The sequence below is a fragment of the Streptomyces sp. NBC_00322 genome (assembly GCF_036147535.1).
GTDB lineage: Bacteria > Actinomycetota > Actinomycetes > Streptomycetales > Streptomycetaceae > Streptomyces.
The window spans coordinates 5,333,728-5,449,070 of record NZ_CP108019.1 but is presented as its reverse complement, the minus strand read 5'-3'; the positions used below and the strand labels follow the sequence as shown (position 1 = coordinate 5,449,070).

Sequence of the window (115,343 nt, the reverse complement as noted above, 5' to 3'; positions counted from 1 at the left end):
CCCACCTCTCCCGTAGCACCGACCGGCGCAGCCCGCGGCAATGCCGGGACGCTCTATACGTACAACCCGGAAAGCACGCACTCCAGGGCGACCGATGCCCCGGACGAGGCTCCCGCGGCCCACAGCCGTACCACCGGGAGGACGCCCCCGCGCGGCACCCGGCTGCCCGAAAGCACTCCGCGAAAGCGCGGCATAGGCGCCTGGGCGCGGCGGCTGGCCGGAGGGCGGGAGGAGCCCGTCGCCGAGCTCCCTCCGCAGCCCGGACCGCCCGTCGCCGCCGCGCCCCTCGTCGAGAGCTGGCCGGACCCCGCCGCGGTTCTGCTCACCGCTCTCGGCCCCGGCCCCCGGCTCTGGGAGCGCGGACCCGCGCACCCCGAGTCGCTCGTCCTGCGGCTCGGCACCGCCGAGCGGGCCGAGCTGCCCTCCGTGCCGGTGACCGTCGCCCTGCGCGAGGCCGGTTCGCTCGGGCTCGCCGGGCCCAGGGCACGGCTGGCCGGACTGGCCCGTTCCGCCGTGGCCCAGCTCGCCGCGCTGCACTCGCCCGTGGATCTGGAGATCGTGCTGATCAGTACGGACCGGGCCCGGAGCGTGGAGGAGCGCAGGGCGGAGTGGGCGTGGCTCGGCTGGTTGCCGCATCTGCGGCCCGCGCACGGCCAGGACTGCCGTCTGCTGCTCGCGTACGACCGGGACCAGGCCACCGCCCGCACCGCCGAACTCACCCGCAGGCTGGACGACGGCCCCCTCGGCCCCGGCTGGCCGAGCGCCGATCGCAGGTCGCTCGCGGATGCCGCCGAGCGGTACGACAGCGCCCGTACGGTCGTCATAGTCGACGGCGACCCGGGATCGGCCGTGCTGCGCGAGACGACGGCCCGGCTGGCCGGAGCGGGCTGGGCCTCGGGGATCCATTTGATCTGTCTGGCCGAGACTCCGGCCGCCTCGCCCCTCTCCCCGGTCGCCGCGACCTACGAGTCGGCGTGCGCGGCCTCGCTCGCGTTCCGCGAGTGCGGGGCGGTCGCCCTGCTCAGCGGTGATGTGGCGACGGCGCTGCGGCTGATGCGTACGACCGAGGGCCGGCCCGTGGGCCATGGCACGGTCGGCGCGGTGGACGCGGTGTCGGCGGCCTGGGCCGAGCGTTTCGGCCGGGCGCTCGCGCCGCTGCGCGCCGAGGGCGGCGGCACGCACCCCGGTAGGGCCACGGCGCTGCCCCGTGCCTCGCGGCTGCTCGACGAGTTGGAGCTGGCCCGCGCCACCCCTGCCTCGCTGATGGCGCGCTGGGCCTCGGCGGGCGACGGCACCGTGGTGCTCGGCGCCGGCCCGCGCGGCCCGCTCGCCGTCGATCTGACCGAGGAGGGCCCGCATCTGCTGATAGAAGGCCCTGCGGGCAGCGGCCGTACGGAGCTGCTGCGCTCCGTGGCCGCCTCGCTCGCCGCCGCGGGCCGCCCCGACCGGCTCGGCCTGCTGCTCGTCGACGGAGCGGGCGGCGAGCGCGGCGAAGGACTCGCGGCCTGTACGGAACTACCGCATGTCACCGAGCACTTGGTGGCCTCGGACCCTGTCCGTATGCGGGTCTTCGCCCAGGCGCTGGGTGCCGAGCTGAAGCGCCGCTCCGAGCTGCTGGGAAGCGTGGGCTTCGCCGAGTGGCACACCCAGCGCGAGCTCGCGGACCGCATGGTGGGCCAGCGCCCGCCGAGCGCCGCCGAGCAGCGCGGTGACCTGGACTCCCCCACCAGCGGGACGCTGCGCTTGCGCCCCGGTGCTCGTACGAAGGCGGAGGGCCCGGCCCCGCTGCCCCGGCTGGTCGTCCTGGTGGACGACTTCGACGCGCTGGTCGCCCCGGCGCTCGGCAGTACGGGACGCCCCGCGGCGGGTTCCGTCGTACGAGCACTGGAGGCCGTGGCCCGAGACGGCGAGCGGCTCGGCATACATCTGGTGGCGACGTCCGCGCGCCCGGACCGCACGGTCGACACGGATCTGGCACAGGGCGCGCGACTGCGCGTCGTGCTGGACGCGCCGCCTGCCGCTCCGGGGCCGGAGGATCCCGCTCCCGGGCGGGGCAGGCTCGGACATCCGGACGGCCGGGTGACGCCGTTCCAGAGCGGCCGGGTGACGGGACGCATTCCGCGTACGGCGACCTCGCGCCCCACTGTCGTACCGCTCGAATGGGAGCGGATGGGTGATCCGCCCGCTCGCCGCCCTGTGCGTGAACTCGGCAACGGTCCAACGGACCTTGCGCTGCTGGCCAGTGCGCTGGAGCGTGCCGCGCGCTCGGTGGATGCCGCGCCCGTGCCTCCGCTCTCACCGGCCCGCCCCTGACCGATGGCGTACTCACGCCATTTGACGTGACATCACGTCACAAGGCCATCACAAAAGCCCTATTGACACCTGACGCGGTATTGCGACGCCCTCTTACCGGGCGTACACCTGTCGGCACGGGAAGGCGTTCGGGAAGGTGTTCGGGAAGGCGCTAGGGCGGGCATCGGGAAGGCGTTCGGGACAGCGCACGGATCGCGCACGGAAGAGACGGGGCAGTGATGCGCACAACTCTTCGTACCGGCAGGGCCGCAGTATTATTCGCCGCCATCGGCGCTCTCGCCATCGCCGGCTGCGGTGACAACAAGGACGACGACAAGACGAAACCGGGCGAGGGCGGCAAGGAACCCGCGGCGAGCGTCCAACTGCCCAAGCTGAACGGCGAGAAGGTGCAGGTCGCCGCGGTCTGGAGCGGACCCGAGCAGGAGAACTTCACCAAGGTCCTCAAGGAGTTCGAGAAGCGCACCGGAGCAACGGTCACCTTTGTGCCCGCGCAGGACCCGATCGTCAACTTCCTCGGTACGAAGATCGCGGGCGGCTCTCCCCCCGATGTGGCGATGCTCCCGCAGGTCGGCGCGATCCAGCAGGCCGTACAGCGCAAGTGGGCCAAGCCTGTCGGTCCCGAGGCCAAGGCGCAGCTGGCGAAGAACTACTCCAAGGGCTGGCAGGATCTCGGCGCGGTGGACGGCACGCAGTACGGCGTGTACTACAAGGCCGCCAACAAGTCCCTGGTCTGGTACAACAACGCGGTCTTCGAGAACGCGGGCGCGAAGGAGCCGAAGACCTGGAAGGACTTCCTGGCGACGGCCGAGACGATCTCCGCGTCGGGCGTCACCCCCGTCTCGGTGGCGGGCGCGGACGGCTGGACGCTCACCGACTGGTTCGAGAACATCTATCTCTCCCAGGCGGGCCCGGAGAAGTACGACCAGCTCGCCCAGCACAAGATCAAGTGGACCGACGCCTCGGTGAAGACCGCGCTGACCACGCTCGGCGAGCTCTTCGGCAAGCCCGCCCTGATCGCGGGCGGCGCGGACGGCGCGCTGCAGACGGAGTTCCCGGCCTCGGTCACCCAGACCTTCAGCGGGGGCGACCAGCCCAAGGGGGCGATGGTCTTCGAGGGCGACTTCGTGACCGTCAACATCGCGCAGACCGAAGCCAAGATCGGTACGGACGCGAAGGTGTTCCCCTTCCCGGCGGTCGGCGCGCTGGCTCCCGTGGTGACGGGCGGCGACGCGGCGGTGGCGCTGAAGGACAGCAAGGGCGCACAGGCGCTGCTGACCTTCCTGGCCTCGCCGGACGCGGCCAAGATCTCGGCCTCTGCCGGCGGATTCCTCTCCCCGAACAAGTCGCTGGACCTGTCCGCGTACCCCGACAATGTGCAGCGGGACATCGCCAAGGCGCTGATCGCGGCTGGCGACGACTTCCGCTTCGACATGTCGGACCAGATGCCGCAGTCGTTCGGCGGCACGCCGGGCAAGGGTGAGTGGAAGGCCCTGCAGGACTTCCTGAAGAACCCGAAGGATGTGGCCGGGGCCCAGCAGAAGCTGGAGTCGGACGCCGCCAAGGCGTACAAGAGCTGACGGGTGAAAACCGCGGCGACCGCGGGGGGTCCGGCGCGTCCGGCTCCCCCCGCCGACAAACGCAAGAGCGTGACAGGCACACGTAAAATCGTCGCGGTCGGCTTTCTGCTGCCCGCGCTGGTGCTGCTGGGCGCGCTCGTCGTCTACCCCATCGGGTACTCCCTCTACCGGTCCTTCTTCGACCAGTCCGGCAGCTCGTTCGCCGGGCTCGACAACTACAAGGAGATCTTCACCGAGGACAGCATCCTGACCGCGGTCAAGAACAACGCGATCTGGGTGGTCGTCGCGCCGACCGTCTCGACGGCACTCGGTCTGATCTTCGCCGTACTCACCGAACGGGTGCGCTGGGGCACGGCGTTCAAGCTGATCGTCTTCATGCCGATGGCGATCTCGATGCTCGCGGCGGGCATCATCTTCCGGCTTGTGTACGAGCAGGATCCGGACCGCGGGGTCGCCAACGCGGTCTGGGTGGGCGTGCATGACACCTTCGCCGAGTCGGCCGGATTCCCCAAGGCGCATCCGCCGGCACTCGCCCCGCTCAAGGGGGGCGGAGGCGGGTCGTTCGTCACCAAGGAGCCGGTGACCGCGGGCCAACAGGTCCAGCTCCCGCTGGTGGGTATCGCGGCCGAGAAGATGCCGTCCGGCGCGAAGCCCGCGACGGCGGCGCAGCCGGACGACGGGAAGATCACCGGCACCGCGTGGCTGGACTTCACCAAGGGCGGCGGCGGCAAGGCGAATGCCATCGACGCGAAGGAGCTCGGCCTCAAGGGCATCAAGGTCGAGGCGGTCAAGGACGGCAAGGTGGTCGCCTCAACGCGGGCGGGCGCGGACGGTACGTTCACACTGCCCGCCTCCGCGGACGGGGCCCAACTGCGGCTGCCCGCCGACAACTTCCGCGAGCCGTACAACGGCGTCAACTGGCTCGGACCCTCGCTCGTCACTCCGGCGATCATCGGCAGCTACGTATGGATGTGGGCGGGCTTCGCGATGGTGCTGATCGCGGCGGGGCTCGCGAGCGTGCCGCGTGAACTGCTCGAAGCGGCGCGGGTGGACGGCGCGAACGAATGGCAGGTCTTCCGCAGGGTCACGGTCCCGCTGCTGGCTCCCGTGCTCGCGGTGGTGCTGGTCACCCTGATGATCAATGTGCTGAAGATCTTCGACCTGGTCTTCATCATCGCGCCCGGGTCCGCGCAGGACGATGCGAATGTCCTTGCGCTCCAGCTCTATCGCTCCTCGTTCGGCACTGACTCGAATCTGGGGCTGGGCAGCGCGATCGCCGTACTCCTGTTGCTGCTGGTGGTCCCGGTGATGCTGTTCAACATCCGGCGCATGCGAAGGGAGGCCCGCCGATGACCACGACCGACGGTGTGGTGAAGGCGAAGCAGTCCCTCCCAGTACGGATCGCGGCGCGCGCGGGCGGTGGCGTGATGCGCGTCTTTCTCGTCCTGGTGGGCCTGTTCTGGCTGCTGCCGACGTTCGGGCTGCTGCTGTCCTCGCTGCGGGGGCCCACTGACATCAGCGCGAGCGGCTGGTGGAAGGTGTTCAGCGCGCCGGCGCAGCTCACGTTCGACAACTACTCACGGCTCCTGGACAACGAGGCGATCACCGACTCCCTGCTGTCCAGCGTCCTGATCACCGTCCCCGCGACCCTGCTGGTGGTGGTGATCGGCTCGCTGGCCGGTTACGCCTTCGCCTGGATGGACTTCCCCGGCCGCGACTGGTGGTTCATCGCGGTGGTCGCCCTCCTGGTGGTCCCGGTCCAGGTCGCGCTGGTTCCGGTCTCCAAACTGTTCGGCTGGCTCGGCATCTTCGAGACGACGGTCGGCGTGATCGTCTTCCATGTGGCGTTCGGGCTCCCCTTCGCGATCTTCCTGCTGAGGAACTTCTTCGCGGAGATCCCGAGGGAACTGCTGGAGGCAGCGAGGCTGGACGGCGCGGGCGAGATCCGCCTGTTCACCCGCGTGGTGATGCCCCTGGGCGGCCCGGCGATCGCGTCGCTGGGCATCTTCCAGTTCCTGTGGGTCTGGAACGACATGCTGGTCGCCCTGATCTTCGCCGACTCGGAGAGCGCGCCGATCACGGTGGCGCTGCAGCGCCAGGTGAGGCAGTTCGGCAACAACATCGACGTGCTGGCGCCGGGGGCCTTCGTCTCGATGATCATCCCGCTTGCGGTGTTCTTCGCGTTCCAGCGGCAGTTCGTGACGGGGGTGATGGCGGGGGCGGTGAAGTGACGTACGGGCTGAACATTCAGCCTCTCCGGCGATCGAGGAGCGGGGTCCGGGGCGGAGCCCCGCCGAGCCCCTGTCAAACCTGAAGCCCCGCCACCGCCGACCTCGCCAGTTCGTCCAGGTATCCCTTCGGCAACCCGCCCCGCACCACCACCAGCCGCCAGTACAGCGGCCCCACGATCAGGTCCAGCGCCCGGTCCGGTTCCGTTCCCTGCGGGAGTTCGCCGCGGGACACCGCCTCGCGGACCACCACCGCCGCCACACCCTGCTGGCTGTCCAGCAGCGCCGCCTTGATCGCGTCCGAGATTTCCGGGTGGCGCGCCGCCTCCACCAGAAGGTCCGGGATGACCTGGGAGGCCACCGGGTGGCGCAGGGCGTGCGAGGCCACTTCCAGCAGCGCCCGTACGTCTCCGTACAGCGAGCCCGTCGCCGGCGCCGGCAGCCCCTGCGAGGCGAAGGCCGAGACCAGGTCGAGCACGAGCGACAGCTTCGACTTCCAGCGCCGGTAGACCGCGGTCTTGCCGACGCCCGCGCGCCGCGCGATCCCTTCGATCGACATCCGGGCGAAGCCGACCGCCGCCAGCTCCTCGAAGACGGCGGCGCGAATCGCATCGGTCACGTCCTCCCGGAGCACTGCGGCTCCCGCGGGGGCGCGTCGTGGGGTTCCAGGGTCCGTGGTCATGCCCGGATCCTACCGTCACGACGACACGGTTGCGTTGCGACGCTGGACCGTCCTACTCTCATCGTAGCGACGATACGGGTCCGTCCCATCGCCAGCGTCCACCCTGCCCCCGTCGAAAGTGGCCGCCCCTGTGAGCACGCAGACGATTGCCCCTCCCCCCTTCGTGGAGGATTTCGGTGAGCTCGCCCTCAGGCACGGGCTGACCGTCAGCGGTGCCCGGCCGACGCTGTCCGACTACGTCCGGCAGCTCTGGTCACGACGCCACTTCATCGGCGCCTTCGCCACCGCCCGCCTCACCGCGCAGTACAGCCGCGCCAAGCTCGGCCAGGTCTGGCAGATCATGACCCCGCTGCTGAACGCGGCGGTCTACTACTTCATCTTCGGCATCCTGCTCCAGACCAGCCGCGGCGTCCCCGACTTCGTCCCGTTCCTGGTCACCGGCGTCTTCATCTGGACCTTCACCTCCAGCTCGATCATGACCGGCAGCGGCGCCATCCGCGGCAACATGGGCCTGGTGCAGGCGCTGCACTTCCCGCGCGCCACCCTGCCCATCTCCTACGTCCTGCTCCAGCTCCAGCAGCTGCTGTTCTCCATGGGCGCGCTGGTCATGATCCTCATGTGCTTCGGGGAGTTCCCCAAGCTCACCTGGCTGCTGGCCGTCCCCGCCCTGATCCTGCAGGCCGTCTTCAACACCGGCTTCTCGTTGATCATGGCGCGGCTGTGCGCCAGGACCCCCGACATCGCCCAGCTGATGCCCTTCGTCCTGCGCACCTGGATGTATGCCTCCGGCGTGATGTGGAGCATCGACAAGGTCCTCAAGGGCGCGCACCTGCCGCATGTCGTGATGGTCGCCCTGGAGTGCAATCCCGCCGCCGTCTTCATCGACCTGATGCGTTTCGCGCTCATCGAGAGCTACACCTCCGCCCAACTGCCCCCGCACGTCTGGGCCGTCGCCCTCGGCTGGGCGCTCCTGTTCGGAGTGGGCGGGTTCATCTACTTCTGGAAGGCAGAGGAGGAGTACGGCCGTGTCTGACTCCCAGGTAATCCCCGCACCCGAGGACATGCGGATGGCCGACGAACGCGTCCCGACCGTCGTCGTCGACAACGTCCACATCAAGTACACGGTCCATGGCGCCCGCGGCGGCAAAGGCAGCGCCACCTCCGCCCTCAGCCGGATCGTCACCCGCAAGAAATCCGCGGGCGTCCGCGAGGTGCATGCCGTGAAGGGCGTCAGCTTCGCGGCGTACAAGGGCGAGGCCGTCGGCCTGATCGGCTCCAACGGCTCCGGCAAGTCGACGCTGTTGAAGGCGATCGCGGGCCTGCTGCCGGCCACCGAGGGCAGGGTCTTCACCCAGGGCCAGCCCTCCCTCCTCGGCGTGAACGCCGCGCTGATGGGCGATCTGACCGGCGAGCGCAACGTCATCCTCGGCGGACTGGCGATGGGCATGACCCGCGAGCAGATCCAGGAGCGGTACGAGCAGATCGTGGACTTCTCGGGGATCAACGAGAAGGGCGACTTCATCTCGCTCCCCATGCGGACGTACTCCTCCGGCATGGGCGCCCGGCTCCGCTTCTCGATCGCCGCAGCCAAGAGCCATGACGTGCTGCTGATCGACGAAGCCCTGTCCACCGGCGACGCGAAGTTCCAGCTCCGCAGCCAGGAGCGCATCACCGAGCTGCGCGAGCAGGCCGGCACGGTCTTTCTGGTGAGCCACAGCAACGGGGCGATCACCCAGACCTGTGACCGGGCGATCTGGCTGGAGTCGGGACGGATGCTCATGGACGGCCCGGCGGCGGAAGTCGTCGCCGCGTACGAGAAGTACAACAACACCAAATAGCCGTAAATTGCCCAATACGCCCTAAACTGCCGGTCGATGACGACCCATCGGATCGGCCCGCCCCTGTCCTCATTCGGCCACTCACCGGTGCCGGGGATCACCCACCTCGGCACCTCCCGCTCCCGTGTCCGCCGCAGGCGCGCCGCCGCGCTCGCCGGCCTCTGGGCGGCCACCCGCGTCGGCATGCTCGGGCTGCTCCTCGTCGACGAGGTCGGCGACAGCGGTCTGGCGGGCGAGGTGCACATCCTCTACCGGCGCTGGTACGAGCAGCTTCGCCAGGGTGCGTTCCCCCTGGACGACGCCACCTGGCAGTACCCGCCAGGCGCCGCCCTCGTCATCCTCGCCCCCGGCGCGCTGCCCTTTCTGACCTACTTCCAGGCCTTCGTCGCCCTCGCCCTCGCCGCCGACGCGGTCATCACGCTCGCGCTCTCCCGGGCCGGTCTGCCCGGCGCCTGGCTGTGGGTGTGCGGACTGCCGCTCCTGCTGCACCTCCCGTACGCGCGCTGCGACGTGCAGGTCACCGCCGTCGCCGTACTCGCCCTGCTGGCCGTGCGCAGGCGCCCACGCATCGCGGGCGGGCTCGCCGGGCTGGGCGCGATGATCAAGGTGTGGCCGCTGCTCACTGTCCTGGGCACGCCCGCGGGCCGTGCAACTCGCGCGGCCTGGCTCTCCGCCGCCGCCGCCACCGTCACCGCGCTGCTCGCCGTCTTTCACGCTCGGCTTCACCCACACCCCGGACTTGCTGCGGCAACAGGGCGCCAGGGGTGTCCAGATCGAGTCCCTCGGCGGGACAGCGCTCCAGCTCGCGCGGAAGACGGGCTGGTCGGGCACGGTCCGCTATCAGTACGGCGCCTTCGAACTCGTCGGCCCGTACGTGCCGAGCATCGCGCGGCTCAGTCTGCTCCTGAGCGTCGCGGCGGTGTGCTGGCTGCTGCTGTGGCGGGCCAGGTCGTGGCGCTGGACACCCGCCACGCCGTTCGACGCCGCGTTCGCCGCCGTACTGCTCTTCACGGTCACGAGCCGGGTCATCGGCCCGCAGTACCTGATCGGGCTGCTGGGTCTGGCCGCGGTCTGCCTGACCTCGCGGCACACCACCCAGCGCCCGGTCGCGCTCCTGATGCTGCCCGCCGCCGCAGCGAGCGCGCTCGCCCACCCCGTGCTGTACGACGACGTGCCGGCGGGCACCCCGGCCGGCCTGCTCGTCATGGTCGTACGCAACGGGCTGCTGCTCGTCGCCGCCCTGCTGTCCTGCCGTCGGCTGTGGGCCGCCACGGCCGCGCGATAGGCTCCCGTCTCGCTGATCGGCAGGGGGGTTGGGATGCGGAACGGGGGCCATGAACCGCTGCGCGCCGACGATCCGAAGGAGATCGCCGGGTATGTGCTCGAAGCACGGATCGGCGAGGGCGGCATGGGCACCGTCTACCTCACCCGCACCGCCGAAGGGCGGCCCCTCGCACTCAAGCTGATCCGCCGCGAGCACGCGCAGAGCGAGAGCTTCCGGCAGCGCTTCGCCCGCGAGGTCGAGGCGGCGCGAAGGGTCCACGGCCACCATGTCGTGCCGGTCGTCGACCATGACGCGCAAGGACCGCGGCCCTGGCTCGCCACCCGTTACGTACCGGGGCTGCCGCTCGACGAGGCGCTGGCCTCGCACGGGCCATTGCCGCTCGCGTGCGTGCTCCGGCTGACCGCCGCCGCGGCACTCGCGCTCGCGGCCGTTCACACCGCCGGAGTCATACACCGCGACGTCAAACCCGGAAATCTGCTGCTCACCGCCGAGGGGCCCACTGCTCGACTTCGGCATCGCGCGCGCCGTCGGGACGGCGTCGCTGACCACCGTCGGACGGATGGTGGGCACGCCCAAGTACATGTCGCCCGAGCATGCGCTCGGCAAGCAACTCACGCCCGCGTCGGACGTATTCACGCTCGGGCTGCTCGCCGCGGAGGCCGCCTCCGGGAGCCATCCGTACGGAGAGGGCGGCGGTCTGGTGGTCGCCACCCGGATCGCGGGCACCGACCGCGAGCCCCCGGATCTCGGCGCACACCCGCCGGCGCTGCGCGAGGTGCTGACGGCCTGCCTCGCCCCCCGGCCCGAGGACCGGCCGAGCGCGGCCGAGGTGGCCGCGCTGTGCGGGCGGGCGGCGGGACGCGACGTACGGGACTTCCGCGGCTGGCTTCCCAAGCCGCTGGCGACGGCGGTGGCGGGCGTCGACCGGGCCGCGCAGGACCCGAGATCCGCGGGCTGGCTGAGCCGGATCCGCCGAACCACCTGAAGAGGGACCGGACCACCTGAAGACGAAGGCGCCCGGCACCGATTCGGTGCCGGGCGCCCACTTACAGCCGTATCAGCTGTGCGTCCGCAGCAGCTGCCGCATCGTCCGCATCGCGACCGACAGATTCGCCAGGTCGAACGTGTCCGAGCCCTGGATCTCCTCCAGCGTCGTACGCGCCCGGCTCAGGATCGCCGCGTTCTTCAGCTCCCACGCCTTGAACCGCTCTTCCGGCGTCGAGGTGCCGTTGCCGACGGTGAGCACGTCCGCCGTCAGAGCGGCATGCGCCGCGTACAGGTCCTCGCGGATGGATGCGCGGGCCATCGACTGCCAGCGGTCGGCCCGCGGCAGCTCTATGATCCGGTCCATCAGCTGGGTGATCCGCAGCCGGTCCGCGAGGTCGTAGTACACCTCGGCGACCGCCATCGGCTCCTTCTTGGTGCGGTCCGCGATCGCGACGATGTCGAGCGTCGGGAAGGCGGAGGAGAACCCGGCGACCCGCAGCGCGAGCTCCTCGGGGACGCCCTCGTCGGTGAGCTCTTCGAGGATGCTCTGGTACCACTCCAGGTCCGCGCCGCGCAGCATCTTCGCCAGCTCGGCCCAGACCTGCTCCACGCGCTCGGCGAAGAAGCCGATGGTGTCGGCGAGCTCCAGCGGCTGCGGCCGGTTGCCGAGCAGCCAGCGCGTGCCGCGCTCGACGAGGCGGCGCGAGTGCAGCCGGATGCGGGTCTGGACGGCGGCCGGGACCTTGTTGTCCAGGGCTTCGACCGCGTCCCACACGGCGTTGAGCCCGAAGATCTCGCGGGCCGCGGTCTGCGCCCGCACGACCTCCTCGATCGACGCGCCCGTCTCTTCGCGCAGCCGGTGCAGGAAGGTCGAACCACCGGTGTTCACCGTGTCGTTGACCAGCACCGTCGTGACGATCTCCCGGCACAGCGCGTGCCCGTCGATCGCGTCGGGGAACCTGTCGCGCAGGGCCTGCGGGAAGTACGCGTGCAGCAGCCGGCGCAGATACGGATCGTCCGGCAGCGCGGTCCCGATCAGCTCGTCCGCCACCGTGATCTTGGTGTAGGCGAGCAGCACGGCCAGCTCGGGCTGGCTGAGCCCCTTGCCGGAGTTGAGCAGCTCACGGATCTGCCGGTCGTTCGGCAGGAACTCCAGGGCCCTGTCCAGGTGCCCGTCCCGGCCGAGGCGCCGCATGAAGCGCTGGTGGGCGTGGAGCAGGGAGGGCGACTGGGCGACGGCGTTGCCGAGGGCGACGTTCTGCGCGTAGTTGTTGCGCAGGACGAGCGCGCCGACCTCGTCGGTCATCTCGGCGAGCAGCTTGTTGCGCTGCTTGACGGTCATGTCGCCGTCCGTCACAAGGCCGTTGAGCAGGATCTTGATGTTCACCTCGTGGTCGGAGGTGTCCACGCCCGCGCTGTTGTCGATGGCGTCGGTGTTGATCTTGCCGCCGCTGCGGTCGAACTCGATCCGGCCCAGCTGGGTCAGACCCAGGTTGCCGCCCTCGCCGACGGCCTTGACCCGCAGGTCTTCGCCGTTGACGCGGATCGCGTCGTTGGCCTTGTCGCCGACGTCCGCGTTGGACTCGGAGGAGGCCTTGACGTACGTACCGATGCCGCCGTTCCACAAGAGGTCCACCGGGGCCTTGAGGATCGCCTTCATCAGCTCGGCGGGCGTCATCTTGGAGATGCCCGTCTCGATGCCGAGGGCAGCGCGCATGTGCGCGTTGACCGGGATCGACTTGGCCGCGCGCGGGTGGATGCCGCCGCCGGCCGACAGCAGCTCCTTGTTGTAGTCGGCCCAGGAGGAGCGGGGCAGCTCGAAGAGCCGGCGGCGCTCGGCGTACGAGGTGGCCGCGTCCGGGTTCGGGTCGATGAAGATGTGCCGGTGGTCGAAGGCCGCGACGAGGCGGATGTGCTCGGAGAGCAGCATGCCGTTGCCGAACACGTCACCGGACATGTCGCCGACACCGACGACCGTGAAGTCCTGGGTCTGGGTGTCGTGGCCGAGCTCGCGGAAGTGCCGCTTGACGGACTCCCAGGCGCCGCGGGCGGTGATGCCCATGGCCTTGTGGTCGTATCCGGCGGAGCCGCCCGATGCGAAGGCGTCGCCGAGCCAGAAGTTGTACGCGACCGCGACCTCGTTGGCGATGTCGGAGAAGGTCGCGGTGCCCTTGTCGGCGGCGACGACGAGGTAGGTGTCGTCCTCGTCGTGGCGTACGACATCGGCGGGCGGCACGACCTCGCCGGCCACCATGTTGTCCGTGATGTCGAGCAGTGCCGAGATGAACACCTTGTAGCTGGCGATGCCCTCGGCAAGCCACGCGTCCCGGTCCACCGACGGGTCGGGCAGCTGCTTGGCGACGAAGCCGCCCTTGGCGCCGACCGGCACGATCACGGTGTTCTTGACCATCTGCGCCTTGACCAGGCCCAGGATCTCCGTACGGAAGTCCTCACGCCGGTCGGACCAGCGCAGACCGCCGCGCGCGACCTTGCCGAAGCGCAGGTGCACACCCTCGACGCGCGGGGAGTAGACCCAGATCTCGTACGCCGGGCGGGGCGCCGGCAGATCCGGGATGGCCTGCGGGTCGAACTTCATCGACACATAGCTGTGGTGCTTGGCGCCCGCCGCCTCCTGGAAGAAGTTCGTGCGCAGCGTCGCCTTGATGAGGGTGAGGAACGACCGCAGGATGCGGTCCTCGTCCAGGCTCGCGACCTGGTCGAGCGCCCCGTCGAGCTCCTCCAGCAGGGCGTCGGTCAGCTCAGTGCTGCCGCGCTGGCGCTCGGGGGACATCCGGGCCTCGAAGAGGGAGACCAGCAGCCGGGTGGTGTGGACGTTGGTACGGAGGGTGTCCTCCATGTAGTCCTGGCTGAAGGTCGCACCGGCCTGGCGCAGGTACTTGGCGTACGCGCGCAGCACCATCGCCTGCCGCCAGTTCAGACCGGCGCGCAGCACGAGGGAGTTGAAGCCGTCGTTCTCCGCCTCGCCGGTCCAGACGGCCGAGAAGGCCTCCTGGAAGCGTTCGCGGGCATCGTCGGCCAGGTAGTCGCCGTTGCCGGTGGCCAGCGGCATGCGCAGACCGAAGTCGTAGATCCACGCGGTCGTACGGTCCGAGCAGCGCAGTTCGTAGGGACGCTCGTCGACGACTTCGACGCCGAGCCGGTTGAGGACCGGCAGAACGGCGGAGAGCGAGACCTGGTCACCCGTGCGGTAGATCTTGAAGCGGCGCTCGCCGGGGCCCGCGCCGACCGGCTCGTAGAGGGAGAGCGCGAAGTCCTTTTCGGAGTGGGCCAGTTGCTCGACGTGGACCAGGTCGGCGACGGCGGCGCGCGGCGAGTGGTCGGCCTTGTAGCCCTCGGGGAAGGCGTGGCCGTAGCGGCGCAGCAGCTCGGCTGCGCGCTCCTCGCCGCACTCGGCGTTGAGCGCCTCGGCGAAGCCGTCGGCCCAGGAGCGGGCGGCCTCGACGAGCCGGGACTCGATGCGGTCCTTGTCGGCGTCGGTGAGGTCGGGGAGATCGGTGCCGGGCTGGACACGGATGACGAAGTGCAGCCGGGACAGCACCGATTCGGTGTGCAGGGCGGTGAAGTCGACCGGCGCGCGGCCGTTCAGCTCCTCCAGCAGGATGTCGGTCAGGCGCAGCCGTACGTCGGTGGTGAAGCGGTCGCGCGGCAGGTAGACGAGGGCGGAGTAGTAGCGGCCGTACTCGTCCTGGCGCAGGTACAGCCGCAGCCTGCGGCGCTCCTGGAGGTAGAGGACGGACGTGACGATGGAACGCAGCTGGTCGACCGGCGTCTGGAACAGCTCGTCGCGCGGGTAGGTCTCCAGGATCTGCAGCAGGTCGCGGCCGTCGTGGCTGTTGGGCGCGAAGCCCGCGCCTTCGAGGACCTCCTGGACCTTGCGGCGGATGACCGGGACGCGGCGCACGGACTCGGTGTACGCGGCCGAGGAGAACAGGCCGAGGAAGCGGCGCTCACCGATGACATTGCCGTTGGCGTCGAACCTCTTCACCCCGATGTAGTCGAGGTAGGAGGGCCGGTGCACGGTCGAGCGGCTGTTGGCCTTCGTCAGCACGAGCAGCTTGTGCTCGCGGGCCTTGGCACGGGCGTCGGCGGGCAGCCGGCTGAAGGAGGGGCTGACGGGGTGCGCCTCGTCGGTGCTGTGCTGGGGGTCGGAGCGCAGAATGCCGAGGCCGGTGCCGGGCACGGCGGCCAGGGCGTCGGTCTCGGTGAGCTCGTACTCCCGGTAGCCGAGGAAGGTGAAGTGGTCGGCGGAGAGCCAGCGCAGCAGTTCACGCGCCTCCTCGACCTCCTGGTCACGCAGATCGTCGGCGGTCGGCTCGCTGGGCAGCTCTTCGGCGATGCGCAGCGCGGCGTCGCGCATCTTCTCCCAGTCCTCGACGGCCTCGCGGACGTCCGAGAGGACCCGCAGCAGATCGGCGGTGATCTGCTTGAGGTCGGACCGGTCGGTCTCGCGGTCGATCTCGACATGGATCCAGGATTCGAGGACCGCGTCGTGCGGCAGGTCCTTGCCGTTCGCCTCGAGGGGCAGAACCTCGATCAGCTTGCCGGTGAGGTCGCGGCGGACCGTGACCTGCGGGTGGATCACGACATGGATGCCGCGGCCCTGGCGGGAGAGTTCGTTGGTGACCGAGTCGACGAGGAAGGGCATGTCGTCGGTGACCACCTCGACCACGGAGTGGCTGCAGGTCCAGCCGTTCTCCTCGACGGTCGGGGTGTGGACCCGCACATTGGCCGTCCCCTGCGGACGGTTCTCGGCGAGCCGGAAGTGGGAAAGTGCCGCGCCGAAGACATCGACCGGGTCCCGGTCGGTCAGGTCCTCCGGAGCGGTGTGCAGGTAGTAGCGCTGGAGGTACCGGAGCACGGTGTCCTGGTCAGGGCCCTTTCCGTGCTCGGCCCCGGTCGGAAGGTGCCCCCCGACCGGGCTGTTCTCAGCAACCCGGGCCGCCCGTGCGAGCAGCTCGGCCTTGGCTTCGTCCAGCTTGGTCTGCATGTCCTCTGGCTCCTGTCGCGCGCCGTTGCGTGACGTAGGTGAAAGAAGCGACGCAACGCCATGACGCGGGGTGTCCGGTCGGAGTCGACGTTATGCCGCGATGAGAGATGTCCGAGCCGATATTGGCCAATGTTGGCAGCGGGGCCGGAACGGGGTGATCAACGATCGCCCGGGCGCTGTGGCGCTCCGGGCGCTGGCCGGGGGCTTCGCTGCCCCCACGGCATATAGCGCTGATCACGGGTCAAGGCTATCGCCCCGCCCCCCCGACCCGTCATGAGCCGTATGTGTACAAAAGCAGGGCCGGAAGTTTGACAGTCTGGACAGCGACACAGGGCCACTCTTGGCAAACAGTCCCCCGCGGTGCAGGTTGGCGGTGACGACACGGCAGACCGTCGACGCCCTGCACCGACGGCAGGGGCACCGTCGACAGCCCGACACCGGGAGCAGCCATGACACCGAAGATCCTGATCGTCACCGGCGATGCGGCCGAGTCCCTCGAAGTCCTCTACCCGTATCAGCGGCTGCGGGAAGAGGGGTACGAGGTCGACATCGCGGCCCCCGCCCGCAAAAAACTACAGTTCGTCGTGCACGACTTCGAGCCGGGCTTCGACACCTACACCGAAAAGCCGGGCTACACCTGGCCGGCGGACCTGGCCTTCTCGGAGGTCGAGCCCGGACAGTACGCAGCGGTGGTGATCCCGGGCGGCCGCGCCCCGGAGTACCTGCGCAACGATCCCGAGCTACGCAAGATTCTGAAGTCCTTCTTCGACGCCGACAAGCCCGTGGCCCAGATCTGCCACGGCCCGCTGCTGACGGCGGCGATCGGCAGCCTGGAGGGCCGCCGGGTCACGGCCTACCCCGCCCTGGAACTGGACATGCAGGCGGCGGGCGCAAGCTTCCAGGACGTGGAGGCGGTCGTCGACGGCACGCTGGTGTCGTCGAGGGCATGGCCGGACCACTCGGCATGGATGCGGGAGTTCCTCACGGTGCTTCGGGCGAAGGCACCGGTGACATAGGGGGTGTGGCGGGGCGGCCCGGCCCCTCGGGGTCCGGGCCGAGCCCGGTTCGGGTTCCGCGGGGTGGGGAGCAGGCCGGCCTCAGGCGAACCGCCCCGTTACGCCACCAGCCGTGTCGCCACCTCCACCGCCTCCGCGAGGCTGTCCACCACCGGCACCCCCACCGACTCCAGGCTCGCCCTGCTGTGCGACCCCCCGGTGTACAGCACCGCCCGCGCCCCCACATGCGCCGCCGCCACCGCGTCGTCGACCGCGTCACCGATCACCACCGTGCGATCCGGCGCCGCGACGCCGCCGAGCGCCGCGAGATGGCGCTCCATGTGCAGCGCCTTCGTGCCGCCGGACGGCCCGGTCCGCCCGTCCACGCGTATGAAGTGGCCCTCGATGCCATAGCCCCGTACGACCGGGACCAGCTCCTCGTGCCCGTACATGCTCAGCAGCGACTGGCTGCGCCCGGCCAGCCGCCATTCCTGGAGCAGCTCCTCGACGCCCTCGGTCAGCCCGCACCCGATCCGGTGCTGGCTGTAGTGCCGGTGGAAGGCCTCGTCCATTACCTCCCACTCCGCGTCCGACGGCAGCCGTCCCATGAGCCGCTCGTAGAACCGGGGAATCGGCACGCAGTACATCTCGCGGTAGCTCTCGAGCGTGATCGGCTCCAGGCCGATCTCCTCGAAGGCGGCGTTGGTCGCCCCGATGACAGCCGTGATGTCGTCGAGCAGTGTGCCGTTCCAGTCCCAGACCAGATGTGTGCTGTGCTTCCCCATACGAAAACGGTACCGGCCGGGTCTGACAACCGGCCGCCGAGCCGCCTTCGCAGCCTCAGCCGACGAGGTTGTGGATCTCCTGCACCCCGTACCAGAGCAGCTCGTGGTCCTCCGCCCCGTCCACCGTGAACTGCGCGTCGTCGTCGCCCTGGTCCGCCGCCCCCAGCGCGTCCGCCGCGGCCGCCACGTCGCCGATCGCGTCGTCCGCGTCCACGTGCACCGCCGCCGCCTTGGAGAGCGGAACCGCCATGGCGACCCGCACCTCGCCGAGCGCGCTCACGACGAGCACCCCGTCGGGATCGGCGACCGCGTCCTGGTCCCGTACGTCGACCGCGACGACGACCCGGCGCCTGACCGCGTCCGGGTCACCGGCGAGCAGTCGCAGCGAGGCGGCGGCGGCGCGGTTCAGCGCGGCGTACTCCAGTTCCTCGATGTCGTCGGAGACATACCACTCGCGCAGTCCCGGCGTGACGGCATACGCGGTCAGCGGCCCGGGGCCGAGCTCGCCCGCCTTGTGCGCCTCTGCGAGACCGGGGAGGGTCAGGGGGACGTAGACGCGCATGGCTGACCGCTTTCGTAGTCGGAAACGCCCTCAGGATACGTGTGAGGTCCGCCCGAGGTCCCCCTTCGGGCTGCTGCCCCCGGCCTCACGCGCCGTCCACCGCAGACCTGCCTCGCACTGGCCCAGGACCGCCCGCGGCGGACCCCCGTCACCCTGATAGGTGAACTGTGGCGCCTGCCGCAGCAAGGGATACCGCGCATTGCGGTCCGACCAGCCCGCCCCGTAGAAGATCACCAACGAAGTTACCGCCCGGTATCGCACCGGGCCCGGCATATCGGGGGCGATCTGCATGAGCATGAACAGGACCCGGCCCGCAGGGCGGCAGGACCAGCGCCGTCCCGCCGCGGTCGCGGCAACCGCGATGGCACGCGCACGTCGGCAGGACAAGCCGCACTACTGGTTCGCCGACCGCCTGCTCGCGGTGCTCAGCGGCCGGCGCCCGGTGCACTGGATGCTCGGGCACACCATCGGGGAGGCGTACGAACAGCTCGTGCGGCTCGCCCCGGGAGCACCGCTGCGTCCGGCGGAGCGGGTCACACCCGTCGTACGGCACTGCGGGGAGTACCACCCCGGCCCCGGCGTGATCGAGGCCTTCGCCAGGATCGGCTCCGGCGACCGGGTCAGCGCGATGGCCTTCCGCCTGGAACAGGGCGCGGACCAGCGCTGGCGATGTGCCGCGGTGGAACTCGGCGGAGAACGCGTCGGCACGTCCGCCGGAAACTAGCCACTGGGGGGCCGCCCGACCCGACCGGCAGGAAGCCGCAGGCGGTCCGCTCAGCCGCCGTCCGCGCCGAGCCGGGCCGCCTGCCCCTCCTGCACCTGCCGGGCCGTCTGGAGGAAGTCCAGAATCGTGGCGAGCTGCTCCTCGTCATAGCGGCTCAGAGCCTCGGCCCCGGCGGTGCCGACGGGTACGTAGACCTCGGCCTCGGCCTCACGCGCCGTGTCCGTGGCGGTGACGAGTACCCGCCGCCGATTGGCCGCGTCCCGGCTGCGGACGACCAGGCCGATGCGCTCGAGCCGGTCGATGACCGTGGTCGTCGCCGCCGGGCTGAGCTTCAGCGCGGTGCTCAGTTCACCGGCCGACAGCTCCCCCGATCCCAGCACCAGGTCGAGGCAGCGCAGGTCGGTGCGGTTCACGCCGAGCCGTGCGGCAGCTGCCTCGTCGAAGGCGTCGAAGCTCTGCTGCAGGGAGCGGAGCTGCTGGGCAACATTCCTCATCAAAGCTTCTTTCGACATTCGAATCTTTCTGTTATCGTAAGCTTCGTTGGTCGAAATAATAGCACTGCCGAAGGACAGAAGCCGCAGGACAAACCCACGAACGACATCGAGATCCAGAACCTCTTCCAGCGCTTCATGCAGGCCTGGAACGACGGCGACGCGGTCGCCTTCGGCGCCTGCTTCACCGAGGACTCCGACTACGTGTCGTACGACGGCACACGCGCGGTGGGGCGGGCAGAGCACCAGGACAACCACGACCAGCTCTTCCGCGGCGTCCTCACCGGCTCCGCGCTGGTCGGCGAGATCGAGGACATCAGGCACATCGCACCGGGGGTCGCCGTCCTGTACGGCACCGCCTCCGTACTGATGCCCTGGCGCTCCAAGCTCCCCAAGCGGCGCCTGTCACGGCAGACCGTCGTCGTCGTGAACACCGGCGACGGCTGGCGGATCAGCGCCATCCACAACGGCCGGGTCCGTCCCGTCACCGTCCCCGCCCCCGACTCGATGCCGTCGAAGATGTCCCGCGCCATGACCCGCGCCGCCCGCCGCCTCGGCCGCGGCCGCGCCACCGCGAGCCCCTGAGCGAACGCGAGCCTTGAGCCAAACGGCCGGGGCGGGCGACTCGAGCCCTTGAGCGAAACGGCTGGGGCCGGACACCGCAATCGGTGTCCGGCCCCAGCCGTTCGCAACAGGCAAGCGCAGAGTTACTTCTTACGGCGGCGCCCGGCGCCCTTCTGCGCCTTGCGGCGCTCCGCACGCGTCAGACCGTCCCCGTCAGAGTGAGCCTGCCCGTCGTCGCTGATGAAGTCGCCCTCGACGATGCCACCCTCGCCGTCCACCTTCGGCGCCGAGAAGTGCAGCCGGTCCCGCCGCTGCGGGGCGTCGAGCCCCTTCGCGCGGATCTCCGGACGGGAGGCTCCCGCCGGAACGGCGCCCTCCTTGGCGAGCGAAGGAGCCGCATCCTGCACCGGGACCTCCTCGACCTGCTGTTCAACCTGGACCTCCAGGTTGAACAGATAGCCGACGGACTCCTCCTTGATGCCCTCCATCATGGCGGTGAACATGTCGAAGCCCTCGCGCTGGTACTCCACGAGCGGGTCCTTCTGGGCCATCGCGCGCAGGCCGATGCCCTCCTGGAGGTAGTCCATCTCGTAGAGGTGCTCACGCCACTTGCGGTCCAGTACGGACAGCACCACGCGCCGCTCAAGCTCACGCATGATGTCCGAGCCGAGCTGATTTTCACGCTCCTCGTACTGCTCGTGGATGTCGTCCTTGATGGACTCGGCGATGAACTCGGCGGTGATCCCGGCACGGTCGCCGGCCGCGTCCTCCAGCTCCTCGACGGTGATCTTCACCGGGTAGAGCTGCTTGAACGCGCCCCACAGCCGGTCCAGGTCCCACTCCTCGGCGAAGCCCTCGACCGTCTCCGCCTGGATGTACGCGTCGATGGTGTCGTCCATGAAGTGGCGCACCTGCTCGTGCAGGTCCTCGCCCTCCAGAACGCGGCGGCGCTCGCCGTAGATGACCTCACGCTGGCGGTTGAGGACCTCGTCGTACTTCAGGACGTTCTTACGCGTCTCGAAGTTCTGCTGCTCCACCTGCGACTGCGCCGACGCGATCGCGCGCGTGACCATCTTGTTCTCGATCGGGACGTCGTCGGGGACGTTCGCCATCGACATCACGCGCTCGACCATCTGCGCCTTGAACAGACGCATCAGGTCGTCACCCAGGGACAGGTAGAAACGGGACTCGCCCGGGTCTCCCTGACGGCCGGAACGACCGCGCAGCTGGTTGTCGATACGCCGCGACTCGTGCCGCTCGGTGCCCAGCACATAGAGCCCGCCGATGTCGGTCACCTCGTCGTGCTCGGCCTTGACGGCCGCTTCGGCGCGCTCCAGCGCGGCGGGCAGGGCCGCGGCCCACTCCTCGACGTGCTCGACCGGGTCCAGGCCGCGCTGGCGCAGCTCCGCCTCGGCGAGGTCGTCGGGGTTGCCGCCGAGCTTGATGTCCGTACCACGGCCGGCCATGTTCGTCGCGACCGTGACCGCGCCCTTGCGGCCGGCCTGGGCGACGATCGTCGCCTCCCGGTCGTGCTGCTTGGCGTTGAGGACCTCGTGCTGGATGCCGCGCTTGTTGAGCTGCTGCGAGAGGTACTCGGACTTCTCGACCGAGGTCGTGCCGACCAGGATCGGCTGGCCCTTCTCGTGCTTCTCGGCGATGTCGTCGACGACCGCGGCGAACTTGGCGACCTCGGTCCGGTAGATCAGGTCGGACTGGTCCTTGCGGACCATCGGCATGTTCGTCGGGATCGGCACGACGCCCAGCTTGTAGATCTGGTGGAACTCGGCGGCCTCGGTCATGGCCGTACCGGTCATGCCGGAGAGCTTGCCGTAGAGGCGGAAGAAGTTCTGCAGGGTGATCGTGGCGAGGGTCTGGTTCTCGTCCTTGATGTCCACCCCTTCCTTCGCCTCGATCGCCTGGTGCATGCCCTCGTTGTAGCGGCGGCCTGCGAGGATACGGCCGGTGTGCTCGTCGACGATCATGACTTCGCCGTCGATGACGACGTAGTCCTTGTCGTTCTTGAACAGTTCCTTGGCCTTGATGGCGTTGTTCAGATAGCCGACGAGCGGGGTGTTCACCGACTCGTAGAGGTTGTCGATGCCCAGCCAGTCCTCGACCTTGGCGACACCCGGTTCATGGATGGCGACGGTCCGCTTCTTCTCGTCGACCTCGTAGTCGCCGGTCTCCTCGATGCCCTTGAGGGGGTTGCCCGCCTCACCCTTGGACAGGCGGGTGACCAGCTTGGCGAAGTCGCCGTACCACTTGGTGGCCTGGTCGGCCGGGCCGGAGATGATCAGCGGAGTACGGGCCTCGTCGACGAGGATCGAGTCGACCTCGTCGACGATGGCGTAGTTGTGGCCGCGCTGGACGAGCTCGTCCTGGGACCACGCCATGTTGTCGCGGAGGTAGTCGAAGCCGAACTCATTGTTCGTTCCGTACGTAATGTCGCAGTTGTACTGTTCGCGACGCTGAGCCGGCGTCATGTTGGCGAGGATGCAGCCGACATTCAGGCCCAGGAACTTGTGGACCCGGCCCATCATCTCGGAGTCACGCTCGGCCAGGTAGTCGTTCACCGTGATCAGGTGGACGCCCTTGCCCGAGAGCGCATTGAGGTAGGCGGGGAGCGTGCCGACGAGGGTCTTGCCCTCACCGGTCTTCATCTCGGCGACATACCCGAGGTGGAGCGCGGCGCCGCCCATCATCTGTACGTCGTAGTGGCGCTGGCCGAGGACGCGCTTGGCGGCCTCACGGACGGTCGCGAACGCCTCGGGGAGCAGGTCGTCCAAGCTCTCACCGTCGGCGTACCGCTCCTTGTACTCATCGGTGAGAGCCCGCAACTCGGCGTCGGAGAGGTTGACGAAGTCCTCTTCGATGGAGTTGACCTGGTCCGCGATGCGGTGCAGTTTGCGCAGGATCTTGCCTTCGCCTGCACGCATGAGCTTGTTGAAGACGGACACTGAGGTTGGTCTCCTTGCCGATCGGGCCTGGCACTGGGTCTTGTTATGGACACTGGCGCGGGCACGGCAGGTGGGCCCCACCGCAACGGCCATCGTAAGCGAGGACCCGGCCGGGTCGGGAGGTCCGTCGTCAGCCAGGCCTGCTGTCACCCGGAAAGAGAACGCGCGGGACGCACGGAAGGTGCCGGTGAGGTACGAAAAGTGCTCGCATCCCTTCGCGGACATGACCAGAATCCGGTCATGGAGCCCATCACCCTCACCACGGAACGCCTGCTGCTGCGCACCTTCACGAGCGACGACACGGACGCGGTCTATCTGGCGTGTCAGGATCCCGACATCCAGCGGTGGACGACGGTCCCCTCGCCCTACGAGCGCCGGCATGCGGCCGAATTCACCGGACAGATGGTCCCGGAGGGCTGGCGCTCCGGCACGATGTGCACCTTCGCGGTGCTGCCTCGGGCGGGCGGTGCGCTGATGGCATCGGTCGCGGTCAGCCTGCGGACTTTCTCGGGCACCTGGGAGATCGGTTTCTGGACGGACAAGGAGCACCGGGGGCGCGGCATCATGGCGGAGACCGTGGGGGCCGTGGCGCACTGGGCCTTCACCAGGCTGGGCGCGACGCGTCTGGAGTGGCGGGCGGAGGTCGGCAACGAGGGCTCGCGGGCCGTCGCCGAGAAGGCGGGCTTCATGATCGAGGGGTCGCTGCGGGCGGCCCTGCTGAACAAGGACACGCTCCGGGATGTGTGGGTGGGGGGCGCTGCTCCCGTCGGACCTGGGGCTGTCGAGCACCCATCCGTATCTGCCGCCCCGGGGCTGACGCCCGCGGAGTGAACGGCATGCGGGGTGGGACGGCATGCGGGGTGGGACGGCATGCGGGGTACAGCGGCCGGACCTGCGGCCCGGACCGATTGTCAGTCCCGCCGTCTAGGGTGCGGACCATGACCAGCGTGCCGCCGCCCACCGCCGAACTGTCCGCCGACGAAGCCCGCCGCATAGCCCTGCGCGCCCAAGGGTTCCTGGGCGCGCCCGACCGGCGCGGCGGGGTGCGGGGTGTGCTGCGTCACCTCGGCGCCGTCCAGCTGGACACGATCTCGGTACTGGCGCGCTCGCACGAGCTCATTCCGTACGCCCGCCTTGGCGCGGTGGGCCGCAAGACGGTCGAGGACGCGTACTGGACCGAGGGCCACAGCTTCGAGTACTGGTCGCACGCCGCCTGCATTCTGCCCGTCGAGGAGTGGCCCCACTTCGCCTTCCGCCGCCGCAGCTACCGCGCCCGCCCCCACTGGAACCATGACCTTCCGGACGGCGCCTACGACACGGTGATCAAGCAGCTGCGCGCCGAAGGCCCGCTCACCGCGACGGAGTTGGGCGGCGCGAAGAACGGCGGCGAGTGGTGGGACTGGTCGGCGTCGAAGGTCGCCGTCGAGCGCGCGCTGATGTACGGCGAGGTGGTGTGCACCGAGCGGCGCAGCTGGAAGCGGGTGTACGACCTCGCCGAGCGGGCCATCCCCGATGATCTTCTCCACGACGAGCTCGACGACACGGAGTGCCTGCGCCGGCTCGTCCGGCTCGCAGGTCAGTCGCTCGGTGTCGGCACCCGCGCGGACATCGCGGACTACCACCGTCTCAAGGGCGAGCAGTTCGACGCCGTGGTGGCGGACTCGGGGCTGGTCCCGGTCACGGTCGAGGGCTGGTCCAAGCCCGCCTGGGCCGACCCGCAGGCACTCGCCTCCGAACCGCGCGGCCGGCATCGCACGACCCTGCTCTCACCGTTCGACTCACTCGTCTGGGAACGGGCACGCACCGAGCGGATCTTCGGCTTCACCCACCGCCTCGAGGCGTATGTCCCCAAGCCGAAGCGGGTGTACGGCTACTTCGCGATGCCGCTGCTGTCGGGCGGAAAGCTGCTCGGCCGCGTCGACCCGGCCCGCGAGGGCACGACGCTGGTGGCGCGCCAGGTGTCGCTGCACAGCGCGAAGGCGGTGGCACCCATGGCCCAGGCGCTGCGCGAAGCCGCTCAGTGGGTCGGCTGCGATTCCGTACGCATCGAACGGGTGGACCGCGCCGAGCTGACCGCGGACCTGGTCAAGGCTGTCTTGTGAGCGCCACCGGTGATCACTACCGGCCACCAGTGCCGCTGATCACTGCCGGTGATCATTACCGAATCTCGAGGATCTTCTCCCGCATCGCGTAGACCACGGCCTCCATCCTGGAGTGCAGCTGCAGCTTCTCCAGGATGTTGCGGACGTGGTTCTTCACTGTGTTCTCGGAGATGAACAACTCCTTGGCGATATCCCGGTTGTTCATCCCCGTGGCAACCAGCTTGAGCACTTCCAGCTCTCGCTCGGTGAGCCGGGGCGCGGGCACGAGCCTGCGCTCGTCGGTGCGCTGGATCATCGACTTGAACTCGGTCAGCAGCTTGGACGCCATGGACGGGCTGATCTGCGACTGCCCGTCGGCCACCGCGCGGATCGCCGTGGCCACCTCGTCGGTGGAGATCTCCTTGAGGAGATAGCCGGTGGCGCCGGCCTTGATCGCGTCGTAGAGGTCGGCTTCCTCGTCGCTGATCGTCAGCATGATGATCTTCGCGCTGGGGGCCACCTCCTTGATGGACGTACAGGCTTCGATGCCGCCGCGCTTGGGCATCCGCACATCCATCAGCACGATGTCGGGTAGGAGGTCAGCGGCCTTGTCGACCGCCTCGGCGCCGTCGCCCGCCTCGCCCACGACCTGGATGTCCTCCTCCTGCGCGAGGACGATCTCCAGCCCCCGCCGGAACAGGGCGTGATCATCCACCACAAGAACCCGGATGGGCTCCTTGCGGGAACCACCGTGGTCCGCGCCGCCTTCGGCGACTGTGGAGCCGGCGTCACCCGCGTCGCCCGAGTCGTCATGAACCGGCCCGAAGCTGTCCGCCATCGTTCCTCCCCCTGAAGGCCGCGGCCTGAAGATCATGTCTGGTCCGCCAACGTCATTACAGAGTGCATCGGTTGGCCTGGGACGCCATGCTTTCATGCCCGGACGACAGAGCGGTGATCCTGTGGTCGCACGGTGATGCCCCTGGGGGCGCACGTTGCACTCCAGGGGCACCACCGACCTGCCTGGCGGCACTCAGCCGCCGAGCGCACCTCCGGCACCGCCCGCCTCGGATCCGGCCAGCGGGTCGGTCTCCAGGTGGATGACGCCGTAGTCGTAGGCGTGCCGTCGGTAGACGACACTGGGCTGCTTCGTCTCGGAGTCGACGAAGAGGTAGAAGTCGTGCCCGACCAGTTCCATCTCGTAGAGAGCCTGGTCGAGTGTCATCGGTGCTGCGGTGTGGACCTTCTCGCGGACCACCAGCGGTCCCTCGCCCTGGATTTCGAGCGAGCCGATCCTGGTGGTGGGAATGGATTGGGGCGTCTCTTCGCCGAGGGGCCGGCCGTTGGCATTCAACTCGGCGACGCCGGGGACGACGTCGGCCACCTCGGAGGCCGAAATCCGGCCGTTTCCACGGCGGTTGTGGCGCTTCTCGTGCTGCTTGCGCAGCCGGGCCTCCAGCTTGCCGGTGGCGAGGTCGAGCGCTGCGTACGGGTCGCCTGCTGCGGCCTCCGCCCGGATCACCGGGCCTCGGGAGTGGAGAGTGATCTCCACACGGTCGGAACGGTCGGCCTGCCGCGGGTTGTGCTCCTTGGACACCTCGACGTCCAGGCTGATCACCTTGCCGTCGAGCTTCTGGATTTTCTCCAGCTTCAGCTTCTCGGCCACGTGCTTGCGGAACCGCTCGGGCACCTCGGTCTTGCGGCCCTTGACGACGATGTCCACGCAGAACTCCGTTCCCGGATAGCTCCGTCCGCTCGCTGGCTGCGGAGCCTCTCCCTCTTGCACCAGACTCCGGTGATCACCGGAGTCTCGGACTTGGCGACTTTCACCTCCTCCTCCCCAGTCGACAAGATCCCCACCCCACCCACTTTCGAGGTATTGGCTTCCTCGAATCCCTGGCCCGGCCCGAAGCGCGGCCCTGCATTCGGTGCGGTACGGCAATCGCCATTCCTCACAACCGAACATAGCTCGCTCGGACGGGTGTCGGCACCCGCTACCAGCGCGTACCTCCATTCAGGGGCTTTTCGTCTCTCACTACCTGCAACGATGCAAGTTCTCGGTCAGTTCCGGTTTTTTTCGAAAGACAGCGGTGGGACTGCGACCACCGCCGCGCCCAGCTGCAGAAGTCCGGGAAATCGCATGCCGGAGGCCGCCCGGAGCGCCCGCGCCGCCTCGGTCAGCGAAGCCCCGGTGGTCATGAGGTCGTCCACGAGAACCACCCTGCCGCCCTCCAGAAGCCGTCCGCCTCCGGCGGCGACCTCCAGGGCCCCCGCCAGATTCTCCACCCTCATACGGGCCGTGAGACCCGACTGGTCGGCCACTTCCCGCCGCTGCCGCAGAACCGGGAGCACCCTGGCCTCCGTCCCCGTCCGCCGCAGCTCGCCCGCGGCGGCCAGCGCCATCCGCCGCGCCGCATCATGCCCCCGCGCCCGGACCGCACGCCGCGCCGACGGCACGGGTACGAGCAGCAGTGGACCAGTCCCCCGATCGGCCGTCGACACCGCGCCCCGTACCGCCCCGGCGAGCGCGACACCCAGCGGCCGGGCCAGCCCCAGCGCGCCCCGCTCCTTGTGCGCCAGCAGCACAGCACGCACGGCATCGGCATACGGAGCGGCGGCATGCACCTCCGGCAGGCCCGCGGGCTCGGGCACGGGCCTCGCTCTGCGTGCCCCGGTGCCGTACAGCGCCCGCGCGCACTCCTCGCACAGCGGCGTACGAGGAGTGCCGCAGCCGCCGCAGGCGACCGGCAGCACCAGACCGGAGATCTCCCGCCACCAGCCCCGCATGGCAACCACTGTGCCCACGGCTGGAGCGCCGTGCCACCCCTGTGGACAACTCTCTCCCGGACAGCTCCGGCAGGCCCTCCACAGGCTCGCCGGGGCGTCTCAGAGGCCCTTTCCGGCCGACGCAGGCCGGCCCGGACGCCGTCTTCCGCCCGGCTACCCCGGGTAGACCGGCGACGAGCCCTTCTTGACGAGCGTCTGCCAGTTCGCGCCCGGCGGCAGCTTCACGATGCCGTCGTCCTCGGAGTACGCCACCAGCGGGCGGCTCTCGTCGTCGGATGCGGCGACCGCCTTCACGCGGTTCAGACCCGGCAGCACGCTCGTGTCCGAACTCGAGCCGTCCGTCTGCATGTACCGCACTTGCTGGACTCCGCCGGACTCCTTGCCGACCACCACGAGTCTGCTGGGCCCCGCCCAGGAAACGGCCGTGACCGTCTCCATCTGTGGTGCGGCGGGCCGCAGTTCCGCCACGGAGACCACCGGGTTGGCCTTGGGGCCGTGGCGCTCCACACGCCCGATCTTCAGCGTGGTCCGGCCGTCCTTGGTCAGTAGCAGCGCGACGCGCACACCGTCGGCCGAGACCCTGACCGCCTCGATCCGTGCGCCGTCCAGTCCCGGGATGATCTTGACGCTCTGCGGAGTACCCGCGCCGCGCGCCAGGCGCAGCAGAGCCGGATGATGAGGATCGCGGTCGGCCACCCACAGATCGTTCCGGCCGTCCCAGCTCGGCGCCGAAAGACGGTTCGCGGGGCTGTCGCCGTGGCTCCGGACCAGCGGCTGGCCCAGCTCGCTGTCCGCCATGAGGGACGACACGTACAGGCTGCCGTAGTCCTTCGAGACGGCCGCCGCGGTGCGCTCGTCGCGAGCCACACCGACCAGGCTCATCTGAAGCCGGCCGTTGCCGAACGGGCCGAGCACATTCTCCGGCTCGCTTATGTCCTTGGCGGCGCCCGACAGCAGCGCCAGCTGGTTCTTGCTGTCGACGAAGTACTGGTTCACCGACTGGCCCGAGACATGGTCCCGTGCGTAGCCCTCGGCCTGGCTGCTGTTGACCACACACAGCTGCGAGCCGTCCACACGCTGCAGCTCCACCTGCTCGACCCTGGTGGACGTCAGATCCTTCAGGGTGAACAGAATCTGCGCCGCCATCCTCGAACACTGCAGGCGGCCCACATTGGACGCCTTCTCGTTGAGTGGCACCTTCAGCGCGTTCCGGTCGTCGAACGCCAGCGACTTGGTGCCCTTCCTCAGCGTCGTACCGGTCGGGAAGGGCGACTCGACCACAGGCCTCAGCCAGTTCGTCGGACCGTCGAGCAGCGCCTTGACCGACTGCGTGACCGGGTCCATCCGGGTCACCGGATCGAGCCGCTGGCGGATGTAGACCGGGTCGGCCACCGGCGTGGAGGCTTGCCCCGAGGCGAAGTAGTACTTGTTCACCGAGATGTAGTTGCGCCGGAAGTCGGACGCGCCGAGCACCAGCCCCGGCGGCAGACTGTCGATCCGCCACTCCTTGCCTTCCGGCCCGGTCTGCAGGGACAGGTGAATCGTCCGACTGTACGGCGTGGGAGAAACCGCCTGATAGGCATGCTGCGGGTCCACCGTGGCGATCTGCGTGCCCAAGAGCGGATAGTCGACGCCCGGGTTCTCCCGGCCACCGGTTATGGCCTGCCCGTAGCCGGGCGCGGCGGAGAGCACCGTGGTGCCCGCGTCCGGCCGCCACTTTTTGGAGGTCTCCGGCATCAGATACGTCCGGGCGATGGCGAAGTCCGTGTCGTCGCTGGTCATCGCCTCCAGGAAGCCCGTGACGATCTCGATCGGACTGGCGCCCTTCTGCGGCGGCACCGCGTACACGCGCACCTGCGAATCCGCGCGCTGGGACGCCTTCACCGCATGGATGTCACCGCTGTCGGGCATCGAGGCGCATCCCGCCAGCAGCACACCGCTGCAGCCGAGCAGGGCGGAAGCCTTGAGCGCGCCTCGGCGGCTGTCGCGTCGGGGGTCAGCGCCCACGAGTCGTGTCCTCCCGGTCCGAAGAAACCTGTGCTGCCGAGTCGCCACGCCGCTCCCCCGCCGGTCGTGCCACCACCCGGGCACCGTTGCCCGGCAGCGCCGCCGGGTCCACACCCGCCGGGGCCGAAGGGGGCGGCACCGGAGCACGCGGCGGCCCGGGCAGGGCCGAGCGGTCGGTCACCGGCTGCGTGGGCACGGCCGCCAGCCGGTGCCCGTTCGACTTCGGGACAGCGAGACCGGCGTCGGGCTCGCGGTTCTGCCGCGAATCCTCCGGCTCCAGGGGTATCGGCGACCCGCGCAGCGGCTCGTCCGCCGTACGCGGCAGGGTCAGCCGGAACTGCGAGCCCCCACCGGGCTCGCCCCACGCCTGCAGCCAGCCGCCGTGCAGCCGGGCGTCCTCGACCGCGATGGACAGACCGAGGCCTGTGCCGCCCGTCGTACGGGCCCGCGCCGGATCTGCCCGCCAGAAGCGGTTGAAGACCCGGGTCGCCTCCCCCGGCTTCAGCCCCACTCCGTAGTCCCGCACGGCGACAGCGACGGCCCCGCCTGCGACAGCCATCCGCACCACCACATCCCGGCCCTCGCCGTGCTCCACGGCGTTGACGACCAGGTTCCGCAGCACGCGCTCCACACGCCGGGCATCGGCCTCGGCCACCACCGGCTGCTCGTCGCCGATCACGCGTATCCGGGTGCCCTTGCGCTCGGCCAGCGGCTCGGCTCCGCCGATCACCCGCCGTACCACCTCGCGCAGATCTATCGGCTCCGCCTCCAGCGCCGCCGCACCCGCGTCGAAGCGGCTGATCTCCAGCAGATCGGAGAGCAGCGACTCGAAACGGTCGAGCTGATCCCCGAGAAGCTCCGCCGAACGCGCCGTCACCGGATCGAAGTCGGCCCGCGCCTCATGAATGACATCGGCTGCCATCCGTACGGTCGTCAGGGGCGTACGCAGCTCGTGCGACACATCCGAGACGAAGCGGCGCTGCATCCGGGAAAGCTCCTCCAGCTGCTGGATCTTGAGCTGGAGGTTCTGCGCCATCTTGTTGAACGCCTCGCCCAGGCGGGCGATGTCGTCCTCGCCGGTGACCTTCATCCGCTCCTGGAGGCGGCCGGCGGAAAGCCGCTCGGCGATCCCCGCGGCCATCCGCACAGGCGTCACGATCTGCCGCACCACCAGCCAGGCGATGGCTCCCAGCAGGACGACGACGAACAGCCCGGCCGTGGCGAGGGTTCCTCTGACCAGGTTGAGCGACTGCTCCTCCTGCGCCAGCGGGAAGAGGTAGTACAGCTCGTACGGATTGCCCTCGATGTCGTTCAGTCGCGTACCGACGACCAGCCCGGGCTCGGGCTCGTGCTCGTTGTTGTACTTGATCTGCATGTACGTCTCGTACGTACCGGACCCCTGGTCGACCGAGTTCCGCAGGTCCTCGGGAATGCTCTCGAAGGCCACGCTCCCCGAGGTCCGTGGCCCGCGTCCCGCGTCCTCGGAGTCGGCGCTGAGCGCCACCACGTGGAACGCGCCCTGCCCACCGCTGGAGAGCTGCTGCACCAGATCGGACCGCCAGGAGCTCCCCGCGGTCCTGCCGTCCGCGGCAGCGCCGTTGCGCCCGCTTCCCGGACCGTTGAGCAGGTTCGCCTTCTCGCGCGCCACGGCGAAGCCGCCGGCCGCCTGGCTCTGGGCAGCCTTGTCCTTGGCGTCGAGCAGACCGTTGCGCACCTGGCCGATGACGACGAAGCCCAGCAGCACCACCACGCCGAGCGACATCAGCAGCGTGCTCGCTACCACCCTGAGCTGGATGTTCCGCCGCCACAGCCGCACAGCGGGCAGCAGCGGACGGCGCACCCAGCGCATCACGAGCCGAAGAACCGGGCCGCCCGGCGCACTGCCCGAGGGCAGCCGTCCCCCCTGGAGCAGACGGCCGAATCGCGAGGGCTCATTCCCCGGTCCGGCAGCCCGCCCCGTACGGACTCCCGGCTCACCGGGCTTCGGAGCAACGCTGCCTCGGGACATGTCAGCTCGGCCCGGCCTTGTAACCGACACCACGGACGGTCACGACGATCTCCGGACGCTCGGGGTCCTTCTCGACCTTTGAGCGCAACCGCTGTACGTGCACATTGACCAGCCTGGTGTCGGCGGCATGGCGATATCCCCACACCTGCTCCAGCAGCACCTCGCGGGTGAACACCTGCCACGGCTTGCGTGCGAGTGCGACCAGCAGATCGAACTCGAGCGGAGTCAGGGCGATCGACTGCCCGTCCCGCTTCACGGAGTGTCCGGCCACGTCGATGACCAGATCCCCGATCGTCAGCTGCTCCGGCGCAGGCTCCTCCGACCTCCTCAGACGCGCCCGGATCCGGGCGACCAGCTCCTTCGGCTTGAACGGTTTGACGATGTAGTCATCGGCCCCGGATTCCAGGCCCACCACCACATCCACGGTGTCGCTCTTGGCCGTGAGCATCACGATCGGCACGCCGGACTCTGCCCTGATCAGCCTGCACACCTCGATGCCGTCCCGTCCGGGCAGCATGAGATCCAGCAGTACAAGATCGGGTTTGGCCTCACGGAAAGCGGCAAGTGCCTTGTCACCGTCCGCTACGAACGACGGCTCGAAACCTTCACCACGCAGCACAATCCCGAGCATCTCGGCCAGTGCGGTGTCGTCGTCGACGACAAGGACTCGTCCCTTCATAATCGACATCATCCCATTAGCTAATCGTTACCTGGCGTGACCTGGCCCACAGCTCCGCAATTCCGCCCCCGGTGACCGGGGACAACGCTCCCTGCTCGGTGACGATCGCCGTCACCAGATCCGGCGGTGTGACATCAAACGCCGGGTTGTACGCCTGGGTTCCCAGCGGAGCTACCGACAGCCCGCCACCGACTCCCCCAGCCACCGCGATCTGCGGCGCTGTGACCTCGGTCACCTCCTGCCCAGGCCGTTGCTCCACCTCTATCGAGGCCCCGTCCGGCGTGCTCCGATCGATCGTCGTCGTCGGCGCGACCACGAGGAACGGCACATGGTGGTACTTCGCAAGCACCGCCAGCGGATAGCTCCCCACCTTGTTCGCCACCGCTCCGTCGGCGGCGATCCTGTCCGCCCCGATCAATACCGCATCAACCTCCCCCGCCGCGAACAGCGACCCTGCGGCATTGTCCGTGAGCAATGTGTACGGCATTCCGCTCCGCGCCGCCTCATAGGCGGTCAGCCGGGCCCCCTGCAGCAGCGGTCGCGTCTCGTCGACCCACAGCCTCCGCAGCCTTCCCGCGCGGTGCGCCCTGAGCGCCACGGCGAACGCGGTGCCCTCCCCGCCGGAGACCAGCGCCCCGGTGTTGCAGTGGGTCAGGATCCGGTGACCGCCGCCCGGCAGCAGCTCGTCGAGGAGCACCAGGCCGTGCTCAGCCATCCGGTCACTGGCCTCGGCATCCTCCTGATGGAGCGCCTTGGCAGTGGAGAGCGCCGCATGCGCTGCCTGCTCGGTGTCCGCCCCCTTGTCCACCGCCGTACGGTACGCGGCCACCGCACGCCGTACGCCGTACGCCAGATTCACCGCGGTGGGCCGCGCCCGTTCCAGCAGCTCTGCCGACTCTTCCACGTCGTAGCCCCGCACGGCCGCGAGGGCCACCCCATAGGCCCCGGCGATTCCCAGCAGCGGCGCCCCGCGCACGGCGAGCGTCTGGATCGCCCCCACCAGGGCCGGCACATCGGTACACACCAGCTCGACCTCGTCGGCGGGCAGCCGGGTCTGGTCGAGCAGTACCAGTACAGGCCCTTCCGGCGGCTCGTCCCACCGCAGCGCCGGAAGCGTGGGCGGCTCGGTACCAGCCGGGTTTTGTACGTACTGATCAGCCATCCGCCCAGTCTGCCCGGTGAGCCACCGACAATGAAGGTGCCAAGGAGATACGGGCCCCCGCCCACCCGCGGTCGACGCGTGGCACGATGGCCACCAACCTGCCGTCCCGCCAAGGGGACAGGCACCGTGAACGCACCGGCTCGGCGAGCCGGTTCCGCGACCAATCCATGAGGTGGACGACCGTGAACGACACTCCGGGCTGGGCCTCGCCCGGATCTGCTCCCTCCGACAGGCAGGACGCCGGCGTTCCGCGGCCTCCCGAGCCAGCCGGAGAGAGCGGCCCCGCCTCGAAGTGGTCCACCGAGCAGCCGCCTCCGGGCCAGTGGTCCGCGCCGACCGCCCCGGGTGCCGACCGAATCCCCGTACCCCCGCCCTCCCCGGGCTGGGGCGGACAGCCGCGCGGCAGCTGGGGGAGGCCACCGGCCGCGGCCAAGCCCGGTGTCATCCCGTTGCGCCCCCTGGGGGTCGGCGAGATCCTCGACGGCGCTGTTTCCACGCTGCGCGCCCACTGGCGCACGGTGCTGGGCATCACGATCACCGTCTCGGTGGTCTCCCAGATCTGCAACATCCTCGTCGAGCGCTACCTGCTGCCCGACCCGCCCGAGGCCAACCCGGACGCAACGCCCTCGGAGGCCCTGAGGCAGTCCGTGGACTCGCTCCAGGCCAGTCTGCTCGCCATGGGCCCGGCGCTGATCATCACCTTGATCGCGACCCTGTTCACCACGGCACTTCTCACCATAGTGATCAGCCGCTCCGTGCTCGGCCGCCCGGTGACGCTCTCCGAGGCCTGGCAGGAGGCACGGCCCCGGCTTCCTCAACTGCTGGGCCTGACCCTGCTGTTGCCCCTGATGGGTGCCGCAATCATGACCGTGGCGATTCTGCCCGGACTGCTGCTCGGGGGCGGAGGTGGAATCGCGCTCGCCGTGCTCGCAGGCCTCGGGGCCTGCGGGGTCGTCCTCTGGCTGATCATCCGGTTCGCCCTCGCTTCTCCCGCGCTGATGCTGGAGCGCCAGGGTGTCATCGCCTCCCTGCGCCGCTCGGCCAAACTGGTCCAGGGCGCCTGGTGGCGGACCTTCGGCATCGTCGCACTCACGCTGCTGCTGACACTGCTGGTTTCGATGATCATCGCTGTGCCGTTCACGGTGATCGCGTTCGCGGTGGACGGCAGCGGGTTCAGCGACCTCTTCGCCGGAAACAGCCCCGACTTCGGATGGCCGTTCCTGATCATCACCGGCATCGGCTCGGTGATCGCATCCTCCATCACCTACCCGATCTCCGCCGGCGTTACGGTCCTCCTCTACGTCGACCAGCGCATCCGCCGCGAAGCTCTCGACCTGGAACTCGCACGGGCCGCGGGCGTCCCCGGCTACGGCTCCCAGCCGTCGGGCCACAACGCCTCCAGGAGCTGATGCGGTGTCCGCCACGGGGGGCGTGATGAGGGCGCGGCTAGGGATCCGCGCAAGCGACGACGTACCGGTGGACACTCCGCGCATCCCCGCACGGGAGGCGGCGGAGCGCGAACTGTCCAAGCCGATGTACCACGAGAACGACCCGAGCCTGCTCCAGCGCACCCTCGACCGCTTCTGGGACTGGGTCGGCGGTCTCTTCGACTCCGCCTCCGGCGCCACTCCCGGCGGCCCGCTCGGACTCTTCGTGGTCGTCCTGCTCGTGGTCGGCCTGATCGCCGCCCTCTGGTGGCGTCTGGGCGCGCCCCGGCGCGCCCCCGGCCCCGCGGACTCCCTCTTCGACGACGGCCCACGCAGCGCATCCGAACACCGCACAGCCGCCGAGGCCCACGCAGCCGCCGGACGCTGGAACCAGGCCGTCCAGGAACGCATGCGGGCCATCGTCCGCTCCCTGGAGGAACGAACCCTGCTCGACCCGCGCCCCGGCCGCACCGCGGACGAGGCCGCCGCCGAGGCCGGATGTTCCCTCCCCGCCCAGTCCGACGGACTCCACGCCGCCGCCAGGGAGTTCGACGACGTCACATACGGCGGCCGGACCGCCGACCGGCAGGCATATCTGAGTCTGCGTGATCTCGACCTAGAACTGGAGCGCACAAAGCCCCAACTGAGCGGCGCAGCCCGGGGAGCAGCCGAATGACCACTGCTTCCGTCAGCTCCACATCCATGGCTCCGACGAAGCGCCAGGTGTGGTCCCGAACTCGCGGCCTCCTGCTCGCACTTGTCATCCTCGTCGCAGCCGGGATCGCCATGGCCGCCCTGCGCTCCGGGGACCAGCACGGCCGCCTCGACCCCCGCTCCGCCGACCGCTACGGCAGCCGCGCCCTCGCCGAACTCCTCAAGGACCGCAGCGTCTCCACCCGCGTGGTCACCACCCTCGACGAGGCGGCCACTGCCGGCGGACCCGACACCACTCTTCTCGTCACCGTCCCCGACTTGCTGACGGAAGCTCAGCAAGGCACGCTCCGCGCCGCGATGGCCGACTCCGGCGGACGCACGGTTCTCCTCGCCGCCGGACCCGCGTCGCTCGGCACCCTGGCCCCCGGCGTCCACAGCGAGACCCCGACCTCCGTCTCGGCACGCACCCCCCAGTGCTCCCTCCCCTCTGCCCGCAGCGCGGGCAACGCCGACCTCGGCGGTGAGCGGTACGCCACCGAAAGGCCCGGCGCCGACAGCTGCTACCCGAGCGACGGCCTGCCCACACTCCTCAGGATCGACGAAACCGGCAACGGCGACACCGTCCTGCTCGGCTCCCCCGACATCCTCTACAACCACCGCCTGGACAAGCACGGCAACGCCTCCCTCGCTCTGCAACTCCTCGGCACCCGAAGCCATTTGGTCTGGTACCTTCCTTCGCTCGGCGACACCTCCGCCGCACAAGACGGCACCGGCGGCGACAGCGACAGCACGTTCCTCGAACTGATCCCCTCCGGCTGGCTCTGGGGGACACTGCAGCTCGCCGTCGCCGCCGTCCTGGCCGCGATCTGGCGCGCCCGCCGACTGGGCCCCCTCGTCACCGAACGGCTTCCCGTCGCCATCCGCGCCTCCGAGTCCACCGAGGGCCGCGCCCGCCTCTACCGCAAGGTGAACGCCCGCGACCGCGCGGCCGCGGCCCTGCGCTCGGCCACCCGTACGCGCCTCGCCCCGCTGCTCGGCGTCCCCCCTGCCGGCGCCCACTCCCCCGATGCCCTGCTCCCAGCTGTCTCGGCCCATCTCCCGACCGGCGAACGAGACCTCAACGGCCTCCTCTTCGGCCCGGCTCCGGCCGACGACACCGCTCTCATCCACCTGGCTGACCAACTCGACGCCCTCGAAAGAGAGGTACGCACTTCATGAGCGCCCCGACCCCCGAGACAGCTCAGAACTCGGACCGCGCCCGCACCTCCCTGGAGGCCCTGCGCACCGAGATCGCCAAGGCCGTTGTCGGCCAGGATCCCGCTGTCACCGGACTCGTCGTGGCTCTGCTCTGCCGCGGCCATGTCCTCCTCGAAGGAGTTCCGGGCGTCGCCAAGACGCTGCTGGTCCGCACCCTCGCGGCATCCCTCGAACTCGACACCAAGCGTGTCCAGTTCACTCCCGACCTGATGCCCAGCGACGTCACCGGCTCCCTCGTCTACGACGCACGCACCGCCGAGTTCTCCTTCCAGCCCGGCCCCGTCTTCACCAACCTTCTCCTCGCCGACGAGATCAACCGAACTCCGCCCAAGACGCAGTCCTCGCTCCTGGAGGCGATGGAGGAGCGCCAGGTCACCGTCGACGGCACGCCCCGCCCGCTGCCCGACCCCTTCCTCGTCGCCGCGACCCAGAACCCCGTTGAGTACGAGGGCACTTACCCTCTTCCGGAAGCCCAGCTGGACCGCTTCCTCCTCAAGCTCACGGTCCCGCTTCCCAGCCGCGTCGACGAGATCAACGTGCTGACCCGTCACGCGGAAGGCTTCAACCCCCGCGACCTGGAAGCTGCAGGCGTACGCCCCGTCGCAGGCCCGGCTGACCTGGAAGCCGCCAGGGCGGCCGTCGCCAAGACCTCGGTCTCCGCCGAAATCGCGGGCTACGTCGTCGATATCTGCCGCGCCACCCGTGAATCCCCCTCACTCACTCTCGGCGTGTCCCCCCGAGGCGCCACAGCGCTGCTCTCCACCGCCCGCGCATGGGCCTGGCTCACCGGCCGCGACTACGTCATCCCCGACGATGTCAAAGCCCTGGCCCTGCCCACCCTGCGCCACCGGATCCAGCTGCGGCCCGAAGCGGAAATGGAAGGAGTCACCGCCGACTCCGTCATCACCGCGATCCTCAGCCACGTACCCGTCCCCCGCTGAGGAGCTGCCCCATGGCCCTCACCGGACGAACCGCACTCCTCGCCGCTCTCGGCTCTCTCCCCGTGGGCATCCTGGCCCCGAGCTGGACCGGGATGCTTGCTGTGAATGCGCCTCTTTCCCTAGCAATCTTGTGCGACTACGCCCTTGCCGCGCCAGTGCGAACGCTCCGATTCACCCGAAGCGGTGATGCATCAGTTCGACTGGGTGACGGCGCCGAGGTCCACCTCACGGTCAGCAACCCCTCCGGTCGCCCCCTGCGCGCCCACCTCCGCGACGCCTGGCCCCCGAGCAGCTGGATCACCGGCACCGAACAGGCCGCATCGCGCCACAAGTTGACCGTCCCCGCCGGCGAACGCCGCCGTATCACCACGATCCTTCGCCCCACCCGCCGCGGCGACCGCCAGGCGGAGCGCGTCACCGTCCGCTCGTACGGACCACTGGGCCTGGCCGCCCGTCAGAGCAATCACCAAGTCCCCTGGACCGTGCGCGTCCTGCCGCCCTTCACCAGCCGCAAACACCTGCCCTCCAGACTGGCCAGACTGCGCGAGCTGGACGGCCGCACCAGCGTCCTCATCCGCGGCCAGGGCACCGAGTTCGACAGCCTTCGCGACTACGTCCCCGGCGACGACACCCGATCCATCGACTGGCGAGCAACCGCCCGCCAGACCACCGTCGCCGTGCGAACCTGGCGTCCCGAACGCGACCGCCACATCCTCGTCGTCCTCGACACCGGCCGCACATCTGCCGGTCGAGTCGGAGATGTCCCGCGCCTCGACGCGGCCATGGACGCAGCATTGCTCCTCACCGCGCTGGCCGCACGCGCCGGTGACCGGGTAGACCTCCTGGCCTACGACCGCCGTATCCGAGCCCAGGTCCAGGGACGCTCGGCCGGTGATCTCCTGCCCGCCCTGGTCAACGCACTTGCTCCACTGGAACCGGAACTCGTAGAGACCGACGCCCGTGGCCTCACCGCCACCGCCCTTGGCTGCGCCCCGCGCCGCTCCTTGATCGTGCTGCTCACGAGCCTCGACGCCGCACCCATCGAAGAAGGACTGCTTCCGGTTCTCCCTCAGCTCACACAACGGCACACCGTGCTCGTCGCCTCGGTCGCCGACCCTCATGTCCAGCAGATGTCCACCTGCCGAGGAACGATCGAGGCGGTGTACGACGCCGCAGCTGCCACCCAGGCTCAAGCTCAGCGCCGCCGTACGGCAGAACAGCTCCAGCGCCATGGCGTCACCGTCGTCGATGCGACCCCTGACAATCTTGCACCTGCCCTTGCAGATGCCTACCTCGCGCTGAAAGCCGCCGGTCGACTCTGACGGGGGGCTGGGGCGCATTGGCCCGTGAACGCAGAAAAGCCCCGCACCAGAAGGTGCGGGGCTCTCCCACAATAATTGTTCGGCGGCGTCCTACTCTCCCACAGGGTCCCCCCTGCAGTACCATCGGCGCTGAAAGGCTTAGCTTCCGGGTTCGGAATGTAACCGGGCGTTTCCCTAACGCAATGACCACCGAAACACTGTGAAGATATCGATTCCGGAATCCCCCTGTGACCGTGGGGGGACTCGACAGTTCGTTACTTCAGAACTGACACAGTGGACGCGAGCAACTGAGGACAAGCCCTCGGCCTATTAGTACCAGTCAGCTCCACCCCTTGCGGGGCTTCCACATCTGGCCTATCAACCCAGTCGTCTACTGGGAGCCTTAACCCCTCAAAGGGGGTGGGAGTCCTCATCTCGAAGCAGGCTTCCCGCTTAGATGCTTTCAGCGGTTATCCTTTCCGAACGTAGCCAACCAGCCATGCCCTTGGCAGGACAACTGGCACACCAGAGGTTCGTCCGTCCCGGTCCTCTCGTACTAGGGACAGCCCTTCTCAAGACTCCTACGCGCACAGCGGATAGGGACCGAACTGTCTCACGACGTTCTAAACCCAGCTCGCGTACCGCTTTAATGGGCGAACAGCCCAACCCTTGGGACCGACTCCAGCCCCAGGATGCGACGAGCCGACATCGAGGTGCCAAACCATCCCGTCGATATGGACTCTTGGGGAAGATCAGCCTGTTATCCCCGGGGTACCTTTTATCCGTTGAGCGACGGCGCTTCCACAAGCCACCGCCGGATCACTAGTCCCGACTTTCGTCCCTGCTCGACCCGTCGGTCTCACAGTCAAGCTCCCTTGTGCACTTACACTCAACACCTGATTGCCAACCAGGCTGAGGGAACCTTTGGGCGCCTCCGTTACCCTTTGGGAGGCAACCGCCCCAGTTAAACTACCCATCAGACACTGTCCCTGATCCGGATCACGGACCCAGGTTAGACATCCAGCACGACCAGAGTGGTATTTCAACGACGACTCCACCTGAACTGGCGTCCAAGCTTCACAGTCTCCCACCTATCCTACACAAGCCGAACCGAACACCAATATCAAACTGTAGTAAAGGTCCCGGGGTCTTTCCGTCCTGCTGCGCGAAACGAGCATCTTTACTCGTAGTGCAATTTCACCGGGCCTATGGTTGAGACAGTCGAGAAGTCGTTACGCCATTCGTGCAGGTCGGAACTTACCCGACAAGGAATTTCGCTACCTTAGGATGGTTATAGTTACCACCGCCGTTTACTGGCGCTTAAGTTCTCAGCTTCGCCACACCGAAATGTGACTAACCGGTCCCCTTAACGTTCCAGCACCGGGCAGGCGTCAGTCCGTATACATCGCCTTACGGCTTCGCACGGACCTGTGTTTTTAGTAAACAGTCGCTTCTCGCTGGTCTCTGCGGCCACCCCCAGCTCACTGTGCAAGACAGATCACCAGTGATGGCCCCCTTCTCCCGAAGTTACGGGGGCATTTTGCCGAGTTCCTTAACCATAGTTCACCCGAACGCCTCGGTATTCTCTACCTGACCACCTGAGTCGGTTTAGGGTACGGGCCGCCATGAAACTCGCTAGAGGCTTTTCTCGACAGCATAGGATCATCCACTTCACCACAATCGGCTCGGCATCAGGTCTCAGCCTCAATGTGTGACGGATTTGCCTATCACACGGCCTACACCCTTACCCCGGGACAACCACCGCCCGGGCTGGACTACCTTCCTGCGTCACCCCATCGCTTACCTACTACCACCTCGGTTCGGCGGCTCCACCACTCCCCTTTGCCCGAAGGCTCCGGGGCGGCTTCACGGCCTTAGCATTAATGGGCTCGATACTGGGCGTTTCAAAGCGGGTACCGGAATATCAACCGGTTGTCCATCGACTACGCCTGTCGGCCTCGCCTTAGGTCCCGACTTACCCTGGGCAGATCAGCTTGACCCAGGAACCCTTAGTCAATCGGCGCACACGTTTCTCACGTGTGTATCGCTACTCATGCCTGCATTCTCACTCGTGAACCGTCCACCACTCGCTTACGCGGCGGCTTCACCCGGCACACGACGCTCCCCTACCCATCCGTACTCCCGTTGGGGATATATGTACGAATGACACGACTTCGGCGGTACGCTTGAGCCCCGCTACATTGTCGGCGCGGAATCACTTGACCAGTGAGCTATTACGCACTCTTTCAAGGGTGGCTGCTTCTAAGCCAACCTCCTGGTTGTCTCTGCGACTCCACATCCTTTCCCACTTAGCGTACGCTTAGGGGCCTTAGTCGATGCTCTGGGCTGTTTCCCTCTCGACCATGGAGCTTATCCCCCACAGTCTCACTGCCGCGCTCTCACTTACCGGCATTCGGAGTTTGGCTAAGGTCAGTAACCCGGTAGGGCCCATCGCCTATCCAGTGCTCTACCTCCGGCAAGAAACACACGACGCTGCACCTAAATGCATTTCGGGGAGAACCAGCTATCACGGAGTTTGATTGGCCTTTCACCCCTAACCACAGGTCATCCCCCAGGTTTTCAACCCTGGTGGGTTCGGTCCTCCACGAAGTCTTACCTCCGCTTCAACCTGCCCATGGCTAGATCACTCCGCTTCGGGTCTTGAGCGCGCTACTAAACCGCCCTGTTCGGACTCGCTTTCGCTACGGCTTCCCCACACGGGTTAACCTCGCAACACACCGCAAACTCGCAGGCTCATTCTTCAAAAGGCACGCAGTCACGACGCACAGAGTAAACTCTGCGCGCGACGCTCCCACGGCTTGTAGGCACACGGTTTCAGGTACTATTTCACTCCGCTCCCGCGGTACTTTTCACCATTCCCTCACGGTACTATCCGCTATCGGTCACCAGGGAATATTTAGGCTTAACGGGTGGTCCCGCCAGATTCACACGGGATTTCTCGGGCCCCGTGCTACTTGGGTGTCTCTTAAACGAGCCGCTGATGTTTCAGCTACGGGGGTCTTACCCTCTACGCCGGACCTTTCGCATGTCCTTCGCCTACATCAACGGTTTCTGACTCGTCTCATCGCCGGCAGACGATGACAAAGAGATCCCACAACCCCGTATGCGCAACCCCTGCCGGGTATCACACGCATACGGTTTGGCCTCATCCGGTTTCGCTCGCCACTACTCCCGGAATCACGGTTGTTTTCTCTTCCTGAGGGTACTGAGATGTTTCACTTCCCCTCGTTCCCTCCACACTGCCTATGTGTTCAGCAGCGGGTGACAGCCCATGACGACTGCCGGGTTTCCCCATTCGGAAACCCCCGGATCAAAGCCTGGTTGACGGCTCCCCGGGGACTATCGTGGCCTCCCACGTCCTTCATCGGTTCCTGGTGCCAAGGCATCCACCGTGCGCCCTTAAAAACTTGGCCACAGATGCTCGCGTCCACTGTGCAGTTCTCAAGCAACGACCAGCCACCCACCACCCCACCCAACAGGGCGAGTTCACTGGGGCCGGCATCGCGAAGGGCGAGCAAACGCTCGCACCCTCAGACACCCAACAGCGCGCCCGGCACGATCCCCTGACTCACACGTTCCACGCCGAAGCAGTACTAGTGAAGTCCTGAAACCGTGCCGAATAGTCAACGTTCCACCCATGAGCAACCAGCATCGGACGTACGCCGATGTACTGGCCTCTGGACCGGCGGAGCCGGCCTAGAAGTGCTCCTTAGAAAGGAGGTGATCCAGCCGCACCTTCCGGTACGGCTACCTTGTTACGACTTCGTCCCAATCGCCAGTCCCACCTTCGACAGCTCCCTCCCACAAGGGGTTGGGCCACCGGCTTCGGGTGTTACCGACTTTCGTGACGTGACGGGCGGTGTGTACAAGGCCCGGGAACGTATTCACCGCAGCAATGCTGATCTGCGATTACTAGCAACTCCGACTTCATGGGGTCGAGTTGCAGACCCCAATCCGAACTGAGACCGGCTTTTTGAGATTCGCTCCGCCTCGCGGCATCGCAGCTCTTTGTACCGGCCATTGTAGCACGTGTGCAGCCCAAGACATAAGGGGCATGATGACTTGACGTCGTCCCCACCTTCCTCCGAGTTGACCCCGGCAGTCTCCTGTGAGTCCCCATCACCCCGAAGGGCATGCTGGCAACACAGAACAAGGGTTGCGCTCGTTGCGGGACTTAACCCAACATCTCACGACACGAGCTGACGACAGCCATGCACCACCTGTATACCGACCACAAGGGGGGCACCATCTCTGATGCTTTCCGGTATATGTCAAGCCTTGGTAAGGTTCTTCGCGTTGCGTCGAATTAAGCCACATGCTCCGCTGCTTGTGCGGGCCCCCGTCAATTCCTTTGAGTTTTAGCCTTGCGGCCGTACTCCCCAGGCGGGGAACTTAATGCGTTAGCTGCGGCACCGACGACGTGGAATGTCGCCAACACCTAGTTCCCAACGTTTACGGCGTGGACTACCAGGGTATCTAATCCTGTTCGCTCCCCACGCTTTCGCTCCTCAGCGTCAGTAATGGCCCAGAGATCCGCCTTCGCCACCGGTGTTCCTCCTGATATCTGCGCATTTCACCGCTACACCAGGAATTCCGATCTCCCCTACCACACTCTAGCTAGCCCGTATCGAATGCAGACCCGGGGTTAAGCCCCGGGCTTTCACATCCGACGTGACAAGCCGCCTACGAGCTCTTTACGCCCAATAATTCCGGACAACGCTTGCGCCCTACGTATTACCGCGGCTGCTGGCACGTAGTTAGCCGGCGCTTCTTCTGCAGGTACCGTCACTTGCGCTTCTTCCCTGCTGAAAGAGGTTTACAACCCGAAGGCCGTCATCCCTCACGCGGCGTCGCTGCATCAGGCTTTCGCCCATTGTGCAATATTCCCCACTGCTGCCTCCCGTAGGAGTCTGGGCCGTGTCTCAGTCCCAGTGTGGCCGGTCGCCCTCTCAGGCCGGCTACCCGTCGTCGCCTTGGTAGGCCATCACCCCACCAACAAGCTGATAGGCCGCGGGCTCATCCTTCACCGCCGGAGCTTTCAACCCCCAAGATGCCTCGGGAGGTGGTATCCGGTATTAGACCCCGTTTCCAGGGCTTGTCCCAGAGTGAAGGGCAGATTGCCCACGTGTTACTCACCCGTTCGCCACTAATCCACCCCGAAGGGCTTCATCGTTCAACTTGCATGTGTTAAGCACGCCGCCAGCGTTCGTCCTGAGCCAGGATCAAACTCTCCATGAATGTTTACCCGTAATCGGGTCGAACACCACAAGAGCGGGACGACCGGTCGGAATAAGACCGATCGTCCACAGCGTCCTCGCTGTGTCATTGCCTGCCCGCCACAAAGGACCGACAGGACTTTCAAAGGAACCTCAACCCACCGAAATGGGCCGGGGTTGTCAATCTGGCGTTGACTTTTGGCACGCTGTTGAGTTCTCAAGGAACGGACGCTTCCTTCGTACTCACCCTCACGGGCTTTCCTCCGGGCGCTTCCCTTCGGTCTTGCGTTTCCAACCCTACCAGACTCTTTTTCCATTCCGTTTCCGGTGAGGAATTCGAATCCAGTGGCCGTTGGAAGGCCTTTGCCTTTCGGCTGACCCGACTTTATCAGAAGCATTTCGGTCGAGCTAATCGACCTTGCGATCTGGATTCAAATCGGAAGGCTCTGCGGAAATTGCATTTCCGTTGAGAGCGAGAGAGACATTAGCGGTCACACTGGAACTTGTCCAGCTCCAGGCAACCGTTTGAATCTACCTCCCCACTCATGCCGTGTCAACGGTTTTTGTGGGCGGAGAGGAGACTAGCAGGTCAGAAGGGGTGCTTGCACATCAGGCAGCAGCGGGGAGCTCGGCGCTGCGGTCTGCTGTGTCCAGGTCGCCCGTGTCACCGTCTCGGGCCGCTCGGCTGCCCAGGATGTAGACGTACGCCAGAAAGGCCAGCTCAGCAGCGATGCCGATGGCGATACGCGCCCAGGTCGGCAGGCCCGAAGGCGTGACGAAGCCTTCGATCACTCCGGACACGAACAGGACAAGCGCGAGCCCGATGGCCATGCCGAGGGCCGCGCGGCCCTGTTGGGCGAGGGCTGTGCGGCGGGATTGGGGGCCCGGGTCGATGACCGTCCAGCCCAGGCGTAGGCCCGTGCCCGCGGCGACGAAGACGGCCGTCAGTTCCAGCAGGCCGTGCGGGAGGACCAGGCCGAGGAAGGTGTCGAGGCGGCCCGCCGACGACATGAGGCCGATGCCGACGCCCAGGTTCAGCACGTTGAGGAAGAGGATCCAGATCACCGGAATGCACAGGAACGCGCCCAGCGTCAGGCACATCGCCGCGGCCTGGGCGTTGTTCGTCCAGACCTGGGCGGCGAAGGAGGCCGCGGGATGGCTGGAGTAATACGTCTCGTACTCGCCACCCGGGCGTGTGAGCCTGCGGAGTTCGTCCGGGGCGGCGATCGTCGCCTGGACTTCGGGGTGGGTGCCGATCCACCAGCCGATGATCGCGGCGAGGACCGTGCAGAGGACGGCGGTGGGTATCCACCAGTGCCGAGAACGGTAGACGGCCGCGGGAAAACCGGCGGTGAGGAAGCGGACCGCGTCGCGCCAGGTGGCTCGCCGCGTGCCGGTCACGGTGGAGCGGGCGCGAGAGACGAGCTGGGTGAGCCTGCCCGTCAGTATCGGGTCCGGGGCGCTGGACTGGAGGAGGGAGAGATGGGTCGCTGTGCGCTGGTAGAGGGCGACCAGTTCGTCCGCCTCGGCGCCGGTGAGGTGGCGGCCCCGGCGCAGAAGGTGGTCCAGGCGGTCCCACTCGGCACGGTGGGCGGTCACGAAGACGTCGAGGTCCATGGTCGGCTGCTGCTCCAGGCAATGGGTGCGTACGGTCCGTACTACTGCGGCGCGCTGCGGGTCAGCTTGGCAGACTGAGGAATCAAGGGGCGGGGAAGGTCGATGGCGAAGGGCGGGCAACAGTGAGTGCGCTTGTGACGGGGGATGCGGTCGTACTGGGACTGCGGCCGGCGAAACTGCCGAGCCGGGCACTCGCTGTCGCGATCGATCTTGTGGTCGTGTTCGCCGCCTATCTCATGGTGTCGATCGGGCTCGCGGTGGCGGCGGCCTCGCTGGACGAGGCGGCGGTGATGGCCCTGTCGATCGCGACGTTTCTGCTCGTACTGGTCGGGGCGCCGATCGCCGTGGAGACGCTCAGTCACGGGCGCTCGCTGGGGAAGCTGGCCTGTGGGCTGCGAGTGGTGCGTGACGACGGGGGGCCGATCCGCTTCCGGCACGCGCTGGTGCGCGGGGCGATGGGGGTGGTGGAGATCCTGATGTCGTTCGGGGTCATCGCCTGTATCGCCTCGCTGGTGTCGGCCAGGGGGCGGCGGATCGGGGACGTGTTCGCGGGCACGCTGGTAATAAGGGAGCGGGTGCCGGCCTCGCGGGGGATGGTGATGCCGCCCCCGCCGCCGTGGCTGGTGGGGCGATTCTCGGAGCTGGACCTGTCGGGGGTGCCGGACGATCTGTGGCTCGCGATACGCCAGTACTTGACGCGGATGCGGCAACTGGACCCGGCCGTGAACTGGTCGATGGCAGTGCGGCTGGCCGGCGATCTCGCCGCGTGCACGGGGGCTCCGGCGCCGGACGGGGTGCCGCCGGCGGCGTTTCTGGCGGCCGTGGTGAACGAGCGGCAGGCGCGCGACGCGCGGCGGGCTTTCCGGGCGGGGGCGAATGCGCGGGCAGCAGTCGGTGGCAGCTCGCAGGGGGCGGGGCTGCCGGGTGCGGTCGTTCCGGATGCGATCGCGCCGGGCGCTGCGGGGGCAGAGGCTCCGGGGGCCGGGGCGGCGCTCTCCGGAGGGGTGGGCGCCGGGGCCCTTGGCTATGCGGCACCGGGCAAGATGGGTTCGGCGCCCGCCGTTGAGCGGGACGAGAGCGCAGGAGCTGGTGGGGCGGCTGGGCCGCTTGGGGTGACAACTGCGGGCGAACCGGCGCCGGGGCCGTCGTCCTACGCCGCGGCAGAGGCGTCGCAGCCGCGACCGCGGGCCACGGGTTTCGCGCCGCCTGCGTAGGTCGCCGCGCCCATAGACACAGATCGCTTGAACACCGTCCCCCTCCCCGCGCAGGTCGGCGCCGTCAGGGGAAGACCGAGGGCGGGCTCGCCAGGTCTTCGAGTTCGATGCCGGGGGCTGCGAGCACCACGTCCCCGGCGATGTGAACGACGTGCTGCTCCCCCGTGTCCAGGGCGCTGACCTGGTATTCGTCCACGGTCAGGGGGCCATTGTCAGTGGCATGCGCTTCACTCTTCATCAGGGCCCAGGACTGATCGAGAGTGCGGGGGGCGAGGACAGGATCTGTGAAGGCGACGAGGCGTACGCGCGTCGCCGGGGAGTCGGGGGTGAGGCGCAGGAGACGTGCGGTGGCGACAAGGAAAGCGGGGGAACTGCCGGTGAAGGCATGGGCGCGGACGTTGCCTTCGGTGGCATGAGTGCCGGTGGGGTCGGTACGGACCCAGGTGACGCCGTCGATGGCGGCACCGCGGACCTGCCAGCTCCCGGCGTGGAGTTCGAGACGGATGGGACGGCCGAGTTCGTCGAGGGCGAGGTCGACGGAGCCGGCGTGGTCGCCGGAGGGGGTGGTGATCTGGGAGACGTAACGCCAGCCGGAAGGGCCGGGGGCGCATTGGAAGTGTTCTTCGCCGAGGGGGGTGTGATCGTGCGGATCGTGGAGCGAATAACGGCCGCGGGGCATGGGGGCGTAGGTGTCCTTGTGCGGTGAGGCTCTTGCGGTGGAGCCGGAGCCGTTCGGGGAGGGTATGGGGCAGGCCCCCGACACGGGGGTGCGGGGGCCTGCCTGGTACCGCTGGTACCTGACGCCGAGGGCTGCCGAGGTGTGTCAGCAGCCGATCACAAGCGCTGCCCAATCAGAAGCACTGACCGATCAGGCGTGGCCGATCAGTAGCGGTAGTGGTCGGACTTGTACGGGCCGTCGACCTCGACGCCGATGTACGAGGCCTGCTCCGGGCGGAGCGTCGTCAGCTTCACGCCGAGCGCGTCCAGGTGGAGGCGGGCGACCTTCTCGTCGAGGTGCTTGGGCAGCACGTAGACGTCGGTCGGGTACTCCTCGGGCTTGGTGAACAGCTCGATCTGGGCCAGCGTCTGGTCCGCGAAGCTGTTGGACATCACGAACGAGGGGTGACCGGTCGCGTTGCCCAGGTTCAGCAGGCGGCCCTCGGACAGCACGATCAGCACCTTGCCGTCCGCGAACGTCCAGGTGTGCACCTGGGGCTTGACCTCGTCCTTGACGATGCCCGGGATCTGCGCCAGACCGGCCATGTCGATCTCGTTGTCGAAGTGGCCGATGTTGCCCACGATCGCCTGGTGCTTCATCTTGGCCATGTCCGCGGCCATGATGATGTCCTTGTTGCCCGTGGTCGTGACGAAGATGTCGGCCTTGTCGACGACCTCGTCGAGCGTGGCGACCTGGTAGCCGTCCATGGCGGCCTGCAGCGCGCAGATCGGGTCGATCTCCGTGACGATCACCCGGGCGCCCTGCCCGCGCAGCGACTCCGCGCAGCCCTTGCCCACGTCGCCGTACCCGCACACGACGGCGGTCTTGCCGCCGATCAGGACGTCGGTGGCGCGGTTGATGCCGTCGATCAGGGAGTGGCGGCAGCCGTACTTGTTGTCGAACTTCGACTTGGTGACGGCGTCGTTGACGTTGATCGCCGGGAACAGGAGGTTGCCGTCACGGTGCATCTCGTACAGGCGGTGCACACCGGTCGTGGTCTCCTCGGTGACGCCGCGGATCTCGGACGCCAGCTGGGTCCACTTCTGCGGGGACTCGCCGAGGGTGCGGTTCAGCACGGTGAGGACGTGGAAGTACTCCTCGCTGTCCGCGGTCGAGGGGTCCGGGGCCGCGCCCGCCTTCTCGAACTCCACGCCCTTGTGGACGAGGAGGGTGGCGTCGCCACCGTCGTCGAGGATCATGTTCGGGCCGGCGGTGGGGGTGTTCGGCCAGGTCAGCGCCTGCTCCGTGCACCACCAGTACTCCTCCAGGGTCTCGCCCTTCCAGGCGAAGACCGGGATGCCCTGGGGGGCCTCAGGGGTGCCGTTCGGGCCGACCGCGATGGCCGCGGCCGCGTGGTCCTGGGTGGAGAAGATGTTGCACGACGCCCAGCGGACCTCGGCGCCGAGGGCGACCAGGGTCTCGATCAGTACGGCGGTCTGCACGGTCATGTGCAGGGAGCCGGTGATGCGGGCACCCGCCAGCGGCCGGCTGGCGGCGTACTCCTTGCGGATCGACATCAGGCCGGGCATTTCGTGCTCGGCGAGAGTGATCTCCTTGCGGCCGAAAGTGGCGAGGGAAAGGTCGGCGACCTTGAAGTCCTGGCCAGTGGCGACAGTCGACATGCGAGCTGCTCCTCGTGGTGTGGGTCGAGGGTGTGGGTACGGCTGGCTCTGCGGCGGCGGACACAGGAATGCCCGGGCGCTCGCATTGCAGTCCGTCGGAGGCCCTCTCTCCCTCGGCCGGTCCCGGCAAGGGGACCGCCCGACCGCCATCAGCAGCGACGTCTGACTCTGGTCACGAATCTACACCGATCGACGCGGCGTGCCCCAGCCCGCCCAGGGCTGGGATCCGGTCACATCGCGGTCTCACACGGGCCGATCGTCGGGTCCACGCGGTCCGCGGAGCTCAGTGGGCGGCGTCCGGGGTCGGGCCGCCCGGGGACTTGGCCGGGTTGATGCCCGCCGCGGCCGCAGACTCGCTGTAGATGTCGGGCTCCAGGTAGATCACGCGCGCGATGGGTACGGCGGCGCGGATACGGTCCTCGGCGGCGTTGATCGCGTTGGCGACCTCGGCGGCCGTGTCGTCGTGCTGTACCGCGATCTTCGCGGCGACCAGCAGTTCCTCAGGGCCGAGGTGGAGCGTACGCATGTGGATGATGCCGGTGACGCCTTCACCGTCCACGGCGGCCGCCTTGATCTTCTCGATGTCGTCGATGCCCGCCGTCTCGCCCAGCAGCAGCGACTTCGTCTCGGCCGCCAGGACGAGGGCGATCACGATCAGCAGGAAGCCGATGCAGAGCGTGCCGATGCCGTCCCAGACGCCGTTGCCCGTGGCCAGGGCGATGCCGACGCCGCCGAGCGCCAGGACCAGACCGACCAGCGCGCCCAGGTCCTCGAGCAGGACGACGGGCAGTTCCGGGGCCTTCGCCCGGCGGACGAACTCCGTCCAGGAGAGCGCGCCGCGCGTCTCGTTGGACTCCTTGATGGCCGTACGGAAGGAGAAGGACTCGGCGATGATCGCGAAGAGGAGTACGCCGACCGGCCAGTACCAGGCCTCGATCTCGTGCGGGTGCTTGATCTTCTCGTAGCCCTCGTAGATCGCGAACATGCCGCCGACGGAGAAGAGCACGATGGAGACGAGGAAGGCGTAGATGTAGCGCTCGCGCCCGTAGCCGAAGGGGTGCTGCGGGGTCGCCTCGCGCTGGGCCTTCTTGCCGCCGAGCAGCAGGAGGCCCTGGTTTCCGGAGTCGGCGACCGAGTGAACGGCTTCGGCGAGCATCGAGGACGAGCCACTGAAGAGGAACGCCACGAACTTCGCCACCGCGATCGCGAGGTTGGCGGCAAGTGCCGCCACGATCGCCCTTGTTCCGCCTGAAGCGCTCATCTGTTCCTGCAGTCCCTTCGTATGCCCCGCGCCGTACGCCGCGCGCCGTACGTCGTTTTGGGCTTTGCCCGTCCTTTGCGGTGCGTCATTGTTGCAGCCCGGGGCAGCAAGGGCGCGTCAGGCCATCACGGTGGCACGGAAGACCGTGCCGACTCCGGACACTTCGGCCTTTTCGCCCGCCGGCACGAAGGCGGACTGGCCCGGGGAGAGGGCGAGTTCACCGGCACGGACCGTGCCCGCTGTGCAGAGCAGGATCTGCGGGGTGCGGGTCGTCAGATCGCGGGGTGCGGCTCCGGGCGCGAGGACATAGCGGGAGAGCCGGAACTCGTCGATCGGCGTTTCGTAGACCTCCTCGCCCTCGGGCGAGGCCTCGGGGCGCAGGACGCCCGGGTCGCCCGACTCGAAGCGGACGACCCGCAGCAGCTCGGGGACGTCCACGTGCTTCGGCGTCAGCCCGCAGCGCAGCACGTTGTCGGAGTTGGCCATGATCTCCACGCCGAGGCCTTCGATGTAGGCGTGCGGGACTCCGGCGCCGAGGAACAGGGCCTCGCCGGGCTGCAGTTGGACGTGGTTGAGCAGCATGGCGGCGATCACGCCCGGGTCGCCGGGGAAGTGGTGCGCGACGGCTGCGTACGGGGCGTAGTCGCCGCCGAGCTCCTCGCAGGCGGCCGCGGCCTCGGTGACGGTGGCCGCCATTTCGTCGGGGGCGGCGCTCAGCACCGCGGTCAGGACCTCGCGCAGCGCGGCCTCCTCGGGGTGGGCGTGCAGGAGGTCGGCGTACGGCTTGAGCGAGTCCACGTCGAGACCGGCGAGGACGTCGGCGGCTTCGAGGGGCGGGCGGAAACCGCACAGGCCCTCGAAGGGGGTGAGCGCGCAGATCAGTTCGGGCTTGTGGTTGGCGTCCTTGTAGTTGCGGTGCGGGGCGTCGAGCGGGACGCCCGCGCTCTCCTCGGCGGCGTAACCCTCCTTGGCCTGGGCGAGGTTCGGGTGGACCTGGAGGGAGAGGGGGGCGCCGGCCGCGAGGATCTTGAGGAGGAAGGGCAGACGGGGGCCGAACTTCTCGACGGCCGCGGCGCCCAGCTCGCGTACGGGGTCGGCGGCGATGACCCCGGAGAGCGGCCGCTCCTCGTGGTCACGGGTGACGCGCGAGGGTGCTCCGGGGTGGGCACCCATCCACATCTCGGCCTGGGGCTCGCCGGTGGGGGCGATGCCGAGCAGCTCCGGGATGGCGGTCGTGGATCCCCAGGCGTAGGGGCGCACGGTGTTGGAGAGGCGGTCCATGGTCTGTGTTCTTCCCGGTTCTCGTGGTGACGTCTTACGCGTGGTGAACGGCTACGCGGGACGCTTGCGCGTGGTGACGGCTGCGGCGTGGCGGTGTCGTGGCGCTGCTGCGGCGCGATGGTTACGCGTTGGCGCCGTTGGCGCCGTTGCCCGCCAGGGCCAGGTAGACGGCGGCGAAGTCGGTGATCGCGAGGAGTTCGGCGATCGACTCCAGCTCGGTGCCGTCCTCCGGCTCCAGCTCGCTGATCGGGGTGTCGTGGCTGAGCGTGAGCTCGCGGGCGGCCGGGGCAGCGGTGAGGCCGCCGATGGGGCGGTCCCGCAGCAGTACGACCCGGGCGCGCAGCGCCTGCGGCTCGTCGACGCGGTCGCGGAAGAAGTCCTCCGGGTCAGCGCCGAGGGCGAAGTCGCCCACGAGGAGCCCGCCGTGCGCGGGGAGCGCCTCGGGCAGCTCGGCGACGAGGGCGGGGCAGCCGGCCAGCTCGGCAAGTACGGCGGCGAAACGCCGGCCGGCGGGGCCGGCGCCCACACCCTCCGTCCAGATCAGCGGAAGGCTGTCGGCGAGCTCGGCCGCGAGTGTCTTCGCCGGATTGCTGTACGTGGCGATGGCAGGGCCGCAGCGTTCGGCGGTCTTGTCCAGACGGTCGGCCACCTTCGCCAGGGTCTCCTGGGACGCCTCGAGCAGGCCGACCCTGTCGAGGAGGGCCAGGAGCGGGGTGAACAGCGCCCACAGGGCGCCCGGGCTCGCGGCCTGAGTCTCCTCGTACAGCTCGTGCGGGGCCTTGGCCATCGGGACGACCATGCCGTGCGTGCCGTCGACGGCCTCCGCGAGCGGGGAACCCTGCGGGGCCACGGCGACGACGGTGGAGCCGCGGCGGTACGCCTGCTCGGCGAGGAGTGCGAGGCCGGGTTCACTGCCGTCGGTGGTCGCGATGAGCAGCAGGTCCAGGGAGCCCGCCCAGCCCGGGAGCGCCCAGCGCAGGGCGCCGGCGGCGGGTGCGACGCCGGTGGGGTGCAGACGGGTGACGGGGGCGGAGGCGCCGGCCAGAGCGCCGATCAGGTCCGCGACTCCGGTGGCGGCGTGGCCGGGGCCGGCGACGAGGACGTGGCGGGGGCGGCCCTCGGGCTTCAGCTCGGCGATACCCGCCTCGGCGGCGTGCCGGGCGGCGGTGCGTACACGCGCCCCGGCCTCGGCTGCGCCACGGAGCAGTCCGCGGCGATCGGCGCGGGCCAGGGCTTCCGGGGCGTCGAGGAGTGACTCGTCGAGCATGGGGTTGGGCCTCCGATCGCCGTGCGGTTGTCGGTCAGGCGGGGCGACGTGCCTCGTCGACGAGGAGGACGGGGATTCCGTCCCGTACGGGGTAGGCCAGGCCGCAGTCCTTGCCGGTGCAGATCAGCTCGGGGGTCTCGGCTGCGGAGCTGTCGCTGAGGGGGGCGTGGCAGGCGGGGCAGGCGAGGATCTCGAGGAGGCCGGCTTCGAGCGGCATGTGCGGGGGTGTCCCTTCGGGTGGGCGGCGCGGTCACTTGCGTGCGGGTCGCTTGCGGGCCGCGGTTCGCGCGGTGCGGCCGCGGGTCGGACGGGCGGTCGCGGGTCTGCGGATCGGGCCACGTCAGCGTACCGCTGGGGGGAGGGGTGCGGCGCGTTCTGGGGGTACGGGGGGGCGGTTCTCCCCACACCCGCCCTTCCCGAAACCGGGGGGCGGGCCCCCGGGCCCCTGGGGCGGCAGCCTCGCGCCGCCGGGACATGGGCGGCCGGGGTGAGCCGTCGGCCTACGCCACCCGGGGGGAGTGGCGCCGGGCGTGAGCCGCACGGGCGGGCGGCGGGTCCGGGCGGGCTGCGGCGGTGCGCCGCGGAGGCGACCCTGGTTCCGGCGGGCAGCCGCCCGCACTGCAGCCCCACGTACCGCCGCTTCGCGCCGTGGGTTGGGCGCCACTCCGTCGGCGGACGGAACCGGAAGGCCGCGGGCAGGGCCGAGCGGCGGGCGTGCGCCGTAGAGGCGCGCCTGGTTCGGGCGGGCAGCCGACCGGACCACAGATCCCCGACGGCCGCCCCACGCCGTGGAGGAGGCTGCCGCTCACTCGGCAGAACGGACCAGAAGACCGGCCGAGGGGGCTCGGCCGAGCCGCGGGCGTGGTTCGGGCGGGCAGACGACCGCACCCCAGCCCCGCCGACGGCCGCCCGGGGGCTGCCGCTCGGCGGACGGGACCGGAAGACCCAGCGGCGGGCGGGCGTCGCGGAGGTGGGAGTGGCCGGATTCCTCCGCGTGCCGCAAACGCAGCGCCGCCCCGCCCCCACAGTGCCTCACGCCCCCCGGACCAGCCCCAGCACCTCGTCCCTCACCTTTGCCATCGTCTGGTCGTCCCGTGCCTCCACGTTCAGCCGCAGCAGCGGTTCCGTGTTCGACGGGCGGAGGTTGAACCACCAGTCCTCCGTCGAGACCGTCAGGCCGTCCAGCTCGTCGATCGTCACGTCGTCGCGCGACCCGTACGCCGCCTTCACCGCCGCCGTGCGGCCCGCCTGGTCGTCGACCGTGGAGTTGATCTCGCCCGAGCCCCGGTAGCGGTCGTACTGCGCGACCAGCGCCGACAGCGTGCCCTCCTGCGAGCCCAGCGCCGCCAGGACGTGGAGGGCCGCCAGCATGCCCGTGTCCGCGTTCCAGAAGTCGCGGAAGTAGTAGTGCGCGGAGTGCTCGCCGCCGAAGATCGCTCCCGTACGGGCCATCTCCTCCTTGATGAAGGAGTGGCCGACCCGCGTGCGCTGCGGCGTTCCCCCGTTCTCGCGCACGACCTCCGGGACGGACCACGACGTGATCAGGTTGTGGATCACCGTGCCGCCGGGGTGCTTCGCCAGTTCGCGCGCCGCGACCAGCGCCGTGATCGCCGACGGCGAGATGCCCTCGCCGCGCTCGTCGACGACGAAGCAGCGGTCCGCGTCCCCGTCGAAGGCGAGGCCCAGGTCCGCGCCCTCGGACCGGACGCGGGCCTGCAGGTCGACGATGTTCGCCGGGTCCAGCGGGTTCGCCTCATGATTGGGGAAGGTGCCGTCGAGCTCGAAGTACATCGGTACGAGGGTGACGGGCAGGGCGCCGAAGACCGTGGGGACCGTGTGGCCCCCCATGCCGTTGCCCGCGTCCACGACCACCTTGAGCGGGCGCATCGCCGACAGGTCCACGAGCGAGAGCAGATGCGCCGCGTAGTCGGTCAGCGTGTCGCGCTCGGTCACCTTGCCCGGCTCGGCCACCGGCTCCGGCGCGCCCTGTTCGGACCAGGACTCGACCAGTTGGCGGATGTCCGCCAGGCCCGTGTCCTGGCCGACCGGCGCGGCGCCCGCGCGGCACATCTTGATGCCGTTGTACTGCGCCGGATTGTGCGAGGCCGTGAACATCGCACCCGGCAGCCCGAAGTGCCCCGAAGCGAAGTACAGCTGGTCGGTCGAGCAGAGTCCGATCAGTGTGACGTCCGCGCCCCTGGCCGCGGCCCCCCGCGCGAACGCCCCCGAGAGCCCCGGCGACGACGGCCGCATGTCGTGGCCGACGACGATCGCTTCCGCGGCCGTCACCTGGACGAAGGCCGCCCCGAACAGTTCGGCCAGCGCCTCGTCCCACTGATCCGGCACCACCCCGCGGACGTCGTACGCCTTCACGATCTGCGACAGATCAGCAGTCACGGGCCCAACCCTCCTGAAAGTCCCTGAAGTCTCTGCGGTCACCTCAAAGCCTCAACGTACCCGCACAGGCTGGGGGAGCATTCAGCCCAGTGCCGCCGTGCGCACGGGACGGGAGCCGAAAAGGCTCGCTCAGGAGTCGGGGGAACGCAGCACCCGCAGATGGCCGCGGCGCGCGACCTCCCTCGGATCCGCCGTACGGCGGCCGTTCTGCGCGCCCGCCTCGGCCGTACGCCCCTGGGGGCGCGCCGCTTCCCGTACCGCATTGGCGAGCGCTTCGAGATCGTCGCCGCTGGGGCGGGCGGGGGCGGAGCCGTCGGTGAGCCGCACGACCTCCCAGCCGCGCGGGGCGGTCAGGCGCTCACTGTGCTCGGCGCACAGGTCGTAGCAGTGGGGCTCGGCATAGGTGGCGAGCGGGCCGAGGACCGCGGTCGAATCGGCATAGACGTACGTCAGTGTCGCGACGGCGGGGCGGCCGCACGCGGTGCGCGAACAGCGACGTACAGGGCTCACGACGTTGGACGGTACCGCACTCTTGAGCGGGCTGCGACGACTCTCCACCAGGTCACTCCACCGTGTCGTGGTGTGACACCCGACATATCGGCTCCCCGAGCAACTGGCCTGACCTGCACGGAAAGAGAAGCCCACACGCAGCCACCGCTCGTGATCCGGTCATGACTTGGCGTAAATGAGGTCAATCACGATGAGATCCGCGATCGCGAGGAGATATTCAATCGGACGCAAGCTTGGCCGGAATGTTCAATTAACGACAGGCTTTCGACCCGGCGCGCGCATGCGATCGCCGCGCGCCCTGGAGAGCTACGCTGCGTCAGTGATGGACAGTCCTGTACCGCCCCGCCCGACCGAGCCACGGCCGCGCCGTCGCGACCGCCACGGCCGCGGCATGCGAGGGCCGGTCGCCCCTCCCCAGGTACCCCTGGCCGCGAGCCGCGCCGAGTCCTTCCGTGACCTCGTGCAGGACTCGGTGGAGCGGCTGGAACGGCGCTGGCCGCAGCTGGCCGACGTCGACTTTCTCGTGCTGGACGTGCCGGGCGCACCGGAGGATTCCGTGCCGCTGGGCAGCTCGGCCCCGGCGGACAAGGGGCGCCCGGCACGGATCGTGGTCTACCGGCGGCCCGTCGAAATCCGTACGAAGAACCGCGACGAGCGGGCCCTGCTGGTGCACGAGGTGGTCGTGGAGCAGGTGGCGGAGCTGCTGGGGCTGTCTCCGGAGTCGGTGGACCCGCGGTACGGGCAGGACTGACCGGGCCCTCAGCCCTCTCAGACCTCCCCGCGCCCTCAGTCGTCCAGCACCGACAGGTCCTGCTCCGCCTCCGGCACCGCCACGGTCCCCCGGTCGTCCGGCAGCGTCTGCACCGTGAACATCGGGATCCCGTCCTTCGGCAGCGCCAGCGTGCGCGAGGCGTGCACCGGGCCGCCGGAAACCGTCTCCACGGTCAGCGCGTACGAGCCCTTCAGCCCGGCGGGCACCGGCGGGACGACCGCCAGGGTCGTGCCCGCCTTGACCTTGTACGTCTTGACGACCTGGGTGCCGCCTTCGGTGCCCGCCGACGCGGTGACCTTGACCTCGGCCGCCGCGCCCGGGGCGGTCAGCGAGAGCGTCGAGCCCTTGGCGCGGTTGTCGGCGACGCTCGCCCGCTCCCCCACCGGCGCGGCCGCCGGAATGAAGGCGACCTCCTGCTTGTCGCCCTTGCCGCGTACGACACGCAGCGCCGCCACCACCGGCGTCGCCCGGCCGCTCTGGGACGGGCTGAGGATCAGGGACCCGGCCTCGCCCTTGGTCACGTCCAGCAGGTCCACGCTCGCGGTCATCCCCGACTTGACGTGCAGCGTCTCGTGTCCTGCCGGGACGATCTTCCCGCCCGGGCCCGCGAGTTGCACCTTGAGGTCGGCGTCGTCCTCGCCGGGCGCGAAGGCCACCAGGCGTACCGACGTGGCGTCCGCGGGGATGCCCGGCAGCACGGCGGTGCCGGACGGGTCGGCCGATGCGGTGAGCCAGTCGCTGCCCGCCTTGTCGTCGGCGGCGCGCAGCACGGCGCCCACGCGGCCCGTACGGGTGGTGACATGGACGGTCAGATCGGCGGCCGGGTCGGATGTCAGGGTGGACAGCAGCACGGGGACGCTCGACCCGGCCGGGACCGGGATGCCCTCGGTCAGCGTGGTCTTGAGCGCACCGTCCTTGCCGAACAGCTCGATGTCGGCCACGGCCGGGGTGTCGTCCGGGTTGGTGAGGTGGACGTAGTCGTGGCGTTCCTTGGCAGTGGACGCGCCCGGGAACCAGAAGTCGGTGTCGGGCCCGGTGCAGCTGACGCCGAGCAGGCCGCGCGCGTCGCCCGCGGTCTCCGTGGTGGTCTGCTGGGCGCTCCAGCCGGGCGCGAGGCGGCCGGTGGCCGTCCCGACGAGCGCGGGGGCCTCGCCGCCGCTCGCCTTGGCGGCGACGGGCTTGCCGGGCTCCTTCAGCGCAAGGACCGCCTTGTCGGGCGCCGGCTTCTTCGCGTCCTTGGCCCCCTTCGCGCCCTTCGCCGCGTCGCCCTTCTTGGTCTTGTCCTTGGCCGGGGCGGTGTCCGTCTCGGCCAGTACGGCGGCGGACGGCTTCAGTTCGGCCGTGCCGTCCTTGGCGTCACCGCTCTTGCCCGCCGGCGTGAACGAGGTGTACGCGGTCTCGGCGAGCTCGGAGGTGCTGGGCGCGGGGCAGAGCAGGCTGGAGCGTTCGACGGGCAGCCGCGCCGGGGCCTTCGCCTCGGTCTCGGCGCCGCTGCTGGGCGCGGTGAGCGCGGCGAGGCCGGTGATCGCGGCGAGTGCGGTGGCGGTCGCGAGCAGGGAGATGGTTGTGCGGTTCACTCTGACTCGCCTCGCGTCGCGTTGCCGGTGGTGCCGTTCGTTCCGTTCGGGCCGGGCTGCTGGTCACTCTCGCCGCCGTAGGCGTAGGGGTCGTACTGCTGCCCCTCCTGGTACTGCCCGTCGCCGTAGCCCGTGTTCTGGTACGGGTCCTGGTACTGGTCGGCCTGATACGGCTGTTGCTGGTACTGCTCGCCGCCGTACTGCTGCTCACCGCCGTACTGAGCCCCCTGGTACTGCTCGTTGCCGTACGGGGCCGTGTATCCGCCGTCCGCGTACGACTGCGCGTCCCACTCGCCGTACTGCTGCTGCTGAGGCACAGCCGCGTACGGCGCCTGCTCGTCGAAGGACCGCGGTTCCTCGAAGGACTGCGGCTCGTACGCCTGTTGCCCGTGCTGCGCGAAGGCGTCCTGGTCGGTGGGGAGTTGGGCGTACGGATCCGCTTCGGTCTCCTCCTGCGAGGACTCCGCCTCCGCCTCCGCCTGGGCGCGCAGCCTGCGTGCCCTGCGCCCTTCGCCCTCCACCGCCTGCGCGGGTACGGCGATCTCCTCGGCGGGCAGATCGTCGTCGATCTCCCGGCGCCTGCCCGGCAGCGCGAGCACCAGCAGCACCAGCGCGAGCGCGCCCTGCGCCCAGATCCAGCCAGAGTGCGTGACGGGGTCGTCGTAGGACAGGTCGAGCCGGCCGCCCTCGGCGGGGAGTTCGAAGCCCTGGGCCCAGCCGTCGACGACCGTCTTGTTCAGTACGCGTCCGTCGAGGGTGGCCTGCCAGCCGGCGTCCGCGCGGTCCGCGATGCGCAGCACCCGGCCCGCCGCCCCCGCGGGGATCTTGGCGTGTGCCTCGACGGCGTCGGACGCGACGGGCAGCGGGTCGCCCTTGCCGCTGACGATGGTGGCCCGCGCGACCTGGCGGTCGACGCGCCACAGTGCGCTGCCGTCGAGCTGGCTGAGCCTGCTCAGGCCGGGCGTCGCGTCGAGGACGCGGCTGGTCTGGCGGGGTGCTCCGTCGCGTACGAGCAGGTAACGGATGGCGAAGCCGCTCAGCTCGCTGGTCTGGTCGGCGCCGGAGCCCGCCACGAGGTTCGCGACGATCTTGTCAAGCCGGGCGTCGCTGCCGCCCGCCCGCGCCAGTTCCGCGTCGCCGAGCCGCCCGCCGGAGCCGCGTACGAGGCTGTACGAGACCTTGGCGGCGGATGTTCCGCCGAGGACGAGGGTGCGCGGCTGGTCGCGGGTGTCGCTCTCCTCGGCCACGAAGGCGGGGACCTGGACGGGGTCGCGCCGCTCCAGCGGGTGTGCGGCACCTCCGATCATCCAGTTGAACGCGGCGAGCAGGGGCGCGATACCGGCGGCGAGTGCGATGAGGGCCGCGACGGGCTGGCGCCAGCCGAAGTTCTGGGCGGCGACGCGGGTACGGCCGCCTTCCGCGCCCAGGACGGCTGCGGCCAGCAGGGCGACGCCGTAGACGAGGGTGGCGGGTCCGGCCCAGCCGGAGCCGTTGGCGATCACCGCGAAGATCAGTCCGGTCAGCGCGACGGCCCAGGAGGCACGGATCGCGAACTGCCGCTCGCCGCGCAGCAGGGCGGCCAGCGCCGCGAGCACGATGCCGATGAGCAGGATCCCGCCCGCGGCCTTGGGGCCGCCGGGGCTGATGCCGAGGAGGTCGAGGGCGGAGGCCGATCCGTTGCCGAATTCGAGCCCCGCTTCGCGGATGAAGCCCGACGGCCCTGTCAGCAGGGTGAGCGACCAGGGCGCAAGGACCAGCAGCGGGGTGCCGACGGCGGCGACGAAGCGCAGCCCGTACGCCGTGATGTCGTCGCGGCGCAGGACGAGTACGGCGATGCCCAGGACGAGCGCGAGCGGCCACACGATGGGGGTGAACGCCATCGCGAGGGTGAGCAGGAGCGCGTAGGCCCAGGTGGCACGCCAGCTGCCGCGCCCGCTGCCGCTGATGCGCAGTCCGTGGGCCGCGACGCCCGCGCGGGCGGTGAGCGGCAGCAGGATCGCGAGGACTGCGGTGCCCAGACGTCCGGTCGCCAGTGCGCCGGTGGCGGCGGGCAGGAAGGCGTACGCGATGCTCGCCCAGGCCCGCAGCAGCCGGGATTCGACGATGGGGCGGGAGGCGAAGTACGCGCTGAGTCCGGCGAGCGGGACCGAGCAGACGAGCAGCACGGTCAGGGCGAAGCCGGTGGAGCCGAGGAAGAGGCTGGAAAGGGCCGCGAGCACCGCGAGGTAGGGGGGCGCGGTCTGGGTTCCGCCGGTGCCGAGGGGGTGCCAGTTGTCCGCGTACCGGGACCAGAGGTCGGAGACGTCGGAGGGCGCGGGCAGCAGGGCGCCGCCCGCGAGCGATCCGCCCCCGAACAGGTCGCGGCAGGCGATGACGGAGACGAGGAGCAGCACGGCGAAGAGGACAGGACCGGGCTTGCGGGCGATCTTCTTCAGGCGCGCGAACTGCTCGATCTCCAGGAAGTCGGCGTCGTCACCGCCCGGTCCTGATTCGACGGCGCCGTGGCGTGAGCCGCCGGAGTCGGCATCGGAGCCGCCGCCGATGTGGCCGGCGACCTGTTCGACGGTGGCGCGGACGGTCGCGCCGGGCGCCGGGAAGAGGGGGCGCAGTTCGCCCGCCTCCACCGAGCCGCCCTGCCTGGCTCTTCTGCGGCGTCCGGCGATGATCCGTTCGGGCCGCAGCAGGGTGCCGAAGAGTCCCATGACTTCGTCGACGGCCTGGCCGGGCACCTTGCCGACGAGGTAGGCGAGGGTGCGCAGCAGCGTGCCGAGGACGATGCGCAGCAGGACATAGGGGAGGGCGACGGTGCGTGCGTTCGTCAGCAGGGTGTAGACGGCGCCGGCCTTGTCGACGCGGTGGGGGCTGGCGACGGAGCGGCCCGCGCAGTCGACGGTGCGGCGTTCGCGGGCGGCGGCTTCGGCGTGCCGCAAGACGGCGTCGGGTGCGATGAGCACGCGGTGGCCGGCGGCGTGGGCGCGCCAGCACAGGTCGACGTCGTCGCGCATGAGGGGCAGTCGCCGGTCGAAGCCGCCGAGCTGTTCGAAGACGTCGCGGCGGATGAGCATGCCGGCGGAGGAGACGGACAGGACGGTGCGGATCTGGTCGTGCTGTCCCTGGTCCTGTTCGCGGCGGTCGAGTCCGGTCCAGCGGCGTCCGCTGTTGGCGATGGAGACGCCTGCTTCGAGCAGTTGCTTGCGGTCGTACCAGCCGCGGAGTTTGGGTCCGATGATCGCGGCGTGTTCGTCGGAGTCGGCCACGCGCAGGAGTTCGGCCAGGGCGTCGGGGGCGGGCGCGCAGTCGTCGTGGAGCAGCCACAGCCACTGGACGGGTTCCCCGTAGGGGAGTTCGGGCATGTCGTACGCGTCGTCGCGCCAGGTCCTGCTGACGGGGTCCCAGCCGCTGGGCCGCTTCAGATAGGGCAGGTCGTCGGGGGTGAGAACGCCCGCGGTGCGGGCGGCTTCCTCGACGGCGGTGCCGAATCCGGTGCGGCGTGCCAGGTGCAGTACGCGTTCGGCGCCGAGCGCTTCGGTGATCAGCCGCGCGGAGTCGTCGGCGCTGCCGGTGTCGGCGGCGATGACGTTCTGTACGGGGCGTTCCTGGCCGATGAGTCCGGCGAGGGCGTCGGGAAGCCAGCGCGCGCCGTCGTGGGAGACGAGCACGGCGGTGACGACATGCCGCGGGAACTCTGGCGGATGCGCTGGGGCGAACGCGGCTGTGGTGGCGGACATCGAGGTAGGGGCCCTCCGGCCGGGGGGTCGCCCCGTAGGGGCGTTGGAGCGTCTCGGACGGGGCCCCACACTAACGGCTGGTACCAGAGCGGTCCGCCGACTGCTGAGACTGCGCAGTCGGCGGACCGTGGTTTACGTACTGACTTGTGGTGTTTGGTCGGGCTTCTGTGGAGGTCTGGGCGTTGGTCTCGGTCTCGGGTATCCGTGCGGTGTTCAGACGGCGGCCTTCTTGAGCCGGCGGCGTTCGCGCTCGGACAGGCCGCCCCAGATACCGAATCGCTCGTCGTTGGCGAGGGCGTACTCGAGGCATTCGGAGCGGACCTCGCAGGCGAGACAGACCTTCTTGGCCTCGCGGGTCGAGCCGCCCTTCTCGGGGAAGAAGGACTCGGGATCGGTCTGGGCGCACAACGCGCGCTCCTGCCAGCCGAGTTCCTCGTCCGCGTCCTCGACCAGCAGTTGTTCGAACAGCTCGGTCATGTGCGCCCCTCGTCTGTTTTTGCGTCCCCGTGGTGTTGCTTGCCGTTATCGATTTCGGCCGAACGACACGAGTGAAATTACAAGTGCGGTGCTCCGGGCCAGTCAAGCCGAGATCTGCTATTGGGCCCGGTATTCACTCTGCGGAACCAAAGCTATGCGGAAAGTGTGCAAATCACCAAAAACCTGGCACTTGCCAGCGGCGCCTGCCCGCGACCCCCTGTCACGGGAGAAGACGCCGCAGGGTTCGATCATGTTGCGATCCAGCCATTTAAGCGATCCGGATCACAGTCCGATCACGGGACCTGTAGCGGCGTTTGCGAGCGCGGTTGCTGCGCCATGTCTCCCGGGTCGCGAGTGCACAAACCTTTCTCCGGGCGGAGTAACCGGATGAGGTGAAACATTGCCGCCAAATCGGGCATTGGGTTGACAAGTAAAGAACCCACCCGTCACCTTTGATCCCATGCCAGCGACCTCAGCGCACCTCGCGACCCCGCTCCGTGGGTTCCGCAGCGCTGTCCAGGCCCGCTGTTGCTGTTCCAGCTGTTGATGCGCCCGTAGCGCTCCGGCTTCTTCTCCGCATGTAGCTCAACCCGCATGTCCTGCGACCCCCTGCACTCTCTGCCGAGGAACCACCGCACCCATGAACAGCGACAGCGACCTCCAGATCGCCGGCGACATCCTCGCCGTACAGCACCTTCTCCAGCCCGCCCGGGAGCACCCGGCCACCGTCGCCGACTTCGTCGGTCTTGCCCGCTCCATCGCCGCAGACCGCGCGCAGTGGGCCCACCTCGTCCAGTACGACACCACGACCCGCTGGTACCACCGGCTGCGTACCGGCCCCGGCTACGAGGTGTGGCTGCTGTCCTGGGTCCCCGGTCAGGGCAGCGGACTGCACGACCACGGCCTGTCCTCCGGCGTGCTGACCGTCCTCGACGGCGAGCTCACCGAGCGCACCGAGCAGACGTCCCGCTCGCTGGCCGCGGGCGCGCAGCGGGTGTTCGCGCCCGGATATGTGCACGAGGTGGTCAATGATTCGCTCGAGCCTGCCGTCAGCCTGCACGTCTACCACCCGGGCCTGACCGATATGCCGATGCACAGCTCCCAGTGCTCCCCGGCCGACCGGGATGCCGTACCCGCCTGACAAACTGCTGTCCATGCGCATTGTGGTTCTGGCCGGCGGCATCGGCGGCGCCCGTTTCCTCCGCGGTCTCAAGCAGGCCGCGCCCGAAGCGGACGTCACGGTGATCGGCAACACCGGTGACGACATCCATCTGTTCGGGCTGAAGGTCTGCCCCGACCTCGACACCGTGATGTACACCCTCGGCGGTGGCATCAACGAAGAGCAGGGCTGGGGGCGTACGGACGAGAGCTTCCGGGTCAAGGAGGAGCTCGCGGCGTACGGCGTGGGCCCCGAGTGGTTCGGTCTCGGCGACCGTGACTTCGCCACGCACATCGTCCGTACGCAGATGCTCGCGGCGGGCTATCCGCTCAGCGCCGTCACCGAGGCGCTGTGCGCCCGCTGGAATCCGGGCGTGCGGCTGCTGCCGATGTCCGACGACCGCGTCGAGACGCATGTCGCCGTCGAGGTGGATGGCGAGAAGAAGGTCATCCACTTCCAGGAGTACTGGGTGAAGCTGCGGGCGTCCGTGGCCGCGGAGGCGGTCGTGCCCGTCGGCGCGGACCAGGCGAAGCCCGCGCCGGGTGTGCTCGAGGCGATCGCCGCGGCCGACGTCATCGTCTTCCCGCCGTCCAACCCCGTCGTCAGCGTCGGCACGATCCTGGCGGTGCCGGGGATCCGCGAGGCCATCGCCGACGCGGGCGTCCCGGTGGTGGGGCTGTCCCCCATCGTCGGGGACGCGCCCGTGCGCGGGATGGCCGACAAGGTGCTCGCCGCGGTCGGCGTCGAGGCGACCGCCGCGGCCGTCGCCCGGCACTACGGCTCCGGGCTGCTCGACGGCTGGCTCGTCGACACGGTCGACGCGGGCGCGGTGGCGGAGGTCGAGGAGGCGGGGATCCGCTGCCGGGCCGTGCCGCTGCTGATGACGGACGCGGACGCGGCTGCCGGGATGGCGCGCCAGGCGCTGGCGCTCGCCGAGGAGGTACGGGCGTGAGCTCGCCGTCGTACAGCGTCTGGGCGCTGCCCGGTGTCGGCGAGGTACGGCCGGGCGACGACCTCGCCAAGCTGATCTCCGCGACCGAGCCGGGTCTCGTGGACGGCGATGTCCTGCTGGTCACGTCCAAGATCGTGAGCAAGGCGGAGGGGCGGGTCGTCGCGGCGGACGACCGCGAGGCCGCCATCGACGCGGAGACGGTACGGGTGGTGGCGCGCCGCGGCACCCTTCGCATCGTCGAGAACCGGCAGGGCCTGGTGATGGCCGCGGCCGGGGTCGACGCCTCCAACACCCCTGCCGGGACCGTGCTGTTGCTGCCCTCCGATCCCGACGCGTCGGCGCGGGCGATCCGCGAGGGGCTGCGGGAGACGCTCGGCGTGGACGTCGGCGTGATCGTCACGGACACGTTCGGGCGGCCCTGGCGCAACGGTCTGACCGATGTCGCGATCGGCGCGGCGGGCGTGCGGGTCCTGGACGACCTGCGCGGCGGCAGCGACGCGCATGGCAATCCGCTGAGCGCGACCGTCGTCGCCACGGCGGACGAACTGGCCGCGGCGGGCGACCTGGTCAAGGGCAAGGCGGAGGGGCTGCCGGTCGCGGTGGTGAGGGGCCTGGCTCATCTGGTGGGCGGCGAAGACGGCGCGCGTGCGATGGTGCGAGTTGCCGCGGACGACATGTTCCGGCTCGGGACCTCCGAGGCCGTACGGGAGGCGGTGACCCTGCGGCGTACGGTCCGCGAGTTCACCGACGAGCCGGTGGACGGGGGTGCGGTCCGGCGGGCCGTCGCCGCGGCCGTCACGGCGCCCGCGCCGCACCACACGACGCCCTGGCGCTTCGTCCTGCTCGAATCTGCCTCGGCTCGCACGGAGTTGCTGGACGCCATGCGGGACGCGTGGATCGCCGACCTGCGCCGCGACGGCAAGTCGGAGGAGTCCGTCGCGAAGCGGGTCCGCCGCGGCGAGGTGCTGCGACGCGCGCCGTACCTGGTGGTGCCGTGCCTGGTGATGGACGGCTCGCACCACTACGGCGACGAGCGCCGGGACGCCGCCGAACGCGAGATGTTCGTGGTCGCGGCGGGCGCGGGCGTCCAGAACTTCCTGGTGGCGCTGGCGGGCGAGCGGCTTGGCTCGGCGTGGGTGTCCTCGACGATGTTCTGCCGGGACGTCGTACGGGAGGTGCTGGGGCTTCCGGAGGGGTGGGACCCGATGGGGGCGGTGGCGGTGGGGCACGCGGCCGCACCGGCGAAGGAGCGGCCGGCGCGGGACGCGGGGGACTTCATCGAGGTGCGGTGACCCCGACCGTGCGTCAGGAGTGGTACAGCACCCGTACGACCATCGCGTCGTCGGGCAGTGCGTCGAGATAGGCGTTGAAGCCGAGGTTGTACGTGTGCGTACCGCCCTCGCTCCAGCGGCCCTCCAGGGTGAGCAGGGTCCAGGTCGGCAGGCCATGAAGTCCTTCTGCCCGGCGTTCTACAGGCTCGCGATGTCGCCGCGCGGCATCTTCGGGGTGCGGCGGGCCGGGGTGCGGCCGCTCAGGAGGATCAGGCGGGCGGCGCGGTGGCGCTGGCCCGCGTAGGGGGCCAGGAGTTCGAGCATCGCGGCGTCGTCGGCGTGGCGGTCGCCCGCGAGCGCGTAGCCGACGATGCCGGGCAGGTGCAGATCGCCGACGGTCACCGCGTCGGGGGCGCCGTTGCTGCGCTGGATGGTTTCGGCGGAGGTCCAGGGGCCGATGCCGGGGATCAACTCCAGCCGTTCCTGGGCCTGTTGGGGCTCCATCGCCGCGGCCTCCTCCAGTCGGCGGGCGACGCGGACGGCGCGCAGGATCGTGGAGGCCCGCTTGTTGTCGACGCCCGCGCGGTGCCACTCCCAGGACGGGATCAGTGCCCAGGTCCGGGGGTCGGGCATGACATGCAGCCGCTCGTCCGGGCCCGGAGCGGGCTCGCCGTGCTTGCGGACAAGCAGCCGCCAGGCCCGGTACGCCTCGTCCGTCGTGACCTTCTGCTCCAGGATCGACGGGATCAGGGCTTCCAGGACGAGCGAGGTACGCGTCAGCCGCAGGCCCGGGCGGCGGTGCTGGGACACGGCGACGAGGCGGTGGCGGGGGGTGAAGGCGGTGGGATCGTCCCCTTCGCCGAGCATCGCGGGCAGTTGGTCGAGCAGCCACTCCGCGCCGGGGCCCCACGCCTTGGCCTCTGCGGTGCCGCTGTCCGCCCGCAGCGCGACCCTGAGCGTGCCGGGCCCTGCGGGCGTACGGCTGGCGCGCCAGACGGAGCCGTCGGGGGACGTACGGAAGGTGGGATCGGCGGGGCCGCGGCGCAGGGGCCCGAGGACGAGACCCAGGTCAAGGGGGCCGGGGGGTGTCCAGCGGCGGGTGCGGGAGGCGGTGGCCTGGCGGGGGACGGCCTTGGGCAGGGGGGTGTGACCGCCGCGCACGCTGGTGCGGGTGGGTCGGTTCGGTGCGAAGCGTCCTGCCACGGTGTATGAGGGTACGGGCCGGTCGCGCGCGGCGCCCCGACTACTGGTCCGAAGAGAAGCGGACGGACGACGCCGGAAGGACCGCGCCGCACCACACCCTCGCGCCGTCGCGGAGTTCGTTGTCCGGGCCCACCACCGCGCCGTCGCCGATCACCACGCCCGACAGGACCGTACGGGCGCCGATACGTGCGCCCGCGCCGATCAGGGAGGCGGAGACGACCGCGCCCTCCTCCACGATCGCGCCGTCGAGGACCGCGCTGCCGTCGATGCGGGCGCCCTCGGCGATCACCGCGTTAGCTCCGATGACCGTGCCGCCGGTCAGTTTCGCGTCGGGGGCCACCGTGGCCTTCGGCAGGACCAGGCGGTCGCCGCAGCGGCCCTGGACCGCCGGGGACGGTGCGCGGCCCATCACCAGGTCGGCCGAGCCGCGGACGAAGGCCTGGGGGGTCCCGAGGTCGAGCCAGTAGGTGGAGTCGACCATGCCCTGCAGGTGCGCCCCGGAGGAGAGCAGGTCGGGGAAGGTCTCGCGCTCCACGGAGACGGGACGGCCGACCGGGATCGTGTCGATGACCGAGCGGCGGAAGACGTACGCCCCCGCGTTGATCTGGTCGGTGACGATCTCCTCGGCCGTCTGGGGCTTTTCCAGGAAGGCCCGGACGCGCCCGTCGGCGTTCGTCGGGACCAGACCGAACGCCCGGGGGTCCTCGACCCGCGTCAGGTGCAGCGAGACGTCCGCGCCGCAGGACCGGTGTGTGGCGACCAGTGCCTCGATGTCCAGGCCCGTCAGGATGTCGCCGTTGAAGATCAGCACCGGCTCGTCGGGGCCGGACCGCAGCCGGGACGCGACATTGCGGATCGCGCCGCCCGTGCCGAGCGGTTCCTCCTCGGTGACGTACTCCAGGTGGAGCCCGAGCGCCGAGCCGTCGCCGAAGTACGGCTCGAAGACCTCCGCCAGATACGACGTCGCCAGCACGATGTGCTCGACCCCCGCCGCCCTTGCCCGCGCCAGTTGATGCGTCAGGAACGGTACGCCCGCCGCCGGAACCATCGGCTTCGGAGTGTTGACGGTGAGCGGACGCAGTCGGGTGCCTTTGCCGCCGACCAGGAGGATCGCTTCTGTCACCTTGTCGTCTCTGCTTCCTGCTGGGGCCGGCATGGTCAATCGTTGGAGACCGGCAGTGTATGCAGTTGGATGGGCACACACCCCGCCCGTCAGCGACCCTGGTATGTAGCCGAAGCGCTCCGGGCCGCGCCGAGCTTGGCGTAGAGCAGGGCTCCCGGGCACTCCGTCAGGAATCCGTCCCGGTGCCCGGAAATGACGTTGAAGGTGACCTTCGCGCCCTTCTCGTACTTGCCGCTCCCCCCGGACGTCAGCAGCACCTTGCCGAGCGGATTGCCTCCGAACAGCCCGAGCTTCCAGGCCGTCAGTTTGGCGATCGCGGTGACCGCGGCCGCCGGCGGAGTGGAGGAACTGTACGTGCCGAGCACGGCGATTCCCATGCTGTCGGTGTTGAAACCAAGGGTGTGTGCGCCGAGGACGGCCTTGGCCACGCCTCCCGCCCGTCCTTCGTAGATGTTTCCGCACTTGTCGACGGCGAAGTTGTAGCCGATGTCGCGCCAGCCGCTGCTCACTACGTGGTAGCGGTAGATACCGCGAATCACGGAGGGCGCCTCGGCGCAGGTGTAGCTGTTGCCGGTCGCGGTGTGGTGCACAAATGCTGCTTTGACCGTGTTCGTGTAGACGAAGTCCGGCTCGCGCAGCGACTCGTCGGCGCCCCATCCCTTGCGCGTGATGATGGCGGGGCGCGGTCCGATGTACGGCTTAGCTCCCACCGCCTGCTCCAGGCCCGCCTCGGCCTCCGTCTCTTCCTGGGAGAGGGCCGGGAGTTCGTCCGGTGCCGTCTCCGGTGCGTCCGCGGCCGCGCGGAAAGGCATTCGCGGTACGGGCCCGAAGCCCACCGGGTCCGCGGGCTCGTCCGCCGCGGGCCCCTCCGCCGAGGGCTCTTCCGCCGCCGGTTTCTCCGGGGCCGGCATCTTGCCCGGGTCCACGAGTTCGAGGCGCAGCCCCTTGGGCAGCTGGGCCGGTTCGGACGGCTTCTCCGCCCGTACGCGTACCTCCACACCGTCCGACTCCCCCACCCACAGTGGGGCCGTTGAACCGCGCACCTTCCCCGAGCCGCGCTCCGCGCTGTCGGGATCCGCGCCGTGCTCGTCGTTGTGGGTCTCCACGTCCAGCCAGCCCGACCACTGGCCGGAGCCCACGGCCCGCGTGCGGACCTGGACCGTGCCGTGCAGCTCGGCGTTCGCGTCGTCCCAGACGACGCCCAGGAGGGAGAAGGGTCTGACGTCACGCTGGGTCAATCCCTCTTCCGTCGCCGGGCCGAGAGACCGGTCCGACGCCCTCTCCCCGATCGCCGCCAGTGGCAACGACTGGGTGGAGCCGGGCAGATCCGGCGACGGTGGCGCCGCGGCCACCGTTCCGGAGGACAGCCAGAGGGGAAGCACCAGTGCGGTTGAGCACGCGACGCCGATCGAAGAAACCAGGAATCCACGCATGAAATCGATCCTGAGCCGGGGCCGCCCACTCCGCCTTTCGGGAAACCGGCGGCTCATAGGCCCGACCGGTGTACCCCGCCACCCGTACGGAGGCACGGTCCCGTCCCCGCCGCGTACCCTTGCGCGGGTGAACGCCAGCGACCGTACCCCCGCCGACCTGCTGCGATCCGCGCTCGCCGCGGACCCGGCGCGCCCCTTGGTCACTTTCTACGACGACGCCACCGGTGAGCGTGTCGAATTGTCCGTGGCGACCTTCGCCAATTGGGTGGCAAAGACCGCGAATCTGCTCCAGGGCGACCTCGCCGCCGCGCCCGGCGACCGGCTCGCGCTGCTGCTTCCCGCGCACTGGCAGAGCGCGGTCTGGCTGCTCGCCTGTTCGTCGGTCGGCGTATGCGTCGAGGTGGGTGGCGATCCGGCCGACGCGGATCTCGTCGTCAGCGGTCCTGACACCCTGGAGGAGGCTCGCGCCTGCTCCGGCGAGCGGGTGGCGCTCGCGCTGCGCCCGCTGGGCGGACGTTTCCCGCAGCCCCCGGCGGGCTTCGCCGACTACGCGGTGGAGGTGCCCGGGCAGGGCGACCGCTTCGCGCCGTACGCGCCGGTGGACCCGGCAGCGCCCGCGCTCGTCGTCGGCGATACGGAACTGAGCGGCGCCGGCCTGGTCGAGCGGGCTCGTACGGACGCGGCCGAGCTGGGCCTCGGGCCCGGGTCGCGCTTGCTGACCGGGCACTCGTACGACACCTGGCAGGGGCTGTCCGCCGGGCTGTACGCACCGCTCGCGGCCGGCGGGTCCGTGGTGCTGTGCCGTAACCTCGGCAAACTGCCCCAAGAGGGCCTCGAAAAGCGGATCGCGGACGAGCGCGTCACCAACACCGCTGTATGACAACCCTCTGAGGTCCACCCGTGTGGCGCACACCCGGGCCGAGCCCCCGGGATCCTGCGTCAACTCCGGTGGATGATCGGCGATACGCGTGCTTCAACGCACAACCAAGCGCGAGGTTCCGCCGTCTAGTCCTGCGATCGGCGACCCAGCGCGCCGCCGACGCCGTGAAGGATGGACGCAGACGTGACGGAGACTGCTGGCACGCCCTCCGAACCGGACGGCCCGGCCGGGGCCGGCGAAGCCGGCAAGGACGCGGGCGGGGAGACCAGTAGAACCGCCCCCGGTACGGAGCCGGGCACGGACGCCGGTACGGAAGCGGAAGCGGCGGACGCCGGCGCGGACGCTGACAGCGGCACGGACGCCGACGCCGGTGACGGTGCAGGCACCGGTGACGGTGACGGTGACGGTGCAGACGGCGGTACGGACGCCGACGCCGAAACCCCCAAGCACAAGCGCCACTGGCTCCGTTGGGCCGCCCTCGGCACCTCCGTCGTCGTTCTCGCCGCCGCCGGCGTCGGCTGGTGGTTCTACCGCAAGCTCGACGCCAACATCACCACGGACACCACCGCGGCCGCCGAGCTGCAGACGTACGAGAAGGAACGCCCCAAGCCCGTCTCCCTGGACGCGCAGAACATCCTTCTCCTCGGCTCGGACACCCGCTCCGGCGCGGGCAACAGCAAGTACGGCCGCGACGACGGCGGCAGTCAGCGCTCCGACACCACGATCCTGCTGCACATCGCCGCGGACCGGCAGAGCGCGACGGCGATGTCCGTCCCACGCGATCTCATGGTCGACATCCCCAGCTGCCGCAAGCCCGACGGCACCCGCACGAAGCCTCAGTTCGCACAGTTCAACTGGGCGTTCGAGTTCGGCGGCGCGGCCTGCACCATCCGTACCGTCGAGGGGTTCACCGGCATCCGGATCGATCACCACATGGTGGTGGACTTCCGGGGCTTCAAGGCCATGGTCGACGCGGTGCACGGCGTCGAGATCTGCCTCAAGGAGCCGATCGACGACACCGACGCGCATCTGAGGCTGCGCGCGGGCAAGCAGAAGCTGAACGGCGAGCAGGCCCTCGGTTTCGTACGGGCCCGCAAGTCCATCGGCAACGGCAGTGACACCGAACGGATGGAACGCCAGCAGCAGTTTCTCGGCGCGCTGGTCCAGAAGGTGCAGAGCAACGGCGTACTGCTCAATCCGATCCGGCTCTACCCGGTGCTCGACGCGGCGACGAAGTCGCTGACGACGGACCCGGGACTGGACTCGCTGAGGGATCTGTACGACCTGACCCGCTCAATTCGCAACGTACCGACCGAAAAGGTGCAATTCCTTACGGTTCCGCGTCAGCCGTACTCCGCCGACCCGAACCGTGACGAACTGATCGAGCCGGAGGCGAGGGAGCTTTTCAAGCGGCTGCGCGAGGACAGGCTCGTCCGCGTCGTCCCGGACAAGGACAAGAAGAACAAAAAAGCGGAGGACAAAAACGCGGAAGCACCGACGGACGAGAAGCCGGACGACACCGGTTCCGCGAGCCCGACTCCGGCGCCGACATTCTCCGGCACGAACGCCGCCGTGGGCATGTGTGAGTAAAGCGATGACCAAGCCAGTGCCGGAAGTCCATGAAGATTGGGCGGATTGCCCGGTTGTAAGGGGCGTGGAATTTGTCACGGACGTCGCTTCCCGTTGAACTGGGCGGATAGTGTGACGCGATCCGGTGCTTCCGACCTCGGGTCGCGCACTAGTGGATCGAAAGACCGAGCGCCCTTCGGGGGAGGCGCCTCGCGTGGCACCGACGGAGGACTCAAGCAACCGTGGATGCGCAAAGCCGTGGACGGGCGGACGAGATCGACCCCGCCGACCAGTGGGTACTTAACCCGCACACCGGCAATTACGAATTGCGACTGGACCAATCCGCACCGCAGTCGTCCCCGTCGAGAAGCGCCGGTTCGGGCAGCGGCGGATCCAGGCGCGCCGGTGCGAGGACCCCGGCCCCGAGAAGTCCCGAGGACGATCGCGGGACGGCGACCCCGGGCCGGGACGTACCCGGTCAGCGCTCGCGCCGTACGGGCAATGCCTCGGGTGGTACGAATCCCCCCACCGTCGGCCGCCGCAAGCGCAAGCAGCCCAAGTCGCGCAAGAAGAAGGCGCTGCTGTGGACGGGCGGCGTGATGGCCTTCGTCGTGGTCGCCGGAGCCGTCGGCACGTATCTCGTCTACCGGCACTTCGACTCGAACCTGAACACGGTCGATGTCGCGGGCGCGGGCAGCGGCGGCTTCAACAAGGACCAGGCCGTCAACATCCTGATCATCGGCACGGACAAGCGCTCCGGCGCGGGCAATGACGGCTACGGCGACAAGAACAGCGTCGGGCACGCCGACACCACGATCCTCTTCCATGTCTCCAAGGACCGGACGAACGCGACCGCGCTGTCCATCCCGCGTGACCTGATCACCAACATCCCGGACTGCCAGACCAAGACGACCGAGGGCACCAAGGTCATAGGCGGCACGACCAGGACGCGGTTCAACGAGAGCCTCGGCCAGGAGGGCCGCGACCCGGGCTGCACCATGCGTACGGTCAAGGAGCTCACGGGCGTCACCGTCGACCACTTCATGATGGCCGACTTCAACGCGGTCAAGACGATGACCACGGCGGTCGGCGGTGTCGAGGTCTGTCTCGCCAAGGACATCAAGGACAAGGACTCCAAGCTCAACCTCCCGGCGGGCAAGCACGTCATCGAGGGTGAGCAGGCGCTGTCGTTCGTGCGCACGCGTCACTCGGTGGGCTTCGGCGGCGACCTCAGCCGGATCGAGATCCAGCAGCAGTTCCTGAGTTCGCTGATCCGGAAGATGAAGTCGAGCGACACCCTCTCCAGCCCCACCAAGATGTGGGACCTGGCCGAGGCTGCGACCAAGGCGCTCACCGTCGACACCGGGATAGGCAAGATCTCCCGGCTCCGCGATCTCGGTCTGGAGCTCAAGAAGGTCAACCCGAAGAACATCACCTTCGCCACGGTGCCGGTGGTCGACAACACCGACGGCGCGACCGTGCTGCTCAACGAGAGCAAGGCCAAGCCGCTGTTCTCGATGATCCAGAACGACACCTCGCTCACCGAGGTGAAGCAGAAGGAGCAGGACGCCAAGAACCAGCAGGCGAGTCTGCTCAAGGGGCCGAGGGCACAGGCGTCCAAGGTCCGCGTCGCGGTCTTCAACGGCAGCGACACACAAGGGGCGGCGCTGGCGACACTGACCTGGCTGCAGAACGAGGAAGGCGTACTGAAGTCGAGCAATGAGGGCAACGCCCCGCAGAAGCTCGCCACGACGACGCTGGTGTACGCGCCGAACCAGGCCGACCAGGCCCGCAAGCTCGCGGACCTGATGGGTCTGCCCGCCGCGGCGCTGAAGCCGGGCACGAAGAACGCCGTGGGTCTTGAGGCCATGACCCTGACCCTCGGCGCCGATTTCAAGGGCGCAGGGGTGCCCATCACCGGTCCGGCGAAAGCGCCGGAGGGTGTGCAGAAGGTCGAAGCGGACAAACAGGTGTGCGCCAAGTGACGCCGGAACACCGGGTCATGCGGCGAGCCTGAACGACAGGGGGGACCCGGGGTGGGACAGAAAAGCGTGCAGGGGGAGGGGACGCGGGACCGCGTCCCGCACGCCCGTGACCTGGGCTGGGACGACAGCCTGTACGGAGAGCGGGGCGCGGCCGGCAAGGGCCGCCGCACCCGGATCGGCCGTCAGGCCCGGTCCGACGAGCAGGACGCCGAGGCGGGGGATGGCGCGACCGCGGAGGGCTCCGGCGACGATCCGGGCTCAGGTCACCGGCACGGCGGCCCGCGCCGCGGGAAACGCGGCAAGCGCCGCGTACTGCGCTGGGTCGCGTCCGTGCTGTCGCTGCTGATACTTGGCACTGCCGGCGCCGGATACCTCTATTACGAGCACCTCAACAGCAAGCTCAAGAAGGACGACCTGACGCTCGGCGACAAGATGCGCGAGCACCAGGCGAACGCGGCGGGCCAGACGCCGTTGAACATCCTGCTGATCGGCTCGGACGCGCGGGACTCCAAGAAGAACCAGGAGCTCGGCGGCGCCAAGGACACCTTCGGCGGGACACCGCTCGCGGATGTGCAGATGCTGCTGCACGTCTCGGCGGACCGCAGCAACATCTCGGTGATCAGCATGCCGCGCGACACCGTGGTCAAGATGCCCGAGTGCAAGGACCCCGACACCGGCAAGACATACGCGGCGACCGGCTGGACGCTGACGAACGAGTCGCTCGGCCGCGGCGGGCCCGGCTGCACGGTGGCCACCTGGTACGAACTCACCGGCATCACCATCGACCACTTCATGATGATCGACTTCGCCGGTGTCGTCTCCATGGCCGACGCCATCGGCGGCGTCCCGGTCTGTGTCGAGAAGAACGTCTACTCGCGCAACCGCACGGGCCAGGGCTCCGGCCTCAAGCTGGAGGCGGGCACCCACCCGGTCAAGGGCGAGCAGGCCCTCCAGTGGCTGCGGACGCGGTACGGCTTCGAGGACGGCACCGACCTCGCCCGTACGCACGCCCAGCACATGTACATGAACTCGATGGTCCGTGAGCTGCGCAAGAACACCAAGCTCACCGACCCGGCCAAGCTGCGCAACCTCGCCGAGGCCGCGATCGGCGCGCTCACCGTCGACAAGGGCATCGGCTCGGTCAAGGAGCTCTACGACCTGGGCGAGGAGCTCAAGAGCGTCCCGACCGACCGGATCACCATGACGACCATGCCGAACTTCTACACCCAGCGGCCGGGCTTCAGCGGCAAGGTCGAGCCCCAGCCGGGCGACGCGGACCAGCTGTTCCGGATGGTCCGCGAGGACATCCCGCTGGACGGCAAGGCGCCGAAGAAGAAGCTGGCCACTACCCCGGCCGCCTCCAAGGACCCGGCAGCGGCGCCCGGCGAGATCGCGGTGATGGTGCAGAACGGCACTTCGGGCGACGGTCAGTTCGCCGCGAAGGGCAGGGCGACGGCGGTCGCCGGGATCCTTCAGGGCAAGGGCTTCACCCGGGCCCAGGCCGACGCCACGACCAATCCGCAGGCGAAGACGGTCATCCGGTATTCCAACGCCGAACTCGAGGGCGATGCCCAGGCGGTCGCCAAGTCCCTCGGGATCCCCCTGACTTCGGTGAAGAAGTCGACGGACGTCACCGGCATCACCCTGATCGTGGGCGCGGACTGGCGCCAGGGTGAGACCTACCCGAAGACGGCGCCGAAGGACGACAACAAGACGCCGACGTCGGCGCGGCCGCTGAACGGCGCCAACGACAAGGAGTGCATGGCGGTGCAGGACGGCTTCACCTGGTAGGCCGTACTCGCCAAGAGAAGGGCCCGGGCGATCGCCCGGGCCCTTCTCCTCTTATACGTACGCGGTTCAGGCGGACGAGGTCAGCACGGCCGGGCGGCGGCTGGCGATGACCTTCTTGGCCAGCGCGCGCGGACTGGTCAGGAAGCCGTAACCCCACGACATGTGCATGGTGGCGAGCGCCACAGGGATCTGCAGGCGCGCCTTGAGCGGCAGGCCCTTGCCCGCGGGGACCGACCCGGCGGCTATCCCCGCGAGGTAGCCGGCCGGGACGACGAAGCCGAGGGGCGTGAGGGCCGCGCCGACGACGATGCCCGCGGCGACCGCGCACAGGGCGGTCGGCGGCGCGAGGTAGCGCAGATTGATGGAGCCCTGGTGGTAGCGGGCGACGACATGCCGCCAGCGGCCGTAGTCCTTGTACTGCTTGGCGAGCGCCTTGACGGAGGGCCGCGGGCGGTACTGGACCTTGAGCTCCGGCGAGAACCAGATCAGGCCGCCCGCCTCACGGATGCGGAAGTTCAGCTCCCAGTCCTGGGCGCGGATGAACTCCTCGTTGTAGCCGCCCTGCTGCTCCAGCGCCTCGCGGCGGAAGACACCCAGATACACGGTTTCGGCCGCGCCCGCCTCGCCGCCGGTGTGGAAGGAGGCATTGCCCACGCCGACCTTCGACGTCATCGCGGCGGCGACGGCGTGCTCCCAGTCGTTCTCGCCCTCGGCGTGCATGATGCCGCCGACGTTCTGCGCGCCGGTCTCTTCGAGGAGGCGCACTGCGGTGGCGATGTAGTTCGCCGACAGCATGCCGTGGCCGTCGACGCGTACCACGATCGGGTGGCGCGACGCCTTGATGGCAGCGTTCAGGGCGGCGGGGGTGCGGCCGGTCGGGTTCGGCACCGTGTGGACCCTGGGGTCTTCCGATACGAGCTCGGCGGCGATCTCGTCGGTACGGTCCGTCGAGGGCCCGAGCGCGATCACCACCTCCATCTCGCCGTCGTACTCCTGCTCGAGGATGTGACGGACCGAGTTACGCAGATGCCGCTCCTCATTGAGGACCGGCATGATCACGGAGACGGGGGGCGTGGCGGCGGGTGTGGCGTTCATCGGTCGCCACGTTACCGCGAATGGGGGACACGGACGCGCGGCGGCCGGGTCGGTGCCGGTGGTCGCAGATCGTATCGGCCTACGGTGTGCGGGATTCCCCCCTGTCGCTCGCGGAGGTGTCCCCCGGTGCCCACGCCGCCCCGCTCCCGCCGTCCCCGGCCGAGTGCCCAGTCCAGGACCGGACGGCCGGTCGCGCGGCCGCGCTGGGGCATGCGGGTGGGGACGTCGCTCTCCGTCCTGGTGCTCGGGGTGGGCGGCATCGGGCACGCGGTGGTGACCAGCCTGGACACCGGTATCGCCAGGGTGGACCCCTTCAAGGACATGAAGAACCGGCCCGAGCCGGGCCACGGCATGAATCTCCTGCTCGTCGGCACCGACGGCCGCGACAAGATCACACGGGCGGAGAAGCGGAAGTACCGGCTCGGCGGCGCGCCCTGCCGCTGCACCGACACGATCATGCTGGTCCACATCTCGCGGGAGCGGGAGCGGGCGAGTGTGGTGAGCCTGCCACGGGACAGTTACGCGGAGATCCCCGCGCACGTCGACCGGACGACGGGCAAGCGCCACGGGGCGCACCCGCTGAAGCTGAACGCGGCCTACGCCGAGGGCGGGCCGAGCCTGACCGTGCGGACCGTCGAGAAGATGACCAAGGTGAAGATCGACCACTATCTGGAGGTCGACTTCACCAGCTTCATGAAGACGGTGGACGCACTCGGCGGGGTCGAGGTCTGCACGGCCCGGCCGCTGAAGGACACGTACACCGGTCTTGATCTCGCGGCCGGCACGCACAGGCTGAACGGCGGGCAGGCGCTGCAGTACGTGCGCTCGCGCCATGTCGAAGGGGCGGGCGACCTGGGCCGGATGCAGCGCCAGCAGCGCTTTCTCGCGGCGCTCATCAACCAGGCGACCAGCAGCGGAGTGCTGCTGAACCCGGCGAAGTTCCGTCAGGTCAGCTCGATGATGCTCGGCTCCGTCCGGGCCGACCAGGGCTTCGGGACGGAGGACCTGCTCGCGCTGGGCAGGGCGATGCGGGGCTTCACGGCGGCCTCGTCGGAGTTCACGTCCGTGCCGGTCCGCGGCGGCTACCACGTCAAGGGCATCGGCTCCACGGTGAAGTGGGACGAGGCGAAGTCGAAGAAGCTCTTCCAGATGATGCGCGAGGACAAACCGCTGGCGCCGCACCGGCCGGCGGGGCCGAAGGCGACGATGGTCGACGTGGCCCCGCAGCAGATCCGGGTGCAGGTCTACAACGGGACGCGGACGGACGGCATGGGTCGGGGGCTCGACGATGCGCTGAGGGCCACGGGCTTCAACACGACGCGCACGCCGCTGAACCGGGCCGGCGCGGAGGTGCGGCGCACGTATGTGAGATACGACCCACGCTGGGACCGCTCGGCGAAGTCGCTGGCGGCGGCTCTGCCGGGCTGCGAACTGCTCAAGGTGAGGGGCCAGGGCCCGACGCTGAAGGTGACGGCCGGGACGGACTACAAGGGTGTGACACCGGTCCGGGCGGAGGACAAGCACCAGGGCGAGTTCGGCGCGGTGACGGGAGACCAGGTGGTCTGCCCGTAACCGGGCGAACCCGCGCATAGTGAACCCCGCCGGGGTCCGGGGCTCCGCCCCGGTCATTCGTCGTCAGTCGCCCAGGCCCTCCGACGCGCGCTTCTCGCGCAGCTCCTTGATCGCGCGGCGCCGTGCCAGCCGGTGCGTGCGCCGGATCTGCGCCTCCTGATAGCGCCGCTGGTCCCGCTCGGTCTCGGGGATCACCGCCGGTACGGGACGCGGCTTGCCGTCCCCGTCGACCGCGGCGAAGACGAGATAGGCGCTGCCGACCTGTGCGGCGGGGGTCGACTCGTTCCAGCGCTCGGCAAGCACCCGTACGCCGACCTCCATCGAGGACCGCCCGGTCCAGTTGACCTGGGCCTTCACATGAACCAGATCCCCGACGCGCACCGGCTCCAGAAAGACCATCTCGTCCATGGAGGCCGTGACCGCGGGCCCGCCCGAGTGGCGGCCCGCGACCGCGCCCGCCGCGTCGTCCACCAGCTTCATGATCACGCCGCCGTGCACCGTGCCGAGAAGGTTGGTGTCACTGCCGGTCATGATGTGACTCAAGGTGGTACGGGACGCCGAGGTGGGCTTACCCGGAATCTCTGATTCCGGGCGCTGGGCCAGATCTGTCATGCCCCCCACCATATGTCGGGCCGCATTGCATCAGCTTGGCAACAGCCCTGGCCCTATTTCCCACCCCCCCTGTGAGGCGGCAGCCCCGGCCTGCACACTGGTCCGCATGAACGATTGGCCCGATGGATACGGACGCGGCAGCCAGGGCTCCCAGCCCGAAGGCGCTCGCGTGATGCGCCATGTGCAGCGACGACCGGTCCCGCAGCAGCAGTCGCAGGGGTACGACGACGGTTACGACACCCCCTACGACAGCGGCTACAACACGGGCCAGGTCTACGGAGGCCAGGGCGGAGGCAACGGTGGCGGCGGCAACGGCGGACCCCCGCAGAGCTACCCGCCGCACACCGGCCCCGACTGGCGCCGACGGCTCAAGATCGGTTCGCTGACGCTGGTCGTCCTGCTGCTCGCGGTGTCCATAGGCACGTACTTCTGGGCCGACTCCAAGCTCAAGCGCGAGGTCGACCTCTCGAAGGTCATCGAGCGCCCGGGCGGGGGCGAGGGCACGAATTATCTGATCGTGGGCTCCGACAGCCGTGAGGGCATGTCGGACGAGGAGAAGAAGAAGCTCCACACGGGCTCGGCCGAGGGCAAGCGGACCGACTCGATGATGATCCTGCACGACGGCTCCAACGGCCCGACGCTGGTCTCGCTGCCGCGCGACTCGGACGTGGAGATCCCCTCGTTCAAGGGCTCCCAGTCCGGCAAGCTCTTCCCTGCGAAGGGCCGCCACACCAAGCTGAACGCGGCCTACGCGGAGGACGGCCCCGAACTGCTCGTCCGCACCGTTGAGCACAACACCGGCCTGCACATCGACCACTACGTCGAGATCGGCTTCGCGGGCTTCGCGAACATCGTGGACGCGATCGGCGGCGTCGAGATCGACATCCCGAAGGCCTTCAAGGACAAGAACTCGGGCGCGGACTTCCAGGCGGGCAAGCAGACGCTGGACGGCGAGCAGTCGCTGGCGTTCGTACGGACGCGGTACGCCTTCGCGAACAGCGACCTGGACCGTACGAAGAACCAGCAGAAGTTCCTCGCGGCCCTGGCCAGCCAGACGGCGACGCCGGGCACGATCCTCAACCCGTTCAAGTTCTATCCGACGGTGGGCGCGGGCCTGGACACGCTGATCGTGGACAAGGACATGTCCCTGTGGTCGCTGGGCCAGATGTTCTTCGCGATGAAGGGCGTCACGGGCGGCGAGGGCAAGTCGATGAACATGCCGATCTCGGGCAGCACGGGCGGCAACCTGGTCTGGGACAAGGCCAAGGTGAAGCAGCTCGTCGAGCAGCTGAAGAACGACGAGAAGGTCACGGTCACCTCGGACCGCTGACGCACCGGGCAGCGCGCCCGGCCGAAGGCTCCGGACCTCACTGGTCCGGAGCCTTTGTCGTGCCTCATCCGGCCGGCGGCGCTGAGATCGCGCACCCGAGGGGCCGGCCCTAGGCTGACGAGCACAGCGATCAAGGAACGAGGGGCGCGCGCATGGTTGAGGAGACCAAGTACTGGGCCTCGGGGAGCTGGCATGTGGCCGAGGGCAAGGCCGAGGAGTTCATCGAGCGATGGACCGGGTTTCTGACCTGGACCAGGGAAGCGAACGAGGGCTTCGTGTCGGCTCGGCTCATCCATGATCTGAATGACCCGGATCACTTCGTCTCGTTTGCAGCGTGGCGGGACGTCGACTCCCTCAACGCGTGGAAGAACAAGCCCGAGTTCGCCGAACACTTCGGAGGCTGCCGGGCCCTCTGCTCGCAGATGCATGCCGGCAACTACGAGTCGGCCGTGGTGATCTGAGGGCGAGGAGCCGGCGGGCCCTTCCCTGTCCGCCGTCACTCACCAACGGAGGGACAGCCGACCCTCTGACGAGGACCAGATCAGCTTCTTCTGACAGCACTGCGCCCCGATACCCGGATCAACCGGGCTCGGGGCGCGCTTCTCGGGGGTCAGCGCTCGGACGCGTACGCCACGAAGTCCGTCCACGCGCCGGGCGTGAAGCCAAGCTGCGGGCCGGGAACGCTCTTCGAGTCCCGAACGTGGACGGCGTCGACGGCCGTGGCGATCTCGACGCACTCCGGGCCGTCGGCAGTGCTGTAGCTGCTCTTGACCCACGTCAGCCCGGAAGGGGCTCCAGCGGGGGGGCTTGACACTCATGTCTCTCCCAACAGTTTCTCGATGAAGGTCCGCGACAGCCGAGGCGTCAGCGCCTGCGCCCTGATCAGGCCGTAACGCATCTCAAGGATCTGGACCTCCTTGGGCTCGGAGATCAGCCGACTGGTGAGCTGCACCTTGTTGTGCGCCACAGTCGTGCCGTCGTTCAGCTAAGCACCTGGTGCGAACCACCGAGACCCGCGTGCTCCTCGGTCTCCGTCGGCATCACCTGAATCTCGACATGCCTCAACGCACTGAGTTCAAGCAGACGTTCGAGCTGCCGCCGCCACCGCCGCCCGCGCGCCCACGCCCTCCGCTCCCCCAGCCGCAGACCCACGACCTGGAGCGCCACCGCGCGGCCACCGACCTCCTCGCCGGCCTGCGCCGCGACGAGCCCCGGCTTCTCCTGGGCGGGCACGACGTCCGCCGCCTGACCCCCGCCGTCGCCGCCTGGCTCGAACGGGACGCCCACCCCGACGCCGTACGCCGAGCGCTCACCACCGACCTGCCCGACCACCTGAAACAGCCCGCAGGCTTCCTCGCTCACCGGCTCACCGCGCTCCTCCCGCCCCCGCTACCCGCCGCACCCACGCCTGCGAGACCCCGCGACCCGCTCCAGAACTGCGACCGGTGCGACCACGCCTTCCGCGGCCCGGAACCAGGCCGGTGTCGCGACTGCAGAACCGACCTCGCCGAGGCCGCCTAGCATGAAGGGGACGACCCCTGCCGGGTACGGACGACGAGGAGCGAGCACCATGACCATCGCCCCGGACGACGCGCAGCACGACGCCCGCCAGTACCAGGTCATGCGCGAGTTCGTGTCGTCGATGGACGACACCCTTCCCGGCAAGTTCGAGATCACCAAGGAAGGGATCGTCCACGACATGATGTCGCCCGCCCGACCGCACGAACTCACCGTGCTGCGGGTACGCAAGCGCCTCGAAAAGGTCCTGCCGGACGAACTGGTGGCCCATACCGGCACCCCGGACGTGGAGCACCCGCCCGAGGGCATCATGCGGCACCCCGAAGTGATGGTGATCGCCGAGTCCGACATGGAGGGCGAGGGTTCCTTCGATCCCCGCACGCTCCTCGCTGCCATCGAGGTCGTCTCACGGTCGAACCCGGACAACGACTGGGTGGGCAAGATGCGGGACTACCCCCTCCTCGGCGTCCCGGTCTACGCGGTCTTCGATCCGCGCACCGGCTCGGGAGCGGTGCTCTGCGACATCCACTCCACCCCGGCGGGTCCTCGCTACGCCACACGCAAGGAGTTCGTGTACGGCGAGGACGTCACCATCGGCGACTGGACCATCCCGACCGGGGACCTCCCCCGGTACGCATAGCCCGTCGCCCGGCGCCGGGACCGTCGGCGTACGGACCTCACTCGTCCAGCGACGAGCCCCACGCGTTCAATACCGCCCGGTGACGCCTGTCCACGCTTCGCTCAGCCAACCCTCGGAGACCCATCCGGAAGATCCTCGGCTCCTGCGCATTTCACAATGTCCTGAGCCGTGACTCGCGATACCTCCGCCGCCAGCGTCGCAAATTTCGCACGAGTGTCCGCATTGCCCCCATTGGGAGATCGCAAATATTCGACATCGACGAGCAGAATGGCTGCCTTGTCTGTTGGCCCCGGGCAGTCGATGATCAGCCCTGCACCTTGCGGTCCCGCGTACCCACTTGCTTTGCCGAGACGGATGGGAGAGAAGCCGGATTGGTTGGCGGTCTGCTCGTTCTTGGCCCGCCACTCCTTTGCGATTCCAAGGCCGCTGTCGCCGAGATGGTTATAGCGAATACTGACCCCCTGGCCACCGGCGTAGAGTCGACATTCTGGAATGGTGCCGCGCTCGGGTGTCTCAAAATCGGCACCCACTGACTCTTTGAAGGCGGCACCCTTCTTGGGTAGTAGGTCCGCGATGATGGGGCCGGGGAGCTTCCCCTTGCATACGCGCCCTGGAATGGCGACCGAGGGTTCCGTCGAGGGCCAGAATTTCCAGAGAGCCAATCCTCCACATACAAGAACTACCAAAGCGACGAAGATTCCCCAAGTCTTCAGCCTTCTCGCTTTTGGGAACTTACTCGCTGCCATCAGCCCGTCCCTGCTTCTCGCTGTCGACCCAGGCCATAATTTTCTCGGGCTTGGTTGCTGGCAGAATTAGCCAAATCTTCCGCATACGTCGGGTCGACTCCCGCCTGGATCGCCGCTGTGTACGTCTCGTCGTGAATTGCACTCGCTGAGCTCGCTCGTTGCTGTTCCAGGAACTCGTCTCTCTCCACTGTTGCCGCAGAGCTGGAGTCGCGGGTGTAATGCTCGACGACCGATTCCTGGATGTCTTCGACAACCCAGCCGACCGCGTCGCCGGCGATGGGGATTTTCCCCACCCCCATGCCGATGGCGCGGCCTGCCCACTTGTCTGCGGTTGCGACGCCCTCATTGAACTTCGCGTCGTCTGCAATCTTGTCGTCGTAAACGGCCTGAGTTCGAGACTCGGCCATGATCCCGGCGATCTCAGCACCAGGGGCGACTTGATTGTTCACGGCAACGGCCAGTTCCGGATGGCGACTCCGGTCCGCGATGGTCTCATTGATGAGATCAGTGCTGACAGCCTGCTGCGCGGTTACGATGACGCCATAGGCGTCGGGGTCCTTGCCCACTGCTCCCAGGAAGTTCTTCAGGTCGGCAGAGCCGAGAGAGTCAGGGTTTTTGGGATCGTAGGCCAGATTCGCGTTGCTGCCGTGCGTGGCGATTGAGCCGTCGCTCAACCCGTCCTGAACATCCCGCATATATTCCGCCGTGATGTTGCCGAGGCTGTCGCTCATCGGGAGCTTGTCGACGAGACCAGGGTCGCTGCCGAACTTGTCGATGATGTCGTGAACGAGCTGAGCACTCTCGGCCGAGTGAGGCGGCGCCTGACCATCGCTGCCATAGGGGAGGCCAATGGTCGCAGACTCCAGGGCGTGCCCGAGTGCGTCAGGCAGGTAATCCGTCGCGGCCTTGGGGAACGCAGCCGGGTTGTGATTCTGGGGGGGATTGAGATCACCTGGGAATCCCGCGTAGTCCTTGTCGGTGAAGTAGTCCAGGTAATTGGTGCTCTTACCGAGGTCCGGAGCTCCGGCCTTAACTGTCCCGTCGTCGTTGTAAGCCGTCGGGTCCGAGGTGAAGAACTCCTTCGATGCCTCTGGGCTGTGGCCGAGGGCCTCCAGGACGCTCACCACCGGGTCGTAGCCGGCGCCATCCTTCCCTGACGGGTTGTACAAGTTCTCGCCGTATACGCCCTTGGCGTCGGCGAACATTGCTGGATCCTTTTTCTGCATTTGCGTTACGTGCTCGGCAATAGGGTTGAGGAACTCCGGGTCGTAGTTCCCGTACCGCAAGATACCGCCGAGCAATTGGTATCCGTACGGAGGCGAGTTGGTGCCTGGGGCGAGTGCCTCGAGTTGGATCTTTTGGGTGCCCAGCCTGCGGAACTCCGCTCCCCAATCCTTGAGGTAACCGGGGTTGCCATCCGGGTTGGTTGCAGTTGCCAGAGTGAGGCCCATGTTGCGCTGGAGGTCCTGCGTCAAGCCCAGGCGTGTCTTGTCGCCCACATGGTGTTCAGCGCTGTCGATTGACATGTGACCGAAGAACTCCAGAGCTTGCTTCGGCCCTCCCAACCCCTTGTAGAACGCATCCGCGAACTCGGGATCCTTGGTGTTGTACTTCATGATGCTGTTGAACTCGGCGTACTGCTTGTCGGTCATCTTCGGGCCGAGCTTGGCCAGTTCCAGTGCCCGGGCCGTCTCGGCATCGTCCAGCGATTCGTAGTTGTCCGCACTGAAGTCGTTGAGGCCGTGGCTGTTGGTTCTGCCGAGCGCGCGGGTCATGGAGGCATCGATCTCCATGGCGTGAGACACATAACCGGCTACGCGGTCGGCCAGTGCCTGGGCGCTGTCGCGCTGCTCCTGCGTGTGCTCGTCACTGTCACCCCGCACATGAGGGAAGAACCAGCGCACCGCACCGCCGCCGATGTCCTCGATCCTGACGCCCATGTTGGGAGCGTCCACCTCGATCGCGGTCTTCATGCTCTTCTGGATCGCGAGAAGTTCATGCGCGTCTTCGAGGAGCTGCCAGATGCTGTGCGCCTCAGCGTGGGCGTCGGTGAATTCCTTCGCTGTCTTCTTGACGAAGGCCCGAGTCACGCCCGCGTTGTCCCCGGCCCAGCGGGCTGATTCCGATTTCGCCACCATGCCGGAACTGGCGCTCTTGGCCAGTTTTTCCAGATTGTCGACGGTCTTCTTCCAGTCCGAAACGGCTGCACCAAGCTTGCCGAGGTCGACCTGGGCCACATCCGTAAATGTGAGGCTGTCCACCGCTGCCCCCTCAGGTGAAGTACTTGTTGAGCTCTGACGCGGGCACGGCGGAGCCGTCACGGTTGTGGAGCGAAATCGCGACTTGAGCATCGTCCTTGGCGTGCAACGCCTTGGAATAGTCGAGGTGGTTGGAGATGTGGGCGCACGCCTGCAGCAGCGATTTCAACTGGGTGTCCCACACCGACACTGTTGTCTCCAGAGCGAAGCCAAAGGTGAAGTTGTGATTCTTGAGCTCGCCGGCGGCCTGCATGGTTGATCCGGCGCCCTGCTTGTCCATTCCTGCGCCGGCGATGTCCGCCTGCTTGCCGAGGAGATCATGCAGGATAAAGGCTTCGTGACCGACGGCACCCAAATCATCCTGATTTGCCACGAAATCGGGTTGTCCGCCGCCGCCTCCACCAGGGTCCGCCGGCAGTTGATTGAGCCGCATCTGAGTGGTGTGTCTGTCGGCTGCCTCGGACTTGAGCTGCTCCCATTCGTCCCATGCCATGGATGGATACCTTCCCCGTTGTCCCATCGCCCCTATGCATCCGCTCAGGGGACGGCAAAGTCCCGTCTCAACGTACCAACTGAGTCGTACGGCCACTCGTGTTCGCGTGCGCATCACATCAGCACTTCAAAACCATCAACCCTGTCTGCGCCAAAGGCTCGCTCCGCCTTCGCAGGATGCACACGCGCGGACGACCCCACAGAACGAACAAAGGTGGCCTGAGCAAGGTCACAACAAAGGCCCCCGGCGTCATGCCGGGGGCCGTCGTGTTTGTGCAGCTCAGAGGCGTTTCAGTACCCAGGATTTCGCCACAGGGGCTCTGACCTGCAAAAAACCCTGCTACGGCAGGTTGCGGGCCATGACGATCCGCTGGACCTGGTTCGTGCCCTCGTAGATCTGGGTGATCTTGGCGTCGCGCATCATGCGCTCGACCGGGTAGTCGCGCGTGTAGCCGTAGCCGCCGAGCAGCTGGACCGCGTCGGTCGTGACCTCCATCGCGACGTCGGAGGCGAAGCACTTGGCCGCGGCGCCGAAGAAGGTCAGGTCCCCGTCGCCGCGCTCCGACTTGGCGGCCGCGGAGTAGGTGAGCTGGCGGGCGGCCTCGAGCTTCATGGCCATGTCGGCGAGCATGAACTGCACGCCCTGGAAGTCCGCGATCGGCTTGCCGAACTGCTTGCGCTCCTGGACGTACCCCTTGGCGTAGTCCAGCGCGCCCTGGGCGATGCCGAGAGCCTGGGCCGCGATCGTGATGCGGGTGTGGTCCAGGGTCTTCATCGCGGTGGCGAAGCCGGTGCCCTCCGCGCCGATCATGCGGTCCGCGGGGATACGGACGTTGTCGAGGTAGACCTCGCGGGTCGGGGAGCCCTTGATGCCGAGCTTCTTCTCCGGGGCGCCGAAGGAGACGCCCTCGTCGGACTTCTCGACGACGAAGGCCGAGATGCCCTTGGAGCGCTTCTCCAGGTCGGTGACGGCCATCACCGTGTAGTACTCGGAGACGCCGGCGTTGGTGATCCAGCGCTTCACACCGTTGAGCACCCAGAAGTCGCCGTCGCGGACGGCCTTCGTCTTCATGCCCGCCGCGTCGGAGCCCGCGTCCGGCTCGGAGAGGCAGTACGAGAACATCCCGTCGCCGTTGGCGAGCGGGCCCAGGTACTTCTTCTTCAGGTCCTCGGAGCCGGAAAGGATCACCGGCAGCGAGCCGAGCTTGTTCACGGCCGGGATAAGAGAGGAGGAGGCACAGACGCGCGCGACCTCTTCGATGACGATCACGGTCGCGAGGGCGTCGGCACCGGCGCCGCCATACTCCTCCGGGACGTGGACGGCGTGCAGGTCGGCGGAGACGAGCGCGTCCAGCGCCTCCTGCGGGAAGCGGGCCTCTTCGTCGACCTCCGCCGCGAACGGAGCGATCTTCGCCTCGGCGAGCGAGCGGATGGCGTCACGGAGCATGTCGTGCTCTTCGGACGGGCGGTACAGGTCGAAATCAGCCGATCCGGCCACTGTCTCTCACTCCCCAGGGAACGCTAACTACCGTTAAGTAACCTAATTTTAAAGGTCCAGGAGCCCCAAGGCATACGTGACCTTGGCGACAGCGGTAAAGGGCTCTGCTCGGCGGGCTCGCGACCCCGGTGGGGGGCGCGGCTATGCTCGGGCAGGCATTCCCAGCCCGCGATTCACTGGAGCACCGCATGGCCCTCAAGATCACCGTGATCGGCACCGGATATCTCGGCGCCACCCACGCCGCGGCCATGGCTGAACTGGGCTTCGAGGTCCTCGGACTCGATGTCGTGCCCGAGAAGATCGAGATGCTCTCCGCGGGCAAGGTCCCCATGTACGAGCCGGGGCTGGAGGAGCTGCTTGCCAGGCATGTCGCCGGGATCGAGGGATCGAGCGGGCGGCTGCGCTTCACGACCTCCTGGGAGGAGATCGGGGAGTTCGGCGACGTCCACTTCGTCTGCGTGAACACCCCGCAGAAGCACGGGGAGTACGCCTGCGACATGTCGTACGTCGACCGCGCCTTCGCCTCGCTCGCGCCGCAGCTGAAGCGGCCCGCCCTGGTCGTCGGCAAGTCGACCGTCCCGGTCGGCAGCGCGGCCCGGCTGGCGGCTCTGCTCACCGAACTGGCCCCGGTGGGCGCGGACGCCGAGCTGGCGTGGAACCCCGAGTTCCTGCGCGAGGGCTTCGCCGTCCAGGACACGCTGCACCCCGACCGGATCGTGGTGGGTGTGGAGAGCGAGCGGGCGGAGAAGCTGCTGCGGGAGGTGTACGCGACGCCGGTCGGCGAGGGCTCGCCGTTCGTGGTGACGGACTTCCCGACCGCCGAGCTGGTGAAGACCTCCGCGAATTCGTTCCTCGCGACGAAGATTTCCTTCATCAACGCGATGGCCGAGGTGTGCGAGGCCGCCGACGGCGATGTCGTGAAGCTCGCCGAGGCCATCGGATACGACGAGCGCATCGGCTCCAAATTCCTGCGCGCGGGCATCGGCTTCGGCGGTGGCTGTCTGCCGAAGGACATCCGCGCGTTCATGGCCCGCGCCGGTGAGCTGGGCGCCGACCAGGCGCTGACCTTCCTGCGCGAGGTCGACTCGATCAACATGCGGCGCCGCGGCCACATGGTGGAGCTTGCGCGGGAGGCCGTGGGCGGCGGATCGTTCCTGGGCAAGCGGGTGGCCGTGCTCGGGGCGACGTTCAAGCCCGACTCGGACGATGTGCGGGACTCGCCCGCGCTGAATGTCGCCGGGCAGATCCATCTGCAGGGCGGTCAGGTCACGGTGTACGACCCCAAGGGCATGGACAACGCGCGCCGGCTGTTCCCGACCCTCGGGTACGCGGACACGGCGCTGGAGACGGTCCGGGGGGCGGATGTGGTGCTGCACCTGACGGAGTGGCGCGAGTTCCGCGAACTGGACCCGGCGGCGCTGGGCCAGGTCACGACGAGCCGGATCGTCCTGGACGGGCGGAATGCGCTGGACCCGGTGAAGTGGCGCGAGGCGGGCTGGACGTATCGGGCGATGGGCCGGCCGCGGGCGTAGGGCTCGGCCGGGGGGCTATTCCCCTACCCGCCCCTTCCCGAACTGTGGGCAAGCCCCCAGTCCCCGCGCTCGGGCGTCGGGCACGAACAGGGGCTCCGCCCCGGACCCCGTATGCGACCTTCGGCCGCATGTCCTCAAACGCCGGACGGGCTGGACATTCCGCCCGTCCGGATCTTCAGGGCCGCCCGGGCAAATCCAGCGCCGCCGGCGGGCTGATGTTCAGCCCCGGGAAGAGGCCTTGCCCCTGGCCCGGTACGTGCGCATCTTGGCGCGGGCGCCGCAGACCGACATCGAGCACCAGCGGCGTCGGCCGCCCGGGCTGCGGTCGTAATACGCCCATCGGCAGTCCTCAGCCTCGCACGCCTTCAGCCGCGCCCATGTCCCGTCGGCGGACGCCGCGGCGAGCGCCTCGGCGATGCGGGAGACGAGCGCGTCCGGGTCCGCCGGGCGGAGTGCGGCGGTGCCGTCGTCCGCGACGGTGACGTACAGCGGCGCCCCGGCCAGCAGTTCGTCGAGCGCGGCGGGCGAACGGTCCGACCGGTGGCCCGCGTGCGCGAGGCACGCGGCGCGCAGGGCCTCACGCAGTTCGCGCGCGGGCGGCACGTCCTGTTCGGCGAGACCGAAGACGGCGCGGCCGTCCTCCGTGTCGAGGGAGTCGGTGCCGGTCTCGACATCGAGCGTGTTCACCAAGGCCTCGACCAGAGCGAGGCCTCCGGGCGCGGTTTCCCTCTCATTCATGGTTGCGACGTTACCTCCGATGCGGGAGCATGAAGTAACCGTTACCGGTTGAGCCATTTCAACGGTAACTCTGACCCGAGGAGGAGTCATGCCCATCGCCACCCTGGGGACCGTCGTGCTGGACTGTCCCGACCCCGTCGCACTCGGCCGTTTCTACGCAGGCGTGCTCGGCGGTGAGATCGAGGACGACGGCGACGGCTGGGTGTCCCTCGGGGGAGCCGCCGGAACGCCGCTGTCGTTCCAGGTCTCGCCCGGTTTCGTACCACCGAAGTGGCCCGCGCCGGACGCCTCGCAGCAGTTCCATCTGGACCTGACGGTGGACGATCTGGACGCGGCGGAGAAGGACGTACTGGCGCTGGGCGCGACGGCGCTGGACGTGGATGACCGGACACGCTCGTATCGCGTGTATGCCGACCCGGCCGGGCACCCGTTCTGCCTCTGCGCCTGCTGAGCGCACGCGTGGCTCAGCCGTCCTGCGGTGTCGGTCTCGCCGTCGACGGGGGCCGGCGCGCCTGGATCGCGCGGGAGACGAATTCCGCGTCCCTGAGCACCCTCGATACGTTCGTCCAGGTCAGGGCGTCGATATCGGGCTCCGGCCAGTCACGGTCCAGGAGTTCGGCGATCAGGCGCGGGAAGCAGGACACATCCGCCAGGCCGGGGGCGTGCGGGGAGCCCGTGTCGTAGGCGCCGGTCAGGGCCACCGACTGCGGGCCCGCCGTCTCGCGGACGTGGTCGAGGCGGTCCGCCGTCTCGCGGATCGAGGCGCCCGTGCAGGCGACCATGCACACACCGCAGTTGGCGCGCAGCTGGCGCAGCACGTCGTCCGGGACCGGCTCCGGGTGGTGCGAGATGACGACCGGGGCCTTGGCCACGACGAGAGTGCGGCGCATCGTTTCCAGCGTGCATCCGGAGAGGTCGACGAGGACGCCCAGGCGGTTCATCTCACGGACGACCTCCTGGCCGAAGGGGGTCAGTCCGGTGCGCTGTGTCCAGCGGGTGCCCGCGAGGGTGACGCTGCGGACGCCGAGGGCGTGATACGCGCGCAGTGTGGCGAGCGAATCGCCGAGGGCCGGGCCCGCCACCGGGCCGAGCAGGGCGGCTATGCGGCCGCAGTTGCGTGCGTCGGCCAGGTCGCCGGCGCTCACGGCCAGGCGCAGGCCCTCGGGGCACTCGGCCACCAGGGCGCGGACCAGGTCGAGTTGTTCCAGCGTCGCCGTCACCGCACGGTCCCCCGTGGGCTCGCCGCGCACCTGCAGGGACCAGAACTGCGCGCCCACCCCGCCGTCCCGCAGCCGCGGGATGTCCGTCTCCAGCATGCGCTCGCCGTCCTCGATGTCGTACGAGGGGATCTCCCGCAGCGCCAGGCCGAGCCCGCTGCAGCCGTCGGCTATCGGGTGCGCGGCGAGGAGTTCGCGTGCGCGCTCCAGGCTTCCGGCGGCCGGGCTTGTGGCGGGCGGGTCGGCGGGCTCGGTGGGCGGCTCTCTGCGCGGCGGCGCCACATCGTCGAGGTTGCCGACGGCTATGGACTCGGCCGGGGGGTCGTCCTGCAGATCTGCCATGGGTGCTCCGAGCGTCGACGGCGGTGCCGTGGATCAACCGTGGCACGGGAGCGGCGAGGCTTCACGGCAGGTGGTGCGTTCGGGGGTACGGGCCGCATCCGGGGCGTGTCCCGCATACGGCCCGTACCCCCGTCGGCCCGCCTCAGCCGTCGAGCTGCTCGATCGTCGCGTTCGAGGGACCGCGCTCCGCCTGGAGGCCGCGGGCGACATCCTCCGCCGCGCGCAGCGTGCGCACCGCGTTCTGCCAGGTCAGCTTGGCGAGGTCCGAGGCGGACCAGCCGCGGCCGAGCAGCTCCGCTATCAGGTTCGGATAGCCCGCGACATCCTCGAGACCGGCCGGCGTGAAGGCCGTCCCGTCGAAGTCGCCGCCGATGCCGATGTGGTCGACGCCGGCCACCTCGCGCATGTGGTCCAGGTGGTCGGCGACGGTCGCGACGGTCGCCATCGGCCGCGGGTTCGCCGCCTCGAACGCGGCGTGGACCTTCATCGCCCCAGGCGTGGTGTCCAAGGGGTGCAGGCCGTGCGCCTCCATGTTCTCGTCGGCGGCACGGGTCCAGTCGACCGCCGCGGGCAGGATGAACTTGGGCACGAACGTGGCCATCGCGACGCCGCCGTTCGCGGGCAGCCGCTCCAGCACGTCGTCGGGGATGTTGCGGACGTGGTCGCAGATCGCCCGGGCCGATGAGTGCGAGAAGACGACGGGTGCGACCGAGGTGCCGAGCGCGTCGCGCATCGTCGAGGGGGCGACGTGCGAGAGGTCGACGAGCATGCCGATGCGGTTCATCTCCCGCACGACCTCGTGGCCGAAGGCCGACAGGCCGCCGACGCCGACCTCGTCGGTCGCCGAGTCCGCCCACGCGATGTTGTCGTTGTGGGTCAGGGTCATGTAGCGCACGCCCAGGGCGTACAACGCCCGCAGCGTGGCCAGGGAGTTGTTGATGGAGTGGCCGCCCTCGGCGCCCATGAGGGAGGCGATACGGCCCTCGCCGCGCACCTTCTCGATGTCGTCCGCGCTCAGCGCGGCGGCGAGGTCCGCCGGATAGCGCTCGAGCAGCTGGCGCACCCCGTCGATCTGCTCCAGGGTCGCGCTGACCGCGTCGTCGCCGGCCATGTCGCTGCGTACGTAGACGGACCAGAACTGCGCGCCGACGCCGCCCTTGCGCAGTCGCGGGATGTCGGTGTGCAGCTCGCCGGTCCGGTCACCGGCGATGTCCATGCGGTTCAGGTCGTAGCGGACGTGCTGGCGCAGCGCCCAGGGCAGGTCGTTGTGGCCGTCGACGACCGGGTGGGACGCGAGCAGCTCGCGCGCCTGGCTCAGGTGGTCCGTGGGGGATTCCATTCGCTGTTACTTCCCGAAGCCGAAGGAATCCGCACCTGCGACCTTGGTGCGCAGCCGCTTGCCCTTCTCGGTCGCCTGGTCGTTCAGCTCCTGCTGGAACTCCCGCATACGGGCGAGGAGTTCATCGTCGTGCGTGGCCAGGATCCGGGCGGCGAGCAGGCCGGCGTTACGGGCACCGGCGACCGAGACCGTGGCGACGGGCACACCCGCGGGCATCTGCACGATCGACAGCAGCGAGTCCATGCCGTCGAGGTACTTCAGCGGTACGGGGACGCCGATCACCGGGAGCGGGGTGACGGAGGCGAGCATGCCCGGAAGGTGGGCCGCTCCCCCGGCGCCCGCGATGATCGCCTTGAGGCCGCGGTCGGCGGCCTGCTCTCCGTACGCGATCATTTCGCGCGGCATCCGGTGCGCGGAGACGACGTCGACCTCGTACTCGATCTCGAACTCGTCCAGGGCCTGCGCGGCGGCCTCCATGACGGGCCAGTCGGAGTCGGACCCCATGACAATGCCAACGACAGGGCTCATTCGTTGATCGTTCCTCTGAGATAGCCGGCTGCGTGACGGGCGCGCTCCAGCGCGTCGTCCAGATTGTCGCCGTAGGTGTTGACGTGACCCACCTTGCGGCCGGGCTTGACGTCCTTGCCATACATATGGATCTTCAGCTGCGGATCGCGGGCCATGCAGTGCAGATACGCCTGGTACATGTCCGGGTAGTCGCCGCCGAGGACGTTGGCCATCACGGTCCACCTGGCCCGCGGGCGCGGGTCGCCCAGCGGCAGGTCGAGCACCGCGCGGACATGGTTGGCGAACTGCGAGGTGATCGCGCCGTCCTGGGTCCAGTGGCCGGAGTTGTGCGGGCGCATCGCGAGCTCGTTGACCAGGATGCGGCCGTCGGTCGTCTCGAACAGCTCGACCGCGAGATGGCCGACGACGCCGAGCGCGTCGGCGATCCGCAGGGCGAGCTCCTGTGCCTGGCCCGCCAGCTCCGGGTCCAGGCCGGGCGCGGGTGCGATCACCGTGTCGCAGACGCCGTCGACCTGCCGGGACTCGACCACGGGATAGGCGACGGCCTGGCCGTGCGGGGAGCGGACGATGTTCGCCGCCAGCTCGCGGGTGAAGTCGACCTTCTCCTCGGCGAGGACGGGGACGCCCGCCTTGAAAGGGGCCTCGGCGTCGGCCTGCGTACGCACGAACCAGACGCCCTTGCCGTCGTAGCCGCCCCGCACGGTCTTGAGGATGACGGGGAAGCCGTCGCCCTCCTCGGCGAAGGCCGTCACATCGGCGGGGTCGGTGACGATGCGGTGGCGCGGGCAGGGCGCGCCGAGCTCGTCGAGCTTCGCGCGCATCACGCCCTTGTCCTGCGCGTGCACCAGGGCGTCGGGCCCCGGGCGGACGGGGATGCCGTCCGCCTCCAGGGCGCGCAGGTGCTCGATCGGGACATGCTCATGATCGAACGTGAGCACGTCGCACTCCCGCGCGAACTCACGCAGCGTGTCCAGGTCGCGATAGTCGCCGATGACGACATCGCTGACCACCTGGGCCGCGGAGTCCTGCGGGGTGTCACTGAGAAGCTTGAATCTGATGCCGAGGGGGATGCCCGCCTCGTGGGTCATACGGGCGAGCTGGCCGCCGCCGACCATGCCGACTACCGGGAACGTCACCCTCTTAGGGTATCCGCCGCCCCGGCGGACCCTGCCGCCCGCGGCGTCCGGCCGGGGTCGGGCTTGTCACAGCCTCGCCACATGGTTACGTACGTCCCCGGGCGGGGGCGAGAGCGGGTGGTTAGCATGGCTGCGTTGACGCTGCCGAAACGATGGGGCTGGACTCTCACTATGAGTGAACGAGGCAGTGCGCTGCGCGGGCAGCTCGATCAGCTCTCCCGCGAAGTCGCCAAGTTCGGAGCGGTGGGCGGTGCGGGGCTGCTCGTCAACCTCGCCGTCTTCAACCTCGTACGCCACACCACCGGGATCCCCGTGGTGCGGGCGTCGATTCTGGCGACCGTCGTCGCGATCGCCTTCAACTACGTGGGCTTTCGCTACTTCACCTACCGGGACCGCGACAAGAGCGGGCGCACCAAGGAGCTCACGCTCTTTCTGCTGTTCAGCGTGGTCGGCCTGGTGGTCGAGAACGGCATCTTGTACGCGGCGACGTACGGCTTCGACTGGGACAGCCCGCTGCAGAGCAACATCTTCAAGTTCCTCGGCATCGGCCTCGCGACGCTGTTCCGCTTCTGGTCCTACCGCACCTGGGTCTTCCGGGCGCTGCCCGCACGCGAGGCCGTGCACACGGCGGAATCGTTCCTGGGGCAGCGGCGGCCGGAGCCGGACCGCGTCGGGCGCTGAGCGTCGGGCTCTGAGCGTCCTGGGCTGAGCGTCCTGGGCTGAGCGTCCGAATATCGGGCTCTGAGCCGTCCGCTTCAGCGGACCGTGGGCGGGTCGTTCTTGCGGCTGCGCGCCACCCGGCTCAGGAACAGCGCGAAGACCGGCGGATGCTGCTGGAGCAGCTCCAGCCGGCCACCGTCCGCCTCCGCCAGATCGCGCGCCACGGCCAGTCCGATGCCGGTGGAATTGCGGCCGCTGATGGTCCGCTCGAAGATCCGCGCGCCGAGGTCGGCCGGGACGCCCGGGCCCTCGTCGGTCACCTCGACCACGGCCTGGTTTCCGGTGACACGGGTACGTAGCGCGACCGTTCCGCCGCCGTGCATGAGTGAGTTCTCGATCAGTGCGGCGAGCACCTGGGCGACCGCGCCCGGGGTGCCGACGGCCCGCATGCCCTGCTTTCCCGAGCACACGATGGCGCGGCCCGCACTGCGGTAGGCCGGGCGCCACTCCTCCAGCTGCTGCTTGACCACCTCGTCGAGGTCGAAGACGACGGCGGAGCCGGTGCGGGGGTCGCGGGAGTTCGTGAGCAGCCGGTCCACGACGTCGGTGAGCCGCTCCACCTGCGCGAGCGCGATGCTCGCCTCCTCCTTCACCGTGTCCGGGTCGTCGGTGAGGGTGATCTCCTCCAGCCGCATGGAGAGCGCGGTCAGGGGCGTACGGAGCTGATGCGAGGCGTCCGCGGCGAGCCGGCGCTCGGCGGTGAGCATGCGCGCGATGCGCTCGGCACTGGAGTCGAGGACGTCCGCGACGCGGTCGAGCTCGGGGACGCCGTAGCGCTTGTGCCGGGGGCGCGGGTCGCCGGAGCCGAGGCGCTCGGCGGTCTCGGCGAGATCGGTGAGCGGGGAGCCGAGGCGGTTCGCCTGGCGTACGGCGAGCAGCACGGCGGCGACGACGGCGAGCAGCGCGACCCCGGCGATGATCAACAGCGTCCGCCCGACCTCGCGCGTCACGGACGAGCGGGACTCCTCGACGGTGACGCTCTCCTTGCGCTCACCGTGCGCGACCCCACGGATGACGCTGCCGGTGGGGCGCTTGCCGATCTCGATCGGCTCGCGGCCGGGGATCGTGATGACGGCGTACCGCTTGGCGCCGCTCTGCTCGGCGAGGATGTCGGGGTTGACGGGCTCACCGCCGATGAGCCGGCTGTCGACGATGCTGATGAGGCGGAGGGCCTCGGAGTCGACGCTTTCCTGGGCGCTGCTGGAGATGGTGCGGGTCTCGACGAGGACGAGGGAGACACCGAAGACGGCGATGACGACGAGGACGACGGCGAGGGTTGAGGTGATGAGTCGTCGTCGCATGATCGCCTCCGGCGGGGTCCGTTCGGTCGGTGCGGGTCGGCTTTGTGCGGGTCGCGGGGTGCGGGTCTGCGTCCTGCTCGGGCTCCGGGTCCCCTACGGGCTCGACTCCTCGCGGTCGCGGCGTTTCCAGCGGTCGTGGATGCCGTGGGCCAGGGGGCGTTGGTTGTTGCTGCCCGGTGGGTGGCTTCGCGGGCGAACCCGGAGGGCCGGCCGGGACAGGGTCCCCACCGGAACGGTGTGAGCGCCGGGGTTCGCCCCTACCGCCGTCCCGGGGGGCTCAGCTCTTTTCGAAGCGGAAACCCACACCCCGCACCGTCGCGATGTACCTCGGGTTCGCCGCGTCGTCGCCCAGTTTCTTGCGCAGCCAGGAGATGTGCATGTCCAGCGTCTTCGTCGAGGACCACCACGTCGTGTCCCAGACCTCGCGCATCAGCTGGTCGCGCGTGACCACCCGGCCCGCGTCCCGGACCAGGACGCGCAGCAGGTCGAACTCCTTCGCCGTGAGCTGCAGTTCCTCGTCGCCCATCCAGGCGCGGTGCGACTCGACGTCGATCCGCACGCCGTGCGTCGCCGGCGCGGGCAAGGGTTCAGAGGCGCCGCGGCGCAGCAGGGCCCGGACCCGGGCGAGCAGTTCGGCGAGGCGGAACGGTTTGGTGACGTAGTCGTCCGCGCCGGCGTCCAGGCCGACCACGGTGTCCACCTCGTCCGCGCGGGCCGTAAGCACCAGGATCGGCACGGTGTGGCCCTCGGCGCGCAGTCGTCTCGCGACCTCCAGGCCGTCCATGCCGGGCAGCCCCAGGTCGAGCACGACGAGGTCGACACCGCCTGCCAGTCCGGCGTCCAGCGCCGTCGGGCCGTCCTCGCGGACCTCGACCTCGTAACCCTCCCGGCGCAGGGCACGGGCCAGCGGCTCCGAGATGGAAGCGTCGTCCTCGGCGAGCAGTACACGGGTCATGGGGTGATGGTAGTCCGCGTTGCGTACGCGTCGTTGCGTGATCGGCAAGGCCTGGGGGTTAAGGATGCGATCATGATTACGACCTTCGATTCAGGGCACCTGGTTCCAGGAATGCCTGTGATCCATCTCTCAAGTCCTTCCATATGCCGCAGTGTCGTGTCGTATGGTGGCGTGACGCCTGTAGCACGACACGGGACCTTTGGCCTGCGACACCGGTCAAGGGTCTCTTTGCTGCGCGAGGTTGGGTTGCCGGCCTCGAGACAGTGAATGACCTGTGGGCCGGGCCCCGAGCGCGACACAGCGCGCGGGGCGTGGATCCCGGTGCGGACTGTCCCCGTCTTCGCCTTGCGCGGAGTGAGCCCCAAAGGCGTGGGGTGGGACATCTCCCTTGCCGGTGCCGGCCGCCCCCCACCGGGCGCGTCACGCTCACGAAGCGCCGCGTCCCGAGCTAGCAAGGATCCGACCCATGGCGTCCAGCCTGACGAAGGACTCGGTTGTCTCCGAGAAGACCTTCATCGGCCACCCCCGCGGCCTGGCCACACTCTTCATGACCGAGATGTGGGAGCGCTTCTCCTACTACGGCATGCGCGCCCTTCTCGTGTACTACCTGGTCTCCGGTGGTGCCGACGCGGCAACCGGCAGCCAGGGCGGCGGCCTCGCGATGACCGCGGCCACGGCCACGGCGATCTACTCCGTCTACGTCTCGATGGTCTACCTGATGGCCATGCCGGGCGGCTGGTTCGGTGACCGCGTATGGGGCGCTCGCAAGACCGTCACCATCGCCGGCTTCGTGATCATGGCGGGCCACCTGTCGCTGGCCATCCCCGGCCAGGCGATGTTCTTCGCCGGTCTCGTGCTCGTTGCCGTCGGCTCCGGTCTGCTGAAGGCCAACATCTCCACGATGGTGGGTCACCTCTACGACGGTCCGGACGACCCGCGCCGTGACGGTGGCTTCACGATCTTCTACATGGGCATCAACCTCGGTGCCTTCGCCGCCCCGCTCGTCATCGGCACGGTCGGCAAGGAGCACAACTGGCACCTCGGATTCGCTCTCGCCGCCGTAGGCATGGCGCTGGGCCTGGCCCAACTGCTGATCGGTACGCGCCACCTGAGCGAGAAGAGCAGCATCGTCCCGAACCCGCTGTCCGCCGATGAGCGCAGGGCTGTTCTCACCAAGGTCGTCGCCGTCGTCGCCGTCATCGCCGTCTTCTACGGCGCTGTTGTTGCCCTGGGTGCGTACACGCTGAACTGGGCCCTCGTCCCGCTGACTCTGGCGGGCCTGATCATCCCGATTGCCGTGCTGGTCCGCATCAAGCGCGACAAGGACCTCAGCACCGCCGAGCAGTCGAAGATGAGCGGCTACATCTGGTTCTTCGTCGCGGCCGCAGTCTTCTGGATGATCTACGACCAGGGTGGCTCCACCCTGTCGCTGTTCGCGGACAGCAAGACTTCGGGCACCTTGTTCGGCTTCGACTTCTCGGCCACCTGGTACCAGTCGCTGAATCCGCTGTTCGTCATGGCGCTGGCCCCGGTCTTCGCCTGGCTGTGGCTGTGGCTGGCCCGTAAGAACCAGGAGCCCAGCACCATCGTGAAGTTCGCGATGGGCCTGGTCGTCGTGGGCGCCTCGTTCTTCGTCTTCATCGTGCCGATGGGCATGGCCGAAGACGGCAAGGTCAGCCCGATGTGGCTGGTCTCGATCTACATGATCCAGACCATCGCCGAGCTGTGCCTGTCCCCGGTCGGCCTCTCGGTCACCACGAAGATGGCACCGCAGAAGTACGCCAGCCAGATGATGGGTGTCTGGTTCCTCGCCGTCACCGCCGGTGACTGCAGCACTGGTCTGCTCTCCCTCGCGGGCGTCGACCTCAACGGGACCTCGATCATCGCCATGCAGGCGCTGCTCGCCGCCGCGGCCGGTATCGCGGTCTTCATGTACCGCAAGAAGGTCAAGACGCTGATGGGCGACGTCCGCTGACGTAGCTCGTACGCGTAAAGCAGGGGCCGCCGCACCGGGTTCGGTGCGGCGGCCCTTCGCCGTGCCGGGGTCGTTCTAGCGCGTCCCGCGCAGCCTGCGCCACGGGGTGAACGTGAAGACCGCGCCGCCCAGCAGGATCACCGTGCCCGCGACCAGGGCCAGGGCGCGCAGGGCGCCGTCGTTGTCGGAGCCCGTCTGGGCCAGGCCGCCGCTCGTGCTCGTGCCGCCGCTCGATGTGCCCCCACCCGAGCTGCCGCTGCCATTGCTGGAGCCGCCCGACGCGCCGCCCGGCTGGGCCGACGTGTCGAGTACGAGTGAGGCTTCCGCCTTGCCCTTGACCGTGCACGGGATGCCGATCTTCTGGCCGCCCAGGGTGACGTCGATCGTCAGGGTGCCGGGGCTGAGTGTGGACTTGCCGCCGGCGCCCGGCTTGTACGTACCGGTCATGTCGGGCAGGTCCACCGGCTTGCCCTGCTCCAGCGGATCCTTGTTGGCGGGGCCGGTGACCGGGACGGTGCCCTTGTCGGCGCCGCCGAGAAGGACCGCCATGGAGGGCTTGAGCGCGCCTGCGGGGAGTGCCGCCGGGCTGTTCATGACGCCCTTGGCCGTCTTGACGACCAGGTCGTAACTGCCGCCGTTCTTCTTGGCGTTGATGGTCACCTTGGAGTTGATGTCCGCCGGTCCCGGCGACTTGCACTCGAAGGTGACGGTGACTTCCTTGCCGGGGAAGTCGGTCTGGCCGCCGCCCCCGCCGGAGGTCGAGCCGCCCGACGTGGAGCCGCCCGAGGTCGACCCGCCGCTCGTCGTGCCGCCCGACGTACTACCCCCGCCGTCCGTCACCTTGATCGTCGCCGCCGCCTTGACCGTCTCCTTCGGCGTGCACTTGGTGTCGGTCGACATCGGCTTGGAGACGTTGATGTTGTACGCGTCCGGGGTCAGCGTGACCTCGCCCGCCGTGGTCAGCTTGATCTTGCCCTTCATGTCGGACAGCTTCATCGGGCTGTTCTTGGGAATCGGCGGGTTCGAACGCGGCCCCTCCATCGCGATGTTCACGGTCTGCGCCCCGGCCGCCTTCAGCGTGCCGGTCGGCTTCACCGTGTCCTTCTCCAGGTCGAGGATGTCGGGGTTCTTCGAGGCCGCCTCGACGAACTTCCACACCACTTCGACCTCGTCGCCGACCTTCGCCTGGGCGGGCGCGGTGATCTCCACCTTCGTGGTGCCCTGCACGGGTGGCAGCCCCGAGATGGGCGGTGGGATGCACTCCGTCTTGTATGCGACCTCGGCTGCCTGGGCGGGGCTTGCGGCCAGCAGGATCCCCGCGCCGCCGAGCATCAGCGCGACCCCGGCCGCGCTCATCCTCCGTTGCGTGCTCACGAATGTCCCTTCGTCGTGGACCGGTTGTCTGACGGTGCGGAGTCAGGTGTGAACCACGGCAGAGCCGCCGTGGTGGTCGTGGGGCTCCTCGGCCCGGGGTCCGGTGGCCTGCGCAGCCGTACGGTGCGGTGGCGGCCGTTGCCGTGGGCGCGGGGGCGGACGCGGTCGACTACCGCCATGCCGATACGGAAGACGGCGGCGGGCACGACCACGGCGAGCAGGATCCAGAAGATCGTCACGCCCCAGGGACGGCCGACGCCCCACGGCTGTTCGGCGAGCACCCTCGTGCCGTACTTGACCGAGACCTGGTAGTCGCCGTGCGCTCCGGCGGAGAGCTCGACAGGCAGCTTGACCAGTACCTTCTGGCCGGGCGCGATCGTGCCGCGCCACTGCTGCTCCTCCCACTGCGGGGCGAAGACGCCGTGCGCGGTGCCGATCTGGAAGACGGGGTCCTTCACCGGCTCGGAACCCAGGTTGCCGACGGTGAATTCGAGCCGGCGGGACGGCGGGGCTCCGAAGAAGACGAGGATGCCGGAGTCGCCTTCGAGCCGGGTGGCGGCGAGCACGGCGAGCCTTCCGCCGCCGGTGGGCTCGGGCAGCGGGGCGGTGGGGTGGCCCGCGACGACGAAGGGGGCGTCCACGACGGCCTGTTCACCGGTGACGGTCGCCACGTGCACCACGCAGGGGCAGGGTTTGGGCGGCTCGGCGACCGGCATCTTCTTGCTGAAGGCGCCCTTGGCGTCGGTGGTGACGGCGCGGCCGTCGGCGTTGGCGCAGGCGTTGGTGCCGCCGATGACGCCTTTGCCGGGCGCGGCCTGCCCGCAGATGAGCATCATCAGCAGGGTGTTCGGCCGCCATCCGCTGCCGCTGACGGTGATGTCCCCGCCGGCGCCCGCCTGTTGCTGGGAGAGCTTGACGTCGGGTCGCGCGTCGGCCGCGGCGGCGCGCGGCGCCAGGGGGAGCAGCAGGAACGGGAGCAGGGCGAGCAGGACGGCGAGGGTCTGCGCGGAGCGAGGTCTGGAGTCTCCCCCGCCAAGCCCTCCCCCAGAGCTTCGCCTGGGAGGTACCCCCATCCCTGAGCCGTGGGCGAGCCCCCGGACCCCCGCGGCGTCAGCTGCGCGACGCGGCACGTCGGCTTCGTACATCGTCATGCTCCTGACCTCGCCAAGTGCCGTTCGCTGCTGGTCTGTTCAGAGGCCGGGCCAGGGTCCGCAGGACGTCGGCGGCGCAGGAACCACACCGTGCCGCCCGCCGCCGCGAGCAGCCCCGCCGCAGAACCCGCCGCCGTCGCCCAGGGCACGAACGTCGCCGACGCCGACCCCTTCGCGCGGGCGTCGCCGGGCGCCGTCGCTTCGATGTGGACCGTCACCGAGTCCAGGGACGGATGCCCGGGCCATTTCTCGGTGAGGGTGACGCGCTGGGCGGGGAGGAGTTCCACCGGGAGCGTGCGCGGCGCGCGGTGCAGCACCTCGCCGAAGAGGCCGTCCGCGCGGATCGTCACGCGCGGGGTCAGGGCGGTGTTGCCGCGGTTGACGAGGGTGTAGTGGATGGCGCCGCCGGAGACCTTCACCTGCTCGACCGTGAGGGCCGCCAGCGTCGGGCCGCTGACGCGCAGATGGATCCGTACGCCCGCCTCCCGCCCGCCGGAGGCCGCCATGATCGCGCCGGGGTGGTCGCCGGGGAGCGCGCTCGGGGGGACCGTGACCGAGAAGGGGATCTGTGCGCGCGTGCGCGGCGGAACTCTCACGCGCTCGGAGGCGAGCGTGATCCAGGTGCCGGCGCCGTGGGACGTGCGGGCGCCGCGTACGGCGAGCGCCCCGCTCTTGGTGTTGTACGCGTCGGCCGCGCGCAGCCGCACGGTGAGCGGCTTCGTGCCCGGGTTGGTCACGGACAGCGTGTCCTCCAGCACCGTTCCGGGCACGCCCTCCAGGTAGACGTACGGCCGGGCGCCGCCCGGCCGCACCGTCCATGCCGCGTCCGCCGCCCGCGCGACGGGGGCGCACAGGGCGCACAGCAGCGCGGCAAGGGTGACGGCGAGGCGCGGCAGCACGGGTCAGCTCGCGGTCCGCTGACCGCGCCTGGTCAGCCAGAGCACTCCGGCAGCCCCGGACAGCAGCACGGTGCCGCCGAGTGTGCCGAGCGCGAGGGCCGAATCGAGCGGGCCGGTCCTGGGCAGTTCGCCGCCGCCGGAGGGCGCGGACTGAGAGCCGGTCGCCCCGGTGACGTCCAGTTCGAGGGAGGGCTTCGGATTGTTCTTGGGCGTGCACGTCGTCGTCGTACCAAGGGCCTTGATGGTCAGCACCCCGGCCGTGAAGGTGACCTTGCCGCTCTTCTTGGGCGTGTACGTGCCCGACAAGTCACTGATTTTGATGGGGGTGTTGGCGGGGATCGCGGCCGCGTTCGGCGGGCCGGACACCGCGACCGTGCCCCCGTCGGCCCCGCCCAGCTTGATGAGGGCGCTCGGCTTCATCGCGCCCTTGCCGAGCTCCACCGGGCTGGAGGAGACACCCTTCTGGAAGGTCATGGTCAGCTGGTAGCCGCTGCCGCTCTTGACGGCCTTGATGTCGATCGGCGAGACCGCGCCTTTCGGCCCGATCGGCGTCTGACACTGGTAGTCGACGTCCTGGACACTGGCATGGGCGGCGGGGGCGGCCATCAGCACCACCGAGCCCGCCACCGCTGCTGCCAGCGCGAGAGCTGTCCGCTTCTGGTACGACACCTCGAGTTCCCCTCATGCCGGAAGTTACTGCCGGGTGTCGCCGAAGTTACTGACGACACATCAGATCGGGCGCTCAAGGTACGCCTGGGACCTTGGGGAGGGAAGACAAAGAGCACGCCCTATTGACGTGCTCTACAAGAGATTCAAAGCCTGTCCTACACCACTGCGAGCGGCTACGACGGAGCGGCGAGGTCCGCCCAGACCGTCTTGCCCGGGGCGCCGGGGACCCGGACAACCCCCCAGTCCAGACAGAGCCGTTGGACGATGAACATGCCGTGCCCGCCGGGCCGGCCCGCCCGGTGCGGGGTGCGCGGCGCGGGCTGGCCGGTGCCGCGGTCCGTGACCTCAAGGCGCAGCACCTTGCCGTCGCAACCGACCCGCAGTTCCTCCGGGCCCTCCGCGTGCAGGCAGGCGTTGGTGACCAGTTCGGAGACGACAAGCAGCACGTCCTCGGCGGCCGCCCGGCGGTCGGCCGTGGCGGCGGGCAGCCAGCCCCAGTCGTAGAGCGCCTGGCGCGTGAAGTCGCGCGCGAGGGGCACGATGCCGCTCGCGCTGCCCAGGGCAAGGCTGCGCACCGTGTTGCCGGACACCCCGGAGGAGTCGGCGGCGCCGGCGCCGTTCGGCTCGGGACCGAGGTCGCCCGGCGGTTGCTGCCGGGTGGTGCTCATCAGCGCTTCACCTCACCGATTCACCGATTCGCCATCTACTTCAGTACTCAGAGTGCTGGGCCATCAACGTTCTGCGGGGTTCTCCTGCCCTGCCGGATCGTGACAACACCCACGATGCCTGCGCTGTGCGCGTGACGCGGACGACAGGAAGGGGGCCGTCAGTCGGTGAGGGCCTCTTCGAGCGAGTCGTGCACGGTGAAGACCGCCTCCGCCCCGGTGATCTCGAAAACCCTCGCCACTACGGGCAGCATCCCGGCCAAATGGACCCCTCCCCCGGCCGCTTCCGCCTTCAGCCTGGCACCGAGCAGCACATTGAGTCCGGTGGAATCGCAGAATTCGAGCTGTGAGCAGTCGATGACAAGGCGCGCACGGCCCTGAGCGAGTGCTTCCTCCAAGGGCGCGCGGAGCAGATCGGCGGTGTGGTGATCCAACTCACCCGCCGGTTTCACAACCTCGCTGTGGCCCTCGGTCCGAACCTCGACCTGAAGCCGGCCCCGGTTCGCGCTGCCGACCGTCCCGCGGTCCATGCCCGTCCCTCTTCGCCGTGTCGTTCGCTGCGTCATCACTGCGTATTCGCCGATGGTGCGCCGGATCGTCCACCGTGCCGCTCTGCGCGCACAGCGCCGTCGATGACGGCGCTGACGTCCGTCGAACATTACGCCTTCAGTACGCCCGGGGGCCAGCCGAACTCCCTATCAAAACGGGCATATGACGCATATGACACTTGCACCGGTCCACCCGGAGCGGGTAGGGCTAGTAAGGACACAAACAACCACGACCGGCTTTGGAGGCGCCGCTCACCGCAGCGCATGTATTGGCATCGGCAGCCATATGCCGAGAACGATGGAGGAGACCATGTCACCCCGGCTCGACGAAACGCGCACCCCCACCGCGCCGTCGGCACTGCCCGCCCCGGGCACCCCCCCGTCCGCGAGCCCGGACGGCCTCGAACTCGTCGAGGCGCTCCCGGAGATCCCTCCGTACGACGAAATGGGAGCGCTGGACGCGCGAGCCCTGTCCAAGACGCTCTTCGGACGGCTCGAGTCCCTCGAAGAGGGCACCCACGAGCACGCGTATGTGCGCAACACGCTCGTCGAACTCAACCTGGCGCTCGTGAAGTTCGCCGCCTCCCGCTTCCGCACCCGCAGCGAGCCGATGGAGGACATCATCCAGGTCGGCACGATCGGCCTGATCAAGGCGATCGACCGCTTCGAGCTCAGCCGGGGCGTGGAGTTCCCGACCTTCGCGATGCCGACCATCGTCGGTGAGATCAAGCGCTTCTTCCGCGACACCTCCTGGTCGGTGCGGGTACCGCGCCGCCTTCAGGAGCTGCGCCTCGACCTCGCCAAGGCGGGCGACGAACTCTCCCAGCGGCTCGACCGCGCACCCACCGTGGACGAGCTGGCCCAGCAGCTGGGCATCAGCAACGACCAGGTCGTCGAGGGCATGGCGGCGAGCAACGCGTACACCGCGAGCTCGCTCGACGCCCAGCCCGAGGAGGACGACAGCGAGGGCGCGCTGGCCGACCGCATCGGCTACGAGGACCACGGTCTCGAAGGCATCGAGTACGTCGAGTCGCTGAAGCCGCTGATTGCAGGCCTTCCGCCACGGGACCGTAAAATCCTCTCCCTGCGCTTCGTCGCGAACATGACGCAGTCGGAGATCGGCGAGGAGCTCGGCATCTCACAGATGCACGTCTCCCGGCTGCTGTCGCGCACTCTGGTCAGGCTCAGGGACGCCCTGACGCTGGAGGAATAGCCGCACGCACCGCGGGGACGCGGGCGTCAGCCCGCGAAGACCGGGCCCCCCAGTCTGGCGCGGGCGCGCCGGTAGAGCCGCCACCCGACCGTCGGCAGCGAGTCGGGGAACGGCGCGACCGGCGCGCCCCGTCCGTCCATCCACGCCTCGACGTCCGCCACCGTGTGGCTGCGGCGCAGGATCAGGCGGGCGATGCGGTAGGTCTCGTCGGTCTCGGAACTCAGCGCGTGGCGGACGGCGACCGCGGAGGCGTAGCCCGCGCGGAGGGCGGCCCTGCGGACGGCCGGGCTGTTGTAGCCGTGTGGATAGGCGAGATGCACCACCTCGTGGCCGAGGACATCCTCGAGCACCGCCTTGGGCTCGCCCAGTTCACGGCGCAGCGCCTTGGCCGGGAGCGTGTCCAGCTGCGGGTGTGTGACGGTGTGGGCGCCGACCTCCATGCCGTACTGCTCCAGGAGCGGCGCCTGGGCGAGCTTCATCATCGGCGCGGGCGGCAGTAGGCTGCGCCGCCCCGGTGTGACGGCGCCGGTGGTGAGATACGCCGTGGCGGGCAGGGCGCGGGCGGCCAGCGCATCGGCGGTGGGGCCCGGCAGATCGGCGAAACCGTCGTCGATGGTCAGGACGACGGGCCGGTCCGGCAGCGGGGACCGGCCCGCGAAGTGGCCGGCCAGCGCGCTGATCGTGACGGGCGTGCGGCCGCTGGCCACGATCGCGTCCAGCTGCGCGCCGAAGTCCCGTGGTGTGACCGTGAATTCGGCGATCCAGTCGGGCGGGTCGTCCATCACGGCGTGGTAAAGCAGTACGGGAATCGGGGGCGTCGTCATGTCTCCACCCGTGGTTTCTGCCGCTGGTCCCACGGAAGGGGTACGCGGCGGACCCGTCGGCGTGCCTTCGCGTAGCCGATCGGTCCCGCCGGCATGCCGCGGCGTTCGAGCCGGGAGAGATGGCGCGGCCAGGCATAGCTCTGCGCGCCGTGCTCCCCCGGCACGGCCGCCCCGGCGGCATCGCGGTGCGCGGTGATGGTGCGGGCGTGGGCCAGGCCGCGGGGCAGCTTCCGCAGCAGGGCCGGCAGCAGGGCGAGGACGGCGGTGAGATACGCGGTGAGGCCCGCGCCGTATCCGTACGCCTGGTTCTTCAGGTCCTGCCAGGTCTCGCGGTGGTGGTGCCGGACCAGGGCGTCGGGGGTGTAGCGCAGTGCGCGGACTTCCACTCCATGAGCGTACGCAGCGCGGCCGGGTCGCGCTCGTCGAAGACGAACCGCACCTCGCCCGCCTGGCGCCCCAGCCTGCGCTCCTTGGCCAGGGTGGTCTTGAGGAACTTGGGCGACTGGGGGCGCAGCAGCTGTTCGTATGCGGCGTATCCCGCGCCGACGTCGATGACCGGAGGCGAACTCCTCGGCCGCGTCCGGCCGGAACACTCCCTGACCTGCTTCGAGATTGTCGAACTCCCAGGCCGAGAGCGCGCAGGCACTGAGAGCTCGCGCGAGGCGATGGTCAGCCCGGGACGCAGCAGGGCGCCCTGACTGTCGGAGCCTCCGAAGCCGATCGCCCGGCCGTGGCGGAGCGGCCCGCGCTCGAATGATGCAGACCGCTCAACTCGACCCCCCGGTCCTGCCCCATGAGCTTTTTCCCCGAGACGGGACGGTATCGGCCGAAGTCGTCACAGGACAGGGAGAGTCGCCCTTCTTGTGACGGATCCGTGAAGGAGCCGGAAAGGGGCGACGTCAGCAAAGTGACGGGAGTTGCACAACTGGCGTTCGGGCATGACCTGTTGCTCATAGGATCTGACTGCTCCCGATCCCCCGCGGGAGCTCGGCGTGTCCGGAAAGGGCTCAGTCTCCGTGGTCGTGGTCTGCAAGAACGTCGTGTCGAGGTCGTCGTGGTGAGGTCGTCGTGGTGAGCCGACAGATACTGGCGGGCGGCTGCGTGGCCGCGGCGGTGCTGTTGCTCGGCTGGGCGCTCCTGCTGCTGCGGCAGCTGCGGGCCGAGCGGGCGTTACGGGTCCGCGAGCAGGCCGTCGCCGCCGCCCGGGGCGCCGAAGTGGCGCATCTGGCCTCGGTACGGATTCCCGCCATCACCGAACGGATGCGTACGGGACAGCGGCTCCACGGCGTTCCCGGACCGCTCGCCCCCGAGGCCGACACCGGCCACGAATTCGCCCGGGCACTGGCCGCGGTGGTCGTGGCCCTCGGCTCCGACGAGGCGGTACGCCGCGAACGGGCCCTGCGGGACTCCGTGCAGGCGGCCTTCGAATCGGTGGCCCGCACCATGCACGCGATGGCCACGGTGCAGCAGCAGGTGCTCGACCATGTCGAGCAGTCCATCGACGACTCCCGGCTGATGGCCGAGGTGATGAAGGCCGACCACGCGGCCGCGCAGATGACCCGCAAGGCCCAGACCCTGCTGGTGATGTGCGGTATCTGGCCCGCCCGCCGGGAGACCCGGCCGGTCTCGCTCTACGACTGTGTACGCGGCGCCCAGTCCCGGATCGTGGAGTTCGGGCGCATCGACGTGCACGGCGGGCAGGCGCTCTATGTGGTGCCGCCCGCGGTGGAGGGACTGATGCACGCCATCGCCGAACTGCTCGAGAACGCCACGGTGTTCTCCCCCTCCCGCACCCAGGTCGTCGTCACGATCCGGGAAGTGGGCGCGGGCGCGGTCGTGGAGATCGACGACGCGGGTCTTGGCATGCCCCCGGACGTGCTCCAGCAGGCGACCGGACAGCTGCGGCAGGAACTGGACCTGGCCCGGCTGGGCGCGGTGCCGCGGCTCGGGCTCGCCTGTGTCGGGCGGTGGAGCCGGGAGCTCGGCTTCAACGTGGAGCTGACGGGCACATCGGCGTACGGGGGCACGCGGGCGGTGACGTTCGTGCCGTACCGGCTGCTGACGGAGCCGCTGTCGCACTTCACGGCCTCGCACCAGGTGCCCGCGGTGACAACGCCCGCCGGGACCGCGGGGCCCGGCGCCGAGCCCTCCTCCGACGTGCCCGAGCCCGGCGGGCTGCCCCGGCGCCGCAGCCGCCGCGGCAGCGCCGTGGAGGCCGCGGCCCAGAGCGCCCTGCACGCGCCGCCCCCGGCCCCGGCTCCCGAACCCGCCTCCCCCTGGACTCCGGAGGCGGCGCGCGCGTCCATCGCCAGCGTGGTGTCCGGCTCCCGCCGCGGGCGCGCGGCCCTGGACAACGACGAGGACGACACCGACGTACCCGACGAGCACGATGGAGGCCGGCCGTGACCGGGACCATAACCAGACTTCCCGACCTGGGCTGGATGCTTCGCCCGCTGACCGAGATCCCGGGCGTCCGCCATGCCGTCGTCGTCTCCGAGGACGGGCTGCGCCTCGGGCACGCCTCCGCCGAGAACCTCTCGGGAGCGGTCGCCTCCCTGAGCGTGGCCGAGGCCGAATCGCTCTCCGCGGCCTGTGCCGCGATGACCATGACCGGCCGTTCCACCGCCACGCTGCTGTTCGGCGCCGGCGCGGGGGTGCGCCAGCTGATGCTGGAGTCCGAGCACGGCTTCGTGCTGTTCACGCACGCCGGAGTCGGTGCGCATCTGGGTGTGGCCACCGACACGGAGGCCGATGTGGGCCTGGTCGCCCAGCAGATGCAGCTGCTGGTCGCCAAGATCGGCGCGCACCTGAGCAGTCAGCCACGTGATCCGGTGACCCCTTCCTCATGACGGACCGCCCGGAGGTACGGACCACGTCGGCGGTCCGTCCGTATGTCATCACCGGCGGGCGCTCGGACAGCGGTGGCGAGCCTTTGTCCTGGGAGACGCTGGTGATGGCCACGGACGCCGCATTCCCCGCGTCCCTCCAGCCGGAACACCACACGATCCTGTCGCACTGTCAGGGTCTGCTGTCGGTCGCCGAGGTGGCCGCCCACCTGGGCCAGCCGCCCTCGGTGGTGCAGGTGCTGCTTTCCGACCTCCTCGAGTGGGGCCTGATCGTGACCCGCCCGCCCATACCGCCGGCCGAACGCGCCGATGTGACCATGCTCAGAAAGGTCCTCCATGGCCTCGAAAGCCGCCTCTGACGCCCTCGGCAGGGCGTCGGGCGCCGAGTCGGGACAGTCGGGAAAGTACGTCACGTCCAGCGTCGCGGGCGCGGCGAAAATCCTGGTCGTCGGCCCGCTCGGGGTAGGCAAGACCACGCTGATCGGTACGGTCTCGGAGATCAGGCCGCTGTCCACCGAGGCGGTGATGACACAAGCGGGCGCCCGCGTCGACACCGGCGGCGAGCGGTCCAAGAAGACCACCACCGTCGCCCTGGACTTCGGCCGGATGACGATCGACGGCGATCTGGTGCTCTATCTGTTCGGCACCCCCGGCCAGCAGCGCTTCCTGCCCGCCTGGCGGGATCTGGCCAAGGGCGCGCTGGGTGCGCTGGCCCTGATCGACACCCGCGACCTGTCCGCGTCCTTCGACGCCCTGGGCAATCTGGAGGACCTCGATCTGCCCTTCGCCGTGGCCGTGAACGTCTTCCCCGGCAGCCCGCTGCACCGCGAGGAGGAGCTGCGCACAGCCCTCGACCTGCTCCCCAGCACCCCGCTGGTCTCCTGCGACGCGCGCGACGCCCGCTCCTCGGTACGGGCACTGATCGCCCTCGTCAGCCACCTCATCCACGCAGCCACGGAGTCCTCATGAGCACGCCGCCTGCCGTACCCCCGCACCCGCCCGCCGTACCCCCGAGCTCGCCCGCAGGCCGCTGCCCGGTCGCGACTCCGCTCTACGGACCCGATCTCGACGGCGACGCCATGCCCGCGCTGTACGAGGAACTGCGCCGCGAACACGGCCCGGTGGCTCCGGTGACCATCGCGCCCGGCATCGAGGCGTGGCTGGTACTCGGCCATCGCGAACTGCTCCGGCTGACCCGCGAGGAGCAGGACTTCTCGCACGACCCGCGCCGCTGGACCCTGCTGCGCGAGGGCCGGGTCCCCGCCGACTCGCCGATCCTGCCGATCGTCGGCTGGCGGCCCGCGCTGCTGTACACCGACGGACAGCAGCACCGCCGTATGAGGGCCGCCGTGTCCGACGCGCTGGCCAGGATCAACGGGCACGAGCTGCGCCGCGGCGTACGGGCCACGGCCGAGCGGCTGATCGCGTCCTTCGCCGCACGGCGCGAGGCCGACCTGGTCCCGCACTACGCGCGCAAGCTTCCGATGATGGTCATCACCGGGCTGCTCGGTCTGGACGAGCGGACCGGCCAGCAGCTGGTGCAGGCGATCGCGGGCATGGCCGCCGCCAACGCCGACTCGGTCAACGCGGGCAAGCGCATGGGCGTGATCCTGCAGGCGCTGATCGAGGAGAAGCGGCAGACACCGGGAAATGACGTGACATCGGCGCTGCTGCACCATCCGGCGCAGCTCACCGACGAGGAGGTGCTGCACAACCTGGTGGTGATGCTCGTGGCGGGGAATCAGACCACCGTGAACTGGATCGCCACCACCCTGCGGATCCTGCTCTGCGACCCGGCGTTCCGGTCCTCGCTGACGGGCGGGCATCTGAGCGTGGACGACGCGCTCGATCTCGTACTGTGGCGCTTCCCGCCCACGCAGAACTTCCCCGCGCGCTACGCCACCCGCGATCTGACCTTCGCCGGACAGGAGATCCGTGCCGGGGACATGCTGCTTCTCGGGCTGGCGGGGGCCAATCAGGACCCCGGGATCCTGCCCGCGGACGGGGTTCCGGTGACCGGCAACCGTTCGCATCTGGCGTTCGGCGCGGGCCCGCACACCTGCCCGGCGCAGGACCCGGCCCGGCTGATCACCCGTACCGCGGTGGACACCATCCGGCACCGGCTGCCCGATCTGGAACTGGCCGTGCCGGAGAGCGAGCTCGCCTGGGTCAAGTCGCCCTGGAGCAAAGGGCTCGCGGCGCTTCCGGTGCGTTTCACGGATCCGCAGCTGCCGTCCGCAACGTCGGCCCCATCGTCCATCTCGCAGTCAGGAGAGCCCAGTTGACCACCTCGCACGAGAGTCCGCACCGGATGGACCCGGCCGGCGGCTGCCCGCACGCGGACAATGCCCGCCTCCTCGCCGAGGGCGCGGTCGCGTCCGTCGTGCTCCCCGGTGAGGTGGCGGGCATGGCGGTGCTCGGCCACGACGCGCTCAAGGAGTTTCTCGCCCACCCCGATGTCGCCAAGGGGGCCGAGCATTTCACCGCGCTGCGCGACGGGGAGATACCCGACGGCTGGCCGCTGAAGACCTTCGCGACCGTGCAGGGCATGACGACCGCCGACGACGCGAACCACCGGCGGCTGCGCTCGCTGGTGAGCAAGGCGTTCACGGCCCGCCGGGTCGAGGAGCTGCGGCCACGGATCGAGACGGTGACGGCGCAGCTGCTCGACGGCCTGGACGAGGCGGCGCGGGCGGGCGACGGCGTCGCCGATCTGCGGACGCACTTCGCGCTGCCGCTGCCGATGGGGGTGATCTGCGAACTCCTCGGGGTCGACGCCGAGCACCAGGACCGGCTGCACCATCTGTCGAACCAGGTGGTGAGCACCTCCATCGGGCCCGAGGAGGCGGTGGCCGCGAACCGCGAGCTGGTGGCCGTGCTCGGGACGGTCGCCGCGACCCGTATGCAGAGCCCCGGCGACGATCTGACCAGCGCGCTGATCGCGGCCCGCGAGGAGGACGGCGACCGGCTCAGCCAGCACGAGCTCATCGGCACCCTGCTGTTGATGATCATCGCCGGGCACGAGACGACGCTGAACCTCATCACCAACGCGGTACGCGCCCTGTGCGCGCACCGGGACCAGCTGGAGCTCGTGCAGTCCGGCAAGGCTTCCTGGTCGGACGTGGTCGAGGAGACGCTGCGCTGGGACAGCCCGGTCAGCTTCTTCCCGTTCCGCTACCCGACCCGGGACCTCACGCTCGACGGCACGGTGATCCCCAAGGGCACGCCGGTGCTTGCCGGTTACTCCGCCGCGGGGCGCGACAAGGCGGCGCACGGCCCGGACGCGGACCGCTTCGACATCACCCGAAGCGGCGGCGCCCGGCATCTGTCGCTGGGCCACGGGCCGCATTACTGCCTGGGCTCACCGCTGGCGCGGATGGAGGCGACGATCGCGCTGGAGCGGCTGTTCACGCGCTTCCCCGAGCTGGATCTGGCGATTGCCGAGCCCGATCTGCGGCGGCACGCGAGCTTTGTGGGCAACAGCGTGCAGGAGCTGCCGGTACGCCCGCGAGCCTGACGAGACTGTTCTGGGCGGGCGTCAGCGCCCGCCCAGGGCGGCGTCCACCGCCGCCTCCACGTGCAGCCGGGTCGTCGGGAAGACCGGCACGGGACTGTCCTTCTCCCCGATCAGCAGCTCGATCTCGGTGCACCCGAGTACGACACCTTCCGCCCCGGCCGTGACGAACTCGGCGATGACGTCCTGGTAGGCGGCACGGGACTCCTCCCGTACGACACCGAGACACAGCTCCTCGTAGATCACCCGGTGCACCAGCGCACGCCCCTCGGCGTCGGGCGTGAGCACATCGAGCCCGTGGCCGGCCAGCCGGTCACGGTAGAAGTCCTGCTCCATGGTGAACGCGGTCCCGAGCAGCCCGACGCGCCCGAGCCCCTGGGCCCGTACGGCATCCGCGGTGGCGTCCGCGAGATGCAGAAGCGGCACGGAGACGGCGGCCTCCACCTGGCCCGCCACCTTGTGCATGGTGTTGGTGCAGATCAGCAGCAGATCCGCGCCGGCGGCCCGGAGCCCCCGGGCGGCATCCGCGAGGATCTCACCGGCGCGCTCCCACTCGCCCGCGACCTGAAGCTCCTCGATCTCGGCGAAGTCGACGGAGTGCAGAACGCATTTGGCGGAGTGCAGCCCGCCCAGACGCTCGCGTACGAGCTCATTGAGCAGCCGGTAGTACTCCGCGCTGGATTCCCAGCTCATGCCGCCGATCAGCCCGATGGTCTTCATCGGTCCACTGTGCCACGCCGTGCCGACTCGGCCGTGAGTGAGAAAATGGGGCAGGAACCTTTGCTCGGGGATGCTCCCGTGGGAGGCACGATGATGGCGTCGCAGAACGCAGAACCCGTCCAGCCCGCCCAGCACAGGGACCTGTGGCCCGGGATCGCCGGGCTGGCGGCCGGAGGGCTGCTGATCGCCGGGTACGTGCTGTGGTCGTTCACACCCGACGTCACGGGGACGGGCGCACTCAAGACAGTCGTGCTCTGGTACCTCAAGGAGAGCAACCAGGACCAGTCGGAAGCCTTGGCACTGATCCTGCTCGCGGCAGGCCTGCTGTTCCTGTTCTTCCTGGTCGCCCTCTCCAGGCTGGCCGGGAACCGCTCGCATCTGGTGCTGGCGGGCGGCACGGTCTTCACGGCGTTCCTGCTGGTAGGGGCGCTCGCCGGGAACATCTTCGCGATCACCGTGCGCAACTCCGACGTGTTCCCGGTGCTCCCGGAGACCTCGCTCATCGCGATCCTGCTCCTGAACACGGCGTACGGCGCGATCATCGCGGCGATGGTGGGTGCCGCGGTGATGCTGTTCGCCCTCTGGCGTGCGGCGCAGGAGACCCACGCGATCCCGGCGTGGCTCGGCTGGGCCGGCCTCGTCGTGGCAGTGCTGTCGCTGGCGGGCCCGTGGAGCGCGTGGCTGACGCCGATTCTGCTGGCGGCGTGGGTGCTGGCCGCGAGCGTGGTCCTGATCCTCAACGCCCTGTCGGGGAAGGAGGAGGCCGCGCTGAACCCGCAGCCGCTGCCGCCGCAGCCCGAGCGTTAGCCTCCATCCCGAAGACGGGTCCGAGGTACGGATCCCAGGTATCGAGGAGCGCGCTCATGGTCAGTGTCAGCGTCGAGACCGCCCAGCAGACCGAGGAGCTCCTCCAACGCGTGCTCGCGGAAGCCGAGTTCGTGATCCAGGAGGGCATCTGGTCCTTCGAGGAGTTCCCGGCCGATCGGCCGCCGGCGCTCACCGCCGACACTCTGGCGGTCGTCCGCGACGCGGACA

94 protein-coding genes, 3 rRNA genes and 5 pseudogenes (2 of these 102 only partly in view) are annotated in these 115,343 nt (G+C 69.3%); 46 read left to right on the top strand and 56 right to left on the bottom strand.

Features of this window, described 5'->3' with window-relative positions; translation table 11 throughout:
• The 4 genes from OG905_RS24920 to OG905_RS24905 form a co-directional block, all read left to right on the top strand.
• Positions 1–2,313: the 3' portion of an FHA domain-containing protein gene (locus tag OG905_RS24920; RefSeq protein WP_328677305.1), read on the top strand. It extends 1,017 nt beyond the left edge of the window; 2,313 of the gene's 3,330 nt are visible here — the last part of the coding sequence; its start codon lies beyond the left edge, outside the window; it ends in the stop codon at positions 2,311–2,313.
• A gap of 218 nt (positions 2,314–2,531) precedes the next feature.
• Complete coding sequence (locus OG905_RS24915) at positions 2,532–3,890, top strand: ABC transporter substrate-binding protein (protein WP_328677303.1); 1,359 nt, start codon at positions 2,532–2,534, stop codon at positions 3,888–3,890.
• 69 nt (positions 3,891–3,959) lie between these two features.
• Complete coding sequence (locus OG905_RS24910; protein ID WP_443043985.1) at positions 3,960–5,243, top strand: carbohydrate ABC transporter permease; 1,284 nt, start codon at positions 3,960–3,962, stop codon at positions 5,241–5,243.
• Positions 5,240–6,121 carry a carbohydrate ABC transporter permease gene (locus OG905_RS24905; RefSeq protein ID WP_328677300.1) on the top strand — a complete coding sequence of 294 codons (882 nt, stop codon included), beginning with the start codon at positions 5,240–5,242 and terminating at the stop codon, positions 6,119–6,121. The genes OG905_RS24910 and OG905_RS24905 overlap by 4 nt, the downstream gene beginning before the upstream one ends.
• Before the next feature lie 73 nt (positions 6,122–6,194).
• Here OG905_RS24905 and OG905_RS24900 read toward each other — a convergent pair whose 3' ends face one another.
• Positions 6,195–6,800: a TetR/AcrR family transcriptional regulator gene (locus OG905_RS24900; RefSeq protein ID WP_328677298.1), complete on the bottom strand. Its 606-nt coding sequence runs from the start codon at positions 6,798–6,800 to the stop codon at positions 6,195–6,197.
• A gap of 130 nt (positions 6,801–6,930) precedes the next feature.
• On the opposite strand from OG905_RS24900, the gene OG905_RS24895 reads away from it, so the two are divergent.
• From OG905_RS24895 to OG905_RS24875, 5 genes and pseudogenes are all read left to right on the top strand, one after another.
• Positions 6,931–7,833, top strand: a complete 903-nt coding sequence (locus tag OG905_RS24895; RefSeq protein ID WP_328677296.1) for an ABC transporter permease — start codon at positions 6,931–6,933, stop codon at positions 7,831–7,833.
• A gap of 34 nt (positions 7,834–7,867) precedes the next feature.
• Positions 7,868–8,638, top strand: a complete 771-nt coding sequence (locus tag OG905_RS24890; protein ID WP_328682580.1) for an ABC transporter ATP-binding protein — start codon at positions 7,868–7,870, stop codon at positions 8,636–8,638.
• Between the two features lie 36 nt (positions 8,639–8,674).
• Positions 8,675–9,923: pseudogene (locus OG905_RS24885) on the top strand (glycosyltransferase 87 family protein).
• 33 nt (positions 9,924–9,956) lie between these two features.
• Positions 9,957–10,355 (top strand): annotated as a pseudogene (locus OG905_RS24880) (protein kinase domain-containing protein); the annotation flags it as partial.
• Between the two features lie 127 nt (positions 10,356–10,482).
• Complete coding sequence (locus tag OG905_RS24875; RefSeq protein WP_328677294.1) at positions 10,483–10,908, top strand: protein kinase domain-containing protein; 426 nt, start codon at positions 10,483–10,485, stop codon at positions 10,906–10,908.
• A 72-nt stretch (positions 10,909–10,980) separates the two neighbouring features.
• Here OG905_RS24875 and OG905_RS24870 read toward each other — a convergent pair whose 3' ends face one another.
• Positions 10,981–15,918: an NAD-glutamate dehydrogenase gene (locus OG905_RS24870; RefSeq protein ID WP_328677292.1), complete on the bottom strand. Its 4,938-nt coding sequence runs from the start codon at positions 15,916–15,918 to the stop codon at positions 10,981–10,983.
• A gap of 449 nt (positions 15,919–16,367) precedes the next feature.
• Here OG905_RS24870 and OG905_RS24865 point away from each other — a divergent pair, with 449 nt between their 5' ends.
• The gene (locus OG905_RS24865; RefSeq protein ID WP_328677291.1) at positions 16,368–16,934 is read left to right on the top strand and encodes a DJ-1/PfpI family protein; all 567 of its coding nucleotides are present in this window, start codon (positions 16,368–16,370) and stop codon (positions 16,932–16,934) included.
• Positions 16,935–17,032: 98 nt separating this feature from the next.
• Here OG905_RS24865 and OG905_RS24860 read toward each other — a convergent pair whose 3' ends face one another.
• Positions 17,033–17,698, bottom strand: a complete 666-nt coding sequence (locus OG905_RS24860) for an HAD family hydrolase (protein WP_328677289.1) — start codon at positions 17,696–17,698, stop codon at positions 17,033–17,035.
• Positions 17,699–17,753: 55 nt separating this feature from the next.
• Positions 17,754–18,260: a DUF6912 family protein gene (locus OG905_RS24855; protein ID WP_328677287.1), complete on the bottom strand. Its 507-nt coding sequence runs from the start codon at positions 18,258–18,260 to the stop codon at positions 17,754–17,756.
• A 289-nt stretch (positions 18,261–18,549) separates the two neighbouring features.
• Here OG905_RS24855 and OG905_RS24850 point away from each other — a divergent pair, with 289 nt between their 5' ends.
• Positions 18,550–18,984 carry an Rv3235 family protein gene (locus tag OG905_RS24850; protein ID WP_328677285.1) on the top strand — a complete coding sequence of 145 codons (435 nt, stop codon included), beginning with the start codon at positions 18,550–18,552 and terminating at the stop codon, positions 18,982–18,984.
• Positions 18,985–19,034: 50 nt separating this feature from the next.
• On the opposite strand, the gene OG905_RS24845 is transcribed toward OG905_RS24850, so the two are convergent.
• Positions 19,035–19,478, bottom strand: a complete 444-nt coding sequence (locus OG905_RS24845) for a MarR family winged helix-turn-helix transcriptional regulator (protein WP_328677283.1) — start codon at positions 19,476–19,478, stop codon at positions 19,035–19,037.
• Here OG905_RS24845 and OG905_RS24840 point away from each other — a divergent pair.
• On the top strand, positions 19,440–20,060 hold the full coding sequence (locus OG905_RS24840) for an SgcJ/EcaC family oxidoreductase (protein ID WP_328682579.1): 621 nt from the start codon (positions 19,440–19,442) through the stop codon (positions 20,058–20,060). The genes OG905_RS24845 and OG905_RS24840 overlap by 39 nt on opposite strands.
• A gap of 122 nt (positions 20,061–20,182) precedes the next feature.
• Here OG905_RS24840 and secA read toward each other — a convergent pair whose 3' ends face one another.
• A complete protein-coding gene (secA, locus tag OG905_RS24835; protein ID WP_328677281.1) occupies positions 20,183–22,996 on the bottom strand; it encodes a preprotein translocase subunit SecA in 2,814 nt (937 codons plus the stop codon).
• 240 nt (positions 22,997–23,236) lie between these two features.
• Between secA and OG905_RS24830 the strand changes: the two are divergent.
• Together OG905_RS24830 and OG905_RS24825 are read left to right on the top strand one after the other, a co-directional pair.
• A pseudogene (locus OG905_RS24830) lies at positions 23,237–23,813 on the top strand (GNAT family N-acetyltransferase).
• 121 nt (positions 23,814–23,934) lie between these two features.
• Positions 23,935–25,098 carry a winged helix-turn-helix domain-containing protein gene (locus tag OG905_RS24825; protein WP_328677279.1) on the top strand — a complete coding sequence of 388 codons (1,164 nt, stop codon included), beginning with the start codon at positions 23,935–23,937 and terminating at the stop codon, positions 25,096–25,098.
• A gap of 55 nt (positions 25,099–25,153) precedes the next feature.
• On the opposite strand, the gene OG905_RS24820 is transcribed toward OG905_RS24825, so the two are convergent.
• From OG905_RS24820 to mtnA, 7 genes are all read right to left on the bottom strand, one after another.
• Entirely contained in the window at positions 25,154–25,915 is a 762-nt protein-coding gene (locus OG905_RS24820; protein WP_328677277.1) for a response regulator transcription factor, read from the bottom strand.
• A gap of 192 nt (positions 25,916–26,107) precedes the next feature.
• Positions 26,108–26,797 carry a ribosome hibernation-promoting factor, HPF/YfiA family gene (gene hpf, locus OG905_RS24815; protein WP_324989542.1) on the bottom strand — a complete coding sequence of 230 codons (690 nt, stop codon included), beginning with the start codon at positions 26,795–26,797 and terminating at the stop codon, positions 26,108–26,110.
• Between the two features lie 338 nt (positions 26,798–27,135).
• The gene (locus OG905_RS24810) at positions 27,136–27,861 is read right to left on the bottom strand and encodes a ComF family protein (RefSeq protein WP_328682578.1); all 726 of its coding nucleotides are present in this window, start codon (positions 27,859–27,861) and stop codon (positions 27,136–27,138) included.
• Positions 27,862–28,014: 153 nt separating this feature from the next.
• Positions 28,015–29,868 (bottom strand): LpqB family beta-propeller domain-containing protein, encoded by a 1,854-nt coding sequence (locus OG905_RS24805; RefSeq protein ID WP_443043984.1) that lies wholly within the window; start codon positions 29,866–29,868, stop codon positions 28,015–28,017.
• A complete protein-coding gene (gene mtrB / locus OG905_RS24800; RefSeq protein ID WP_328677270.1) occupies positions 29,858–31,876 on the bottom strand; it encodes an MtrAB system histidine kinase MtrB in 2,019 nt (672 codons plus the stop codon). The genes OG905_RS24805 and mtrB overlap by 11 nt, the downstream gene beginning before the upstream one ends.
• 1 nt (position 31,877) lies before the next feature.
• Positions 31,878–32,567 carry a two-component system response regulator MtrA gene (gene mtrA, locus OG905_RS24795; RefSeq protein ID WP_187740742.1) on the bottom strand — a complete coding sequence of 230 codons (690 nt, stop codon included), beginning with the start codon at positions 32,565–32,567 and terminating at the stop codon, positions 31,878–31,880.
• Positions 32,568–32,571: 4 nt separating this feature from the next.
• Positions 32,572–33,717 (bottom strand): S-methyl-5-thioribose-1-phosphate isomerase, encoded by a 1,146-nt coding sequence (gene mtnA / locus OG905_RS24790; protein ID WP_328677259.1) that lies wholly within the window; start codon positions 33,715–33,717, stop codon positions 32,572–32,574.
• Between the two features lie 182 nt (positions 33,718–33,899).
• Here mtnA and OG905_RS24785 point away from each other — a divergent pair, with 182 nt between their 5' ends.
• The 5 genes from OG905_RS24785 to OG905_RS24765 are packed head-to-tail and all read left to right on the top strand — an operon-like array spanning position 33,900 to position 39,318.
• Positions 33,900–35,126: a DUF7544 domain-containing protein gene (locus tag OG905_RS24785; protein WP_328677257.1), complete on the top strand. Its 1,227-nt coding sequence runs from the start codon at positions 33,900–33,902 to the stop codon at positions 35,124–35,126.
• Positions 35,127–35,130: 4 nt separating this feature from the next.
• The gene (locus OG905_RS24780) at positions 35,131–35,820 is read left to right on the top strand and encodes a DUF4129 domain-containing protein (protein WP_443043983.1); all 690 of its coding nucleotides are present in this window, start codon (positions 35,131–35,133) and stop codon (positions 35,818–35,820) included.
• Positions 35,817–37,016 carry a DUF4350 domain-containing protein gene (locus tag OG905_RS24775; protein WP_328677255.1) on the top strand — a complete coding sequence of 400 codons (1,200 nt, stop codon included), beginning with the start codon at positions 35,817–35,819 and terminating at the stop codon, positions 37,014–37,016. Before OG905_RS24780 ends, OG905_RS24775 begins: the two co-directional genes overlap by 4 nt.
• Complete coding sequence (locus OG905_RS24770; protein ID WP_328677253.1) at positions 37,013–37,996, top strand: AAA family ATPase; 984 nt, start codon at positions 37,013–37,015, stop codon at positions 37,994–37,996. Before OG905_RS24775 ends, OG905_RS24770 begins: the two co-directional genes overlap by 4 nt.
• A gap of 11 nt (positions 37,997–38,007) precedes the next feature.
• A complete protein-coding gene (locus OG905_RS24765; RefSeq protein WP_328677251.1) occupies positions 38,008–39,318 on the top strand; it encodes a DUF58 domain-containing protein in 1,311 nt (436 codons plus the stop codon).
• 77 nt (positions 39,319–39,395) lie between these two features.
• Here the strand turns inward: OG905_RS24765 and rrf are convergent.
• The 4 genes from rrf to OG905_RS24745 form a co-directional block, all read right to left on the bottom strand.
• Positions 39,396–39,512, bottom strand: a 5S ribosomal RNA gene (gene rrf / locus OG905_RS24760).
• 95 nt (positions 39,513–39,607) lie between these two features.
• Positions 39,608–42,731 (bottom strand): 23S ribosomal RNA (locus OG905_RS24755).
• 300 nt (positions 42,732–43,031) lie between these two features.
• Positions 43,032–44,556, bottom strand: a 16S ribosomal RNA gene (locus OG905_RS24750).
• The 16S, 23S and 5S rRNA genes sit together here, the layout of an rRNA operon.
• A gap of 587 nt (positions 44,557–45,143) precedes the next feature.
• Positions 45,144–46,151 carry a stage II sporulation protein M gene (locus OG905_RS24745; protein ID WP_328677249.1) on the bottom strand — a complete coding sequence of 336 codons (1,008 nt, stop codon included), beginning with the start codon at positions 46,149–46,151 and terminating at the stop codon, positions 45,144–45,146.
• Between the two features lie 122 nt (positions 46,152–46,273).
• Here OG905_RS24745 and OG905_RS24740 point away from each other — a divergent pair, with 122 nt between their 5' ends.
• Positions 46,274–47,365: an RDD family protein gene (locus tag OG905_RS24740; protein WP_328677248.1), complete on the top strand. Its 1,092-nt coding sequence runs from the start codon at positions 46,274–46,276 to the stop codon at positions 47,363–47,365.
• A 64-nt stretch (positions 47,366–47,429) separates the two neighbouring features.
• Here OG905_RS24740 and OG905_RS24735 read toward each other — a convergent pair whose 3' ends face one another.
• The 8 genes from OG905_RS24735 to OG905_RS24700 all read right to left on the bottom strand — a co-directional run bounded on the left by OG905_RS24735 (position 47,430) and on the right by OG905_RS24700 (position 56,469).
• A complete protein-coding gene (locus OG905_RS24735; protein ID WP_328677246.1) occupies positions 47,430–48,044 on the bottom strand; it encodes a hypothetical protein in 615 nt (204 codons plus the stop codon).
• Between the two features lie 203 nt (positions 48,045–48,247).
• Entirely contained in the window at positions 48,248–49,705 is a 1,458-nt protein-coding gene (gene ahcY, locus OG905_RS24730; RefSeq protein ID WP_328677243.1) for an adenosylhomocysteinase, read from the bottom strand.
• 283 nt (positions 49,706–49,988) lie between these two features.
• The gene (locus OG905_RS24725) at positions 49,989–50,966 is read right to left on the bottom strand and encodes a cation diffusion facilitator family transporter (RefSeq protein ID WP_328677242.1); all 978 of its coding nucleotides are present in this window, start codon (positions 50,964–50,966) and stop codon (positions 49,989–49,991) included.
• Between the two features lie 117 nt (positions 50,967–51,083).
• The gene (gene manA / locus OG905_RS24720; RefSeq protein WP_328677240.1) at positions 51,084–52,247 is read right to left on the bottom strand and encodes a mannose-6-phosphate isomerase, class I; all 1,164 of its coding nucleotides are present in this window, start codon (positions 52,245–52,247) and stop codon (positions 51,084–51,086) included.
• A 121-nt stretch (positions 52,248–52,368) separates the two neighbouring features.
• A complete protein-coding gene (locus OG905_RS24715; protein ID WP_328677237.1) occupies positions 52,369–53,514 on the bottom strand; it encodes an SIS domain-containing protein in 1,146 nt (381 codons plus the stop codon).
• Between the two features lie 34 nt (positions 53,515–53,548).
• Positions 53,549–53,731, bottom strand: coding sequence for a Trm112 family protein (locus OG905_RS24710; RefSeq protein WP_266475891.1), 183 nt, complete (start codon positions 53,729–53,731; stop codon positions 53,549–53,551).
• 815 nt (positions 53,732–54,546) lie between these two features.
• Positions 54,547–55,911, bottom strand: a complete 1,365-nt coding sequence (locus tag OG905_RS24705; protein WP_328677234.1) for a phosphomannomutase/phosphoglucomutase — start codon at positions 55,909–55,911, stop codon at positions 54,547–54,549.
• Between the two features lie 129 nt (positions 55,912–56,040).
• On the bottom strand, positions 56,041–56,469 hold the full coding sequence (locus OG905_RS24700; RefSeq protein ID WP_266475888.1) for a DUF3499 domain-containing protein: 429 nt from the start codon (positions 56,467–56,469) through the stop codon (positions 56,041–56,043).
• Between the two features lie 274 nt (positions 56,470–56,743).
• On the opposite strand from OG905_RS24700, the gene OG905_RS24695 reads away from it, so the two are divergent.
• Positions 56,744–57,172 carry a metallopeptidase family protein gene (locus OG905_RS24695; protein ID WP_328677231.1) on the top strand — a complete coding sequence of 143 codons (429 nt, stop codon included), beginning with the start codon at positions 56,744–56,746 and terminating at the stop codon, positions 57,170–57,172.
• A gap of 35 nt (positions 57,173–57,207) precedes the next feature.
• On the opposite strand, the gene OG905_RS24690 is transcribed toward OG905_RS24695, so the two are convergent.
• The 3 genes from OG905_RS24690 to OG905_RS24680 form a co-directional block, all read right to left on the bottom strand.
• Positions 57,208–58,770, bottom strand: coding sequence for a DUF5719 family protein (locus OG905_RS24690; RefSeq protein WP_328677229.1), 1,563 nt, complete (start codon positions 58,768–58,770; stop codon positions 57,208–57,210).
• A complete protein-coding gene (locus OG905_RS24685) occupies positions 58,767–62,498 on the bottom strand; it encodes a glycosyltransferase family 2 protein (protein WP_328677227.1) in 3,732 nt (1,243 codons plus the stop codon). Before OG905_RS24685 ends, OG905_RS24690 begins: the two co-directional genes overlap by 4 nt.
• A gap of 213 nt (positions 62,499–62,711) precedes the next feature.
• Entirely contained in the window at positions 62,712–62,975 is a 264-nt protein-coding gene (locus tag OG905_RS24680; protein ID WP_023541320.1) for a WhiB family transcriptional regulator, read from the bottom strand.
• Positions 62,976–63,615: 640 nt separating this feature from the next.
• On the opposite strand from OG905_RS24680, the gene OG905_RS24675 reads away from it, so the two are divergent.
• From OG905_RS24675 to OG905_RS24665, 3 genes are read left to right on the top strand one after another with little or no spacing between them, the layout of a single operon-like run.
• A complete protein-coding gene (locus tag OG905_RS24675; RefSeq protein ID WP_328677184.1) occupies positions 63,616–64,116 on the top strand; it encodes a cysteine dioxygenase in 501 nt (166 codons plus the stop codon).
• Positions 64,117–64,129: 13 nt separating this feature from the next.
• Entirely contained in the window at positions 64,130–65,086 is a 957-nt protein-coding gene (gene cofD, locus OG905_RS24670) for a 2-phospho-L-lactate transferase (protein WP_328677182.1), read from the top strand.
• Positions 65,083–66,378 (top strand): coenzyme F420-0:L-glutamate ligase, encoded by a 1,296-nt coding sequence (locus tag OG905_RS24665; protein ID WP_328677180.1) that lies wholly within the window; start codon positions 65,083–65,085, stop codon positions 66,376–66,378. Before cofD ends, OG905_RS24665 begins: the two co-directional genes overlap by 4 nt.
• 177 nt (positions 66,379–66,555) lie before the next feature.
• Here the strand turns inward: OG905_RS24665 and OG905_RS24660 are convergent, their stop codons facing one another.
• Genes OG905_RS24660 through OG905_RS24650 form a run of 3 tightly spaced genes read right to left on the bottom strand, consistent with a single transcriptional unit; the run spans position 66,556 to position 70,116 of the window.
• Positions 66,556–67,560 (bottom strand): DNA-3-methyladenine glycosylase family protein, encoded by a 1,005-nt coding sequence (locus tag OG905_RS24660; RefSeq protein WP_328677178.1) that lies wholly within the window; start codon positions 67,558–67,560, stop codon positions 66,556–66,558.
• 40 nt (positions 67,561–67,600) lie between these two features.
• Positions 67,601–68,716, bottom strand: a complete 1,116-nt coding sequence (locus tag OG905_RS24655; RefSeq protein WP_328677176.1) for an NDP-sugar synthase — start codon at positions 68,714–68,716, stop codon at positions 67,601–67,603.
• A 56-nt stretch (positions 68,717–68,772) separates the two neighbouring features.
• Entirely contained in the window at positions 68,773–70,116 is a 1,344-nt protein-coding gene (locus OG905_RS24650) for a peptidoglycan recognition protein family protein (protein ID WP_328677174.1), read from the bottom strand.
• Between the two features lie 127 nt (positions 70,117–70,243).
• Here OG905_RS24650 and OG905_RS24645 point away from each other — a divergent pair, with 127 nt between their 5' ends.
• From OG905_RS24645 to OG905_RS24630, 4 genes are all read left to right on the top strand, one after another.
• Positions 70,244–70,996, top strand: a complete 753-nt coding sequence (locus OG905_RS24645; protein ID WP_328677172.1) for a TIGR03089 family protein — start codon at positions 70,244–70,246, stop codon at positions 70,994–70,996.
• A gap of 183 nt (positions 70,997–71,179) precedes the next feature.
• On the top strand, positions 71,180–72,586 hold the full coding sequence (locus tag OG905_RS24640) for an LCP family glycopolymer transferase (protein WP_443043982.1): 1,407 nt from the start codon (positions 71,180–71,182) through the stop codon (positions 72,584–72,586).
• Between the two features lie 221 nt (positions 72,587–72,807).
• Positions 72,808–74,550 (top strand): LCP family protein, encoded by a 1,743-nt coding sequence (locus OG905_RS24635; protein ID WP_328677168.1) that lies wholly within the window; start codon positions 72,808–72,810, stop codon positions 74,548–74,550.
• Between the two features lie 51 nt (positions 74,551–74,601).
• On the top strand, positions 74,602–76,341 hold the full coding sequence (locus tag OG905_RS24630; protein WP_328677166.1) for an LCP family protein: 1,740 nt from the start codon (positions 74,602–74,604) through the stop codon (positions 76,339–76,341).
• 66 nt (positions 76,342–76,407) lie between these two features.
• On the opposite strand, the gene OG905_RS24625 is transcribed toward OG905_RS24630, so the two are convergent.
• Positions 76,408–77,436 (bottom strand): glycosyltransferase family 2 protein, encoded by a 1,029-nt coding sequence (locus OG905_RS24625; RefSeq protein WP_328677164.1) that lies wholly within the window; start codon positions 77,434–77,436, stop codon positions 76,408–76,410.
• A gap of 126 nt (positions 77,437–77,562) precedes the next feature.
• On the opposite strand from OG905_RS24625, the gene OG905_RS24620 reads away from it, so the two are divergent.
• On the top strand, positions 77,563–79,008 hold the full coding sequence (locus OG905_RS24620; RefSeq protein WP_443043981.1) for an LCP family protein: 1,446 nt from the start codon (positions 77,563–77,565) through the stop codon (positions 79,006–79,008).
• A gap of 63 nt (positions 79,009–79,071) precedes the next feature.
• Here OG905_RS24620 and OG905_RS24615 read toward each other — a convergent pair whose 3' ends face one another.
• Complete coding sequence (locus OG905_RS24615; RefSeq protein ID WP_328677162.1) at positions 79,072–79,620, bottom strand: acyl-CoA thioesterase; 549 nt, start codon at positions 79,618–79,620, stop codon at positions 79,072–79,074.
• A gap of 106 nt (positions 79,621–79,726) precedes the next feature.
• Between OG905_RS24615 and OG905_RS24610 the strand changes: the two genes are divergently transcribed.
• Positions 79,727–80,950 carry an LCP family protein gene (locus tag OG905_RS24610; RefSeq protein WP_328677160.1) on the top strand — a complete coding sequence of 408 codons (1,224 nt, stop codon included), beginning with the start codon at positions 79,727–79,729 and terminating at the stop codon, positions 80,948–80,950.
• 152 nt (positions 80,951–81,102) lie between these two features.
• On the top strand, positions 81,103–81,411 hold the full coding sequence (locus OG905_RS24605; protein ID WP_328677158.1) for an antibiotic biosynthesis monooxygenase family protein: 309 nt from the start codon (positions 81,103–81,105) through the stop codon (positions 81,409–81,411).
• Between the two features lie 149 nt (positions 81,412–81,560).
• On the opposite strand, the gene OG905_RS24600 is transcribed toward OG905_RS24605, so the two are convergent.
• Both OG905_RS24600 and OG905_RS24595 read right to left on the bottom strand, forming a co-directional pair.
• Complete coding sequence (locus OG905_RS24600) at positions 81,561–81,764, bottom strand: DUF397 domain-containing protein (RefSeq protein ID WP_328677156.1); 204 nt, start codon at positions 81,762–81,764, stop codon at positions 81,561–81,563.
• Positions 81,765–82,051 (bottom strand): annotated as a pseudogene (locus OG905_RS24595) (Scr1 family TA system antitoxin-like transcriptional regulator); the annotation flags it as partial.
• Between OG905_RS24595 and OG905_RS24590 the strand changes: the two are divergent.
• Both OG905_RS24590 and OG905_RS24585 read left to right on the top strand, forming a co-directional pair.
• Positions 82,007–82,471: a hypothetical protein gene (locus OG905_RS24590; protein ID WP_443044117.1), complete on the top strand. Its 465-nt coding sequence runs from the start codon at positions 82,007–82,009 to the stop codon at positions 82,469–82,471. The pseudogene OG905_RS24595 and the gene OG905_RS24590 overlap by 45 nt on opposite strands.
• A gap of 49 nt (positions 82,472–82,520) precedes the next feature.
• On the top strand, positions 82,521–83,108 hold the full coding sequence (locus tag OG905_RS24585; RefSeq protein ID WP_328677154.1) for a Uma2 family endonuclease: 588 nt from the start codon (positions 82,521–82,523) through the stop codon (positions 83,106–83,108).
• Between the two features lie 101 nt (positions 83,109–83,209).
• On the opposite strand, the gene OG905_RS24580 is transcribed toward OG905_RS24585, so the two are convergent.
• The 4 genes from OG905_RS24580 to OG905_RS24565 form a co-directional block, all read right to left on the bottom strand.
• Positions 83,210–83,854, bottom strand: a complete 645-nt coding sequence (locus OG905_RS24580; protein ID WP_328677152.1) for a hypothetical protein — start codon at positions 83,852–83,854, stop codon at positions 83,210–83,212.
• A complete protein-coding gene (locus OG905_RS24575; RefSeq protein ID WP_328677151.1) occupies positions 83,854–86,115 on the bottom strand; it encodes a hypothetical protein in 2,262 nt (753 codons plus the stop codon). The genes OG905_RS24580 and OG905_RS24575 overlap by 1 nt, the downstream gene beginning before the upstream one ends.
• A gap of 10 nt (positions 86,116–86,125) precedes the next feature.
• Positions 86,126–86,605, bottom strand: coding sequence for a hypothetical protein (locus tag OG905_RS24570; RefSeq protein WP_328677150.1), 480 nt, complete (start codon positions 86,603–86,605; stop codon positions 86,126–86,128).
• Between the two features lie 339 nt (positions 86,606–86,944).
• A complete protein-coding gene (locus OG905_RS24565; protein ID WP_328677149.1) occupies positions 86,945–88,102 on the bottom strand; it encodes an acyl-CoA dehydrogenase family protein in 1,158 nt (385 codons plus the stop codon).
• A 188-nt stretch (positions 88,103–88,290) separates the two neighbouring features.
• Here OG905_RS24565 and OG905_RS24560 point away from each other — a divergent pair, with 188 nt between their 5' ends.
• Positions 88,291–89,634, top strand: coding sequence for a UDP-glucose dehydrogenase family protein (locus tag OG905_RS24560; RefSeq protein WP_328677147.1), 1,344 nt, complete (start codon positions 88,291–88,293; stop codon positions 89,632–89,634).
• Positions 89,635–89,853: 219 nt separating this feature from the next.
• Here the strand turns inward: OG905_RS24560 and OG905_RS24555 are convergent, their stop codons facing one another.
• A complete protein-coding gene (locus OG905_RS24555; RefSeq protein WP_328677145.1) occupies positions 89,854–90,372 on the bottom strand; it encodes a CGNR zinc finger domain-containing protein in 519 nt (172 codons plus the stop codon).
• An 88-nt stretch (positions 90,373–90,460) separates the two neighbouring features.
• Between OG905_RS24555 and OG905_RS24550 the strand changes: the two genes are divergently transcribed.
• Positions 90,461–90,823: a VOC family protein gene (locus OG905_RS24550; protein WP_328677143.1), complete on the top strand. Its 363-nt coding sequence runs from the start codon at positions 90,461–90,463 to the stop codon at positions 90,821–90,823.
• A 13-nt stretch (positions 90,824–90,836) separates the two neighbouring features.
• Here OG905_RS24550 and OG905_RS24545 read toward each other — a convergent pair whose 3' ends face one another.
• From OG905_RS24545 to OG905_RS24530, 4 genes are all read right to left on the bottom strand, one after another.
• Positions 90,837–91,931 (bottom strand): membrane dipeptidase, encoded by a 1,095-nt coding sequence (locus OG905_RS24545; RefSeq protein WP_328677141.1) that lies wholly within the window; start codon positions 91,929–91,931, stop codon positions 90,837–90,839.
• 142 nt (positions 91,932–92,073) lie between these two features.
• Complete coding sequence (locus OG905_RS24540; protein ID WP_328677140.1) at positions 92,074–93,270, bottom strand: dipeptidase; 1,197 nt, start codon at positions 93,268–93,270, stop codon at positions 92,074–92,076.
• Positions 93,271–93,276: 6 nt separating this feature from the next.
• Entirely contained in the window at positions 93,277–93,798 is a 522-nt protein-coding gene (gene purE, locus OG905_RS24535) for a 5-(carboxyamino)imidazole ribonucleotide mutase (RefSeq protein ID WP_266475849.1), read from the bottom strand.
• Positions 93,795–94,913 carry a 5-(carboxyamino)imidazole ribonucleotide synthase gene (locus OG905_RS24530; RefSeq protein WP_328682571.1) on the bottom strand — a complete coding sequence of 373 codons (1,119 nt, stop codon included), beginning with the start codon at positions 94,911–94,913 and terminating at the stop codon, positions 93,795–93,797. Before OG905_RS24530 ends, purE begins: the two co-directional genes overlap by 4 nt.
• Before the next feature lie 192 nt (positions 94,914–95,105).
• Here OG905_RS24530 and OG905_RS24525 point away from each other — a divergent pair, with 192 nt between their 5' ends.
• Complete coding sequence (locus tag OG905_RS24525) at positions 95,106–95,615, top strand: GtrA family protein (RefSeq protein ID WP_328677136.1); 510 nt, start codon at positions 95,106–95,108, stop codon at positions 95,613–95,615.
• A 74-nt stretch (positions 95,616–95,689) separates the two neighbouring features.
• Here the strand turns inward: OG905_RS24525 and OG905_RS24520 are convergent, their stop codons facing one another.
• Positions 95,690–96,955: an ATP-binding protein gene (locus OG905_RS24520; RefSeq protein WP_328677134.1), complete on the bottom strand. Its 1,266-nt coding sequence runs from the start codon at positions 96,953–96,955 to the stop codon at positions 95,690–95,692.
• 277 nt (positions 96,956–97,232) lie between these two features.
• The gene (locus OG905_RS24515; protein WP_328677132.1) at positions 97,233–97,910 is read right to left on the bottom strand and encodes a response regulator transcription factor; all 678 of its coding nucleotides are present in this window, start codon (positions 97,908–97,910) and stop codon (positions 97,233–97,235) included.
• A gap of 466 nt (positions 97,911–98,376) precedes the next feature.
• On the opposite strand from OG905_RS24515, the gene OG905_RS24510 reads away from it, so the two are divergent.
• The gene (locus tag OG905_RS24510; protein ID WP_328677130.1) at positions 98,377–99,885 is read left to right on the top strand and encodes a peptide MFS transporter; all 1,509 of its coding nucleotides are present in this window, start codon (positions 98,377–98,379) and stop codon (positions 99,883–99,885) included.
• Positions 99,886–99,960: 75 nt separating this feature from the next.
• Here the strand turns inward: OG905_RS24510 and OG905_RS24505 are convergent, their stop codons facing one another.
• The 6 genes from OG905_RS24505 to OG905_RS24480 all read right to left on the bottom strand — a co-directional run bounded on the left by OG905_RS24505 (position 99,961) and on the right by OG905_RS24480 (position 105,173).
• Complete coding sequence (locus OG905_RS24505; protein ID WP_328682569.1) at positions 99,961–101,241, bottom strand: hypothetical protein; 1,281 nt, start codon at positions 101,239–101,241, stop codon at positions 99,961–99,963.
• A 14-nt stretch (positions 101,242–101,255) separates the two neighbouring features.
• Positions 101,256–102,332 (bottom strand): hypothetical protein, encoded by a 1,077-nt coding sequence (locus OG905_RS24500; RefSeq protein ID WP_443044082.1) that lies wholly within the window; start codon positions 102,330–102,332, stop codon positions 101,256–101,258.
• 74 nt (positions 102,333–102,406) lie between these two features.
• Positions 102,407–103,309, bottom strand: coding sequence for a COG1470 family protein (locus OG905_RS24495; protein ID WP_328677126.1), 903 nt, complete (start codon positions 103,307–103,309; stop codon positions 102,407–102,409).
• Between the two features lie 3 nt (positions 103,310–103,312).
• Positions 103,313–103,978: a peptidase gene (locus tag OG905_RS24490; protein WP_328677124.1), complete on the bottom strand. Its 666-nt coding sequence runs from the start codon at positions 103,976–103,978 to the stop codon at positions 103,313–103,315.
• A 173-nt stretch (positions 103,979–104,151) separates the two neighbouring features.
• Positions 104,152–104,646, bottom strand: coding sequence for an ATP-binding protein (locus tag OG905_RS24485; RefSeq protein WP_328677123.1), 495 nt, complete (start codon positions 104,644–104,646; stop codon positions 104,152–104,154).
• Between the two features lie 158 nt (positions 104,647–104,804).
• Positions 104,805–105,173: an STAS domain-containing protein gene (locus OG905_RS24480; RefSeq protein WP_328677121.1), complete on the bottom strand. Its 369-nt coding sequence runs from the start codon at positions 105,171–105,173 to the stop codon at positions 104,805–104,807.
• Positions 105,174–105,501: 328 nt separating this feature from the next.
• On the opposite strand from OG905_RS24480, the gene OG905_RS24475 reads away from it, so the two are divergent.
• Positions 105,502–106,404, top strand: coding sequence for an RNA polymerase sigma factor SigF (locus tag OG905_RS24475; RefSeq protein WP_443044081.1), 903 nt, complete (start codon positions 105,502–105,504; stop codon positions 106,402–106,404).
• A 26-nt stretch (positions 106,405–106,430) separates the two neighbouring features.
• On the opposite strand, the gene OG905_RS24470 is transcribed toward OG905_RS24475, so the two are convergent.
• From OG905_RS24470 to OG905_RS24460, 3 genes and pseudogenes are all read right to left on the bottom strand, one after another.
• Positions 106,431–107,228 carry a polysaccharide deacetylase family protein gene (locus OG905_RS24470; RefSeq protein ID WP_328677117.1) on the bottom strand — a complete coding sequence of 266 codons (798 nt, stop codon included), beginning with the start codon at positions 107,226–107,228 and terminating at the stop codon, positions 106,431–106,433.
• On the bottom strand, positions 107,225–107,614 hold the full coding sequence (locus tag OG905_RS24465) for a hypothetical protein (RefSeq protein ID WP_443043980.1): 390 nt from the start codon (positions 107,612–107,614) through the stop codon (positions 107,225–107,227). Before OG905_RS24465 ends, OG905_RS24470 begins: the two co-directional genes overlap by 4 nt.
• Positions 107,602–107,982: pseudogene (locus tag OG905_RS24460) on the bottom strand (GNAT family N-acetyltransferase); the annotation flags it as partial. The gene OG905_RS24465 and the pseudogene OG905_RS24460, both read right to left, overlap by 13 nt.
• Positions 107,983–108,299: 317 nt before the next feature.
• On the opposite strand from OG905_RS24460, the gene OG905_RS24455 reads away from it, so the two are divergent.
• From OG905_RS24455 to OG905_RS24430, 6 genes are read left to right on the top strand one after another with little or no spacing between them, the layout of a single operon-like run.
• A complete protein-coding gene (locus OG905_RS24455; protein ID WP_328677115.1) occupies positions 108,300–109,634 on the top strand; it encodes an ATP-binding protein in 1,335 nt (444 codons plus the stop codon).
• On the top strand, positions 109,631–110,077 hold the full coding sequence (locus OG905_RS24450; RefSeq protein WP_328677113.1) for a roadblock/LC7 domain-containing protein: 447 nt from the start codon (positions 109,631–109,633) through the stop codon (positions 110,075–110,077). Before OG905_RS24455 ends, OG905_RS24450 begins: the two co-directional genes overlap by 4 nt.
• Positions 110,074–110,433 carry a DUF742 domain-containing protein gene (locus tag OG905_RS24445; RefSeq protein WP_328677111.1) on the top strand — a complete coding sequence of 120 codons (360 nt, stop codon included), beginning with the start codon at positions 110,074–110,076 and terminating at the stop codon, positions 110,431–110,433. The genes OG905_RS24450 and OG905_RS24445 overlap by 4 nt, the downstream gene beginning before the upstream one ends.
• Positions 110,411–111,043 (top strand): GTP-binding protein, encoded by a 633-nt coding sequence (locus OG905_RS24440; protein ID WP_328677109.1) that lies wholly within the window; start codon positions 110,411–110,413, stop codon positions 111,041–111,043. The genes OG905_RS24445 and OG905_RS24440 overlap by 23 nt, the downstream gene beginning before the upstream one ends.
• Complete coding sequence (locus OG905_RS24435; protein ID WP_328677107.1) at positions 111,040–112,359, top strand: cytochrome P450; 1,320 nt, start codon at positions 111,040–111,042, stop codon at positions 112,357–112,359. The genes OG905_RS24440 and OG905_RS24435 overlap by 4 nt, the downstream gene beginning before the upstream one ends.
• 26 nt (positions 112,360–112,385) lie before the next feature.
• The gene (locus tag OG905_RS24430) at positions 112,386–113,591 is read left to right on the top strand and encodes a cytochrome P450 family protein (protein WP_328682567.1); all 1,206 of its coding nucleotides are present in this window, start codon (positions 112,386–112,388) and stop codon (positions 113,589–113,591) included.
• A 21-nt stretch (positions 113,592–113,612) separates the two neighbouring features.
• On the opposite strand, the gene OG905_RS24425 is transcribed toward OG905_RS24430, so the two are convergent.
• On the bottom strand, positions 113,613–114,308 hold the full coding sequence (locus tag OG905_RS24425; protein ID WP_328677105.1) for an aspartate/glutamate racemase family protein: 696 nt from the start codon (positions 114,306–114,308) through the stop codon (positions 113,613–113,615).
• Positions 114,309–114,386: 78 nt separating this feature from the next.
• Between OG905_RS24425 and OG905_RS24420 the strand changes: the two genes are divergently transcribed.
• Both OG905_RS24420 and OG905_RS24415 read left to right on the top strand, forming a co-directional pair.
• Positions 114,387–115,115: a hypothetical protein gene (locus OG905_RS24420; protein ID WP_328677103.1), complete on the top strand. Its 729-nt coding sequence runs from the start codon at positions 114,387–114,389 to the stop codon at positions 115,113–115,115.
• 56 nt (positions 115,116–115,171) lie between these two features.
• Positions 115,172–115,343, top strand: the 5' end (the start) of a protein-coding gene (locus OG905_RS24415; protein WP_328677101.1) for a DUF6196 family protein. 263 nt of this gene lie beyond the right edge of the window; 172 of the gene's 435 nt are visible here — the first part of the coding sequence; it begins with the start codon at positions 115,172–115,174; the stop codon falls past the right edge of the window.

Excerpts from the sequence above, each read along its gene's own strand:
- OG905_RS24530 (WP_328682571.1), bottom strand. The coding sequence starts at position 94,913 with ATGGTCGGCGGCGGCCAGCTCGCCCGTATGACCCACGAGGCGGGCATC.
- OG905_RS24685 (WP_328677227.1), bottom strand. The coding sequence starts at position 62,498 with ATGTCCGCCACCACAGCCGCGTTCGCCCCAGCGCATCCGCCAGAGTTC.
- OG905_RS24775 (WP_328677255.1), top strand. The coding sequence starts at position 35,817 with ATGACCACTGCTTCCGTCAGCTCCACATCCATGGCTCCGACGAAGCGC.
- OG905_RS24680 (WP_023541320.1), bottom strand. The coding sequence starts at position 62,975 with ATGACCGAGCTGTTCGAACAACTGCTGGTCGAGGACGCGGACGAGGAA.
- OG905_RS24735 (WP_328677246.1), bottom strand. The coding sequence starts at position 48,044 with ATGCCCCGCGGCCGTTATTCGCTCCACGATCCGCACGATCACACCCCC.
- OG905_RS24855 (WP_328677287.1), bottom strand. The coding sequence starts at position 18,260 with ATGCGCGTCTACGTCCCCCTGACCCTCCCCGGTCTCGCAGAGGCGCAC.
- OG905_RS24655 (WP_328677176.1), bottom strand. The coding sequence starts at position 68,716 with ATGCCGGCCCCAGCAGGAAGCAGAGACGACAAGGTGACAGAAGCGATC.
- OG905_RS24570 (WP_328677150.1), bottom strand. The coding sequence starts at position 86,605 with ATGGCATGGGACGAATGGGAGCAGCTCAAGTCCGAGGCAGCCGACAGA.
- OG905_RS24650 (WP_328677174.1), bottom strand. The coding sequence starts at position 70,116 with ATGCGTGGATTCCTGGTTTCTTCGATCGGCGTCGCGTGCTCAACCGCA.
- OG905_RS24470 (WP_328677117.1), bottom strand. The coding sequence starts at position 107,228 with ATGACGACGCCCCCGATTCCCGTACTGCTTTACCACGCCGTGATGGAC.
- OG905_RS24905 (WP_328677300.1), top strand. The coding sequence starts at position 5,240 with ATGACCACGACCGACGGTGTGGTGAAGGCGAAGCAGTCCCTCCCAGTA.
- OG905_RS24900 (WP_328677298.1), bottom strand. The coding sequence starts at position 6,800 with ATGACCACGGACCCTGGAACCCCACGACGCGCCCCCGCGGGAGCCGCA.
- OG905_RS24550 (WP_328677143.1), top strand. The coding sequence starts at position 90,461 with ATGCCCATCGCCACCCTGGGGACCGTCGTGCTGGACTGTCCCGACCCC.
- OG905_RS24520 (WP_328677134.1), bottom strand. The coding sequence starts at position 96,955 with ATGCGACGACGACTCATCACCTCAACCCTCGCCGTCGTCCTCGTCGTC.
- OG905_RS24435 (WP_328677107.1), top strand. The coding sequence starts at position 111,040 with ATGAGCACGCCGCCTGCCGTACCCCCGCACCCGCCCGCCGTACCCCCG.
- OG905_RS24445 (WP_328677111.1), top strand. The coding sequence starts at position 110,074 with ATGACGGACCGCCCGGAGGTACGGACCACGTCGGCGGTCCGTCCGTAT.
- OG905_RS24820 (WP_328677277.1), bottom strand. The coding sequence starts at position 25,915 with ATGGCGGACAGCTTCGGGCCGGTTCATGACGACTCGGGCGACGCGGGT.
- mtrB (WP_328677270.1), bottom strand. The coding sequence starts at position 31,876 with ATGTCCCGAGGCAGCGTTGCTCCGAAGCCCGGTGAGCCGGGAGTCCGT.
- OG905_RS24825 (WP_328677279.1), top strand. The coding sequence starts at position 23,935 with ATGACCAGCGTGCCGCCGCCCACCGCCGAACTGTCCGCCGACGAAGCC.
- OG905_RS24560 (WP_328677147.1), top strand. The coding sequence starts at position 88,291 with ATGGCCCTCAAGATCACCGTGATCGGCACCGGATATCTCGGCGCCACC.
- OG905_RS24710 (WP_266475891.1), bottom strand. The coding sequence starts at position 53,731 with ATGCCGCTCGAAGCCGGCCTCCTCGAGATCCTCGCCTGCCCCGCCTGC.
- OG905_RS24765 (WP_328677251.1), top strand. The coding sequence starts at position 38,008 with ATGGCCCTCACCGGACGAACCGCACTCCTCGCCGCTCTCGGCTCTCTC.
- OG905_RS24505 (WP_328682569.1), bottom strand. The coding sequence starts at position 101,241 with ATGAGCGCGGCCGGGGTCGCGCTGATGCTCGGCGGCGCGGGGATCCTG.
- OG905_RS24525 (WP_328677136.1), top strand. The coding sequence starts at position 95,106 with ATGAGTGAACGAGGCAGTGCGCTGCGCGGGCAGCTCGATCAGCTCTCC.
- OG905_RS24540 (WP_328677140.1), bottom strand. The coding sequence starts at position 93,270 with ATGGAATCCCCCACGGACCACCTGAGCCAGGCGCGCGAGCTGCTCGCG.
- OG905_RS24845 (WP_328677283.1), bottom strand. The coding sequence starts at position 19,478 with ATGAGGAATGTTGCCCAGCAGCTCCGCTCCCTGCAGCAGAGCTTCGAC.
- OG905_RS24850 (WP_328677285.1), top strand. The coding sequence starts at position 18,550 with ATGAGCATGAACAGGACCCGGCCCGCAGGGCGGCAGGACCAGCGCCGT.
- OG905_RS24695 (WP_328677231.1), top strand. The coding sequence starts at position 56,744 with ATGGACAGTCCTGTACCGCCCCGCCCGACCGAGCCACGGCCGCGCCGT.
- ahcY (WP_328677243.1), bottom strand. The coding sequence starts at position 49,705 with ATGTCGACTGTCGCCACTGGCCAGGACTTCAAGGTCGCCGACCTTTCC.
- OG905_RS24430 (WP_328682567.1), top strand. The coding sequence starts at position 112,386 with ATGGACCCGGCCGGCGGCTGCCCGCACGCGGACAATGCCCGCCTCCTC.
- OG905_RS24770 (WP_328677253.1), top strand. The coding sequence starts at position 37,013 with ATGAGCGCCCCGACCCCCGAGACAGCTCAGAACTCGGACCGCGCCCGC.
- OG905_RS24545 (WP_328677141.1), bottom strand. The coding sequence starts at position 91,931 with ATGGCAGATCTGCAGGACGACCCCCCGGCCGAGTCCATAGCCGTCGGC.
- OG905_RS24715 (WP_328677237.1), bottom strand. The coding sequence starts at position 53,514 with ATGCTCGACGAGTCACTCCTCGACGCCCCGGAAGCCCTGGCCCGCGCC.
- OG905_RS24515 (WP_328677132.1), bottom strand. The coding sequence starts at position 97,910 with ATGACCCGTGTACTGCTCGCCGAGGACGACGCTTCCATCTCGGAGCCG.
- OG905_RS24500 (WP_443044082.1), bottom strand. The coding sequence starts at position 102,332 with ATGGGGGTACCTCCCAGGCGAAGCTCTGGGGGAGGGCTTGGCGGGGGA.
- OG905_RS24725 (WP_328677242.1), bottom strand. The coding sequence starts at position 50,966 with ATGAGCGCTTCAGGCGGAACAAGGGCGATCGTGGCGGCACTTGCCGCC.
- OG905_RS24615 (WP_328677162.1), bottom strand. The coding sequence starts at position 79,620 with ATGACAGATCTGGCCCAGCGCCCGGAATCAGAGATTCCGGGTAAGCCC.
- purE (WP_266475849.1), bottom strand. The coding sequence starts at position 93,798 with ATGAGCCCTGTCGTTGGCATTGTCATGGGGTCCGACTCCGACTGGCCC.
- OG905_RS24865 (WP_328677291.1), top strand. The coding sequence starts at position 16,368 with ATGACACCGAAGATCCTGATCGTCACCGGCGATGCGGCCGAGTCCCTC.
- OG905_RS24890 (WP_328682580.1), top strand. The coding sequence starts at position 7,868 with ATGGCCGACGAACGCGTCCCGACCGTCGTCGTCGACAACGTCCACATC.
- cofD (WP_328677182.1), top strand. The coding sequence starts at position 64,130 with ATGCGCATTGTGGTTCTGGCCGGCGGCATCGGCGGCGCCCGTTTCCTC.
- OG905_RS24675 (WP_328677184.1), top strand. The coding sequence starts at position 63,616 with ATGAACAGCGACAGCGACCTCCAGATCGCCGGCGACATCCTCGCCGTA.
- OG905_RS24580 (WP_328677152.1), bottom strand. The coding sequence starts at position 83,854 with ATGGCAGCGAGTAAGTTCCCAAAAGCGAGAAGGCTGAAGACTTGGGGA.
- manA (WP_328677240.1), bottom strand. The coding sequence starts at position 52,247 with ATGGACCGCCTCTCCAACACCGTGCGCCCCTACGCCTGGGGATCCACG.
- mtnA (WP_328677259.1), bottom strand. The coding sequence starts at position 33,717 with ATGGCTGATCAGTACGTACAAAACCCGGCTGGTACCGAGCCGCCCACG.
- OG905_RS24860 (WP_328677289.1), bottom strand. The coding sequence starts at position 17,698 with ATGGGGAAGCACAGCACACATCTGGTCTGGGACTGGAACGGCACACTG.
- OG905_RS24625 (WP_328677164.1), bottom strand. The coding sequence starts at position 77,436 with ATGAACGCCACACCCGCCGCCACGCCCCCCGTCTCCGTGATCATGCCG.
- OG905_RS24605 (WP_328677158.1), top strand. The coding sequence starts at position 81,103 with ATGGTTGAGGAGACCAAGTACTGGGCCTCGGGGAGCTGGCATGTGGCC.
- OG905_RS24475 (WP_443044081.1), top strand. The coding sequence starts at position 105,502 with ATGTCACCCCGGCTCGACGAAACGCGCACCCCCACCGCGCCGTCGGCA.
- OG905_RS24590 (WP_443044117.1), top strand. The coding sequence starts at position 82,007 with ATGCCTCAACGCACTGAGTTCAAGCAGACGTTCGAGCTGCCGCCGCCA.
- OG905_RS24555 (WP_328677145.1), bottom strand. The coding sequence starts at position 90,372 with ATGAATGAGAGGGAAACCGCGCCCGGAGGCCTCGCTCTGGTCGAGGCC.
- OG905_RS24915 (WP_328677303.1), top strand. The coding sequence starts at position 2,532 with ATGCGCACAACTCTTCGTACCGGCAGGGCCGCAGTATTATTCGCCGCC.
- OG905_RS24875 (WP_328677294.1), top strand. The coding sequence starts at position 10,483 with ATGGTGGGCACGCCCAAGTACATGTCGCCCGAGCATGCGCTCGGCAAG.
- OG905_RS24480 (WP_328677121.1), bottom strand. The coding sequence starts at position 105,173 with ATGGACCGCGGGACGGTCGGCAGCGCGAACCGGGGCCGGCTTCAGGTC.
- OG905_RS24485 (WP_328677123.1), bottom strand. The coding sequence starts at position 104,646 with ATGAGCACCACCCGGCAGCAACCGCCGGGCGACCTCGGTCCCGAGCCG.
- mtrA (WP_187740742.1), bottom strand. The coding sequence starts at position 32,567 with ATGATGTCGATTATGAAGGGACGAGTCCTTGTCGTCGACGACGACACC.
- OG905_RS24585 (WP_328677154.1), top strand. The coding sequence starts at position 82,521 with ATGACCATCGCCCCGGACGACGCGCAGCACGACGCCCGCCAGTACCAG.
- OG905_RS24510 (WP_328677130.1), top strand. The coding sequence starts at position 98,377 with ATGGCGTCCAGCCTGACGAAGGACTCGGTTGTCTCCGAGAAGACCTTC.
- OG905_RS24870 (WP_328677292.1), bottom strand. The coding sequence starts at position 15,918 with ATGCAGACCAAGCTGGACGAAGCCAAGGCCGAGCTGCTCGCACGGGCG.
- OG905_RS24745 (WP_328677249.1), bottom strand. The coding sequence starts at position 46,151 with ATGGACCTCGACGTCTTCGTGACCGCCCACCGTGCCGAGTGGGACCGC.
- OG905_RS24810 (WP_328682578.1), bottom strand. The coding sequence starts at position 27,861 with ATGCGGGGCTGGTGGCGGGAGATCTCCGGTCTGGTGCTGCCGGTCGCC.
- OG905_RS24610 (WP_328677160.1), top strand. The coding sequence starts at position 79,727 with ATGAACGATTGGCCCGATGGATACGGACGCGGCAGCCAGGGCTCCCAG.
- OG905_RS24425 (WP_328677105.1), bottom strand. The coding sequence starts at position 114,308 with ATGAAGACCATCGGGCTGATCGGCGGCATGAGCTGGGAATCCAGCGCG.
- OG905_RS24440 (WP_328677109.1), top strand. The coding sequence starts at position 110,411 with ATGGCCTCGAAAGCCGCCTCTGACGCCCTCGGCAGGGCGTCGGGCGCC.